The organism is Candidatus Methanoperedens sp. (assembly GCA_027460535.1).
In the GTDB taxonomy this organism is placed as follows: Archaea; Halobacteriota; Methanosarcinia; order Methanosarcinales; family Methanoperedenaceae; genus Methanoperedens.
On record JAPZAR010000004.1, the window covers coordinates 1 to 90,926 of the forward strand.

General features: G+C 41.1%; 97 protein-coding genes, 4 tRNA genes, 3 rRNA genes and 1 pseudogene. 60 read left to right on the top strand and 45 right to left on the bottom strand.

Going from position 1 to position 90,926, the window contains the following annotated elements:
• The 4 genes from O8C65_00155 to rrf all read left to right on the top strand — a co-directional run.
• Positions 1-680: ribosomal RNA gene (locus tag O8C65_00155) — 16S ribosomal RNA — on the top strand; the annotation flags it as partial.
• Positions 681-774: 94 nt separating this feature from the next.
• Positions 775-847, top strand: a tRNA-Ala gene (locus O8C65_00160).
• 157 nt (positions 848-1,004) lie between these two features.
• A 23S ribosomal RNA gene (locus tag O8C65_00165) occupies positions 1,005-3,579 on the top strand.
• Between the two features lie 151 nt (positions 3,580-3,730).
• Positions 3,731-3,852, top strand: a 5S ribosomal RNA gene (rrf, locus tag O8C65_00170).
• A gap of 46 nt (positions 3,853-3,898) precedes the next feature.
• Here the strand turns inward: rrf and O8C65_00175 are convergent.
• Positions 3,899-4,651 carry a prepilin peptidase gene (locus O8C65_00175; protein ID MCZ7355326.1) on the bottom strand — a complete coding sequence of 251 codons (753 nt, stop codon included), beginning with the start codon at positions 4,649-4,651 and terminating at the stop codon, positions 3,899-3,901.
• Between the two features lie 96 nt (positions 4,652-4,747).
• Between O8C65_00175 and O8C65_00180 the strand changes: the two genes are divergently transcribed.
• A tRNA-Thr gene (locus O8C65_00180) sits at positions 4,748-4,821 on the top strand.
• 259 nt (positions 4,822-5,080) lie between these two features.
• Here O8C65_00180 and O8C65_00185 read toward each other — a convergent pair.
• Together O8C65_00185 and O8C65_00190 are read right to left on the bottom strand one after the other, a co-directional pair.
• The gene (locus O8C65_00185; protein ID MCZ7355327.1) at positions 5,081-6,403 is read right to left on the bottom strand and encodes a cytochrome C; all 1,323 of its coding nucleotides are present in this window, start codon (positions 6,401-6,403) and stop codon (positions 5,081-5,083) included.
• Between the two features lie 163 nt (positions 6,404-6,566).
• Entirely contained in the window at positions 6,567-6,719 is a 153-nt protein-coding gene (locus tag O8C65_00190) for a hypothetical protein (protein ID MCZ7355328.1), read from the bottom strand.
• Positions 6,720-6,949: 230 nt separating this feature from the next.
• On the opposite strand from O8C65_00190, the gene O8C65_00195 reads away from it, so the two are divergent.
• The gene (locus O8C65_00195; GenBank protein ID MCZ7355329.1) at positions 6,950-7,828 is read left to right on the top strand and encodes a DUF362 domain-containing protein; all 879 of its coding nucleotides are present in this window, start codon (positions 6,950-6,952) and stop codon (positions 7,826-7,828) included.
• Positions 7,829-8,182: 354 nt separating this feature from the next.
• Positions 8,183-8,695 (top strand): metal-dependent hydrolase, encoded by a 513-nt coding sequence (locus O8C65_00200; protein ID MCZ7355330.1) that lies wholly within the window; start codon positions 8,183-8,185, stop codon positions 8,693-8,695.
• A 469-nt stretch (positions 8,696-9,164) separates the two neighbouring features.
• Here O8C65_00200 and O8C65_00205 read toward each other — a convergent pair whose 3' ends face one another.
• The 7 genes from O8C65_00205 to O8C65_00235 form a co-directional block, all read right to left on the bottom strand.
• Positions 9,165-9,854, bottom strand: coding sequence for an MIP family channel protein (locus O8C65_00205; protein MCZ7355331.1), 690 nt, complete (start codon positions 9,852-9,854; stop codon positions 9,165-9,167).
• Complete coding sequence (locus tag O8C65_00210) at positions 9,851-10,945, bottom strand: hypothetical protein (protein ID MCZ7355332.1); 1,095 nt, start codon at positions 10,943-10,945, stop codon at positions 9,851-9,853. Before O8C65_00210 ends, O8C65_00205 begins: the two co-directional genes overlap by 4 nt.
• Positions 10,946-11,012: 67 nt before the next feature.
• Positions 11,013-12,311 carry a threonine synthase gene (locus tag O8C65_00215; protein MCZ7355333.1) on the bottom strand — a complete coding sequence of 433 codons (1,299 nt, stop codon included), beginning with the start codon at positions 12,309-12,311 and terminating at the stop codon, positions 11,013-11,015.
• A gap of 2 nt (positions 12,312-12,313) precedes the next feature.
• A complete protein-coding gene (locus O8C65_00220; protein ID MCZ7355334.1) occupies positions 12,314-12,604 on the bottom strand; it encodes a MoaD/ThiS family protein in 291 nt (96 codons plus the stop codon).
• The gene (locus O8C65_00225) at positions 12,604-13,530 is read right to left on the bottom strand and encodes a hypothetical protein (GenBank protein ID MCZ7355335.1); all 927 of its coding nucleotides are present in this window, start codon (positions 13,528-13,530) and stop codon (positions 12,604-12,606) included. The genes O8C65_00220 and O8C65_00225 overlap by 1 nt, the downstream gene beginning before the upstream one ends.
• Positions 13,527-14,753: a DUF116 domain-containing protein gene (locus O8C65_00230; protein MCZ7355336.1), complete on the bottom strand. Its 1,227-nt coding sequence runs from the start codon at positions 14,751-14,753 to the stop codon at positions 13,527-13,529. The genes O8C65_00225 and O8C65_00230 overlap by 4 nt, the downstream gene beginning before the upstream one ends.
• An 11-nt stretch (positions 14,754-14,764) precedes the next feature.
• A complete protein-coding gene (locus tag O8C65_00235) occupies positions 14,765-15,988 on the bottom strand; it encodes an NAD(P)/FAD-dependent oxidoreductase (GenBank protein MCZ7355337.1) in 1,224 nt (407 codons plus the stop codon).
• A gap of 172 nt (positions 15,989-16,160) precedes the next feature.
• Between O8C65_00235 and O8C65_00240 the strand changes: the two genes are divergently transcribed.
• A complete protein-coding gene (locus O8C65_00240) occupies positions 16,161-16,988 on the top strand; it encodes a UbiA family prenyltransferase (protein ID MCZ7355338.1) in 828 nt (275 codons plus the stop codon).
• Here the strand turns inward: O8C65_00240 and O8C65_00245 are convergent.
• Complete coding sequence (locus O8C65_00245) at positions 16,960-17,754, bottom strand: winged helix-turn-helix domain-containing protein (protein MCZ7355339.1); 795 nt, start codon at positions 17,752-17,754, stop codon at positions 16,960-16,962. The genes O8C65_00240 and O8C65_00245 overlap by 29 nt on opposite strands.
• 237 nt (positions 17,755-17,991) lie before the next feature.
• Here O8C65_00245 and O8C65_00250 point away from each other — a divergent pair, with 237 nt between their 5' ends.
• Complete coding sequence (locus O8C65_00250) at positions 17,992-18,312, top strand: transposase (protein ID MCZ7355340.1); 321 nt, start codon at positions 17,992-17,994, stop codon at positions 18,310-18,312.
• 34 nt (positions 18,313-18,346) lie between these two features.
• Here O8C65_00250 and O8C65_00255 read toward each other — a convergent pair whose 3' ends face one another.
• The 5 genes from O8C65_00255 to O8C65_00275 are packed head-to-tail and all read right to left on the bottom strand — an operon-like array spanning position 18,347 to position 22,322.
• On the bottom strand, positions 18,347-19,003 hold the full coding sequence (locus tag O8C65_00255; protein ID MCZ7355341.1) for an ABC transporter ATP-binding protein: 657 nt from the start codon (positions 19,001-19,003) through the stop codon (positions 18,347-18,349).
• 7 nt (positions 19,004-19,010) lie between these two features.
• On the bottom strand, positions 19,011-20,192 hold the full coding sequence (locus O8C65_00260) for a hypothetical protein (protein ID MCZ7355342.1): 1,182 nt from the start codon (positions 20,190-20,192) through the stop codon (positions 19,011-19,013).
• A gap of 5 nt (positions 20,193-20,197) precedes the next feature.
• Positions 20,198-21,073, bottom strand: coding sequence for a hypothetical protein (locus O8C65_00265; protein MCZ7355343.1), 876 nt, complete (start codon positions 21,071-21,073; stop codon positions 20,198-20,200).
• Between the two features lie 6 nt (positions 21,074-21,079).
• Positions 21,080-21,436, bottom strand: coding sequence for a hypothetical protein (locus tag O8C65_00270; protein MCZ7355344.1), 357 nt, complete (start codon positions 21,434-21,436; stop codon positions 21,080-21,082).
• Positions 21,414-22,322: an ArsA family ATPase gene (locus tag O8C65_00275; protein ID MCZ7355345.1), complete on the bottom strand. Its 909-nt coding sequence runs from the start codon at positions 22,320-22,322 to the stop codon at positions 21,414-21,416. The genes O8C65_00270 and O8C65_00275 overlap by 23 nt, the downstream gene beginning before the upstream one ends.
• A 98-nt stretch (positions 22,323-22,420) precedes the next feature.
• Here O8C65_00275 and O8C65_00280 point away from each other — a divergent pair, with 98 nt between their 5' ends.
• From O8C65_00280 to O8C65_00290, 3 genes are all read left to right on the top strand, one after another.
• Positions 22,421-23,098 (top strand): helix-turn-helix domain-containing protein, encoded by a 678-nt coding sequence (locus tag O8C65_00280; protein ID MCZ7355346.1) that lies wholly within the window; start codon positions 22,421-22,423, stop codon positions 23,096-23,098.
• 154 nt (positions 23,099-23,252) lie between these two features.
• Positions 23,253-23,768 (top strand): nitroreductase family protein, encoded by a 516-nt coding sequence (locus tag O8C65_00285; GenBank protein ID MCZ7355347.1) that lies wholly within the window; start codon positions 23,253-23,255, stop codon positions 23,766-23,768.
• Between the two features lie 109 nt (positions 23,769-23,877).
• Complete coding sequence (locus tag O8C65_00290) at positions 23,878-24,507, top strand: class I SAM-dependent methyltransferase (GenBank protein ID MCZ7355348.1); 630 nt, start codon at positions 23,878-23,880, stop codon at positions 24,505-24,507.
• Between the two features lie 250 nt (positions 24,508-24,757).
• Here O8C65_00290 and O8C65_00295 read toward each other — a convergent pair whose 3' ends face one another.
• The 6 genes from O8C65_00295 to O8C65_00320 form a co-directional block, all read right to left on the bottom strand.
• Positions 24,758-25,501 carry a M24 family metallopeptidase gene (locus O8C65_00295; GenBank protein ID MCZ7355349.1) on the bottom strand — a complete coding sequence of 248 codons (744 nt, stop codon included), beginning with the start codon at positions 25,499-25,501 and terminating at the stop codon, positions 24,758-24,760.
• Positions 25,494-25,619, bottom strand: coding sequence for a hypothetical protein (locus O8C65_00300; GenBank protein MCZ7355350.1), 126 nt, complete (start codon positions 25,617-25,619; stop codon positions 25,494-25,496). Before O8C65_00300 ends, O8C65_00295 begins: the two co-directional genes overlap by 8 nt.
• 155 nt (positions 25,620-25,774) lie before the next feature.
• Positions 25,775-26,320 (bottom strand): molybdenum-dependent transcriptional regulator, encoded by a 546-nt coding sequence (locus tag O8C65_00305; GenBank protein ID MCZ7355351.1) that lies wholly within the window; start codon positions 26,318-26,320, stop codon positions 25,775-25,777.
• Between the two features lie 27 nt (positions 26,321-26,347).
• Complete coding sequence (locus tag O8C65_00310; GenBank protein MCZ7355352.1) at positions 26,348-27,076, bottom strand: phosphate ABC transporter ATP-binding protein; 729 nt, start codon at positions 27,074-27,076, stop codon at positions 26,348-26,350.
• Between the two features lies 1 nt (position 27,077).
• Positions 27,078-27,812 carry an ABC transporter permease gene (locus O8C65_00315; protein ID MCZ7355353.1) on the bottom strand — a complete coding sequence of 245 codons (735 nt, stop codon included), beginning with the start codon at positions 27,810-27,812 and terminating at the stop codon, positions 27,078-27,080.
• A gap of 62 nt (positions 27,813-27,874) precedes the next feature.
• Complete coding sequence (locus tag O8C65_00320) at positions 27,875-28,753, bottom strand: substrate-binding domain-containing protein (protein ID MCZ7355354.1); 879 nt, start codon at positions 28,751-28,753, stop codon at positions 27,875-27,877.
• Between the two features lie 223 nt (positions 28,754-28,976).
• Between O8C65_00320 and O8C65_00325 the strand changes: the two genes are divergently transcribed.
• Positions 28,977-29,420: a hypothetical protein gene (locus tag O8C65_00325; protein ID MCZ7355355.1), complete on the top strand. Its 444-nt coding sequence runs from the start codon at positions 28,977-28,979 to the stop codon at positions 29,418-29,420.
• A 73-nt stretch (positions 29,421-29,493) separates the two neighbouring features.
• Here the strand turns inward: O8C65_00325 and O8C65_00330 are convergent.
• Together O8C65_00330 and O8C65_00335 are read right to left on the bottom strand one after the other, a co-directional pair.
• A tRNA-Glu gene (locus O8C65_00330) sits at positions 29,494-29,568 on the bottom strand.
• Positions 29,569-29,613: 45 nt separating this feature from the next.
• A tRNA-Ser gene (locus tag O8C65_00335) sits at positions 29,614-29,698 on the bottom strand.
• A 116-nt stretch (positions 29,699-29,814) separates the two neighbouring features.
• Here O8C65_00335 and O8C65_00340 point away from each other — a divergent pair.
• The 4 genes from O8C65_00340 to O8C65_00355 are packed head-to-tail and all read left to right on the top strand — an operon-like array spanning position 29,815 to position 31,130.
• Positions 29,815-30,138 carry a DsrE family protein gene (locus O8C65_00340; GenBank protein MCZ7355356.1) on the top strand — a complete coding sequence of 108 codons (324 nt, stop codon included), beginning with the start codon at positions 29,815-29,817 and terminating at the stop codon, positions 30,136-30,138.
• Between the two features lie 8 nt (positions 30,139-30,146).
• Positions 30,147-30,515, top strand: a complete 369-nt coding sequence (locus tag O8C65_00345) for a DsrE family protein (protein ID MCZ7355357.1) — start codon at positions 30,147-30,149, stop codon at positions 30,513-30,515.
• A gap of 4 nt (positions 30,516-30,519) precedes the next feature.
• Positions 30,520-30,894, top strand: coding sequence for a DsrE family protein (locus tag O8C65_00350; GenBank protein MCZ7355358.1), 375 nt, complete (start codon positions 30,520-30,522; stop codon positions 30,892-30,894).
• The gene (locus O8C65_00355) at positions 30,894-31,130 is read left to right on the top strand and encodes a sulfurtransferase TusA family protein (GenBank protein MCZ7355359.1); all 237 of its coding nucleotides are present in this window, start codon (positions 30,894-30,896) and stop codon (positions 31,128-31,130) included. The genes O8C65_00350 and O8C65_00355 overlap by 1 nt, the downstream gene beginning before the upstream one ends.
• Here the strand turns inward: O8C65_00355 and O8C65_00360 are convergent.
• Entirely contained in the window at positions 31,127-31,696 is a 570-nt protein-coding gene (locus tag O8C65_00360) for a DUF99 family protein (protein ID MCZ7355360.1), read from the bottom strand. The genes O8C65_00355 and O8C65_00360 overlap by 4 nt on opposite strands.
• Before the next feature lie 77 nt (positions 31,697-31,773).
• Here O8C65_00360 and O8C65_00365 point away from each other — a divergent pair, with 77 nt between their 5' ends.
• Positions 31,774-32,511 (top strand): hypothetical protein, encoded by a 738-nt coding sequence (locus O8C65_00365; GenBank protein ID MCZ7355361.1) that lies wholly within the window; start codon positions 31,774-31,776, stop codon positions 32,509-32,511.
• 67 nt (positions 32,512-32,578) lie between these two features.
• A complete protein-coding gene (locus O8C65_00370) occupies positions 32,579-32,812 on the top strand; it encodes an Lrp/AsnC ligand binding domain-containing protein (GenBank protein MCZ7355362.1) in 234 nt (77 codons plus the stop codon).
• 7 nt (positions 32,813-32,819) lie between these two features.
• Here O8C65_00370 and cas4 read toward each other — a convergent pair whose 3' ends face one another.
• On the bottom strand, positions 32,820-33,578 hold the full coding sequence (gene cas4, locus O8C65_00375) for a CRISPR-associated protein Cas4 (GenBank protein MCZ7355363.1): 759 nt from the start codon (positions 33,576-33,578) through the stop codon (positions 32,820-32,822).
• 146 nt (positions 33,579-33,724) lie between these two features.
• Here cas4 and O8C65_00380 point away from each other — a divergent pair, with 146 nt between their 5' ends.
• The 6 genes from O8C65_00380 (at position 33,725) to O8C65_00405 (ending at position 39,484) form a co-directional block, all read left to right on the top strand.
• Positions 33,725-33,925, top strand: a complete 201-nt coding sequence (locus O8C65_00380; GenBank protein ID MCZ7355364.1) for a 30S ribosomal protein S17e — start codon at positions 33,725-33,727, stop codon at positions 33,923-33,925.
• 6 nt (positions 33,926-33,931) lie between these two features.
• The gene (gene dapA, locus O8C65_00385; GenBank protein ID MCZ7355365.1) at positions 33,932-34,807 is read left to right on the top strand and encodes a 4-hydroxy-tetrahydrodipicolinate synthase; all 876 of its coding nucleotides are present in this window, start codon (positions 33,932-33,934) and stop codon (positions 34,805-34,807) included.
• Between the two features lie 6 nt (positions 34,808-34,813).
• Positions 34,814-35,608, top strand: coding sequence for a 4-hydroxy-tetrahydrodipicolinate reductase (gene dapB / locus O8C65_00390; protein MCZ7355366.1), 795 nt, complete (start codon positions 34,814-34,816; stop codon positions 35,606-35,608).
• Positions 35,609-35,892: 284 nt separating this feature from the next.
• Positions 35,893-36,753, top strand: coding sequence for a coiled-coil protein (locus O8C65_00395; protein MCZ7355367.1), 861 nt, complete (start codon positions 35,893-35,895; stop codon positions 36,751-36,753).
• Positions 36,754-37,177: 424 nt separating this feature from the next.
• Positions 37,178-38,293: a glycosyltransferase gene (locus O8C65_00400; GenBank protein MCZ7355368.1), complete on the top strand. Its 1,116-nt coding sequence runs from the start codon at positions 37,178-37,180 to the stop codon at positions 38,291-38,293.
• A 114-nt stretch (positions 38,294-38,407) separates the two neighbouring features.
• Positions 38,408-39,484: a radical SAM protein gene (locus tag O8C65_00405; protein ID MCZ7355369.1), complete on the top strand. Its 1,077-nt coding sequence runs from the start codon at positions 38,408-38,410 to the stop codon at positions 39,482-39,484.
• Here O8C65_00405 and O8C65_00410 read toward each other — a convergent pair.
• From O8C65_00410 to O8C65_00425, 4 genes are all read right to left on the bottom strand, one after another.
• Positions 39,459-39,641: a hypothetical protein gene (locus tag O8C65_00410; protein ID MCZ7355370.1), complete on the bottom strand. Its 183-nt coding sequence runs from the start codon at positions 39,639-39,641 to the stop codon at positions 39,459-39,461. The genes O8C65_00405 and O8C65_00410 overlap by 26 nt on opposite strands.
• Positions 39,642-39,984: 343 nt before the next feature.
• The gene (locus O8C65_00415) at positions 39,985-41,121 is read right to left on the bottom strand and encodes a DUF362 domain-containing protein (GenBank protein MCZ7355371.1); all 1,137 of its coding nucleotides are present in this window, start codon (positions 41,119-41,121) and stop codon (positions 39,985-39,987) included.
• Positions 41,102-42,004, bottom strand: a complete 903-nt coding sequence (locus O8C65_00420; GenBank protein MCZ7355372.1) for a methyltransferase domain-containing protein — start codon at positions 42,002-42,004, stop codon at positions 41,102-41,104. Before O8C65_00420 ends, O8C65_00415 begins: the two co-directional genes overlap by 20 nt.
• Positions 41,988-43,148, bottom strand: coding sequence for a glycosyltransferase family 4 protein (locus tag O8C65_00425; protein ID MCZ7355373.1), 1,161 nt, complete (start codon positions 43,146-43,148; stop codon positions 41,988-41,990). The genes O8C65_00420 and O8C65_00425 overlap by 17 nt, the downstream gene beginning before the upstream one ends.
• 59 nt (positions 43,149-43,207) lie before the next feature.
• Here O8C65_00425 and O8C65_00430 point away from each other — a divergent pair, with 59 nt between their 5' ends.
• From O8C65_00430 to O8C65_00440, 3 genes are read left to right on the top strand one after another with little or no spacing between them, the layout of a single operon-like run.
• A complete protein-coding gene (locus tag O8C65_00430; GenBank protein MCZ7355374.1) occupies positions 43,208-44,263 on the top strand; it encodes a radical SAM protein in 1,056 nt (351 codons plus the stop codon).
• Positions 44,264-44,281: 18 nt separating this feature from the next.
• Entirely contained in the window at positions 44,282-45,289 is a 1,008-nt protein-coding gene (locus O8C65_00435; GenBank protein ID MCZ7355375.1) for a UbiA family prenyltransferase, read from the top strand.
• Positions 45,286-45,426, top strand: a complete 141-nt coding sequence (locus tag O8C65_00440) for a hypothetical protein (GenBank protein ID MCZ7355376.1) — start codon at positions 45,286-45,288, stop codon at positions 45,424-45,426. Before O8C65_00435 ends, O8C65_00440 begins: the two co-directional genes overlap by 4 nt.
• 530 nt (positions 45,427-45,956) lie before the next feature.
• On the opposite strand, the pseudogene O8C65_00445 reads toward O8C65_00440, so the two are convergent.
• A pseudogene (locus O8C65_00445) lies at positions 45,957-46,902 on the bottom strand (IS5 family transposase).
• Between the two features lie 221 nt (positions 46,903-47,123).
• Here O8C65_00445 and O8C65_00450 point away from each other — a divergent pair.
• The 7 genes from O8C65_00450 (at position 47,124) to O8C65_00480 (ending at position 55,912) form a co-directional block, all read left to right on the top strand.
• Complete coding sequence (locus O8C65_00450; protein MCZ7355377.1) at positions 47,124-48,509, top strand: hypothetical protein; 1,386 nt, start codon at positions 47,124-47,126, stop codon at positions 48,507-48,509.
• Between the two features lie 267 nt (positions 48,510-48,776).
• A complete protein-coding gene (locus O8C65_00455; protein MCZ7355378.1) occupies positions 48,777-49,178 on the top strand; it encodes a hypothetical protein in 402 nt (133 codons plus the stop codon).
• Positions 49,179-49,261: 83 nt separating this feature from the next.
• The gene (locus O8C65_00460; protein MCZ7355379.1) at positions 49,262-51,187 is read left to right on the top strand and encodes a glycosyltransferase family 39 protein; all 1,926 of its coding nucleotides are present in this window, start codon (positions 49,262-49,264) and stop codon (positions 51,185-51,187) included.
• 540 nt (positions 51,188-51,727) lie between these two features.
• Entirely contained in the window at positions 51,728-52,876 is a 1,149-nt protein-coding gene (locus O8C65_00465; protein ID MCZ7355380.1) for a terpene cyclase/mutase family protein, read from the top strand.
• Between the two features lie 371 nt (positions 52,877-53,247).
• Entirely contained in the window at positions 53,248-53,790 is a 543-nt protein-coding gene (locus O8C65_00470; protein ID MCZ7355381.1) for a hypothetical protein, read from the top strand.
• 173 nt (positions 53,791-53,963) lie between these two features.
• Positions 53,964-54,332, top strand: a complete 369-nt coding sequence (locus O8C65_00475; protein ID MCZ7355382.1) for a hypothetical protein — start codon at positions 53,964-53,966, stop codon at positions 54,330-54,332.
• Positions 54,333-54,406: 74 nt separating this feature from the next.
• Entirely contained in the window at positions 54,407-55,912 is a 1,506-nt protein-coding gene (locus tag O8C65_00480; GenBank protein MCZ7355383.1) for an alkaline phosphatase family protein, read from the top strand.
• A 31-nt stretch (positions 55,913-55,943) separates the two neighbouring features.
• Here the strand turns inward: O8C65_00480 and O8C65_00485 are convergent, their stop codons facing one another.
• From O8C65_00485 to O8C65_00495, 3 genes are all read right to left on the bottom strand, one after another.
• Positions 55,944-57,449: a flippase gene (locus O8C65_00485; GenBank protein MCZ7355384.1), complete on the bottom strand. Its 1,506-nt coding sequence runs from the start codon at positions 57,447-57,449 to the stop codon at positions 55,944-55,946.
• Between the two features lie 36 nt (positions 57,450-57,485).
• Entirely contained in the window at positions 57,486-58,184 is a 699-nt protein-coding gene (locus O8C65_00490) for a hypothetical protein (GenBank protein ID MCZ7355385.1), read from the bottom strand.
• Between the two features lie 126 nt (positions 58,185-58,310).
• Positions 58,311-59,564, bottom strand: coding sequence for a hypothetical protein (locus O8C65_00495; protein ID MCZ7355386.1), 1,254 nt, complete (start codon positions 59,562-59,564; stop codon positions 58,311-58,313).
• 432 nt (positions 59,565-59,996) lie between these two features.
• Between O8C65_00495 and O8C65_00500 the strand changes: the two genes are divergently transcribed.
• From O8C65_00500 to O8C65_00525, 6 genes are all read left to right on the top strand, one after another.
• Positions 59,997-60,467, top strand: a complete 471-nt coding sequence (locus O8C65_00500) for a hypothetical protein (protein MCZ7355387.1) — start codon at positions 59,997-59,999, stop codon at positions 60,465-60,467.
• Positions 60,468-60,594: 127 nt separating this feature from the next.
• On the top strand, positions 60,595-61,827 hold the full coding sequence (locus O8C65_00505) for a S8 family peptidase (protein ID MCZ7355388.1): 1,233 nt from the start codon (positions 60,595-60,597) through the stop codon (positions 61,825-61,827).
• Positions 61,828-61,974: 147 nt separating this feature from the next.
• Positions 61,975-62,457: a hypothetical protein gene (locus O8C65_00510; protein ID MCZ7355389.1), complete on the top strand. Its 483-nt coding sequence runs from the start codon at positions 61,975-61,977 to the stop codon at positions 62,455-62,457.
• A gap of 466 nt (positions 62,458-62,923) precedes the next feature.
• Positions 62,924-63,988: a hypothetical protein gene (locus tag O8C65_00515; protein MCZ7355390.1), complete on the top strand. Its 1,065-nt coding sequence runs from the start codon at positions 62,924-62,926 to the stop codon at positions 63,986-63,988.
• Positions 63,989-64,082: 94 nt separating this feature from the next.
• Complete coding sequence (locus tag O8C65_00520) at positions 64,083-65,789, top strand: M4 family metallopeptidase (protein ID MCZ7355391.1); 1,707 nt, start codon at positions 64,083-64,085, stop codon at positions 65,787-65,789.
• A gap of 624 nt (positions 65,790-66,413) precedes the next feature.
• Positions 66,414-67,241, top strand: a complete 828-nt coding sequence (locus tag O8C65_00525) for a hypothetical protein (protein MCZ7355392.1) — start codon at positions 66,414-66,416, stop codon at positions 67,239-67,241.
• 238 nt (positions 67,242-67,479) lie between these two features.
• On the opposite strand, the gene O8C65_00530 is transcribed toward O8C65_00525, so the two are convergent.
• From O8C65_00530 to O8C65_00560, 7 genes are all read right to left on the bottom strand, one after another.
• Positions 67,480-67,701, bottom strand: a complete 222-nt coding sequence (locus O8C65_00530; protein MCZ7355393.1) for a hypothetical protein — start codon at positions 67,699-67,701, stop codon at positions 67,480-67,482.
• Between the two features lie 17 nt (positions 67,702-67,718).
• A complete protein-coding gene (locus tag O8C65_00535) occupies positions 67,719-68,417 on the bottom strand; it encodes a hypothetical protein (GenBank protein ID MCZ7355394.1) in 699 nt (232 codons plus the stop codon).
• Complete coding sequence (locus tag O8C65_00540; protein MCZ7355395.1) at positions 68,414-69,643, bottom strand: GTP-binding protein; 1,230 nt, start codon at positions 69,641-69,643, stop codon at positions 68,414-68,416. The genes O8C65_00535 and O8C65_00540 overlap by 4 nt, the downstream gene beginning before the upstream one ends.
• A gap of 16 nt (positions 69,644-69,659) precedes the next feature.
• Positions 69,660-70,133, bottom strand: coding sequence for a sulfite exporter TauE/SafE family protein (locus tag O8C65_00545; protein MCZ7355396.1), 474 nt, complete (start codon positions 70,131-70,133; stop codon positions 69,660-69,662).
• 9 nt (positions 70,134-70,142) lie between these two features.
• Entirely contained in the window at positions 70,143-70,946 is an 804-nt protein-coding gene (locus O8C65_00550; protein MCZ7355397.1) for a sulfate adenylyltransferase subunit 2, read from the bottom strand.
• A gap of 11 nt (positions 70,947-70,957) precedes the next feature.
• On the bottom strand, positions 70,958-71,170 hold the full coding sequence (locus O8C65_00555) for a ribbon-helix-helix protein, CopG family (GenBank protein MCZ7355398.1): 213 nt from the start codon (positions 71,168-71,170) through the stop codon (positions 70,958-70,960).
• A 166-nt stretch (positions 71,171-71,336) separates the two neighbouring features.
• Entirely contained in the window at positions 71,337-71,588 is a 252-nt protein-coding gene (locus O8C65_00560; GenBank protein MCZ7355399.1) for a hypothetical protein, read from the bottom strand.
• 110 nt (positions 71,589-71,698) lie between these two features.
• On the opposite strand from O8C65_00560, the gene O8C65_00565 reads away from it, so the two are divergent.
• From O8C65_00565 to O8C65_00585, 5 genes are all read left to right on the top strand, one after another.
• Entirely contained in the window at positions 71,699-72,418 is a 720-nt protein-coding gene (locus O8C65_00565; protein MCZ7355400.1) for a polyprenol monophosphomannose synthase, read from the top strand.
• Positions 72,419-72,568: 150 nt separating this feature from the next.
• Positions 72,569-73,240 (top strand): phosphoribosyltransferase, encoded by a 672-nt coding sequence (locus tag O8C65_00570; protein ID MCZ7355401.1) that lies wholly within the window; start codon positions 72,569-72,571, stop codon positions 73,238-73,240.
• A gap of 14 nt (positions 73,241-73,254) precedes the next feature.
• Positions 73,255-73,533, top strand: a complete 279-nt coding sequence (locus O8C65_00575; protein MCZ7355402.1) for an acylphosphatase — start codon at positions 73,255-73,257, stop codon at positions 73,531-73,533.
• Between the two features lie 31 nt (positions 73,534-73,564).
• Positions 73,565-74,236 (top strand): HVO_0476 family zinc finger protein, encoded by a 672-nt coding sequence (locus tag O8C65_00580; GenBank protein ID MCZ7355403.1) that lies wholly within the window; start codon positions 73,565-73,567, stop codon positions 74,234-74,236.
• Positions 74,203-74,841, top strand: coding sequence for a protein-L-isoaspartate(D-aspartate) O-methyltransferase (locus O8C65_00585; GenBank protein ID MCZ7355404.1), 639 nt, complete (start codon positions 74,203-74,205; stop codon positions 74,839-74,841). Before O8C65_00580 ends, O8C65_00585 begins: the two co-directional genes overlap by 34 nt.
• Here the strand turns inward: O8C65_00585 and O8C65_00590 are convergent.
• On the bottom strand, positions 74,834-74,992 hold the full coding sequence (locus O8C65_00590; GenBank protein MCZ7355405.1) for a hypothetical protein: 159 nt from the start codon (positions 74,990-74,992) through the stop codon (positions 74,834-74,836). The two genes, O8C65_00585 and O8C65_00590, sit on opposite strands and share 8 nt — an antisense overlap.
• Before the next feature lie 67 nt (positions 74,993-75,059).
• Positions 75,060-76,769, bottom strand: coding sequence for a hypothetical protein (locus O8C65_00595; protein ID MCZ7355406.1), 1,710 nt, complete (start codon positions 76,767-76,769; stop codon positions 75,060-75,062).
• Between the two features lie 222 nt (positions 76,770-76,991).
• Between O8C65_00595 and O8C65_00600 the strand changes: the two genes are divergently transcribed.
• Positions 76,992-77,177: a preprotein translocase subunit Sec61beta gene (locus tag O8C65_00600; protein MCZ7355407.1), complete on the top strand. Its 186-nt coding sequence runs from the start codon at positions 76,992-76,994 to the stop codon at positions 77,175-77,177.
• A gap of 8 nt (positions 77,178-77,185) precedes the next feature.
• On the opposite strand, the gene purD is transcribed toward O8C65_00600, so the two are convergent.
• Positions 77,186-78,487, bottom strand: a complete 1,302-nt coding sequence (gene purD, locus O8C65_00605; GenBank protein MCZ7355408.1) for a phosphoribosylamine--glycine ligase — start codon at positions 78,485-78,487, stop codon at positions 77,186-77,188.
• A 447-nt stretch (positions 78,488-78,934) separates the two neighbouring features.
• On the opposite strand from purD, the gene O8C65_00610 reads away from it, so the two are divergent.
• The 4 genes from O8C65_00610 to O8C65_00625 all read left to right on the top strand — a co-directional run bounded on the left by O8C65_00610 (position 78,935) and on the right by O8C65_00625 (position 80,848).
• Complete coding sequence (locus O8C65_00610; protein MCZ7355409.1) at positions 78,935-79,102, top strand: zinc-ribbon domain containing protein; 168 nt, start codon at positions 78,935-78,937, stop codon at positions 79,100-79,102.
• A 10-nt stretch (positions 79,103-79,112) separates the two neighbouring features.
• Entirely contained in the window at positions 79,113-79,505 is a 393-nt protein-coding gene (locus O8C65_00615; protein MCZ7355410.1) for a hypothetical protein, read from the top strand.
• Between the two features lie 107 nt (positions 79,506-79,612).
• Positions 79,613-79,924, top strand: a complete 312-nt coding sequence (locus O8C65_00620) for a non-histone chromosomal MC1 family protein (GenBank protein MCZ7355411.1) — start codon at positions 79,613-79,615, stop codon at positions 79,922-79,924.
• Between the two features lie 162 nt (positions 79,925-80,086).
• Positions 80,087-80,848, top strand: a complete 762-nt coding sequence (locus O8C65_00625) for a tetratricopeptide repeat protein (GenBank protein MCZ7355412.1) — start codon at positions 80,087-80,089, stop codon at positions 80,846-80,848.
• A 270-nt stretch (positions 80,849-81,118) separates the two neighbouring features.
• Here the strand turns inward: O8C65_00625 and O8C65_00630 are convergent, their stop codons facing one another.
• Positions 81,119-82,357 (bottom strand): IS110 family transposase, encoded by a 1,239-nt coding sequence (locus O8C65_00630; protein MCZ7355413.1) that lies wholly within the window; start codon positions 82,355-82,357, stop codon positions 81,119-81,121.
• 466 nt (positions 82,358-82,823) lie between these two features.
• Here O8C65_00630 and O8C65_00635 point away from each other — a divergent pair, with 466 nt between their 5' ends.
• From O8C65_00635 to O8C65_00675, 9 genes are all read left to right on the top strand, one after another.
• A complete protein-coding gene (locus O8C65_00635) occupies positions 82,824-83,258 on the top strand; it encodes a hypothetical protein (protein MCZ7355414.1) in 435 nt (144 codons plus the stop codon).
• Between the two features lie 237 nt (positions 83,259-83,495).
• Positions 83,496-84,053, top strand: a complete 558-nt coding sequence (locus tag O8C65_00640) for a hypothetical protein (protein ID MCZ7355415.1) — start codon at positions 83,496-83,498, stop codon at positions 84,051-84,053.
• A 152-nt stretch (positions 84,054-84,205) separates the two neighbouring features.
• Positions 84,206-84,607: a hypothetical protein gene (locus tag O8C65_00645; GenBank protein ID MCZ7355416.1), complete on the top strand. Its 402-nt coding sequence runs from the start codon at positions 84,206-84,208 to the stop codon at positions 84,605-84,607.
• 177 nt (positions 84,608-84,784) lie between these two features.
• Positions 84,785-85,936 carry a Xaa-Pro peptidase family protein gene (locus O8C65_00650; GenBank protein MCZ7355417.1) on the top strand — a complete coding sequence of 384 codons (1,152 nt, stop codon included), beginning with the start codon at positions 84,785-84,787 and terminating at the stop codon, positions 85,934-85,936.
• Positions 85,933-86,808, top strand: a complete 876-nt coding sequence (map, locus tag O8C65_00655) for a type II methionyl aminopeptidase (GenBank protein MCZ7355418.1) — start codon at positions 85,933-85,935, stop codon at positions 86,806-86,808. The genes O8C65_00650 and map overlap by 4 nt, the downstream gene beginning before the upstream one ends.
• The gene (locus O8C65_00660; protein ID MCZ7355419.1) at positions 86,805-87,584 is read left to right on the top strand and encodes a hypothetical protein; all 780 of its coding nucleotides are present in this window, start codon (positions 86,805-86,807) and stop codon (positions 87,582-87,584) included. Before map ends, O8C65_00660 begins: the two co-directional genes overlap by 4 nt.
• A gap of 33 nt (positions 87,585-87,617) precedes the next feature.
• Positions 87,618-88,652 (top strand): methyltransferase domain-containing protein, encoded by a 1,035-nt coding sequence (locus O8C65_00665; protein ID MCZ7355420.1) that lies wholly within the window; start codon positions 87,618-87,620, stop codon positions 88,650-88,652.
• Between the two features lie 225 nt (positions 88,653-88,877).
• On the top strand, positions 88,878-89,654 hold the full coding sequence (locus tag O8C65_00670) for a slipin family protein (protein ID MCZ7355421.1): 777 nt from the start codon (positions 88,878-88,880) through the stop codon (positions 89,652-89,654).
• Entirely contained in the window at positions 89,654-90,925 is a 1,272-nt protein-coding gene (locus O8C65_00675; protein ID MCZ7355422.1) for a nodulation protein NfeD, read from the top strand. Before O8C65_00670 ends, O8C65_00675 begins: the two co-directional genes overlap by 1 nt.
• The last annotated feature ends 1 nt before the right edge of the window (position 90,926 follow it).

Below are 90,926 nucleotides of genomic sequence, written 5' to 3' on the forward strand. Positions count from 1 at the left end.
CTGGTGCCGCAGTGAAAACTTGAAGCGAGTCACCTGGGAAGTACGGTCGCAAGGCTGAAACTTAAAGGAATTGGCGGGGGAGCACTACAACGGGTGGAGCCTGCGGTTCAATTGGATTCAACGCCGGAAAGCTTACCGGACTCGACAGCACTATGAAGGTCAGGCTAAAGACCTTACCGAATTCGCTGAGAGGAGGTGCATGGCCGTCGTCAGTTCGTATCGTGAGACATCCTGTTAAGTCAGGCAACGAGCAAGACCCGTGCCTACAGTTGCCAGCATATCCGCAAGGATGATGGGCACACTGTGGGGACCGCCGCTGCTAAAGCGGAGGAAGGAGCGGGCTACGGTAGGTCAGTATGCCCCGAATGGTCCGGGCTACACGCGGGCTACAATGGTTGGGACAATGGGCACCAACACCGAAAGGTGACGGTAATCTCCTAAACCCAGCCTCAGTTCGGATTGAGGGCTGCAACTCGCCCTCATGAAGCCGGAATCCGTAGTAATCGCGTATCAATATCACGCGGTGAATACGTCCCTGCTCCTTGCACACACCGCCCGTCAAACCATGCGAGTGAGGTCTGAATGAGGGCTTGCTTTAACAAGTTCGAATTTAGGCTTCGCGAGTGGGGTTAAGTCGTAACAAGGTAGCCGTAGGGGAATCTGCGGCTGGATCACCTCCTAACGCAGCATACAAACGTATGCTAAATTCTGTCGATTGGAAATCGAAAAACTGTCACGCCGAAGAGGTTCGTGGGCCATACGAGACCACGATAAGGGCTCGTAGATCAGTTGGAAGATCGCCGCCTTTGCAAGGCGGAGGCCCTGGGTTCGAGTCCCAGCGAGTCCATGTATGTAGTCCCGGGTTTAAAACCGGGGACTCTTACCGATGCACTCAGCAGTGTAATGCTGCTGCGGAAGGGTAGAGTAGCGGATTCTTGACCAGAGTCTTGCTGAATGAAACCGTGTATAAGCACAATCTGGACGCTAACTGAATGTAGTGAAACGTGTTCTGGCATATAAGCCATCCGGTGAATGGCTCGGCTCAAGCGCTGATGAAGGACGTACCAAGTTGCGATAAGCCTCGGCGAACCGCATGGAGGTTTTGAACCGAGGATCTCCTAATGGGACCTCTCAGTGCGTAAGTGCTGATCCGTAAGGATCGGGAACGCCCCGGATTGAAACATCTTAGTAGGGGCAGGAAAAGAAATCAATCGAGATGCCGCTAGTAACGGCGAGCGAAAACGGCAGAGTTTAAACTGAATCCCTACCGAAAGGAAAGGGAAATGTAGTGTCATAAGCCAAGCCATATACAGTGCAAACCAGTGAAGTCGAACTTGTCTGGAACGTCAGATCATAGAGTGTGATAGTCACGTAGACGTAAACTGGCGGACTGTGGTTTGGTCTTGAGTACCGTGGGTCGGAATTCTCGCGGGAATTCGGGAGTCATCAACTTCCAAAACTAAATACGTCTTGAGACCGATAGCGTAGTAGTAGCGTGAGCGAAAACTGAAAAGTACCCCAAGAAGGGAGGTGCAAAGTGCCTGAAATCGGATGGTAATGGAGCGATACGGCGTGAAAGGATCTGTATAGCGAAGGAATATGTCGCGAGGCATTAGTACGGGCTATACTGCCAGCGTCGTATATTACGTTTTGAAGAACGGGCCAGGGAATGTACCCAAGTGGCGAGGCTAACCTCATATGGGAAGCCGAAGCGAAAGCAATATGCGCGCAACACTGTGAGGCGCAGCGTATACAAGTGCGTGGAGTCACTAGAGTACGACCCGAATCCTAGCGATCTAGGCGGAGGCAGGTTGAAGCGTCTCGAAAGGGGCGTTGAGGACCGCAATAAGCTAACAGTGCGTGAGGGAGACAACCCAGACCGTGGTTAAGGTCCCAGAGTGTCGGCTAAGTGTAAACACAAAAAGGGCGTCCCAAGCCCAAAACAACTGGAAGGTGAGCTCAGAAGCAGCTATCCTTTAAAGAGTGCGTAACAGCTCACCAGTCGAGGTTTGGGGCCCCGAAAATGGACGGGGCTCAAGCCGACCACCGATACCACGGGACACCGAAAGGTGATTCTGTAGGAAGGCGTCTCGTTTGGGTAGAAGCAGGGCTGTGAAGTCCTGTGGACCATCGTATACGACAAAAGGGAAACAGGTTAATATTCCTGTACCATTTAGTCATACCCGCAAGGGGCCGACGCATCCGGATAGATCAAGCAGGCATGCCTGCCTGTCCAAGCGTTTAAACTGGTGGAGAACCGTAATGGTGAGAAGCCGGTGAAGGCGTGATGGCTCAAGTTGATTAATTCCAGGTGCCCGTGAAAAGGCGACTAAATGCTCGTACCAAGAACCGACACTGGTGCCCCTAGTTGAGAAGACTAAGGCGTGTCGGCATAAACTGGCTAAGGGAATTCGGCAAATTAGCTCCGTAACTTCGGAATAAGGAGTGCCTGCCTTGAAGAAGGCAGGTCGCAGAGACCAGGGAGCACTGACTGTCTAATAACAACATAGCTGACTGCTAATCCGAAAGGATGAGTACAGTTGGTGAATCCTGCCCAGTGCAGGTACCTGAACACCCGGTACAACGGGACGAAGGGCCTGTAAACGGCGGGGGTAACTATAACCCTCTTAAGGTAGCGTAGTACCTTGTCGCTTAATTGGCGACTTGCATGAATGGATCAACGAGTGCTCTACTGTCCCTAGTCAGAACCCGGTGAACTTTACATTCTAGTGCAGAGTCTAGAGACCCCTTAGGGGAAGTGAAGACCCCGTTGAGCTTTACTGCAGCCTGTAGCTGGGTTGTGGTTTTGGATGCGCAGTGTAGGTAGGAGGCGTCGATGCCTTACTTTCGGGTAAGGTGGAGCCGACAATGAGACACTACCCTTCTGAGACTACGACCCTAACTTGGAAACGAGGACACCTATAGGTGGGCAGTTTGGGTGGGGCGCCACGCCCTTGAAAAGATATCAAGGGCGCCCAAAGGTTGACTCATGTGAGTCGGAAACTCACAGTAGAGTGCAAGAGCATAAGTCAGCCTGACTGGATTTCGCATAACAAGAAATCCTGAGACGAAAGTCTGGTCTAGCGAACCACTACGCCCTCTTGGTGAGGGCTATTGACTACAGAAAAGCTACCACAGGGATAACAGAGTCGTCGCCGGCAAGAGTACATATCGACCCGGCGGCTTGCTACCTCGATGTCGGTTCTTTCCATCCTGGTCGTGCAGCAGCGGCCAAGGGTGAGGTTGTTCGCCTATTAAAGGAGATCGTGAGCTGGGTTTAGACCGTCGTGAGGCAGGTCGGTTACTATCTATAAGGGGTGTCTTGAAGTCTGAGGGTAAGTTGCATTTAGTACGAGAGGAACTGTGCAACGGTGCCACTGGTGGACCTGTTGTCTGGCAAGGCAACGCAGGGCAGCTACGCACTAAAGGATTAAAGCTGAAAGCATCTAAGCTTGAAACCTCACCTAAAAAGAGACTTCTCAGGACTCTCGTAAAAGACGAGTTTGATAGAGTCGGGGTGTAAGCACCAAGGTGACGAGGTGTTGAGCCCGTCGACTACTAACGTCCTTGCTAGATTTGTTTTGCTACATTCGGGCGATATTCAGATTGTGTTTAAGGAGTCCTCGGACTTAAATCCGAGGTCTTCTATGTTGTGCTCGTAAAAATCCACATATGCCCGCGGGGCTGTGTGCGCATTGCAGCGGGCGCGACGCTTACAGTCATAAGTGAGTATAGCGGCCAAAGCGGCGGGGCAACACCTGTTCCCATTCCGAACACAGCAGTTAAGCCCGTCAACGTTTTGCATTGTACTATGATGTGCGAACTCTAGGGAACTGCAGAAAGTTGCTATGCTCACTTATTTCATCTTATATTGTTTTCATTACTTTTTTTCGGGATTTTAAATAATAAGATATTTGGTCAGCTCAAAAATCAGATCGCCATATAGCGCGGCTACAAAAAAACCAAGGGTTATAGGGATCATGAAAGGTAGACCTGGAGTAACCCATATTTCATCTTTGATCAAGCCTTTTTCTAAACCGTTTTTAAGCTCCTTTATTTTCTCATCATTTATTTCCACTCCACCGCGCTTGAAATGGAACTTGATATTACCATCGACGATTTCAAAGTCCTGGATCATCTTGATATGCTTGTTGGCAAGTTCAGAAATTCTACTTTTGTACCCGACAAAGATGTAAAAGGGCTTATCGATATGCAGCCCCATTTTCGTAAGGTTGTATATGGCCAGTGCAATGGGAACGACAATAGTCAATAGGACGGCATTTCCGAATATTCCGAAGGCAAACAGGGGGATGAGAGGTCTATTCAATGGGAATGCGTATCCGAGGGCATGAAATTCTGGATAGGCAGGAAGTATTATTGATAAAACAATGAGGGATTTGGCGTCAGCGCCGCCGAAGGTCCCAAATTGAAAAAGAATATATACGAAGGCGAATATCAATCCGGCTGAAATGATTAAGCGAGGAATATAGGCTATTCCGAATGTTAATATGTCATTCAGGACAAAAAGACCTCCTCCGGCGAGCATTATCAACCAGAGCTTATTTGTGACGCGGCGTGTTTTAATATCAGAATAACAAGAGTATATCAAAAAAGGTGTACAGAATATTATCTTTAAAATATCTATCAACATATACATTTAATTGGGTTGCAAGCTTAAAAAATATTGCTATTGATAAAATGATTGAGAAAACTATTTAGTTGAAAATGCCGATATAGTGTTTTTTACGCCGTCGTGGCTTAGCTCGGCAAAGCGGCTGATTCGTAATCAGCAGATCGAGGGTTCAAATCCCTCCGGCGGCTTTAAAATTTTTGTTGAAAGCCTTACTTAGTGTAAGTATTCTTTTAGCAGTGCACTTTCACCGGTACGTACCTCTGGACTATATAGTGGAACAAAGAAGTTGTGATTAACTATTGATATCTATGATTTTAAGAGAAAATTGAAGTACGCGGAAGAAAGTGCGCCTAAAAAGATGACTTGAAAATAAAAAAGTAAAAAAAGTGTATGCGGAAGAACCGCCCACACTCTTTCTTGATTCAATTCTTCTCGAGATATCGTCGGTTATGTATCCTCCTCACTTCCGTGTTGGGTTTTGTCCGTGAGCGTCTTCATGAAGGCAATAATGGCTGCCTCATCTTTAGAGGTTAGCCCAAGATTTCCAAGCTCGTGTTTATTGACAGTATCAGGTACTTCAGGTTCCGGCCATGGTACTCCTTTCCAGCCAGCCCCTGGTACATCTCTTGTATTATAGAAATGTACAATTTCTTCAAGAGACTTGAAGTAGCCATTGTGCGAGTAAGCTTTCACGAAATCCGGATAGGGTCTTTTGTCCACATTGCGGAGGGTGGGAACTTTCTGCCTGCCCAACTCAGGTTCAAACGCTGCCGGGTCATAAGTCTTGAGGAATCCTCCCAATCCGTAGTCTATGAAATTCTTGCCATCCGGATTATATTTATCTGGCATTTTATAGAATGGGTTCTCCGGGTTCTTTGGCACCCCCAGGTTATCGTGTGTGAAGTCTGTAAATAACGGTGGTGGATGACAGGCAACGCAGTTACCTCCTTCTCCAGGCCCTTTAATGCCATTATTATTGGTTGGAGCCATAAAAAGTTGAAGTCCATTCCATTCCTTATCTGTAAATTTATTTTTTGGGTCTAAGGTTTTTTTATCACCATTTCCATTTAAACAAGCCTCTTTTTTACTTGTTCCCAGCTTATCAACGCATGTTTTCAGGTATTCGTCGTACTTGGAAGCAAACTGGCTCACTTCGCTTGATCTCTCGTATGCTGCGATGGATCTGACAATCCTCTCGTACGTCCCGTTCACATCGTTTACGCAATTCAGAGAACCTTTCCCCCAAACCTTTTCAAATAGTCCGGCATATTCCGATTTGCTTACCTTGATGCAAACATCCCTAGCATTTGCATTGTTCTGTTCCAGAGGGTTCAGGAAAGGTCCCTGCGCCTGTTCAGTGAGAGGATCCCCCAGAATCGTACCAGTTGCCCTGCTATCCCAGAACATGCCGCCAACCCACGTTTGACCATTATTGTCAAAGTATAAGATCGGGCTTTCTCCGCCATATGCAGAAGAAGGTGGCTTACGGTTTCCGAAGAGATTATGTACAGCGCCAGGATAAACCGCTCCATGGGCATTAATCTTTTCATCTGGACCGGTCCATCCTACCTCAGAGGAATGACAGAAGGCACACGATTGACCAGGTGGCGTTGAAAGGTCTTTATCAAAAAATAATTGTTTTCCAAGCTTTTCTTTAGGCGTTATCTTTGATTCTACACTCCTTACATTTGCAGCGCCCATAACAGGAGCGATTGAAGCCACAATTAAGGACAATAACAACAGCGAAATAATCGCTTTAATCGGTTTCATGTTCTATACCTCCCATTCTTATGTTCTATACCAATTATCCCCCAATGCTTGATGCAACTACCATATAACCTATTCAGGCTGAATCCCTAATGCATCTTGAATCATTTAATATACGGTTCTTCCGTAGCTATTTACCCCATTCAAAGATAGTATTGAAGTGACATTAAGTTTTCTGTTTTACTTCATTCGGCACTTCTTTCTCTTGGACTATGGCTACTTTTTTCAGGTTTCTGTTCTTCATCTCGTTTATGTATTCTGTCCAATCCAGACTGTAAGTCACCGACCGCCGTTTTGAAAAAACGGGGTATGGGTGCATGAGTGTAGCTCCATTTTGCTTGTTGTCGGGCTATTTATGAAATAAGGGGCACCGATATAGTTCGAGATATTCTGTTCAGACATTCCCATCACCTTGTTGAAGATCAGGTATTAGGGATTGATATAAGTTTGGATAGAAGGCAGAATCAATACCGCTGTTTGAGACGCGGTACGAACACACGGGAAATATACGAAAGTACTAATAAGCAGCAAAATGCAAAAGTGGATAATATGGTAAAAGTAGGTGTTGTCAGAAACAAGGATATAATACAATCCGTGAAAACCGCTATCTCGCTTGCTGGAGGCATGAAAATTGAAAAGAATTCCGCTGTTCTTATCAGACCGAATGCGAACACAGCAGATTACCCTCCCGGCTCAACGAATCCTGAAGTGTTAAAAGGGGCTATACGCGCGGTTAAAGAATATGATCCTGCAAAGATCATTGTCGCGGAGAAATCAATGACCACGCTGGATACATTGAAGGTGATGAAGTATCTGGGTCTGTACCAGGCAGCTGAATCGGAAGGAGTGGATGAGATCCTCTCTTTTGATGATGTGGAATGGAAAAAGGTGAGACCTAAAGAGGCCAGGTCATGGTCGCATGGTTTTTCAGTCCCCGCTATTCTTGATGAAATCGATTACTCGATCGCGCTCCCCATCGTGAAAACGCACTGGACTGCATTATTCACCATTGGGTTAAAATCCCAGATAAGCATTACCTCTGACCCTGACAGGAGACAGCTTCCTCACGGACAGAACAACGATGAGCTCTTCGGCAATATGATCGCAGAGACTAATCTTGTAAATAAACCCGATTTTTACATTTCAGATGCTACGAAATGTTTTGTAACAGATGGACCCAACATCGGGACACTGCGGGAACCAGGTCTTGTCATTGCTTCAGATGATGTTGTAGCGAATGACGTGTTTGGTCTGGCACTTTTAAAGACACTTGGTACGATAGATAAAATACAGAACAGATCGGTATGGGAGCAGCCCCAGATAAAAAGGGCAGTAGAACTTGGTCTTGGAGTTAAATGCAGGTCTGATATACAGATCAAAAGCGAAGGTGTGAAAGAGATAGAGAATATTGCAGGTAATATTGCATAGGTCATAGGGTACTTGATCCGGAGGAGTATCATGGAAATCTTCGATGCTATCATAATTGGAGCAGGAGCATGTCAGTCAGCAGCGACACAAGTATGCCTGTATCAACGCCCCATGGAAACTTATCTTCGCGGCGCCCGTTTTTCGAACTCATATCGCATTCTCATTTCAGCAGGAATTGTTGACTGGCCCTTTAATGTAATACCGACAATTCTGTGTTTTGATTTTTCACGGAACCTGTAGCACGCAAAAGAGAATTCCCTGAATGGCTATAAATCATCAAGGAAGTAGCCCACATAGCTTAAATTCGCGAGGAGCAATATTGATAAGGAAAAATTGATCACTCTCTCATAAAATATGGACTGGATCTCGCATTTGCTATTTAGCCTTGCACTTGGTACAATCATATTGAAAGATATGACTCGCAAGAAAATGGCATTTGTGGCTGTTGCCGGTTTATTCCCAGATCTGGACATACTCTGGCATCATCGCAGCGAGCTGCATTCACCACTGGTATTACTTGTATTTGCACTGTTGCTTGCGATCCAAAATCGCACTCTTTTCGCTCCATTACTCTTAGGCTTCTGGTCGCATTCTGCCCTGGACATTTTTCTATTTGATAACTCGAATCATACAATTAAGAATCTGGCAAATCAGGTTGTGGGCAATGACAGCATATCCCAACATATCGAAGATAACATAATGAGATATACATCAGCCGATGGGATCATGCTCTTCTATCCATTCAGCGCTGAGAAGTTCTCCATAACCCTTGGCGAAGGGAGCTATGCGATTCTGGCAGGTCTTATCATAGTGATAGCTATAATTTCATTTATAGGGTTATATTTTAAAGAGTGCCGTGGGAAGTAAGAATTCTTTTCCAAAAAGCTATAATACCCGGTGTGAAAACCCGGTTTTTAGAATCAATTTTTGGCCTTGTCAAGCCTCGTCACTTATATTTTTAGCTCTGGCACATCAGTAACGAAAGCAAGAAGATAATATCTAATTATGAAAGGCAGTTGTTTACAAAAGAATAGCGAGAATAGAAAAGTACCTTTACACTATTAGACATCGAGAATTCGAAACAGTATCTCGATTGTGTAAGAAACACAGATATCTGATGAGCACTGAATCGGTTATAGAGATAAGTTCTTTTTTGCGAAGGTCAAAAGCGCCTTCTTGATTCTGTTATCTCCTATGCAAATTTTATGTTGATAAACTATCATAACTAATCCAACAGGATTTCAGTTATTGACAACCATTGCCAAAGACATAGTATTATTAATATCTAATTATCTATTAAACCAGTCTATGACAATTTATATATTAGAGATTTACTTTAAACGAACGACCTTTTTTTTTCACTCATCTCTTCATCAGTTTCACTAATCCTGACGAACTCATAAATTGAGACTGCAATTAAAGAGCCAATAATTGGGGCTATCAAATATATCCATTGATAGTTATATATTCCACCAATTATCGCTGGTCCTAAAGACCTGGCCGGATTCATCGATGCCCCGGAAATTGGTCCCCCGAAAAGCGCGTCCATGGCTACGACACCACCGATCGCAATACCTGTAACTTCGGGTTTAACCCTGGTATCCGATGCGACTGATATTATTACCAGCATCAGAAAGAAAGTCATTATAACTTCTAAAATAAATGACTGTTCCCATGAACCATTGGGCAAGGTAGCGCCAAGATTCCTGGCATTACCAAACATTAAATAAAGCACTGCACTGGCAAAGATCGCACCACCTATTTGGGCAGTAATGTAAGGGAGCACCTCATTTTTCTTAAACCTCCCGACTGAAGCAAATCCAATCGTCACAGCAGGATTAAAATGGGCTTTAGATACATGTCCTAAAGAATATACCATAACTGCAACTACCAATCCAAATGTAATGGCAATACCAATCACCCCCAATTTTCCTGTTAATCTATCATCAATTATAGCACCCGTTCCAGCAAAAACCAAAGCAAATGTTCCGATAAATTCTGCTAGGATTTTCTTGAATAAGCTCATACCAAAATCCGATGATAAGGCTTGGGCTGCGGGGGACTGAAACTTTCTATTTTCAGTGCATTAAGTTTCGTATTATACTTTGAGGATACTATTTCCAGCGAATCCATAATAGATTGTTTCAGCTCTTTGGGACCGATTGCAACACGGGCATTTATTGCCATCTCTCCGGTTGCCGCTTTATCTGGAATTAAACCTGTGAAGCACACATCCTGATCAAATGAGACAAAGCTGGCTTTTGAAAAATTGTTCTTGTTGGTGAAATAGAGCTTGACATGGGCTATATCGCCATTGTTTTGTTTTATCATTGTTGCTGCGGTCATCAGAATATCCTTTATGAATTCCTTGACTTTGAAATCATGTTTACTATCTACTTTCCACACGCCGTTTAACCATCCCATATTCGCCTCAGCGATGCCATAAACGTTATAGTCAACATGCGGATAATAATAGTTTTTGTATTCATCATTCAATATTTTCTCAGCCAGTATATCCATCCCGGTTCCGTTCGCAGCTGAGATCAACATTACTTCAGCCCTGCTGTTGAGTTTCTTTAATATTCCTTTTATTTGTTCTATTTGAGCAGGGGACACAAGGTCTATTTTGTTCACTGCGAGAACCTCAGCTTCCTGTATCTGATGCGAGAACAGATATCCTGTGGATGTAACCGGGAAAGCTAAATCCATCTCAGAAGACATATTAAGTATGCGCTTAGCATCCACAAGTACGATGTGCGGCGCTATTTTGAAAGTATTTTTATAAAATTTTCTTATTGGCATATGCAGGGTCGCTGGGATATCTGTACAGCTTCCAACAGGCTCAGCAAGAATTATATCCGGGTTGGTCTTTTTGAGGATTTCCTCAGATGATGTCATAAAATCAGGAAACTTACAGCAGAAACATCCACCCAGAACTTCGCCAACTTCAAAGCCGTAATCTTTGACGATTTTGGTATCCACCAGTTCCTCTCCCTGATCATTCGTGATTATTGCCACACGCTTGCCGTAATCGGTTACTAATTTTTTTCCTATTTCTATTATAGTGCTTGTTTTACCTGCGCCAAGGAAACCGCCTATTATTCCAAATTTTACCATTTTTTTCAAATTTATCCTCTCCTTTCTAACCTGATGTCATTTTTGTTCTTCAATGCAGTAGCGGGTATCATAGCAACTTCTCCGGCACCACCATTTTTACCGTGTTTGTCAAATTTACCTTCTCCTTTTCTAAATATGATTGTAACTCAGCAATATCTGATGAGATCCTTGGCACATTCAAATTCCAATCTGGCCGACAGTAATCTCTGTTTTTAATACCGGAAGCAGGTATCACAACAACGGTTTTTTCAGTCGGGCTTATTCTGTTATCCTGGCATAGTCTTACCAGTCCGGCAACCGCCAGCCCTCCACTAAAATCTGGAAATATTCCTTCTTTCTTTGCGATCAATTCCGCATATTCTACTCCTTCTTTATCCTCAATTGCGATACCATACCCACCATCCTTAATTACTCTAAGGGCATAAAGACCATCGGCTGGATCACCGACTCGTAGATTTTCGCAGAGAGTCATGGGATTCCTTAATGGGGTTGGCATTTCTTTTCTGTGAACCAGAGCATCAACAATTGGAGCACAACCACTGGATTGAACTATAAAAAATTTAGGTAAGTCTTCTATTAGTGCTGATTCGTACAGTTCCTTAAACCCTAAATACATATTATAAGTGAGAGAGCCTGAGCCTTCTGGAATCACAATGTTATCAGGTGATTTCCATCCGAGTTGCTCTGCTATCTCGTAGCTCAAAGTCTTATAACCAGAATTAAAATAAGTACGCAAATCCAGGTCAACAATCGGCAAACCCAGTTCGGGTTTTTCAGCGATTCTTGTAACCAATGTACATGTAGCCGGATCATTCCCATGGCATTGACAGTCTATATCTCCTTCTTGTCTATAAACTTTCAATACTTGCGCTCCATACAATAATAGAGGGGATATTATTTCGGTGGGTGTCGTGTCCGGAACAAAGATATAAGATTTTAATCCAGTTTTCGCCGCATGCGCTGCTACAGAGTCGGCAATATAATGGGTAGAAGCGCATCCTATTGCAGTGCTGTTAAATTCAATCGCTTTATTTATGGAGATACTTACGGAACGGTCTTCGTAAGATTGCGTTGGATTAGTACCTTCAAATTTTAAATGAAGATTTTTAATGCCGATAATCTCTCCAAGTCTATTACTTCTGAGTAAAGAAGTCCATCCATCATTTAAATCCGCCATTCTTGTATCATTTAAAGGTAGGAACTCCAAATACCTCCACATGCTTGGATAACGACTCTCTATCTTGCTTTTTATGCTCCTGTCAATGTCTTCTATGCATGTATCCACAGGACCGTAACACTCACTACAGGATGTTATCAAAGCCTCAGGAAAAAGAGTTCCACAATCCCTACATTTTAATACGCCCATTTTTATCCTCCTGCGAATGAAACTAAAAATAATATTTTGTCTCCGTCCATTAATCTGGTCTCGTACTCTCTGATAAGTCGGATGTCCATCCCATTTACATAGCATCTGACATGTCTATTGAGGATTGAAGCCTCAGAAGGCAATAGCCTCTTTTTTAAGTTATCGTACTTATTACAGACTTCAACAATCAATTCGCCGATATTTTTTGCATCTGTACAAATTTTAATTTCCCTATGACCTGTCTCAGAGGAAATTATTCCAAAGAATCTAACAGATACTTCCCTAATCATCATCACCTCTCCCTTGAAAGAAGAATCATTGTATAGATAGCATAATATGTATATTCAATATCTGGGGAGCCCATATTGCCAAATCCACCCCAGGGAGTCTTGAAATTAAGAATGCCGTCGGTGACTTTTTTTGCAGAAATTGAATTTAAAGACCCCAAAAGTGTGAGAGAATTAATTGCACAAAAAATTGAATTTAGGTCAGTTACTTTAGATCTCAAGTGATTTTTGAAACCAGCGTTTGACTGGCAATTCAATACAAAATCAACAACTTGTTTTTCATCAACCAGACTTAAACGATCTAATAAATATAATGTAAACAATGCCGATGTCGTCTCAACAAGATTCGGTTGCAAAGATTTATACGATGCCTTAAATCCTGCTTCCGGTGTTTTTAGATTGATCAAAAATTCAGTGGTTTTATTAAGAAATTCTTTATCTAATAAATCAGCCTTATCTAGCAGGTACAAAGAGAAAACCCCATAAAATGTTGAGTATGCAGCGGGTTGTCTTGATTTTCCATCTTTCAGAAAACCTCCCTCTGTTGATTGTAATGAAATAATAAATTCACTGATTTTTTCGCAATCAAGATCATCGAAGTTATCAGTTGCTATGGATGTTCCAATTCCACAAAAAGTATGAATTATATCAGGATATGCGCCCTTTCTGTATCCAAAACCACCATTTTTATCATAGCATGAAAATAAAAAATCTTTAAGGCCAATATGATCTAATATTTTTTCTTTTTCTAACATCTTGAAAGTTTCAATCGCAAAGAATGAATAATATAAATCCGAAGTAGTTTCGCCCAACCTTCCAACGAATCCACCATCTTTTTGTTGGAGTTTGTTAAATAAATTTTCTGTATTTATCAATTCCTCTTGAAGCTCCGATGATAGTTCTTTAGCCGTAGCTACGCATAAGCTCTTCATGAAACCACCTTATTCAATCTGATTCGCTTGATTACTGTATCGATCTCAATATCCGTATTTTTGCATCCTCCTTTTAGCAAAGGTAAACCCCCGCTTGGTATTTTCAACGAATCTACAATTGGAATGGCTTTCATCAACGAATCCAGGCAGGCAATAGCGAAAAATGCATCAGCTTTTTTTTCTTTGAGCATTTTTAGCACTACCGTTGCTCCCTCTGAGATATAGATAGTATAACCTAATTCCTTAGCAACCTTAACAATGGGATTAATCTTGCATTGCTCACTTCCGCATTCCTCGCAGATTAGTTGTAAACCAGTTTCCAGTGGCTCATAGTGGTTTCGGCATTTTTCAGCGTCACGAAGGCAATGAGGTACTATTAAAACTCTTTTATTATAGGGAATCTTACTGAAGTCTTCACTCAAAATCTGTGTCTTTAATTCTGCAATGGTGAAATCGAGGAACTTTGACGATAAACTCAGTTGATTTAGGATTTTAGCTGCGGTTGCATCAACGCAATTAATGTTCTCTTTATTTGTGAAAATGAGTTCACGTATTTTCTGTCTATCTCCCAGATCAGGTATGTTTGATATCTTCTCTGTTCTGCCAGGATATTCAAAATCCTTTATTGTGAATACTGCTGCTTCTGAAGATCCCTCTCCCTCTCCACCAGCAACCCATTTTTCCGTAGATTTTGCAAAAATAATGGCTTCTTCAGGACAATCTCTTGCACATGCAGGACAGTTGTCTTTACAACTATATGGATTTGCTACTTTTACTCCAACTTCATCCTCCTTGATATCAAATACATCAAAAATACAGAAGTCATAGCAGCTGCCACATCCAGTACATCTGTCATAATCAATTACAGGAAACCATTCATGAATTTCTTCAATATTTTCCCCATTTCTTGCAGGTAATATATTTTTCAGCTCAGTAATCACTTCTTTCAGACTTAAGTCCCTCATGTTAACATGAATCAACTCTCCCTTACATGAGTTGAAAAGCCATTTTTGCGATCTCTGGTAACAAGCGAGTGTTACAATTTTGTCATTTTTCATCAAAGAATTCAAAAAAGGTAAGCCAAGTTTTGGGCTGCATAGATAAGGATGTTCACTTATGTATTTGACATCGTGGTTCTCTCTTATATATGTACTGAGCTTACTAATGTCTGCCTGGTTGAAAAACCCTCTTCCTCGACACTGACATATTACAATTCCAACCATAGTTACCCCAGCTATCTGGATATAATTTTCATTACGCCAAGTAAACCCAATTTGCGTATTAAGAGTCCTTTTTTCGACATAAAGGGATTGTAAATTTGGCTGTACTCAACACTGGAAAACATATTCTCCATTATTTTTTTTATCTCACTATTTTCCTCGGTCAATTCCAATATGGCATCCATCATGCGATCGTAAAATTGTGGGTTATGCCCATACATCATTTTTGCCATTTTGGCAGAATATTTCAAATCATTATCAATCAATTCAGAGTGACAAAGTTCAGTATAACGCCCCAAGCTTTTCTCGGAGTAATCCCCTTCATTTATCACAGATGCTGCCAACTCCGCTGATTTTAATGCATAGTAAATACCTTCCCCAGTCATGAAATTAACCAGGCCTCCTGCCTCTCCGACAAGCAAAAAACGATTTCCATGAAGCCTATCCACGTAATTCTCTGCCATCGGGTGTCCATACAATGATCTCCCATCCATCATCATTTCTTTGGATCCTTTCAATTTTTGGGATATAATTGGATGGTTATGTATTATTTCAAAGAGTTTTTCTTTCATTCCTTTTGCATTTTTAGTTTTTTCAGTGAAACCAATACTAACCCCTTCTTTTTTTGGAAAAATCCAGAAATAACCATTAGTGGTTATATCCCCGTCCCAGTAAATTTCGGGTCCGTCAATTTTCTCTTCTATCGTACTGGAAGGAAGTTCCAACTCATGAGAGATAGTTGTAAAGTACCTTGGCGGGGTAACACCAATGAATTTGTAAAGATAAGAAGACGCTCCCCAGGCACCAACCAGAATCTCAGCTTCATATTCCTGACCTCCCTCTAACTTTACTGTCACTCCACCATTCAGTTTAATAGAATCTACTTTGCTTTTATCTAAAACTTCAACGCCTTTTTTCTCTGCCCTATCAATTAACCATGCATCAAATTTATTCCTGTATACCACTATTCCTTTTTTTCCATCGGATTCAGAGCACGAGACTGAAAACTTCTTGGTTTTTGTATAAAGCGTTTCTTTTGTTACTTCCCTCTCCACAACCTCGGCCGGTGGCTCTCCGACCAATTTCAGGCAGCGAGTACACATTCCTCCCCCACATGGTTTATACCTGTTCTTACTCTTTCTTTCAACAAGCAGAACATTAAGACCCTTTTCAGCTAATTTCAATGAAGTGAAACTTCCAGCTGGTCCGCCTCCCACTACAATCGCATCATACTTCATTTTTATCCTCCCGAATACTACCTGTGCTCCATATTCTCCAGGCAAACATCATCTTGATTGGGTTATATATTACTAACCACGTATAATATTCCATTAATTCTGCAATATTAATTGAATCATATAATCTTGTATAACCTATCTAATATTAGTGTGCTTATCATACTCACTGGCCGTGGGATTTAAGGAAACAATCAACCTTTTGAATGCATCATCCATAGTGTCGATTTCGGGAGGTCTAAGGTTTTATGTAGCTTTCCTGCTCGCTGGAAAAAAACCTGAGATTTCATTATGTATAGCTGCGATCTTAATGGTTTACGCAACATACACATTTGATAGAGCAGTTAAAAGGAAAGAAGATGAGATCAACCGAATAGACGAGGAGAATGCCAATAAAAATCTTGCTCTTTTCATAGTTTTTGTCTCTTCTTCAGCTGCCATTTTGATTCTTGCTGAGAATGGGATATCACCGATCCTAGTTTTTTTCCCCTTTACAATGGGTTTAATGTACAGCAAAGGAATCAATATCGGAAGTTTTTCACTTAATCTGAAGCGAAGGCTAGGAATTAAAAATTGTTTTGTAGCATTTACGTGGTCATTCACAATCATCGCCCTGGTGCGTCCTCATGGAAGTCCACAGCTTATTTTAATATTTGTTTTCTTTTTTTCAAAAAGTTTTATAAATACTATTATATTTGATTTCAAAGATGTAACTGGGGACTCATATGCCGGTCTTACAACTTTCCCACTGCATTTTGGAGAAGCGAGTACAAGGTTAATGCTTCAAATAATACATTCCTCTCTTCATTTAGCCCTTATTGCGCTTTCTTTATTAAACCTTGCCGAATTTGAATTATTCATTCTATTTTATGGCTGGATAGTGGGAATAATCTATATATTCCTGTACGCCACTTCTAAAAAAACTATTTCCAGGAGCCTGGTCATACATGGAGAGTGGGCTCACATGCTCTTGTTCAGGAGCTTTGTGGATCAACTTTTTTAGAACGTTTTTCAAAGTATTTGAACAAATCATTCCCCCATTCTAAAGCACTTTTTTCATAACTTATTATATTATTATAGAAATCATAGGTGCCATTATTAAAGAAAAGCCTCATGGATAAAAAAAGATCGGTCACAGTAAAGGTAAATTCGATTTTCTCGTTGAATACCATTACCTGTACATTATTATATTCCAGACCTTTTTCAAGTTCGGCAGAGTAATCTTCCTTCATTTTCTTAAATACATCTTCAGTCAATATGATTGAAATTGGCATGCCTCTGTCTGCCAGCATGTTAATGTATTTCGGGTAATCGGGATGCAATACTGATGAAACCCCTTCTATGCAATTCGATTGTAAAAGATTTTTAATGTACTCATTATGAGGTTTAAAAATCTCGGTCGGAGTACCTCCAAAAATACGATAATTTCCTAATTCATTAAGACGCATTTTGAATTCGTAAGGTATTCCATTAATTTTATGTCTTTTCCAGAATTCAATATCTTTTTCAAATATGTCCAGAGTCTTGATAAGGTGATTATAAGAATGAGTTACTATATACCCCATTTCAGTCAAAAAGTAGTTCTTACCTTCCAGGTGAATTAAATTATTCTTTTCCAGCTTTTTTATTTGAGGAATTATCTCGGGAGATGTTACTCCCAAACGATCTCTTATTTCCTGCAGCGTTTTTGGCTCTCTCTGCAACATAAATAGAATATCGCGCCTTTTTCCAGAAAAAGTCAGTAGACTTAATAATCCTTTACCTTCCATTTTTTTCCCTCCGGTTTTTTTTAAACAGCCCCCTATCTGGTTGAAAAAACTCTTTTTCCACCCTATTTGATTATACTGATTAATCTTAAGCTGCAATATTTATACAATCATTGTAATTAGCATTATATAATTGTTTTTTGACTCTACAAATCATATCATAGTTAAAATTAGTTACATATGCACTGCGCCTCCAAAGTGGACAACAAGTTAAGTTATGGTTCACTATGAGGGAAATATATGGGAAAAATAGCAGGAAGAAGACATACACGGGAATTCAAAATCTCTATAATTCGGGAACTTGAAAGTGGAAAGAATCCGGTGCAGCTCAGTCGTGAGAACAATATCCATCCGACCATGATATTCAGATGGAGATTGGAATATCGAAAAAATCCAGAATCCGCTTTTAGTGGCAATTGTAATACCTATAAAGAAACTGTAAACAATCATGAACTGGAAAGGCTTGTCGACAAGCTATATTCTGAGAATGAATTTTCAAAAAAAGTCTTGATTATCTTGGAAAAGAGAATACAGAAGAAACAGATTCCAAAGGCGGAGTGAAGTTTTGATATTTTTCAGATTGTTTGGCACCGATTCACGAGTAGTCTATTTTCCCATCTCTGAATTTGATTATTCTATCAACCTTCTCACCTATCTCATGGTCATGTGTCACAATAATTATGGTTACCCCATGTTCTATATTCAGTTGTTTGAATAGTGCCATTATTTCATAGGAGGATTTTCTATCAAGATGACCCGTAGGCTCATCTGCTAACAATATCTTTGGGTTATTTGCCAGTGCCCTTGCAATAGCTACGCGCTGCTGCTGCCCACCTGATAACTCATATGGCTTATGACGGATGAAATTGCCCAATCCGACATCTTCAAGAAGCTTATTAGCTCTTCTTGACGGGTTTGGTTGGGCAGCTAGCATCATTGGAAAAATCACATTTTCAAGCGCATTTAATTGATTAAATAGGCTAAAAAATTGAAAGACAAAACCAAAATTGTCTAACCGAAATTTTATCTTTTTATCATCATTTAGTTCAGTTACATTTGTGCCATTTACCAATATCTCACCTGACGTATGCGTATCCAACAATCCTACCATGTTTAAGAATGTTGATTTACCGCTACCGGATGGACCCATTATTGCCACAAATTCTCCCTGGTCAATAGAAATATTTATTCCATCCAGAGCCATGACTCTTACCTTTCCCATTAAATAGATTTTTGCGAGATCTTTTGTCATGATCATTCTATTCACCACCAAGGGCCTTTATTAAATTCGTTTTCCCTGCTATCATAGCAGGATAAACACCAGCAAGTAAGGAGATACTGAGGGAAACCACAGTGGAGCGCAATAAAAGGTATAGTCCAAACCTTGCACCTAAATAATCTTTGGCAAGAGGATCATAAAAAGGATGAGCTTCGAGGTATCTTATGCCTATATAACCAAGTACATCTCCTCCGACAACTCCTGTTATCCCGAAAAACATAGCTTCAATTAAAAAAATAGTAACCAGCAGAGAATTCTTGACCCCAATAGCTTTCAAGATTCCTATCTGTCTCCTTTTATTAATGATACTTACATAGATTATCACTGCCACTGAGACATTTGCAGCAATAAGGCTGATTAACACGATAGTGTTTCCTAGTTGCTGAATCGTTGCGGAAGAACTAAGCGTGCTTTCAACTTCATCTTCCCATGTTTTCACATTCGAAACTTCAAGTTCATTTTTAATAGTTTGTTTATATTCTTGTGCAATATTTTTATCGGTTAACTTGATAAGAATTACAGAAGCTTTATCTTGTATGCCCAGTTCTCGTTTAGCTTCTTCTTCTGGAATATATATGGTATTTGTATCTATGTCAGGAATGCCTGTATGAATGATGCCTTTGACGTTGTAACTTTTACTTTTTCCATTCTCAAAAGTTAAGGTGATATCATCCCCTGTATTGATACCCAGATCCTCTTGTATTCTGAATGAAATTAAGACTTCATTGCTGTCCCGTGAACTTATAGGCTTACCAATCTCAACCTTTTCTAAAATTGTAGAGACCTTCTCTTCGTTGTCTGGATTTAAAGCAATTATATTCACAGATTTAGATATCCCCTTTTTTTCAATTACTCCCCCGAATTGCAGACGTGATGAATAAGCTACTACATTACTCATACTTTCGAGCTTCATTTCTTTAATGCCAAGTCCTTCAATGTATTGCTTGTCTACATCGGGGTAAATCGTCATATGACCTGTATTTGCGTTGACGCTATTATCTACTAAATCAAGTACAATGCCATCGGATATCCCATTTATAATTATAACATTCGCAGTTCCAAATGATATAGCAATGAATAGGAACAAAAAAATTTTCTTATCTTGAATTATATCTCTTTTTGCAAAAAAAAAGGCAGTTCGAAGTTCTGAACCAGTGCCCATGATATTCACCTTAAACGGCGTAATATATTAATTATCAAAATTGAAATAATCAATTGTATACCTGAGAAACCTGGGGTTGTTTTTACAACTTCAGTTGGTGCAGATGCCCCTGATACATTAGTTGTAGTTTCTTTGATTTCAAAAACCTTATCGTAGCGATCTATAATTTTTCCCTTTTTAGTCATAAGTTTTGTTTCAACCATATATCTGCCGCTTCCAAGATTCTTGTCCCATAGAACTTCTATTGTTTTGTCCACATCGGCGGACGTGATCATCGGAGCATCAATTTCTTTTTCCTCCAAAATCGTATCATTTTGCTTTAATAAGAAAATTACGTTGCCATCTAAGGGAACCATAGATTTACTTTTAATCGTTACGCTCGAGCCTATTCCATCACTTTGCACATCTGTAATTTCTGCATCGATTTCAGCCATAAAGGTTGAGAACGAGGTAGAAATGTACGTTGGCTGTTTTTCATTATCATATAAGAAAACCTGTGCAAAAGCCGTATAATTAATACCCTCCTTTAGTATTATCTTCCAGTTACGGCTCAATTCAACTGGTTCGAAAAATGAAGCTTGTTCTATTGTATCAGTAGAAATGATCTCATTATCATGCACTATTCCAAATTTAACATCAACAAGGCTTGGATAATAAAGTCCATCCCCTTCGCCTGTTTTGCGCTGATTAGATCTCAAGAGGATCTTGAATCCATCCGAATTTGCGCTCATGCCATCGATATAGATTTTTGAAAAATATATTTCAGATATCTGGGAAGAATAATTTATAGGAATCAATATATGTTCCTCCTCAGATTTTGCGTTAATTAAAAATAGATTTAGTAATAAGATAAATATTAACGAAAATTTGATTTTATCCACCCTCAATCATCCCTTTACTGTGATGGATATTATTTTTTCTATCTCTTTTTCATTTATCTCTCCCATTGATATGATTCTTCCATCCATAACAACGACCGGAAATGACTCAATTATCGCAGGTAATCCAAGCTTCTCCACTTTGTCCCAAACATCGGGCCTTTGTTCCCGAACCATCTTAATTAAGATATCTTGTGTCACCAGCGGGTCAACTTCCATAAAATCAGCGCCCGCATCCTTGCATAAATTTTTTAGCTTCTTGGAATAATTTCTGTTTGCAAGCCATCTCGTTGCTGCACAGCAACTGGGAATCTGAAATAGTACTATTTTGTGTTCCATGATATTACCCATAAAGGATTTTTCCAATTTTTCTCATGTTCTCGATCCCTGTAATATCAGTTTCAAAGAGAGGCACCTCTTTCTTAGGCAAACCCTTAAATCTCTTATCAATAATGCTCAGGTATTTGTCCTGCGTTGATCTTCGTTTTTCTAAAAACCAATTACCTTTGAGTACTTCGTTTGGTATTATTTCATTTATTATTAAAGCCTGGACTTTGATATTTAGCTGACTTAAGTTCTCTATAGCCCTCGCAGTTTCTTCAATAGGCAAGTTCTCCGGAAGCATTACAAGTGTGAATAAAGTGTTCCTTGTATCGGCTAACGTTTTCATTGCAGTCTCATATTTTTTTTGTTCGATTTTCAGGCTTTCTATTGCATTCCCCTCTTCCTTAATACCCAAAACTTTACTCAGCTCACTTCTATTTTTAAGCTGATTTGAAATATAATTAGCCCAATCAAAAGGCATTGCCAATTCTCTAAGTGTATGACCAGTTGGAGCTGTATCAAACACAACAACATGATCCTCGTCAGTATTAAGATATTTTACAAACTGATCGAAAGCAGCCATCTCTTCAGCACAGGGCGTATTCATGACATCCTTTCCAAACAGGCCTGTGATTTGCTCCACAACCTCATTCAGCCTTGCCTGGAAAATGCCGGATGCCTTCTTAGGATTTATGTTAAGGCCGCAGAGATTTTTGATTTGTTTTATTTTCGATACCTCTGTTTCTCCAATTTCCTGTTCAAAAATTGCGGATAAGCTCACTGTAGGATCTGTTGCCACTATTAATGTCTCATATCCATGGTCAGCAAGCCATATTGCCGTAGAAGACGCCATTGTGGTCTTTCCAACACCGCCTTTTCCGCCAAAGAAAAGAAACTTCTTATTGTTTATAAAATCTCGCATTATCATGATATGACTATCATGTATCTAAGAAAGAAAGGTTTTTACACCTACATGTAGGATTGTATTTATAGGACTTGCGAACAAAGTGCGATTCTATGAGGAAAATGACCGTGAGTGTTTCTGGCAGTATTTTTCAATGCTGCGTTCCTTTAGCAAACATGGTTGATCGTCTTGAGATCATTTCAATTTTTAACTTTACACCCACCACTCACACCGAAGTTTGCAAAATTACGCTCAAAGATGGGATGAGCATACAAAGTCTAAAGAGCGATTTTATCACTGATTTAATCATTATAGGGAATGAAAATAGAGACTATACGTGTTTGACTAAAGGCAATATCTCTGATGAGATTTCTAAGTTTATAGGAGAATTTGATCTTAAACTTGTCTATCCGATTATTTTTGATGGCACTGCATGCCAATTTGGAGTTATAGGTTCACCAGAAGAATTAAATAATATCCTTAAAACCGCCAAAGAAATTGGGTGGGGATTTGAAATATTGTCAATACAAAAATATGACCCGCTTGACATAAACGCCTTTAGCAAACTTACTAAAAAACAAAAAGAAATATTGTGGCATGCATATGATAATGGTTATTTTGATTATCCCAGGAAAATTAATGCAGAACAACTCGCAAAAAAGATTGGAATTCATAAGACAACTCTTCTGGACCATCTTCATAAAGCGGAAAATCAGCTCATGCGGAATATACTTGGAGAAAAAAGAGAAAAAATAAAAGGCAATGTTAGCGATGCCAGTATACTTCCGAAAAATTACTGAGTAATATATGGCTGCTTGCCAGTCTTTTATTTATAAAAACAGAATATTTTTCTTAGTCGAAGTCTTAAGAGATACCTATAATTGGAGAGATGCCAATGGAATAATTAAGATATTTGGTCAATAGTATTTAAAAAAATAAAGGAATGGAGATATTATGGAAGTGCTGAATGTAATACGATCAAGACGAAGCATAAGGGCGTATGATTCCCGTGAGGTGGAAGAAGATAAATTGGAGAGGATTCTCGAATCGGGCAGGCTTTCTCCCTCGGCAGGGAACCGCCAGGAACGCAGATTTGTCATAGTTAGAGATCCCAGGACTCGACAAATGCTTTCTGAAGCGGCAAGAGACCAGAAATTCGTGGCTGCGGCGCCCGTAGTAATTGCAGCCTGCTCAGTTGAATCAGATTATATAATGTTATGCGGCCAGCCCGCTTATACCATTGACACTGCAATCGCTGTGGATCATATGGCCCTCCAGGCAGTTGAAGAAGGACTTGGCACTTGCTGGATCGGTGCGTTCGATGAAAAAAAGGTCAAGGAAATATTGAATATCCCTGAAGATGTGCGAGTGGTTGCACTTCTACCCCTTGGCTATCCCTCAGCTATCCCGGGCCCTGCAAAACGAAAAAGCCTCGATGAGATTGTTAAGTGGGAGAAATGGAGCATTTGAAGATTACAAAAATTCTGAATAGGTAGGTTGCTTATGGTGATTGCCATTTGGCAAAGAAAATAATTAACATACGATGGAGATATTCAAATAACGCAGCGGAAAGGCAAATATGAATAGCTCATCGAAAGAACATTGGAATGAAATTTATACATGGTTAGAAACAGAGGAGTTGGGATGGTATGAAAAAACACCTGCACCTTCCATAAAGTTGCTATCTAAATGCCGTATTAGTAAAGACGAATCCATATTGGATGTAGGAGCCGGTGCTTCAACATTTATCGATCATCTTATTAATCAAGGATTCAAAAATATCATTGCGGCTGACATAAGTGAAATTGCTTTGAACAAATTAAAAGAAAGATTAGGCAAAGAAAAAGCCTCCATGGTAAGATGGATAGTGGATGACATTACTCAGCCAATTCATATCCAAGATTTAAGAGATATTGCTGTGTGGCATGATAGAGCAGTACTACATTTTTTATTAGAAGAGAACCAGCAACACATGTATTTATCTACGCTAAAGAAAGTGATTAAGAAAGGTGGTTATGTTATCATCGCTGCCTTTTCATTAAAAGGGGCAAAAAAATGTAGCGGCTTGGATGTTAAAAATTATGATCAAAATATGTTGGCAAAATTCTTAGGAGAGGATTTTAGCCTGATTGAATATTTTGATTATACATGTTATATGCCTTCCGGTGAACCAAGACCTTACATATATGCCTTATTTCAAAAAAATTAAGTATCTTTATCATATCGTTGAAGAGCATGTGAGTATCGATTTTTTCCTTCATTAGACTGTATTTTTTTAAATTACACCTAATATTTTTCCATTTAGTTTGAATGAATTTAAGCCAGTTTTGACTTTGAATCTATCAAGATGAGGTCTCCCGATAAGCCTTATATCAATAAGGAACAATTTGTTAATTGTGAAATCATGGCGGGTGAACTTTTAGATTTATTGAATAAAGCGATTGCAAAGGAACTTGCTGTCAGCTTTCAAGAATTATTGTCTCTTTTCCAATGAAAACAAGCTGCTCGAATTTAGCCGCACGATCTTTATGCATTATGTAAGGTTCAATGACCCAGAGTCCATTCATAGGGGTGTTATTGTTTGATGTAATGAAAGGCCCACTGATTTTGAAGAGCAAATAATTAAGCCCAGCTTCTGGGAATTTCTGCCACAGTGGAGGAATCCTGCACAAACGGTGGCCCATGGAAATAAAGGGAGGATATGCTAAAGCATAGTCAGGGTTTTTACCTATGAGTTCCTGTGCCCAGCGGAAAAGTTCTGCAACGACCATTCCCTCTTTCACATGCCTGGCAATCTTCATCGAGACCTCACGCGCATAAGCAGCTAAAGCCGCAAGGTCAGGATTGCTGCCAATAACATGGTTTATCGAATAATCTGCCGGATAGTCGTTGTACACAGGAGCTATGTCTATGAGGACAATATCATTCTCCTGCACAATACGCGTATGTGTGGTAAAGTAGCTCGATGCCAGCGCATACGCACTTTTTAATTTCGTGCTTCCTTCACCCACACCTATGATAGGCATGTGCCAGTGCTGCTTGACACCATTTTTTTTTAAAACTCCAGCGGCGACCTCCTCTGCCTCCTTTTCCGTCATGCCAGCTTTGATATTGCCCACTATTTCTTCGCCTATCTTCCTGGCAAAGTTCCTTGCTCCCAAATATCCTTTAAGGTCTTCGTCCGAAAGTTTGATCTCATTCATGGTTTTGCCCTCCGTTTGGCGGCAAAAATGTCTTCAAAGCTTCCCTGAAAGGCACGAGCTTAAGGTCAAAAACTTCCTGCATTTCCCTTATATCGCAGATGTTATCTTCCTGCAGCATTGTCAACTGCTGGGTAGTTATGGGTGGATTCTCCCGTCACCAGAATCATATTTCCACTCCGTAACGCAGGCTTTTGAATAAATCATTTGATACAAAATTATGCCTGCCATTTCAATTCTGGTTCAGGATGATAAAGTTTATTCCTTATCGATAGATTACTCCTTTCCTATCATTACTTCCGTGGCTTTCACGATAGCCATCACTTTATCATTCTTTTTGATATCGAGGGATTCAACAGCTTCAGTTGTGATAACCGCAGTTATCGTTGCAGGTTCTATCTGGATCTTCACCTTTGCCACGAGGTCCCCCTTTTCGATATCCAGTACTTTTCCCTTCATCTGATTTCTTGCAGATATTTTCAACCCAATCACCTCCCAGAAAGTATTATCATAGACAGTTTGACTAAGAATATTTTGATATGTAATATATTGTTCTATTAAGTTTATTGCTTTTTCGGTCAAAAATGTGCCCTGATCTTTTCCACCCCGTCTTTTGATTATTACAGGTTCCCCCACGCTTTCTTCGATCTCTTTGAGCAGGAGCCATGCATGTTTATAGGAGATATTTACTTTCTTGCAGGCCTTGTTCAGGGAACCCTCCTCTTTAATAGCTTCAAGTAAGGATACCCGTCCCTCACCCATTATGGGTTCATCTTTGTTATTTACAAGCCACAATTTTGCTTTAACCTGTGTTCGTTCCATTGCGACCTTGATTTTGAACAAGTTTTATCAATATATAAATTCTCCATTTATAAATGCATAGGACCTCGCGTCATTTGGATGTGTGAATATCTGCTCTTTACTGTTTACTTCTATCAATTCTCCATTCAGAAGAATGCCCACCCTGTCAGCTATGCGCCGCACCTGATAAATATTATGCGATGCCATGATAATCGTAGAGCCAAGATCGCTTCTTATCTTTCTGATGATATCTTCTATCTTCGCAACATTAGCTGGATCAAGATTAGCTGTCGGCTCATCAAGAAGAAGAACATCTGGCTTAAACACGATCGCCCTCGCAAAAGCCATACGCTGGGCCTCTCCACCTGAAAGGGTCAAAGCTTTCTGTTTCTCATACCCTGAAAGCCCCACAAGAGCCAGTGCATCGATCACCTTCTTTTCTATTGTTTTCTTATCCCCTCTGCGGATTACCAGGCCATAAGCCACATTGTTGAAAACCGAAGTGTTAAATATCGCAGGTCTTTGAAAGAGCATCGACATTCTGCGCATGACGTTATTTTTTTGCAGCATAGCGATATCATTCCCGTTAAAAATAAGTTTGCCGGTTGTGGGCATCTCCAACAAATTCAATAGCCGCAGCATTGTGGTTTTCCCAACTCCGCTAGGTCCCATGAACGCAAATATTTCTCCTCTGAAAATCTTAAGGTTGATATTTTGTAATACTTCCTTATTTCCAAAAGATTTGCTCAGGTTTTCTATTCTGAATAATTCTTCCACTTCAATCCCTCCTCTGGAAATAGTTGGCCAGAATATTTACTGAGAGTACGATGAAGATAAGAATAATCCCGAGAGCAATTGCGGTTGAGATATCCCATTTACTGGTTTCCGATGTAATCGCGGTCGTGAGTGTTCGTGTCTCAGAAAGTCCTTCGCCTATTCCCCCAACACTTCCCGTGCGGGCGATGTTGCCTCCTACGATGAGGATGGCTCCCACTTCTGCAAGCGCCCTTCCAAGTCCTGCAAGTACTGCTGTGATGATGCCGAACCTTGCCTCTTTTAAGGTCGCAACAACTGCATCTTTTTCACTCCCGCCGAGAGTATAAACGGTTTCTATTATCGATTGAGGGACGGCCTTTATTGCAGCAAGAGAAATGCCCGTAATTATTGGTGTAATAAGAATATACTGAGCAAGGATCATCCCTTTTTGGGTGTAAACCAGATCTAGGAATCCTAAAGGCCCGACAGGCACAACCATCAGAAAAACAACGAGACCCACAAAAACCGGGGGCAGCCCCATACCCGTATTGATCAGCGTAATGAGTGCCTGCTTCCCCCGAAAATGCATGAAGGATATTGCAAAAGCCAGAGGTATCGCGGTCAGGGTCGCAAGGATAGTGGCAGTGCCTGATACTGTTATTGAGACTCCTGTTATGCTCAGGATATAGGGATTCAAACTAAATATCAGCTCGAAGGCTTTTATAATTCCCTGGGGCAGAAAGTCAATGCTGCTCATATCCAACGTCTTCTTTTTTTATTCAAATTATTCTCAATTGAAATACCTTAGAAGGAATATTTTCATGGACTTGTCACGTTGCCGGCATCTTCCTCTGGCACGAAAAGCGCTTCTCCGTATTTGTCCTTACCGTAATTCCTTATGATATCCTGTCCCTGTGGAGATGTCGTAAAGTTGACATACTTCATTGCAAGTTCATACTTCACGTTCGGGAACTTCGCTGGGTTCACAGCCATGACGTGATAAGGATTGAAGAGAAACTTCTGGTCAGATTCGAAAAGAAGCTTCAGTTGTATTTTATCCTTCATGGCAAGGAATGTTCCCCGGTCGGAGAGAGTATAACCTTTTTTGATGTCGGTTGTCGTGATGGTCTCACCCATTCCTTTGCCCACCGATTGATACCATGTTCCGGCTGGAGTGATATTGGCTGATTTCCAGATTGACTTTTCCATTGTATCTGTGCCTGAGTTGTCGCCTCGCGATATGAAGGGGGACTGTTTTGCAGCAATCCTGCGGAAAGCATCCGTGGCATTTGTTGCATTCCTTATTCCCGCAGGGTCGTTCTCAGGTCCGATAATGACGAAATAATTGTACATCATGTATTTGCGGTTGATGAAACTCCCATTGGCAACAGCCTGTAATTCCAATTGGACTGCGTGCACCATCACAACATCCGCAGCTCCAAGCTCACCCGTAGCTATAGATTTGCCCGTTCCCTCACATACAGTCAGAATTTTCACATTATTTTCGTTCTCGAATTTCTTGTTAAGCACGTCGAGCAATCCTGTATCGCAGGTAGAAGTTGTCGTTGCCAGGCGCAAATCCTGCGAGGCAGATGATGTCGGGGTTGTTGTATTCCCAATAGGTGCCTGCTGTACGCAGCCAGCAAATAGCGATATTATAACTGATATCAGTAATATTTTTGCTAATAGATTTTTCATATACTCACCGCCTTATATCCATTCGAACATAACGCTATTGTAAATAAATTCTTCGAAAAAATTTCTCTCAGATTAACGGTAACTCATGATACCCTTCAAGCGTGTCGAATGACGGACGAATCGAGATGTCAAGCTATATGTTGAAGATGTCCATTGAGATTCGTCGTAAAGTATAATATACAATGAAAACCAACTCTTAACAGGGGGAAAATATGGAGGTTTTATGCAATTAAGAAATCTTAAACAAGTTGTGCTTTCAGCTATAATTTATACGATAATGGCACAGGTAATAAACATCGTAGGCACAATTTTCACGATGAGCTATTATACTGATCCTGCAAATTTTAGACTCTGGAGCAGGTTGATGATGCCAGGGAACGGGCCTCCAGGAACTGAGTTTTTCGTTGCGTCGATTGCTATCGGCTTCCTTGTCGGAATGATTTTCGCCGGGGCTTATTCCTTCCTGAAGGGATCAATTCCGGGCAAAGGTTTCACAAAGGGAATCAACTTTGGTTTATTGCTATATTTGGTTTCGGGTGTGCCCTTCACGCTTACAACATACCTGCTTCTTGCAGTGCCTGCCTTGCTTCTTCTGGACTGGGCGGTAAGTTCACTGGTTATTTATCTAATAATTGGGGCTGCCTTTGCTAAGATAATCGTGGATTGAGAAAAAATGTAAAATCCGCATTAATGGATTCAAGTTGAAATTCATTTCACCGTATGGCTCATATTAATGAAAGTGCTCCGATGGGGATTTGAACCCCAGTCGTCAGAGTGAGAGTCTGACATGATTGGCCGTGCTACACTATCGGAGCGCGGATACTGAAACTCCTTTTCTGGATATTAAAGTATCGTTTTAACGCCGAGGAGGAGATTTGAACTCCTGCTGTGCGTAGCACAACTGGTTTTCAAGACCAGCGCCTTAGGCCGCTTGGCTACCTCGGCATGAGATTTTTCTGCGGAATGGTCGGCATTGCTTATTAATATTGCCTACATCAAAACATTTAAAATAGATGATACTATAATCATGCTTAACTCAATAAAAATTATCAGAGGTAAAAATGACCAGTTTGTTACTAGTCCTATCAAAAGACCCATACACAACAGAAACCCCGGATCTCGTAGTTGATATCGGGATCAATGCAAAAGAAAAAGGAAACGACGTTTCATTATATCTTATTGAAGATGGCGTTACTGCAGCAAGAAAATCGGAGTTCGGGAAGAAACTCGAGGCGGCGCATAAAAAAGGGATCAAGATTTATGCGGATGACAAAGCAGTCCTTTCAAGGTCGCTCACAAATAAGTTGATCAGCTGGGTAGAAGTGAAAGAGATAGGCACGCTTCTGGATTTCATAATGAATACTGACAGAGTTGCTTGGTTTTAGGTGATAACATGACAGGAAAACAGCTAACCATCGTATCAATAAACGGCCCGTATCGTGACGAAGGCGTGTTCACAATGATGAGATTGGCCCATGCGGCAAAGGAAAAAGGCATCACTGTTAATTTCTTTAATTATCTGGATGCAACTGTGATTGCCCACAGGGACCAGGCTCCCAAAGAGTTCCCCACAGTTGAGACCATCTTCGGTACCATCGTGAAGAAAGGCATAAAGAAACCAAAGGCGGATGCTATCGCATGCATAAAATGCACAGATGCGCGCGGTGTGACGAAACAGCAGACCGAAGGCGTCATAATCGGCGGACTTTATGACCTTGGCGAATGGACTGGAGAATCGGATAAAACAATTCTGATAGGGTGAGAACATGAGCAAGAAAGTAAACATCATCGTGACCCAGCCCCCGTATGGGAAAGAAGATGCTTTCGGGGCAGTGCCAATGGGAGCTTCCCAGGTCGCAGCTGGAAATGAGGCGTCTTTGATCTTCGTGAGCGGAGGTGTGCATTCCATTGTAAAAGGGCAGAAAACCGGATATGGGGACCTCGCTGTATGGATAAAGGATGTCCCATCTGTGGAAGCGGAGATAACCAAGAATATCGAAATCGTCAACTTTTTCGCTCTTGACAGGGATATTGCGAAACGTGGAATAGCCGATAGTGAGATCATTGATGGAATAAAGAAGATCTCACTTGATGAGCTCACGGACAGGATACTCGAAGCGGACGTGAACCTGGTATTTTGATGACAGAAATAATTCCGGATGAGACGATTGATGTGAGAGGAGAGTGCTGCCCATATCCTCTCATCCTGACCAAAAAAAAGGTGGAGCAGTTAAAAAGCGGAGAGATATTAAAGGTAATAGCCGACGATCCTGTAGCTCCTCAGAACATCGACAGCTGGGCTAAAAAATCGGGAAATAAACTCCTTGCCGTCCAGCAGGAAGGTAACATTTTCAATATATATGTCCAGAGAACCTAGGCTTTCCCTGTAGATTCCCCCAGCACTACCCCTGTAGCTATAAGATGAGCAACGCGAAGGGGCTCAGGGATGTTGCTGTGAGTTGAGGTTTTTTTCACGATCTCGATAGCGCTTTTTTTATCGATCCCGCAAACCTGAATAAAAACGGGATTCTCCTGTTCGATCTCGTGGATCTTTCCAGCGCTTCTTATTATCTCCCATCGTTTTTCTTTCTCAGGCAGATTTTCGAGGGCAAGCCTGATTTTTTCAAAATCGGGGCATGACCGCATAAAAACGATGACAGGAATATTTGTTTCACTGAAAAGCCTGTTTATGTCCACAGGATTGAATCCTGCGTATGTGACGCCGTCAAGCATAGTTGCCCTTATCTGGGAATAATATTTAGAGTTCTTTATCATCCCTGCAATGATCTCTGTTGCATCCATACCGTCTTTCGTTATCTCAGAACAAAGAACGCCATCGAGCTGCTCACCTCCCCGGAAAAAAGCCCCTATTATCGTAACCCGTTCATAGATAATAGCCGAATCATCGATGGCAAGAATCCTTATCTGGGATTTTATGTGCATTGTTTTCTTTTAGATATGAAATTTTATATAACTTTCTGTCGATGATTTTAATATCGTCTGTTACAATACCAGAATGCATGAAATTTGCCAAGAAATGTCCCAAATGCGGCGGTGAAATTCAGACAAAGAGCATTAAAAAGTCCATAGGGCTTGGGTTCGTTGATATCCCGGTAGCTCAGTTCTGCCTGAATCCCCAGTGCGACTGGTATCAGGATTTTTCGGAGGCAAAAAAACCTGAAGAAATAAGAGACGGAGTGCTTCAGATAAAAGTTCCAAGAATCAAATATAAGATGCCTGAAATAAAGGGTGCATCTTTCCCAGAGGTGACTCAAAAAAACGTAATCACCCTGGGAGGTATTATTGTTATCATATCTACTTTACTGCTCGTTTCATTTCTCTACCATCCGCAGTTACCATCAAATCCTCATTCATACAACACTTCAGAAAAAGGTACTCCGGTCGAAACTGCAATTGTTTCTCCCAAGACAACGATCCAGGCATCGGCCATTGTTTCTGAAAAGCACCAGCAATATGTTGTGAAGATGGACGCATCTCACGGCTTCATTCCCGCGATTTCGAACATAAACAGGTCTGATACCGTTGTATGGATTAACCAGGAAGACCAGCGTCCAAGGATTGTCTTGATAAGCAAAGAAAATTTATTTGAAAATCAGATCATACAATATGCCGGGGATCGATTTTCCTACCAGTTCAACCAGTCAGGGAATTACATTTTCATGCTTGCGGATTATGACCCGGCTAATCATACTACTATTGAATATCCGGATGTCAAAGGCTATGTGGCCGTGAAATAAAACCATCACGTTTATTCATTTGGAAAGCATTATATTCCCATAATCCAATATTAGAATTGGTGAAATAATGGCAATAGGTTTTGTATTGATAAATGTTGCTCCAGGTTCAGAAAAGAAAGTCTTTGATACGATGATAAAGTGGGATGAGATACAGGAACTTCATCCGCTTTTCGGGGATTACGACCTTATTGCTAAGATCCAGGCGTCCGATTACGAAGCGTTGAGCGATATCGTGGTCAATAAGATTAGGGCCATAAAAGGCGTCACCGAGACAAAGACGCTGACCGGCGCGAAGTTCTAATGATATTTTAGAAAAACCTGGATGCCAGTGTAGATTTTACATCACATATTCCCGTGAAGCTGCAATGTTCACACGGCGCATTTGCGGGTCTTTCTGGCATGAAACCCTCCTCGATCTTTCTTATCTTATCTCTTATCTGGAGGATATTTCTGCGCTCATGCCTTTTGATCACCGCCTCCCTCACCTTCCCCCACTTTGCATATTCAACAAATCCCCGCTCAACGGGAATGCCATATTTTTCGCCTGCAAGCATGGCATATGCGGCCAGCTGGAGCCTGTCGCTCTGCCATATTCCGTTCTCAGGAATATTTCCTGTTTTTGTTATCGACGGGATGAACTCATCATTTATTTTCACTAGCTTATCCGGGCTGCCGGTCATGCCGAACTTTTCGGAACGCAACAAGGGTTCGACCTGGACTGATGCACGGTTATAAAAATCAGCTTCCAGAGAGAGGTTTGAACATATATTGGCGAGGTATGACCGGACATTTGAGAAAGAAAGAGAAAGTGTATCATCTTCGACTCCAGCTAATTCGGCAGGATAGACGATACAAATTTCGCGAGATATCCGGTCTAGCTCACCATTGAGAAAAGAAAGCATATCCGGGTTATTAAATGCCTGCTCATAGGTAAGGGCCAGTTCCTTCAATATCATGCGCTCCAGGTATTCAGCAGAGGTATCTCTTATCAGTTCATGTCCTTTGATCATGAAATAGCACCTCCTGGGGCATTTATGATAGACCATTACATCCGAAACCCTGATCATAACGCACACGACTCGCCCAGCGTTTAAAAATATTGCTTTTCTGTCCGCAATTTTAGAGAGTGCTTGGAGAAAGAAGTTTTTTAGAAAACATTCCCAAAACCTATATCAATAATGGAGTTGTATGCGAAGGAAAATGGAGAAATACCATGGGAAATATAAGACCTAATTATATCAAATCATTGGCACACCAGTTACTCGAAGAGCACAGCGACATTTTCACCACGGATTTCGGGACGAACAAGGAGAATGTCACCAGATACACCAACATAGAGAGCAAAGGAATCAGGAACCGGGTAGCCGGATACATAGTACGTCAGTTAAGAGTGAAAGCTATCAGAAAGAAGTAGAGGCTTATGATAGAAGGTGTTCTACCAGCCCTCATTACTCCTTTCACGAAGGATAATAAAATAGACACGGATGGTCTCCAGCAGAATATCGAATTTTTGATAGAAGGCGGGGTTTCAGGTATAGTCCCATGCGGGACTACAGGCGAGTCTGCCACCCTCACCATGGAGGAACACAAAAAGGTCATTGAGATCGCAGTTGACTGTTCCTCGGTTCCAGTGGTAGCAGGCACGGGTTCCAATAACACCATTGAAGCTATAGAATTGACATGCGCAGCCCGGGACGAGGGTGCTGACGCTGCTCTTTTGATAACGCCGTATTACAACAAGCCGAACGACCGCGGGATGCTTGCCCATTTCAAGAAAGTCGCGGATGCAGTTGACATACCGATTATTCTATACAATGTTCCCTCCCGCACTGGTATCAACCTCAAGCCCGAGCTGGTTGCCCAGCTTGCAAAAGAACCCAATATCGCAGGAATAAAAGAGGCAAGCGGCAGTCTTGATCAGGTTACCAGGATCCTTGAGCTTACAAAGGATGAGGATTTTGTAATACTTTCAGGGGATGACGGCCTGACGCTGCCCATAATGGCGATTGGTGGTTCGGGTGTGATATCCGTTGTGGCCAACGTAGCTCCGAAACTCATGGTTTCCATGCTCAGAGCATTCCGGAAAGGGGACATGAAAGAGGCAAGAAGACTGCATCTTGAGCTTGCCCCGCTGATACGCGCGGTCTTCTTAGAGACAAATCCCATCCCAATAAAAAAGGCGGTCGAGCTCATCGGGCTTCGTGCAGGAGATCTCAGGCTTCCCCTTGCGCCCATCAGCGAAGACAACGAAAGAAAGCTTAAAGCCGCATTAAATGACCTTCATCTGATAGCATGAGTTAATATGATAAAAATAGCAGTTTCCGGCGCCTGCGGAAGGATGGGTGGCCTTATTATTGAAAATGTGCTGAAATCGAAAGATTTGAAGCTCGTATCAGCTATCGATGTGACAAATATTGGCAAGGATATAGGGGATGTTTTGAGGGCTGGTAAATTAAATATCCAAGTTGAGGATGCAAGGAATATCGATAATGCGCTGGACAGATCAAAACCTGATGTGCTCATTGATTTTACGATAGCCGATGCGGCTGTAAAGACCGTGTTGGCGTGCGCTGCAAAAGAAGTCAATGTGGTAGTAGGAACAACGGGATTCACCCCCCAGCAGCGAACGCTCATGGAGAATACCATTAAAGAAAATAACGTTTCTGCCGTGATATCACCCAATTTCTCGATCGGGGTGAATGTCTTCTGGGGATTGCTTGCCGAGGCCGCACAGCGGCTTTCGGACTATGATATTGAAATAATAGAAGCGCACCATAACCAGAAAAAAGACGCGCCAAGCGGTACTGCAATGAAGGCTGCAGAGGTCATTTCAAAAACGCTTGGAGGAAAAGATCTCATTTATGGAAGACATGGCATTTCGCCCCGCCAGAAAGAGATTGGCATCCATGCAGTGCGTGGGGGCGACATTGTCGGCGATCATACTGTGCTATTCGCGGGTGACGGGGAACGCATTGAAATCAAACACCAGGCCCACAGCAGACAGGCATTCGCAAAAGGCGCAGTCAAGGCGGCACACTGGGTTGCAGAGGCATCATCTGGCGTGTATGAAATGAAGGATGTTCTTGGCATAAAATGACCTCTTAAGTGCTCAAACTTTTTTACAGATTATCCATTGCATCCGAAAAGGTTAAAAGCAATGTGATAGAATGAGGGAGAAATCATTCACTCTTTATGCAGTGATTGGAGTACCACTAAATATCGATTTCAAAGTTGTTTTGAGAAACTAAACTCTTCCGATGATGAAATTTCTTAATCAATGCATAATTAGAATGGAGTGACAGTTCCGGTTAATCCGGGATATGTACCGTGCATTATGAAATGCATAACCCCAACTTATGTTGGAAAAGGAGGACATATAGAGTGCTGAATGAATTACAGAACAGGAAAGCCGACTTAAAAGATAAGTCTGAAGAGTATAAGAATAAAAGAAATGAGCTCAATCTGGAAGCAAGCAAGTGGGCCACAAACAGGAACGAATTAAATAAGCGCACCAAAGAGCTGATCGATGAGGCGCAGCAACTCAAAAAGTTGCGTGATGAGAATAACCAGAAAGTGGGAGAAGCCAAACTCAAGCGCGACGAATTGAACGAGCAGGCCAATAAGATATATGCGGAAATCGATAAGATCCGCAAGGATTTAAATCTTGGTGAAGGCCCGTCCCTGAAGGATTTAAAAAAGGAAATTGACAGGCTGGAGTTCAGGCAGCAGACAGAGGTATTGACCCCTCCAAAGGAACGGGAGCTTGTTGACAGCATAGCGAAGATGACTGAAGAACTCAAGCGCAAGAAACAGCAGCTTGAGGGCAGTACTGAATTAAGATCATTGCTTGAGAACGCCACGACCCTGCGCGACGAAGCCGCATTGTATCACAGTAAGGTTAAGGAATATGCAGAAGCTGCGCAGCAAAATCATGATAAGATGATCGTGATATTCAAAGAAGCGGATGCCATAAGGGCAGAATCGGATGCAGCGCATAAAGAATTTGTGAAAGCGCAGGAAGCGGCCGATGAACAGCATAGATTATTCATCCAATCTCAAAAAGAGATCCGTGAACTCAATAAAGTAATTATCGGATTGAAGCGAAAGTCAAAGGAAACAAAGGAAGAATCCATCAGAGAGCAGACCAAGAAGGAAGCCGAAGAGGTTTATAATCAATTCAAGCTCGGCGAAAAATTGAATACAGAAGACTTGATGCTTCTCCAGAGATCGGGTCTTCTGTAAACTTCTTTTGTTAAAGACCGACCAAGCTTTTTTTTTGCGATATATATTCAAGTTCATATATAAGCGGAAATAGTTCACATAAAAAAGAAACCGCAGATAAGCGTACTATTAACACTTTTGGTCTGCTTCAACCCTATGAGGCCGGTCCACTCAAAATCTGTCAGAGATGCCCGATTTTGCCTTTACTTTTGTAGCCTAGGCTACAACAATTATTTGGAAAATTTTTCGCTATCAGCGCTGTATGCGTTTTTAAATCAATTAGCTTTTGTAGTCATTGTAACCCTGGAACTCAGGACAGATATGATATAATCGCGCATAATGATAGCATTATGTATATAAGTATAATTATTACAATTCAAAAAGTAATATATATATAGTAGGAGGTTGTACAGGAAACTGGAGAAATCACTAGTGGTGGTGGCTTTTGATATCTAACATAAGTGTAGGTGTGTGCGTCTACAACGAGGAAAAAAACATTAGAAGCCTGCTAAATTCATTATTGAAACAAAAAACTACAAAACATATCAAAGAAATTATAGTTGTGTCATCTGCATGCAGCGATAAAACAAATGATATTATCGAAAATGATTTTTTGAAATTTTACCCACAGATAGTATTAATCAAACAGGAGAAAAGGGAAGGAAAAGCATCTGCAATAAATCTTTTTTTAAAATATGCCAGTGGCGATATATTCGTATTGGAAAGTGGTGACACTACTCCAGCCCTGGACACAATCGAAAATCTAACCGAACCTTTCATGAATCCAAAAATAGGTATGACTGGAGGACGCCCAATCCCGGTAAATGATCAATATACATTTATGGGTTTTACGGTTCACTTAATATGGAAGTTTCATCATAAACTTGCTTTAAAACATCCTAAACTTGGTGAATTAGTAGCTTTTAGAAGATTTTTAATTAAAAAAATTCCGATAGATACTGCTGTAGATGAAGCTTTCATAGAGGCATTGATCAGAGAACAAGGATACGAATTGATGTACGTTCCAAGCGCCATTGTATACAACAAAGGACCTAAAAACATTTCAGATTTTCTAAAGCAAAGGAGAAGAATATTTGCCGGACATATCCACCTTAAGAGGACAAAAGGATATGCACCATCCAGCATGAAAAAATTAAATATACTGAAATTAATTTTTGAAGATATTGAGTTTAGTCCCATAGAGATTTTGTGGACAGTCGGAGCTATGTTTTTGGAGTTCTATGGACGGGCGCTTGGTTCGTATGATTTTTATATAAAGAAAGAAAATCCCTTTATATGGAACATCGCAGCGACCACAAAAAGTTATATCCCGGAAATCACCCAAGGTTATGAACGGAATGAATATTCTGTCCCTGCTGCGCAACGAATAAAACTATGGTCTACGATAAACCGACAAGTGGCGGCTCCAGAATTAAAAATATCATCAGAAGCATCTTTACTGATGGATTCACCTATCTTAAGCCCGAGCCAGATAGAAATGCCAAAAACTCAGGTTCATATGGCTTCTCGTTCAGCCGGAGAAGAAAAAATCCAAAGATAATCTTAACGAACTGACAAAAATGATGTTACCTTTTTTAATCATTGAAAGCATTGGATTTATTAATCCATGATTCATCTGATTTGTTCTGCAATTATTATTATATGGTTTTGAAAAATGAAAAAAATATATGAGATCGTCCCAAAAATCCTGCAGTATAAGTTTTTCCGAAAATATAACTATCCAAAAATACTTCCTCTCAATCTGACTGTGAGCGCAACATATCGCTGCAATTCAAGATGTAAGACCTGCAATGTCTGGAAGAAAAACACTAGCGAGTTCACATCAGATGAGTTCGACAGGACATTCAGATCAATAGGCGATTCGCCGTACTGGCTCACCATCAGTGGTGGAGAGCCATTTTTGAGAGATGATATCGTGGATATTTCCTGCAGCGCCTATCATCATTTTAAACCCGGGATTATCAATATACCCACAAACGGTATTCTGCACAATAAGATCCCGCTTCGGGTCGAAGAGATAATCGGGAACTGCCCGGAAACGCAGATCATTGTCAATCTTTCGATTGATGGGATCGGAGAGAGACACGATACTATCCGGAACGTTAAGAATAATTTTGAAAAAGCCATGAAAACCTACGAAGCGCTGCGCGGTCTTGACTTCCCCAATTTCAATCTGGGAATCCATACCGTAATATCAAAATTTAATGTGCATGAGATACCGCAGATATACGATCATCTAATAGAAAAAAACCCGGATTCATATATAACGGAGATCGCAGAGGAGAGGGTGGAACTGGATACAATAGGGTCTGGAATAACGCCTTCGCTGGAAGAATATTCAAAGGCCATAGACTTTCTTATCAATAGAATTGAACATGAGAAATATTCAGGCGTATCAAAGATGACGCAGGCTTTCCGGCTGGAATACTACAACCATGTTAAAAAAGTCCTGAAGGAAAAAAAGCAAATTCTTCCCTGCTATGCAGGATTTGCCTCCGCTCACATTGCACCTGACGGCGATGTCTGGCCATGCTGCATAAGAGCAGAAAGTGTTGGTAATTTGAGGGACGCGGATTACGATTTCAAAAAAGTATGGTTCAGCGATAAAGCTTACGGACTGAGGGAGAGCATAAAAAAGAATGAATGCTATTGCCCTCTGGCTAACGCGCATTATACGAATATGCTGTGCGATATAAAGACTATGGCTAGGGTCGGGATGAGGGCGGTTTAACAGAATACTGTTTTAGAACCATGCCTGTTAAGAGAACAAGTGTGACTGCAACTCCAATGCTTGAGAATATGGGCGCGTCCATGTCTGTGGTCAGGCGGAATACAACTGGCTCAAAATAGATATTGAGCTTCAAATTCAGATCCGCAACATTGTTCATGTTGGTTGTCAATTCTGTGACGACGTGGATCGATTTGTTGAATAGGGGCCAGAAAACAGGCGTGAAATAGGTAAAAGCGGATGATCAATATCACCAGTGTCGCGACTACTGAATCACCAAATCGTTCTTTATAGAATTTTTTTGCAACAATGATTGCCGGAACAAAGAATATGAGTATAAAAAACATGGAGTGGAGCGATGAACGTGGAAGAGGACATCGAGATCGGGCAGCACGGCAAGCAGGGAGAGCCGCTTTCTTCGTGCCAAGACCATACATCACGAGCAGGAAGAATGGGATTATAAAATGAATCAATGGTTCGGGCATAACTCTAATTTTTCTCTATTAAAGCGCCTCAAAGATGTTTCTGGAATCCGGAGGGCAGCCTTCTATATGCACAAGATGGTTCTTATCCGCTATCTCTTTAGTGCAATCCCCCAGACATATCACTTTTCCCTTTACATCAGGTATTTCAGCGTGTTTGCCCTGAATAATATATAAATGCCTAAGCAATGCATAGTATGTGAATTTCGGAAGGAAAGAAAACCAACATTTCGGGCTCCAAATTGAGGATTTCACGGCAAGAGAAAACGAGTCAATGCACATAGAGCATGCATAGGGATTTCTCCATGAGTAAACATTCAGGAATTTTCCATATTTTTCATTCGCCTGTTTGAAGTTTGTTCTTACTTCCTGTATATCAATACCTATTAAATCAGGGGCTTCCTGACCTATGTTCTGTCTTATCCCTTGCGCTATATGCTTCACGTTTTTATAGTCTATGCCCATGATTCCACAGCATACCATATCGGTCTCCGCCTGGTTTGTCCCTATCACGAGGACGCCTGCCTTTTTCTTTCTACCATTGAGAGGACCTTCGCCTTCCATGCCTTCGATGGCATCGACTATAATAAGATGCGGTTGTACCACTTTAGCCAATTCCACAAGAGGCTCGTGCAGACCGAGCTTGTGGAACTTCTGCTTATCGGTGCGGGATAAAAGCCCTTTCTGGTTCTTCATCGAAAGCGTTACGGCTGTCTGGCCGTGGGTTTTCATCTTGGGCATGTTGATGTACAGATCTGACTCAAGCACGAGCTTCGGGAGCTTGACGGTACCGTATTTCCATTTAATCTCGATGCGCTCGGCTTTATTGAGATTTATGAGCTTCACGTTCTTTTTTTCAGCGAGTTTGCGGTAGCCTGACAGCTCGAAGGCTTTGAGTTCGTCGGCGCCCACGCCTGGGCCTTCTCCTATGATAATATCTTTAAAACCGATTTCTTTCAGCACGTTGATGAGAGCTTCCACGACTGCGGGGTGGGTTATTATTGCCGAGCCTGGTTTTGCGGGGATGACGATGTTGGGTTTCAGGAGGGCAGTGTTTTTGCTGTTTAAGTTCAAGCCCAGATCTTTAATCGCATCTCTGATCAGATGCTCAAGGGATTTCACATCATAGTTTTTAGCCTTAACCACTTTTACTGTCATTTTTCTCTGCTATTACATAGGGATGGTGGGCATAGAATTTCTTAAGCGTTGCCGGTGTTGTGCTTTCGATCATAAGATGCCAGACTTTGAAGAGACGGAATACTATCTCATTCTTCTTGGATGATTTTTGAAATGAATTGATTTCATTGATAACATCACTCACATCCTTTAACCCTGCTGCGGGTCTTAACCTGTTCGCAAGATCCTTATATATCCTCTTGTCATTGTTCTGTCTAGACGCCATTTCTTTTAGCCTGATGTTAATATCAGGCCACGGAGGCATATCTGTTGCTCCTGTTTCAACCATCAGGGCATTATTTTTATTAATGATTCCCCTTATATTTGAAAGTTTCATCTGATTTAAGGTTCCGTGATCCCAGGGAGCCCCTGTTAAAAAGTGATAGAGTCGATGAACAGGAAAGCCTATATTTAAAGGGTTCTGGATCTCAAGAAAAATGTACTTTTGGGACACTCGCAGCATCTCCTCCACGACATCACCCGGGTTGTCGAAATGCTCATACACACAGAAGTTCCAGACCAGATCGAATGAATTATCTTTGAATTTAGAGCCGGTCCAGCATGTTTTGACAAAATTCGCATCAAGACCAAGAGCACCCCATACCTTTCTGGCCGTATCCAAAAATTCTTGTGATGGATGGGAAATAGTAACATCACATCCTACTTTTGCGAACACAAGGCTTTTCACACCAGGTATCCCCATCACGCCGTTAGCCGGCATTTCAAGAACGGTTGATATGTTGTATTTTTTTACCATCTTTGCGGCGAATTTATTCAAGGCGAAACGTTCGTATTCTGTGCCGTAGCCTTCGTTGAAGAGGGGATAGTATTGCTGGAGGGATCTGATGCTATCTGGGGTTATCATGCACTTTTTTCACCATCTCATATATCTCAGCGGTTCTTTCCGCTATTTTATCCCAGTCGTAATCTTTGACAAATTCAAGCCCATTTTTTTTAAGGTTTTCATACAGATCTTCATCCGTCAAAAGTTTTTGTATTGCGACTTCAATCTCTGACTGCGGAACTAACAGACCATTGTAATTATTTTTTATTACGTCTCCCACAGCGCTACCTTCTGCTTTAACTGCTATTGGGGGGGTACCTGCTGCCATCGCTTCGAGTAACACGATGCCCTGCCCTTCCCTGATAGACGGAAGAACCAGTATCCAGGAGGATTTCATAACGGCTATTAATCGATCGTAGGGAATGGGATCGAGGAATGTTATATCTTTGAGATCCAGTTTTTTGGATAAATTTATGAGATATTCTTTTTGTGGGCCTTTACCAACGATTATCAGATCAATATCCTTGTATCCTTTTTTAAGTTGGTGATAAGCGAAAAGTAATTTATCAACACATTTATGGCTCTCCAGCCTACCAACATATAATATTCTTCCATATCTTTTCTCGGCTGAAACTCCATTGAATTTTTTCAGGTCAACACCGTTTGAGATTACAGATATTTTATTTGGATTTACTTTAAGCAGGTCGACCATTCGCCGCTTTGTGGTCTCGGAGACTGCGATATTGAAGTCTGATACCTTCGGCATATATAACTCCAAATAAAATCCTGGTATAGCCATCATCGAGCTATACTGTCCAAAATTTTCCTTGTACCATACTTCGTGCCAAGTTTCGACCATGGGCACATGAATAGATTTTGAAATAAAATAAGAAGCATAGGGAAGCGTCTTTGAAACTATATTACAATCTATTATATCAAACTTATTATTCTTTTGAATTAATTCAAGATTCTTCTTCAACAGGTGCAGACTAAATTTTATATTAAGAACGTAAGATTCTTTTTCAACACTATTTGATATATTGTGTATGCCATATCTGTGTATATGCATCCCTTCCATATACTCTTCATCTACGCAACCATCTATTCCAGTCGTATATACATGTAGCTCATGGTTTCTAGAGAGTCTTCTACCTACCTCATAGAACCTATTACCGCTTCCGACAATGAAAGGAGGGAACCAAGTGGAAAGGAATGCGATTTTCATAAGCCAAATTTAAAGTTATCAATACTTATATATATGTAGATAAGTTGACAGATAGCGTTATGAATAGTGTAACTTCAAAAATGAGGATTTTTAAAAAAGTTGGCATTAATTATCTTAGTTATAAGATGGGATATCCCAAACCGTTTTTTTGCTTATATGTTTCAACTTTACAGTGTAATCTTAGGTGTAAACATTGTTTTGTGGAATCCCCTCATCAATATGATAAAGAGAAGAAAGAGTATTGGGATAATCTTAGTAAGGATCTCACTACCGAACAGGCTAAATATGCGATTGATCAGCTAGATAAGATTGGTATCTCTGTACTGCATATCACTGGTGGTGAGCCGTTGCTCAGAAAAGATCTTGAGCAGATTGCTTTACATGCAAAAATGAAAGGCATGTACGTTTCCATGGATACCAATGGTACATTGATGACTATAGATAGGGCAAAATCATTAAGTTGTTTTGAGAGAATAGGCATCTCGGTAGACGGGATTGGAGAAACACACGAGATTATAAGGGGCATAAACACATTTGAAAAAACAAAAAATGCAATAAAACTTCTTAAAAAGTATACGAGTTCTATGATAGGGATCGTGTTTACGATTAATAAAATGAATTATAATAATATAGACAGTGTGTTTGAATTTGCTAAAGAACATGGTGATTTCGTCACTTTCCTGCCTATAGATAACATCAAGGAGCTTTCTTTGAATGAAGAAAAAGCAAAAGAAATTGGAGAGAAGATTATTAAATTAAAAAAAGAGAATTATTCTTTCATTGAGAATCCTATGGAATATATCGAACTACTCCCATACTTTCTGCAGGGGATGACAGCGATTGAATGTAATGTTGAGTGTCATCCATCTGCACTTTACTTCGTACTGGGTCCAAGCGGGGATTTAAGCGGGTGTACTTCACTGCATTCATATGTGGGTAATGTTTTAAAAGATGACATTATGGATATGCACAAGCAGGGAATATCAAAAATATCAGATACTCGCAGCAAATGTGGGGGATGCAGTATAACATGTGCCATACAAAACTCTATGTTGTTTAATCAATCCGTTTATAAAGCAATTGTTACTGCTACATCAAAATTTTTAAGAAGTTAATCTTAAAGCAATATAGAGGTGTCAGACATTAAGCTTAAGAAATTCATGGGCTATAGAGGCTGGAAGGTCTGGACTAGCTATGATATGCATATCTGCCTCCTTGCACTTTTTTATGTTTTAATTGTAGATAACCTATTAAGACCATTAGATTCTTTATTTTTGATTTCTTCACTTGGGTTTTATTTCATGTACGGTTTTTTAATAAACGATTTCTGTGATATATCATATGACATTGCAGCAGGCAAAAAAAGGATTATTCAAGGATTACCAAAAGTTGCGTTTATTGGAATAATCCTCAGCGTCGTGCTTATAAGTGCATTGCATTTATTGTATCTAAATAATATTCTATACACAGTAATCTACATAGTTTCGTATTTACTTGCCACTCTTTACTCTGCCTTGCCAATAAGATTTAAAGCAAGAGGTTTTTCCGGGATTATCGTTAACGGTCTCATAGAAAAGGGATTGCCTGTTCTTGCTATATTCTCATATTTCAATCATTTTAAGTTAGATACGCTCATATTCGTGCAGGCTTCGTTTTTAATCGAGGTTGTAGAGATAATAACACACCAAATATTAGATTATGAAGCTGATTTAAATACTGGAGTTCGTACTTATGTCGTTGATGTAGGGAGAGAAAAAGCATTGAAAATATATAACAATTTTATATGCCCCATCTCTGGATCGATTGTAGTATTTATGTCTCTTTTCATATCGATAAATATCCCATATGCAGTTTTTTTTGTCGCGGCCGGCTTCATAGGCTATCCAGTGTTGACCCTATTGATATTAAAAGGTAAGTTAAAAAGAGAAAAAAAGATTATTCCATTATATTTCTCTTGTATGTATTTCTTAATCAACAACATACTCCCTTTGTTTTTTGCGTTCATTCTCAGCCTAAAAAATTCCTTAAACGTAGTTCTTCTCTTGGTGGCGCTTGTTTCCCAATATTATATATTAAAATATAATTTAAACTCTCTTAAGAAAAAAGCTTTAATTCACTTTGAACTTTTTACGGATACATGATGGATGAAATGAAAAAAGATATAATAGTTGTGATTTGTTTATTTTTTTCTGCATTTTTAATACTATCTGCTTGTGTATCTATTGTAACAATGTATGAGGATGAGTACTTATTTTGGGAAGATGCAAATCTGGTATGACCCTTTAATTTACTGATGTTTTAAAATAGGGAAAAGTGAGCATCTCCTCCGAAGACCAAATATGATCAGTTTTTGCCTGCCATCATTGGTGTTCTGAGCATATCTCAGATATATTCTCGGTATCTTATAGGATTCTGAGGTCTTCCCTTCTTTCGAGTTCTATCAGGTGTAATCATTTCACTGTAAAGTTAAAAAGAGCCACTGTATATTGATTATTCCCATCACTTACAAACAAAGGTAACTCCTTCTTTTTATCCAGATACGAATCAATTCCTTCGATCAATTTGTCTGCTGACTCCTAAATTCTGGGGCCAACTACTATACAAAGGAGTTAATCGTGACTCTTTTGCAAAACCTACCCAAATCCATGTTATCTAGAATTACTGTGGAATTCCTTAAGAGGATTTCGATTAACTTGCAATTTTCCCTGAATTTTGAGCATGTTATGAATTTTCATGCTTATCTGCCTACTTATTTCTGTTTTTTTTCTGTATCTTCATATATTTTTTGAATTTGTTAGATAGCTATCGCTATTCAATCACTTGTTTTTTGAAGGTCAAGAGCTGAAATAGGTTGAATCCAAATGATGCAAAAACCATTTTAACAACTACCCTTGCAACGGTCGTAACCATAGTATGCCCTGATTTGAATACATTTTTGATCACTGAGTAAGGTCTTTCTCCAGGTGCCCTTTTCTTGCTGATTCGTCTATTCCGCAGAAATATCTCTGATACCGATAGGATGACCTCTAACGGACCGTCTCATTGTGGCATTATATCACTTTGAAAATGCCGCAAAGTATCCCTTATCTTTGTATGCAACATCTCCAGGTTTTGTTAGATCAATTTGATTGTCATGAACCGATGCAGTCGTAGTTTCAATATCTCTTATGAGACCATAATCGATATCGGACTTTGAGTGAAGTTTAAAACCGAAATACGACTTACTGTTCTTTTTTGTCCATGTTCCATCTCTACTTCTTCGTGTTTTGGCTTCATCTCCCCTTGGTTTATCTGCCTTAGTATGTCCAGGGTCGGATGTAATGAAAGTTGCATCTTGTATTACCCCCTTCTTTACCTTCAGTCCTTTTGAGTCAAGTTGCCTCTGCAATTCGTGCCAGATCTTTTTATCTCTGCCTGTCTTGCTCAATCTTTCCCTAAAAGTCCATACTGTTGAGAAATCAGGAATTGTATCTGGGAAGCCCAAAAACTTACGAAAAGATATCCTATCAGTAATTTGTCTCTCAAGTTCAGGGTCAGAAAGACCATGCCATTCCTGTAAGATCAAGACTTTTATAATCACGATTTCATCGATGTTGGGACGTCCACCTTTCTCGGTTTTATTATCGTAAATATCCGAAACAATAGGTCAGAATGCTTCCCAATCGATCAATTTTTCTATATCTGACAATCTATCTCCCAAACGTTTTACTCGTTCGTACTCTTCTCGAAATGCAAAATCGATAAACGAAGCCATACTAACTAAATATAGTTATTGTATTAAATATTTTGGTAGGTTTCTTAAAATCCATTTAAGTTTGTTTCTAGATTTTCTAATATCGTCTCTAATTAGTTTAACAAATTCTCTAATATATATCCCCTTTAATTATAATTATAATAAGAATCGGTATATATAAATAGTATGCAAGAATTAACCCAACAAAGTCAAGTTAGAGAATAACTAGAATGAAATATATCATGAAAATAAAGCTCTTAATTATAATTGGAATATTGATAATCGGAATAGTTGTTGTTAGTGGATGCATGAAAAAGACTTCTATAACCAATAACTCTGTATCAAAAGTTCCTGGACCAGTTCCTGCAGTTCCTAGTGCACCCGTCAAAAAAGACAAAATCTTGCAGGTTAAAGTAGCTTCTATTTATGAAAGCATAATAGACGGAAACCCAATTGGTCCTAATAGAAGTATTGAAGAAGTCAGTAAGTTGCTCAATGATACTCATACGGACATGGTACACCGGGGATTCTTTAGATGGAACCCTGTGCCTGAATCCCCCCAAAATATATCTCCTGAACTTATCACATATTTTGCCGAGCGCGGAAATATTGCTCCAGAACAGATTCCCCCTCTCATTGAAAAAAGTGGTTATAATTATGAACAACTTAGTAAATCGATAAATGTTATAAAAGAAAAGAATCCGAACATCATATTCGTTGGCGCTATTGCTGCCCAGCGTATCAACAGAATCGAACGGAACGATAAATCTGGCAAAATTTATACTACTAATGAAACATGGGCGATGGCACTTGACCCGCAAAAATGGAACATTAGTTTCAACGGAAAGCCTTTAACAAAGGAACAATTCCAGGAAATGTTTGCCAGAAGTCAGCAATGGATAAAACCTAACGAACAATACGATTGGAGAAAAGAGGATGCCTATTTCCCGGATATAACAAATGCTGAATTTCAAGAGATACTTTTAAGCTGGGCGGAAAAGCAAGTTGATTCCGGCGCAGACGCAATATGGATAGATGGACTACCACAAACTTCACTTTTTTATAAAGTTACAAAGGAAAAAAATAATCCAATGATTAACGATTTATATTCAGCCTCGGAAAAAATTATTGATGGAATTCACAATTACAGGCCTGAAAAAAAAGTGTACGTTGGAGCTTGGGCACTTCCTCTTGGACTTGTTGAAGGTCTCCCTTATCTGCCACCAAGTGTTGATTTTGTCACAATGACCGTTCCAAGCAATGAGATATTGAATCAAGAACTTAATAAAATAGAATGGGCTAATGAAATTACCTATGCTAAAAATATATATAATAATGTACCAATTTTTGTAGTTATGGATTGGGGTGGTGATAATTTGCCATTGTTTGTTTTTAGCCAGAAACTAACAAATGAAGAGAGGAAAAATTTGTTAAAAAATCTTGATGAGGAGTTTGAGAAAATGGGGGTAAATTTTGTATATCCTATTCACGGAGGCTGGATGGGTGAAGGCGCAACAATACTATCATTTGGTAAATGGAAGACGTATGATAGTCTTGCTCCAGAATTTGATACATATGAAATAATCAAGCAACTATCTCTGAATAAATCGATAAATGAAATCGGATAAATTTATCTAACCAAATTCTTTTTGTGTAGTCCCGAAACCTTTGGCTTTATATACCCATCTTCCCGGCATAGGAAAACGAAATAAGGTGGTAAAATTAACCAAGAAGAAGATAAGTTACATTATTCCTGCCAAAACAAAAATGACAGTAACAAAAACATAGCAGCGGACATGAAAATAAGCAGGTCCACTGTCAAGAGGGTATGGACCCACTGGTTAAAACGACAACATGAGCCGATACCTATAAAGAAATTTGGCAGGAAAAAGAAAGTGATAGATGAGGAATCTGAGAAACTAATAATTGAAGTTCAAAAAGAGCAGAAAATGGTTGCAAGAAGAATTGAGAGAATTCTAAAGATCAAGCATGGAAAGAATATTCCTCATAACATGATCCATCAGGTCCTTCTGAAAAACGGATTGGCCAAAGAGAATATGAATAAGAAGAAAAGGCGGAAAGCATGGACCCGCTATGAAAGGAAACACAGTTTAACCGCAGTTCGCCTGGATTGGCACACTGGACAAGTTGTCAAAAAAGAGGTATGCGTAGTCGAGGATGATAGTTCAAGATATATCCTGGCTGGAGGAGAGTTTGGTGCCGCTACAGCCGAGATCAGTATCAACCTTGTGCAGGAAGTTCGAAGAAGAGACTTTCACGAACAAAAGTGTTATTAAGACATTGAAGAAAAACTTTATATTAGTTTCAATAGATGTCATAGAAAAAGTTATGCCGCATACGGAAATATTTGTAGATACATATGAAGATAGAAAAAATTGATTATTTAATAATTATTTGTTTACTTTTAATCTCATTTTTAATTCGAGCCTCAGGTGGGACAAAAGTTCCCATGTATGGAGATGAGTGGATATATTGGACTAATGTAAATAGGATATTAGCAAGTAATTTTGTCCCTCGAGCGGATGTATTTAGTTCTGCTCCACCATTCCTTTCTTATATCGGGGCGTTAGTTACTTTGTTTTTTGGAGGAGATTTGAATGTTGTCAGGGGGATTTCTACGGTTTTTGGAAGTTTAACCGTACCCGCATTATACCTTTTTGGAAATGCAATGTATGATAGAAAGACTGGATTGTTATCAGCCTTATTTCTATGCTTTTCAGCGTATCATATTCTCTATAGTCGCATATTAATGCAAGAAGCACTCTCTCTTTTTTTTATTACTGCATTCTTATATTTTTTTTGGATGAGCCAAAATTCTAGTGGTAGAAAAAGCACAACTTATGCCATTGTTGCAGGAGCAATGCTAGGTTTAGCTATCGATGCTAAATGGATGTCTCTTTTTTTGGTTCCTGCAGCTCTTACATATGTTTTGTGGACGGGTAAGTTTAAATTAAGAGCATTATCGGACAAAAGGTTAGTCCTAATATTTATCTTTGCGTTACTGCTCTTTTTACCGTTACTTATAAGTTTATTTTACACTGGTGTGGACTTTAGTGGGATGACCTACAGTATTTATGAAAAATTTTCAAAGAAATCACCTATAAGCCAACGGGTTTCAAGTAATTCTATATATGAATTATTTGAAAAAGCGATGGATAATATATCTGGCATACTGATGTATGGTTCTGATTTCTTAATTTCACCATGGATAACTAAAGTCTCATTTGTACTTTTCATAATAATTTTTCTTTCTTTCTTTCGTAATTTCTTAAATTTAGAAAAAAAAGGTAGTTTTCTTATAATTAATTTTTTCTATCTAGCCGTAATTGTGCTTTCATCTTCGGCAAATAAACATTATCTATTATATATGTTTCCTTTTTATTTTGTTATGCTTTCTCATGTCTTTTTAAACTCTTTTAAAGATATGAATATTTTGAAAATTGTTATAATTTTACTTACTTCAATAATGTTATTTTCTTCCGTTATTACCAGTGTCACCTCATATAACTGGGATAAAGGGGACTACCAGCCATGGGCAAACGATTTTGCAGATTACATAAAACGAGATATATTTAAGAGTGGTTATGAAGGAAGCGTTCAAATCGCGACGCTAACGTATTTAAAAGAACCTGTAGATCGGGCCTTATACCTTAGCAGTATTAATGCAACTACGATTGAAGCCTTTAAAGCTGCCGATAAATATTCAAGTGAAGCTATGGAAGTAGACTATGAGAAAATCTCTAGTCTAAAGCCAGTTTATTTAGTAGTACCTGAGCCTCAGTATGAATATTATGTCAAAGGAAATTTTAAACTTTTAAAAGATTATGGTGTGGTTTCAAACATCCAGACCTATCCCTTTGGATGTTTCGTTTTAAAAAGGAAAAATATACAACCACAGGGATCGTCAACCGATGGTATAGGGGCGAATATTTCACAAGATATATTAAAATTAAGTGTGCCATCTGTAATGAAGATTGGTAAAACATATACAGCGTCGATTCAGGTGAAGAACACCGGGGACTTCCGCACAAATTTCACTGTTAATTTGTATTCTGATGTATATACAATATTTTTAAATGAATGGCAACGTAAGGTAACTCTTGATAAAGGTTCAATAATTACGCTTAAAATTAAAATAGTCCCTTTTAAAGGGTACGCAGGAAAGCTCACGATAACTGCTGACCTTTACGCTAATGATGAAGAAAATGGAACCTATAAAAAGGTAGACTCATCAACAGATTATATCTATCTTATTGAGAGGCCAATCTTCGACATCATGAACTGAGCGATAGAATTGATGGAATTGAGAAAAGATGCTCTGTCAGTATATGATACGAGTGCACAACTCGGTCTCCCTTTACAAACAATGCAATTTGAGAAATCATTTGCAGATAAGGCGAGGTTTCCGATTCTATGCACATATTACATCCGGTGCATTTTTGATTATCCATCTTTAACGCAGACTTCTCCGTAAGTCTGACCTTTGCTGATGGACTAAATACATTAGCATACAAAAGATTTGGCATTGGTTTCAAACCTGAGTTAGATAAGACCTTCGTATCGCTGACATGCGAGATAAAATGAGACAATAATCCTTTGAATCATTGTGAATTTCATTATGGGAACGATATTGTTCCGGGGGACATGGTTGGGTATTCCCAAAGAGAAATACAGTTAATGTAGATGTAGGTGTATCTATAGTAAGCTTAGTTCAGACTTGATATATTCGATGAATTATATGCTCAATAATTATCCCTTAACAGGTGAAAAGTTTAAAGAAATGGTATTTGTTTAGCTCAGACATAATTCAATAATCAAAAATGGAATGGATATGATTGATCTCTTATGGATTTATAAAAATTATACACTGAAAGATTTTTACAAAATTGCCGCTTCTTGTACAGTATATCGTATTGAGATACTCCGAAGGATGTTTATTCCCAAAAGAGAGACAAAAAAAGAGTTGAATTATGAAGGTATCGAAATCACCATTGAAAGAGGAAGGAAATGGTTAGAAGACCACCAGAGAGCAGACGGCTCGATTGGGGAGATAGAGCCAAGGCAATGGGAGATATGGAATACTGCAAACGCTGCTTTAGCGCTCATACAAATTGGTGGAGATGATGACTGCATTGAGAATGCAATAAATTTCGTTATGGGTGGACAGCTTAATAATGGATCTTTTTCTTTCAATTACGTGCCCAAAAATCTGACAGAAAGCCTGTATTTTAATTGCATTGAGACTGCCAGTGTGGCGTTACTTGCTGCTTATATTAAGAGAAAAAAAGTATCAGAAAATATAAAAAGAGGCGCAGATTTCCTGATAAAAATTCAGAATGGAGATGGCTCATGGGAACTCCCATATATACCAACCAATGCGAAATATCCATCCGTAACCGGATTTGCACTAAAAACACTCCTTTATCTAAAGGTTTGTCCAGAAAAAACTTTTAAAAAGGCACTTTTATTCATTGAATCCGCTCAACTGAGGAATGGTAGCTGGGGAAGAGCCCCAGAATATTACAACACTGAGAGCTATGCTATAAAAAATATCTCTGATGCGTTAATCCTGGCAAAAAATGAAGAACGGCTGATGGGTGAAGAAAAAGAGAGAATCGATTTGATGCTGCAAAGGTGTATCCCCTATGTAGTAAAACGACAAAATTCAGATGGAAGCTGGTCAGCCAGAGGTCCATCCTCAAAATGTATTTCAACAGCGTTATATTTACAAACATTGTTAAATCTTAGTGATAAAAACGATGAAAAGAATATACTGCTAATAAAAGATGCAGTAAGCTTTCTTATGGAAAAACAAGAAAAAGAAGGTTTCTGGAAAGGCGGCAATCTTGGAAGATACAGCGCCGATTTTTTTGCTACTTCTGAGGTTTTAATTGCATTAGATAAAGTATTAAATAAATCAAGAAATGTAAATTTTACAGAGAAGCGCAGCATTGATTCCTGCCGCTCCGGTTAAGGGGATATTCGTGCACTGAAGGTATTTTTTCTACAGTCAAACGAATATTTGGAGAAAACGTGAGAAGTCATAGAATTCGAAATTCGTATAAGGAAGCTAAAATAAAATTCTGGGCATATCAGCAGATAAAAAACATCCAATAGCGGAGCCAGACTATTGGTATAGCGAAAGTTACTCTATTTTTTGTTAATAATGCAACATTGCAAAGGAATAGGAAAAGTATTAAGACCGTGAAATCAAGCGACCGAGCGCACCAACCCCGGTAAGTACAATGGTAGCTCCGGCAAATACAACTGTAGCTTATGGGAATGAAACCATTGGAAAAGGTCTCTCTAACGTTAAAGTAGCTGTTCTCTATGAACGGATGACTGATGGAGCATTATACGGAAGAAAGCAGTGAGGATGTAATTAAATTGCTTAAGCAAACAAAAACTGACCTTATATTTAGAGGATTTTGGAGATGGGATCCTGGCCCTGAATCAAAAACGTCTGCGCAAGCCGAAGTTTCAAAATTAGGTGGAAGCCAGACGGGATTACAGGCAGTTCTAAATTCTGATTATACTTATGAGGACATGAAAGTTGCTATATCAGGAATTAAACAGCAAATGCCGAATACCGTCTTTGTTAGTGCAATACCCGCTCAAAGAATTAGAGGAGTAGAAAAAGATGACCTTACTGGTGAAATCCTGGGCAAAGATAAAACTTATGAAATGGCATTAGATCCTACAAAATGGGGTATTAGTTTAACAAAACAAGATGCTCAAAAACTTGGTAATACTTTGGGATGGAATTCAGGCGATGCATATTATCCTGATATAACAAATCCGAACTATCAACAATTCCTTTTAGATATGGCAAAAAAACAAATAGACTGTGGAGCAGATGCGATTTGGATTGATATGTTGTTCTCATAATCAGGTGCATTAGAATTATTCACCAAGAACCCAAATCACCCATTAGTAAAAGAATCCTTTGAAGCTTCTTCAAAGATAGTCGATGAGACACATGATTATGGGAAATCAAAAGGAAAATATATTTATGTCGGGACGTGGACTGATAGTATAGATTTCTCGTATCCTAAACGAAATTGGATTTTGTAACACTTAGTCCAAAAACAAGTGAAGTAGCAAGTAAAACTTTAAATAAAGCATATTGGAATGACAAAAAGAATAAAATCATCGAAAAATTAGGGAATATTAAAATCTATGTATTTATTGATTGGGCAAACGATGACTCGCCTATAGTTACATTCAGTCAAAAGTTAACTAAATCTGAACAAGGAGTATTCATACAGGATGCAAGTAAGTTTTTCAAAAATGAAGGAATGACATTTGTTCTTCCGCTTCATGGAGGTTTTATGGGTAATAAAGCAAGCATACTCTCGTTTGGTAATTCTAAAGTTTATGACAGCATGGTACCACAATTCGAAACTTTTAACACTATTGAAACTATTTAAGGTAGTAATTAAATATGAACCCGACTATTGATATGAAATCAATTATTTATTAGGAGTTCTTAAAATTGAAAGTATTGGTTATAGGCCTGGATGGTGCAACACTGGATTTGATAAGACCTTGGGCGCGCGAAGGTAAACTGCCAATGTTTCAGAAGTTGATTTCTGAAAGCTGCTGCGGGAATCTGGAAAGCTCAAGGCCACCTATTACAATTCCTGCATGGAATTGTCTTGCAACCGGTAAGAACCCGGGCAGGATAGGCTGCTTTAGCTTTATACAGAAATCTTCCGGAAGTTATGACTTCAGGGTATATTCCAAAACGGTTGATAAAGAGGAAGATATATGGGATATCTTAAGCGACAACGGAAGCAAAGTTTTTATCTTAAACGCACCAAACATTCTTAGCGCATACAGGATCAATGGACATATGGTCGCCGGGAGCCTGTGCACAAATGAAGACAGGTTGACATATCCGAAAGAATTGGGAGAAGAGTTACGTAATTTAAATTATGAAATGGATATGACAGATCCAGATATTTTTGGAAGCCTTAATGATAAAGAATTTTCAAGAAGGCACAAAGAGATAACAGAGAAACATTGCAAAGTCCTTTTTAAATTCCTGGACAAGCCCTGGGACTTTGGTTTTTTTGTATTTACCGAATTGGATAGGGTACAACATCAGTTCTGGGATAAAAAAGACATTCTTTTGAGTCATTATCAAAATATAGATAATAAATTAAGGCAGATAATCAATAAAATTGAAGAGGGAGGTGAAAAGCCCAACATATTCATAGTATCAGATCATGGTTTTGGGCCAAATAAGAAAGCCTTCCTTGTAAATGAATTTCTTATAAATAGAGGTCTCTTAGAGTTAAAAAGAACACCAATCCTCGATATTATCAGGAATCTGGTTTCAATCCTTAGAAAGCCTATCATCTTGAAAATGATTACTCCATTATTGACCATTTCTTTCATAAGACCTCTGTATCGAAATATAACCCGGCAAACCGGAAGAACTCCTATACGCTGGGAAAGAACACAGGCTTTCAGTTATGCTACGTGGGGCACGATTTACATAAATTTGGCCGGCAGGGAGCCGCAGGGGATCGTCAAAGAGGAAGATTATGAAAAATTGAGAGATGAGATTATAGATGGATTGGAAAAGATATCTGTAAAGGCGTACAGAAGAGAAGAAGTGTATAGTGGGAAATATTTGAATCTGGCGCCTGATATCATCCTCGATACAGATGATAATATTAACTCTATAACTTCGAAAGTTGGTTATGGTAGCGAATTTGTTGAATGGCATGGTGGATCGCATAGATTGAATGGAACTTTCATCGTCCGAGGACCGGATATAAAGGAGAACTTTGAAATAAATGCGAAAATAACTGATGTAGCGCCAACGATTTTGCACATGCTCAGTATGCCTGTTCCAAAAGATATGGATGGTAGGATTTTAAAGGAGATTTTTAAAGTCGATTCGCCAATAATGGAAAGGGAGATAAAATATATAGACTCAGATAATAGAGAGATGATTAGAAAAAGAATAGCAGCACTGAAGCGTCTTGACAAGATATAGAAATCAAGTTCTAGCAAAAGTATGAATGTTTTCAAAGAGGGGCTTTTGCATTCTTATTTAAAATTCTTTTCACATCCTGCAGCAAAATCATATCATCTTTATCAAAACTCTTTGTAATGATTAAGCCTGCGACTTGGGCTGTTAAAAACAAAAAGAAGAACATCATTAACATCCAGATAGTTATCGTTGTACTGGTTAGATGTGCCAAGAGGATATAAATAACAGATATGAATATAGTTGATGTTATTAAAACCTTTATAAAATTTAAGGTGAATGGATGTATCTTATTCATCCAGAAAATTTGGGCAGATTTCAACACATTTATTGAGATAAGGGATGTTGAAGATGCTATGGCAGCGCCAGCAATACCCAATGTCGGTATAAGTAAAAAATTCAGAGAGAGATTCACTATCAGACCAATCAAATCATCCAACATATTCAGTTTAGTTTTTGCGGTCACCACCAGCGTTAAGGCATTTGGCCCGGTTATCACCTGAACCAATGCGCCAAGCAAAAGTATTCGAAGCGCATTGCCAGCTTGTTCATAAGAAGAACCAAAAATAATATTTAGCACGGCTTCTGGAAAAAGAAACATAATAAAGAAAAAAGGCAGCGTAACTATCACAACCCATTTTGTCAATACTGCGTAGTTCCGCCTAATATCTTCGACCAGATTTTTTGAATATAACTGCGAAGAGATAGGAACATATATAAAACCTATGGAGGTCAGGAAAATCGGAAGAAGCTGTGCAAAAGGGACAGCGGCATTATATAAGCCAACGATATCTGAAGTCTTAAAATATCCAAGCATCAATGTATCCGCTCTTGTGATTATCACCGTGGAGATAAATGTGACTAGCAACGGTATCGAAAAGCGTAACAATTTTTTCCTTACCACTGCATTATCTTTCAGTTTTATAGATAATTTCTTAATCGCATACCCGGCAAACACCACTGCCACGATCACCGTCGGCAGCAGGTACGCATACATCATTCCCAGGAAACCGAATCCAATAATGAAGGCAAATGCAATACCGGAAACCCTTAGCAGATACATCAGGATGTCTCTGAAAAAAACCTTTTCTTTAATTCTATCGAATCCAATGAAGATATACGACAAAATTTCGATAACCGTGAGAAAAGGAATTGCTATTGCGAACAGCTTTAAGACCATTGACTGCTCAAGATGAAATATTTCTTTTAGAAAGTCCGATGAAAAGAAAACAACCAGAAAGAAAAACAATCCCGCAGCGATAGAAAGCTGCAGAGATGAATACACTATCCCTGCTACCGTTCCATTCTCCCCCTTCCCTCTGAAATATGCAATGCACCGTGTGGCACCTCCCTGCAGTCCCAGACAGGAGACCATAACAAAGATGTTCAGCAGCGCAAATCCTATACTGAATGCGCCGTATTCACCAGGGGTTGCATGCCTGGCAATGATCACCCTGGTGACGAACTCAAAAAAAGTGAAGGCAAGCATCCCCGCAAAAGCGATCGCCGCGCCCTTTGCGATTTTTCCCAGCGATTCGCTCATGATCCCGCCTAATCCCACTCTCTTATAAAATCTGACCTACATTCCGAATTTATGCTTGATCCTTGCCAGTATTTCATTGTTTTTCACATATAATCCATGTATCGTTTTCCTGCCTTCTTCTGACCCCTCGTACCTGTGCAACCATGATGTCAGCGGCAGTGCAAGAATGAACAAAAGCCCGAACATTAGACCGGTTTTCTCAACCTCCAGCTTGTTCAGGAATGAAACCATAATCGCAAGGAAAGTCTGGAACGAGTACAACGTCGCAACAGCCGGAATATTCCACAGCCTGACCATCCCGTGGAATAAGAATGTCAGAACCAGCACCACAAGAAGCCCGCCAGCTAGAAAATCTACTTTAGAAATCCCCACGATTTCAGAGAGAGAAAAAACGTCGCTCGAAATGTACGTATTTAACTGCTCCATATCATTATTTATCATCTCTATTACATTTCCGAACCCGGCTTTGGTAGCATCGCCTATGATTAGCTTTTCAAAAGGTTGATCTATGAGATTGTAGGATGTGACATGTATATCAGATGTTATATTGTCTATTCTGACAAAACTCCCTATTTTCTGCGGTTCTTTTGATAAGATTAACTTTTTTTCCTTTGCACTCTTGCCTTGCAATTTACTGACATCTGTAGTCGGATCTTCTATTAAAATAACATTGAATGATTCTTCTTTATATATCAGAAGATCCTGGATATCATTGGGCAAGGAGCTCATATTCATACTTTGATTTTCTATAACGATGCCCGATTCTCCAGCATTTGAAGCGATTATATAAGGAATTAATAATATTAAATAAGCAAGGATTATTAAAATTGATAATATTTTTTTATTTAGCGGCATTTTTCACTATTTTTTTTCTATTTGGAAACCAACGATAAGGAAAATTCCATAGCTCATCGCTGCAAATATAAATGCATAAAGAATATCATGTAGTGTCTCATCAGATGTTGACAATATCGAATCTTTTTCACTTATTTTAACTATATACAGGTTTGATTTGGAATAATGTTCACCATTTACATCATCATAATTTATTTGTATATTTAATCCGTAATCTCCTGTATCCATATTTGGATCGACATGCACTCCGAAAGATGTGGTTGAAGATTCCTTTGGGCCTGGGTGTATAATCCCTATAAAATTCTGGCTCTGTGTTAATATCTTATCTCCCCCAAATACAGTAACTCTTACATCCTTAATATCATTGGTTCCGGCATTGGCAACATTAACCATCAGAAGTCCATCGCTGCCCTGGTTCAGTGTGGTCGGATCAAGCGTAATATCCTGAATATATACCTCAGATACTTCCTCCACGTTAATCCCTAAGCTACTCTGCTGGGACTGCAATCGATTGGTATAATCTTTATATTCAAGCGTAAAATTGAAATTATACAGGCGGCTGGGCGCCGACTTATCTATCTGTAGATTAAATAAAGCCTCAGCACTATGATCCGGTTCCAATACAGAAATATACTGCTCAGTACTAGCCCCAATGCTTGAGAATGGCATCTGCGTATCAAGAACAGCCCTTATCTGGTTGAGTTTACTATTCCCTATATTTTTTAATGCAACCTTGAGTTTAAACGTATCCCCAGGCTTGATATGCTCCGGAATCGTAGTAATGTTCACAGTATCGATCTTAATAACTTCCGGGTTTTCAGCTACTTTGATACCGACATAAAGATCTTCCTGGCGTTTTACTGTTCCATCTGCAACCGTTGACCAGATAACGGTGAGAGGGATATAATATGTGCCTTTTGCAACAGTGTCTTTGATATATATCTCGTATTGAATCGTAAAGTTCTGGTTCCCGCGAATTTCATTGCCAACAAATTTCTGCAATTCATGCGTAATTTTTATTGGATCTGCCTTATCTTTATCAATTGCGGTCGAGACGCCGAATGCAGAATAATTGTAAATATTCTGCATAGTTATATTGATTGTTTTGATATCTGATGGGTAAAACTCAACAGGCGAGACGCTTGTAATCACAAACTGATGGTATTGAGCAAGTTCAACTTCGCCTGGATCAGATAGACCACTGGCTAGCTGGATACCAAGAAATATTAAGATACCCACACAAATATTTCTACATCTCATGAGTCCGTGGCAAATAGGCATCCTATTGTAAAAAGCTTTCTGCTCAGTTCTTAGAATTTTAAGAAATTTGTATTATTAAATTAGAGTTGCAAATGGCATGTGACAATAATATTTTTCTATCATTTTAATTATTTATTATGATGATGGTAAACACCACAGCCTTTATAATATGGTAGATGCTATGAGAACAATTGGTGGCGATAATGGTAGTTAAAATGGTTGCTCGATAAACTTTATTTCATATTCCATTAACCAATTGGGAGAACTTGCGGTGGATGCAGATGAATCAGAGTCACGTAGTTGACATGCTGACAAATAGGGAGGTGAAATCTGAGATAAAAGCCTAAGCTTTGAGCGCAGGAAACTGCGCCGTAAAATAAAATAATGAATGACATTTGAACATAAATTAATGCAGAAAAAAGGTGACAATATATGAAAAAGATTGTAATAGTAGGTATAATAGCAATAATGATAGGTTCGGTATATGCAGTATATGCCGGATCATCAGTGACGGGAGACTCAAACGCGCAAGCTTTCATAGGATCAATTTGTTTCAAACCTGGCCCCTATAGTGATTTGCATGTTTTGAGAATTGACCAAGTAGGTAATGCCTTGCAGGTAACAGGCTATAACCCAGTTTATCCCAGCGCGATGGATGGCGGAGGAGCAGTTGTTAATGGTCATCTCCTCCTTCATATAGACGAGGCAATTCCTGCCTATGCATATTGGGGCGTTCACAGTATTGATATAACCTTGGCCACAATGACAGGGACAGATGACCTTAGATGGACTGATGTAAATAATAATTTAGTTATTGGTTACACAGATTTAAATTACACAAGAGTCCCATGTCCGGCACCTGGTTCTCAATCAGAATCGGGCTCAACATCGGTAGGTAAATAACCGAATTAGAAAGAGAGGTCTCTTTTTAGAGTATGAATTGTGAATGTGAAATCTGTTCGGCATCCTGCAAAGGCTGCCGAACTCATTTTTTGATAGATGATAAATGAAAGAATGGAGGCGTAATAAAATGAAAATATCGACTGTTTATAATAAAATTGCAATATTCATAATTATCTCATTGGTTTTGGGAACAGGTTTAGCGGGTGCAAAGCTTGGAACTGATTCAACAAGAATAGTGATCACGCTTGATTCCCAGACAGTTAAGGATAATGTAATCAAAGCAGTACAGGACAATGGCGGAACGTTTGTTAGAGAAACGCTCGACAATAAATTGATCTTCTATATTCCGACTGCGTCTCTCAATAATCAGATATCCATTTTAACAATTCCGGGTGCAGCTTATATAGAGGAGGATGCACAGATCCAAATTCCGACCCCCATAATAGAGGTCGCAGGTCCTGGAGAAAATATTCAGCTAACACCCAATGATCCTTTGTATCCCAACCAATGGGGCATGCGTATGATAGAGGCGAATAAGATGTGGGACACTCCTAAAGGGAAAGGGGATAGCCGGTTAATCGTAGCTGTTATAGACACTGGAGTGGACTACACTCACGAGGACCTCGCTGCTGTGAATAAGACTTTAGGATATGATTTTGTGAATAATGACAACGATCCTATGGATGATATGGGACACGGCACGCATGTAGCAGGCATAATTGCTGCCACTATGAATAACAAAAAAGGAGTGGTAGGGGTTGCGCCAAATGTCACAGTGATGCCCGTTAAGGTGTGTAATGCTTATGGTTCATGCTATACGTCTGATATAGCAGATGGCATAAGATGGGCCGTGGACCATGGGGCAAAAATATTGAGCATCAGCCTTGGAGGACCTTCACCGGACCAGCAGACCTCTGACGCTACCAAGTATGCAGTTTTGACTAAGGGCGCACTGGTTATTGCAGCAGCCGGCAACAGTGGATTAGAACAGCCCAGCTATCCTGGTGCTTATCCATGGGTTCTTGCTGTGGGAGCTCTTGATTCAACTGGAAAAAGAGCTTCTTACAGCCAATATGGAAACTTCCTGGATCTAATGGCCCCTGGTTCCAACATAATCTCAACTGTTCCAAAAGGTGCATGCGAACTCTGTGATCCATCAGGTTATGAATACTTGAGCGGTACTTCAATGGCCACACCCCATGCGAGCGGAGTTGCCGCGCTTTATTGGTCATATAATCTGAGTTTCACCAATAAGCAGGTCGGTATCATGCTACTCAAATTTGCGGATGATCTGGGAACGCCAGGCTGGGACAAATATTATGGTTATGGTAGAGTGGACGCTTATCCGCAGGACGGATGAACAATAACGATTCCCGGGAGTTATTTTTGTATGGAGATGAAAAGTATGGGATATAAAATTGAGCTTTGAGCGCAGAATTCTGTGTGGTCTTATGAATCAAGGAAAATGGAACGAAGATGATCAAAATATTCAGTAGGAGTGTGGAAAATGAAAAAAATAATAATGTTAGGAATAGCAGTAATGGCCATATTCTCCGCAATTGCAGTATATGCACAGATAAGTTCATCATCGGCATTGAACACAGATGCGGATGTGCAAGGTTATGTTGGAACGCTTTGTTTCCAGCCGCAAGGTTTTGGAGACATATATGTGTTGAACTTTGACAAAGTTGGCAACGCGTATCAGGTAACAGGTGGCGATGCCGCCGTTGGGTCAGCTGTGAACGGCGGGGGAATGCAGTATGGTACAGAGATTTTTCTGACCATGGATGAGGCATATCCACCTTACCAAATTTTTGGTGAACATGCCATAAATATTTCTCTTAAGACATTAAACGCGACAGACTCGGTCAGATTCAGCGACATCAATGATACCGTCTATCTGACCTATTCGTACTATCCATTTATTAGGGTTGCGTGTTCGCCGGCAGGCGCTCCTTTAGAGAAAGGCAAATCGTTTGCAGGTAGATAGACTATACGTTACTAAGGAGTGAAAATATAGGATTCAATGGCACCCCATGGGTGCCCTTCTATTTTTAAAAATGGATTTTAGAGAGAGCCTTAATCAAGATACCCGAGCAATCTCAACCTCTCCTTCACCTTTGCCTCATCTTCCTCAGAGAAGACTTCTTCAGGTTCCTTCTCCGGTTTCTTTTACAACTTCCTCCAATACAAAACTAACGTCAAATCTTATCTGGATATGATATTTTCACTGCAAACCGGAAGAATTGTTACGGTTTGATTAAATAATAAGAACAGTTTTTTGTTTTCAGAAAGGTTCTTATACTACTTATGAAATTATGATTATTGTGAGGCTTTATTCAATGCGTGTGGTGGAAACCTCAAGATAGCCATAATTACGGCGAAACGCCAAATCATTTGGCTAATAAAGGCCGGTGTTTTTACTGTAGTTTGACCATCAAAGTTCAGGTTGTGGAGTGTCCATTGAGCAGTGGGTGGGTCTTCAAATAAAAATAGAGGTAAATATGAAAAACTTAGGGATTAGAACAGGTATAGCATTGCTAATACTCTTTTCAATGATGGGTATTGCGTATGCGAACCCAGTCGACTTGACAAATGGGAATAAGGCAAGCGATGTTAAAGATAGCGGACAAATAGCACCAGAAAAGATTACTGTGGCTGCTACCATCTTGGATGATTTTAATCGTTCTGACGGGCCTATAGGTCCTGCTTGGACAAATCAGGCAGGGACATTTATGGTTTCAGGCATGGCTGCGGTAGGCGGTCCTATGGCGTTAGCCACTTATAATGGTGTCACCTCTAATGTGGTAGAGGCAGATGTTCAATCCGTCGGCACCGGTCTTGAGTATGTAGGGATTGATATGGGATACGCTGATATCAATAACAATCTCTTTCTGAAAGTTCAGAATCAAGATGGAGACGATCGATTCGAATGGGGAGCTTGCTATGTCGGAAATGGTGGACGTGGCTTCGGACTAGGATTTTTCCCACTCAGCTCTCCTTTTACCAAAGCACATATGCGGGCTGAACTGAATGGCAATACAGTAACTATAACTTTCGAAAACATTGACGGTGGATCGGGAACACAGACATATGTCTGCAGCGGTGCTCCAGCCACCGGGGGAAATGGCGTCGGGATTGTAGGTTACGCTAGTGCTTCAAAGATAGACAATTTTGCAGCCGCAATTGCATCACCTTTACCATCAGTTTCAATCTCCACAAACAAAGCGGTGTACGCTCCAGGCGAGACGATACAGCTTAAGCTGAACATCTCAAATCCTACTACCAATACATATCCATCGAACATTGCATTAGACATATTGTGGCCCGGTGGAACTGGGATGACCTTCCTCAACACAGCATTCACCATGACGCCTGGAATGAAAGCAGTAAAGGTATTCCCCATTCCAATCCCGAATAGCATATATGTCGCAAACGGAGATTACAAATTTAATGCAAAACTGACTTTTAGTGGCAGTTCAGCAACCAGTTCGGCCTCCTTCACTATAAGGAGACCCTAAAAATCCCATTTGTGATTAGGAATTTCAACTCGAAATTCTTATCACTTTTTATTTTTTTTATGATGTAAAAACAATCTATTGGAGGTAAAAAACTATGAATCAAAATAGAACCAAATTGAAAAAATCGAGTAAAGGGTTACGACCAGGTTTTCAGATAATCATCATAGGAATTGTGTGGTTGATGATTGCAGCAATATTTCCAGTTGCACAGGCGGGCGCTGAAACTGCGTCGAGCAGGGTTTCAAGTTCTGATGACGAGACAGCTTTTCAGGCGAGTCTTTCACATCTCCAGACGCAAGCTGCAGAATGGGGAATCAAAGATGCTAAGGAAGAGTTTCGCCTTAGAAGGGTCGCCCGGGATGATCTCGGCATTATCCATGTCCGTCTTGATCAGATGTACAACGGGATACCAGTATTTGGACAGCAGATGATAGTCCATATCAATAGTAATGGGTCTCTTCAGTCAGTGACGGGTAGCTACAAAGCAGGCATTACGGTGCAGACCCAGCCCAAAATCTCAGGTCAGATAGCAAGAGAAAAAGCACTTCAATTCTTCAATGGACCGGTTACGAATAACCCAGAGACTGAATTGTTGGTCTATCCCATGGATGGAATAACAACGCTCGTTTACCGTGTTGTGATGGAAGATGAGAGTGCACCGAAAAGAATCGTGGCATTTGTGGATGCTATGACAGGTAAAATAATTGATAGCTATGATGATCTGCAGACCTTTTTGCCTTCAACCGAAGTGCAGACCCAGCTCGTGAAAGAACAGGATTCTTCAGATAAGAAAACGCTTTCTGTTACGACTGTAGCCCCTGCAAAAGGGATTGGTCGTAGTTTGTACAGTGGAACAATCAATATCATTACTCTTAATCAATCGAAGAAGTACTACACGCTTGATCCCTTAAAAGGTTCAGGGTCTCAGGTAAGTGGCTATATGCGCACAAGCGACTTGAATAATGGTTATTCTGGAGACGGAATCATATTTTCTGACCTGGATAATGTTTGGGGCAATGGTCAAAACACTGATCGTGCCACAGCAGGCGTTGATGCGCACTATGGCGCTGAGATGACTTGGGATTATTATTTGCAGTCTTTCAACCGAAAGGGGATATACAATGACAATAAAGGGACGTTATCTAGAGTCCATTATGGAGTTAAATATAACAATGCCTTTTGGGACAGTTCATGCAGGTGCATGACATATGGAGACGGGGACGGGATTACCTTTTCACCTCTTGTTTCTCTGGATATCGCTGGGCATGAGATGACGCATGGGGTTACAGAATCCGTAGCGGGTCTCATTTATACCAGACAATCAGGTGGACTTAACGAAGCGATGTCGGATATCTTCGGGACGATAGTGGAATTCTATGCTGCTTCCAGAGGCGCCAATAAAACACCAAATTATTTAATCGGTGAGGATGCCTACACACCTGCCATACCTGGAGATGCTCTCCGTTATATGAACAATCCAACAAAAGACGGACATAGTATTGATAATTTCCTTGATTACAGGGATGGGATCGATGTGCACTATTCCAGTGGAATAGCCAACAATGCATTCTATCTGCTCGCCGAAGGAGGAACGCACAGGTTAGGCGGTAAGGTTACCGGCATAGGTAAAGCTAAAGCCATGCGAATCTTCTTTCGAGCGCTCGATGTCTATATGATCCCGACTGAGACCTTTTCCCAGGCGCGGGCTCATACAATCCAGGCTGCAACGGATTTGTACGGAGCAAGTAGTCAGGAAGTCACATCTGTAAAGCAGACATGGGATGCTGTAAAAGTTGTTTGAGCGGTTGAGTACAGCAATAAGGCTTGGGAATAGTAATTCTGCGCATTCGCAGGTTATTTCCCAAACCAATTTATTTTATTCTATCAATCTTTCGGATAGGCGTCCACACCGTCATAATCGCAGTACTTTTCCTTACAAAGATTACCTAAATCGTCTGCATTTTTTATAATCATCTGAACAATTCTCTTATCAGTAAAAGTCGGTCTAGTCTTTTCATGAGGGAATGGTTTGTTTCACGAACAACGAATCCCATTGAAAATTATTATCGAACTGCTGTGCCTGACTATTTAAAACGGATCTTCAAAACATCACATGGAGCTTTAAAATGCCTGGACATTAGGAAGAATTATTGGTTAAATAACATTTCAAAAAATATTTAACACCAAAAGATTTGACACACACTTTTTTAGAAAGGTTCTTATACTATTAATCAAATTACCAATTTTGTGAGGCTTTATTCAATGCGTGTGGTGGAAACCTCAAGAAAGCCATTATTACGGCGAAAATGCCAAATCATTTGGCTAATAAAAGCTGGTGTTTTTGCTGTAGTTTGACCATCAAAGTTCAGATTGCGGAGTATCCATTGAGCAGTGGGTGGGTCTCTAAATAAAAATAGGAGTAAATATGAAAAACTTAGGAATTAGAACAGGAATGGCAATGCTGGTGCTTGTCTTCATGATAAGTGCTGCTTATGCCGCAGATAGCAGTGTCGCACCGGAAGGCTTTAAGTCAATCTCCGGGGTAACGCATTTCAATCCGGGTATTGCGGGAGTAAAGAAGATCTTATTAATAGAAGATCAACTGCCTTGGGGACTCAATTCCAATAGTGAGGCACTGATGAACCTGAGCCTGACCGCTGATAAGGTAACCGCAGCCGGTCTTCCGAATGTTGTCTGGAACGATTACTCTTTGATAATCGTGGCATCTGACCAGCCGCAGGCTCTCTACACTGCCCTCGCTCCATACATAAGCCCTGGAGGAGCATTGTACAATTGGGTCAAAGCAGGTGGTGTGCTTAACTTTCATGCAGCAGCATGGGGATTTCATAGCAGCGACTGGACTCTGGCTTTCAAACTGCCAGGAGGAATTAGCGCGGTCAATAATTACACGAATGATGTCACAGTAATAGGACCGTCGACCCCACTCCCGCCAGCAAAGGGACCGTATAAAGCAATAACTGACGCAGACCTTGATAACTGGAACTTTGCTTCCCATGGGTATCTAAAATATGTGGGAGGCGACACACCACCATCAGGAGGGGTAGTCACACTCAAAGAGGCTGGTGCAGGAACGAAGCCGGTATATACGATATACAAGTTCGGCAGTGGTGTAGTCCTCATGACATTACAGCCAATAGAATGGGGATATCACAACGGAAAAACACCCAACTCCAAGTACGCCCTGATGAACGACATACTTGGCGGAAGAAAGATAGACAATGTAATATCGTAATAGGGATTTCAAATCCCTATCATTTTTTTATTAGAGATATAACTCTGCAAATAAATGATACGGTCTAATTGACTTATTCTTATTATCCATTTATTGGAGTTAGTTTCCGCCTCCAGGCTCCATTAGAGAAAAGCAAATCATTTGCAGGTAGACAGATTATAGGCATTAAAGAGCAGCCTTATAAGATTCGAAGGCACCCAAACGGGTGACCACGCAAAAAATGGAATTTAGAGATATCTTAATCCAGATACCCCAGCGCTCTCAGTCTCTCCTTCACCTTTGCTTCGTCTTCCTCTGAGAACACTTCTTCAGGTTCCTCTTCGCCGGTTTCCTTGACGACTTCCTCTAATACAAAATTAACATATTCATCAACTGTTTTAAACTCCGTTCCCTTAATACGCTCCTCGATCTTTCTTATGATCTCTTTCGGAACATTTATTTCTCCGTATTCCTTGCTCATTTTTTAACCTCTGAAATTCATTTGATAATACCCGCAAAATCCGTTATCCTCGGATTCCCAAGGTCCTCAAAATCATTGCTCCAGAACCCGTAGTTCGAATGGTCCCCGAATATACCAATCTTTTCCATCCCATGGTCAGAAAGCACAATAAAACAATCCTCGATAGATCCCGCTATCTCATCCAGGTCATTATATATCATCTTCATCATTGTTCTGTTGCCGAAGTTCAGATGTCCTATGACATCTGCCACACTGAAATATCCCAGTACAAAATCGTGCTTTGCATTCAGAGCATCGCTGAATTCTTTTTTCACTCTCCTGTGGTGCTCGAAAGCAAGGTTATTATACGCAATCCTGATTTTGTTTTTTTCTTCATCGCTCTTTGCATCAAAATAATTCTTAAGGAGCACTCGTTCCTGCTCATGCTGCTCTTTGACGTAGTTGAATCCCGGCAGGTCAATTATTTTTGGATTCCTGAACCGGTTGAAGAACGTATCTCGCAGTTCTATCCTGGTGTTCCACATCTCCTTATCTCCCATAGCCAGTATCTCTTTCTCCATGTTTTTCCCTGTCATGAAAGAGCTCCAGAGCACCATCGTTCTTGGTAGAGAGAATTCCTTGATATTGGTCTTCCCATAGAATTTCTGCTTTAGATTACTGCAGTTGAACTCCTCTACAAGCGCATATTCCAGCGCATCGATGGCAAAGACGATCATACTAGCTCCGTGATGATCCCGCCAGCGCAGGTATCCTCTCTTCCTAGCACGAACCTTCCAAGCACTTCCATCTTATTAAAGTTCTCCACCACAACAGGCTTATCAGTCCGGATTACGATATTTGCCACTTCCCTGTTCTTTATTTCATTCGCATCCTCTGCTATCAGCTCAAGCGTTGAAGAGTTGATGACACTGTTGATCTTTTCTATCTCGCAGTTCACCTCCTGGGTTGCACATCTGAACCGCAGGCATTCCCCTTTCTTAAAAGGGATCCTGTCCATCCAGAAGACATTTGCTTTTATCCTGCTGGTTACCCCCGGCAGGTCAGCGTTGCTGACGATAATATTGCCCCTATCGATGAAGAGTTTATCCTCGGTGGTAATTCCGATGCTCTTTCCAGCTTCTGCCTCTGTGACATTTTTCAGATATTCTTCCACGCTCTTTACCCGCGTCTCCTCCCCTGAAGGCAGGACTTTGATCCTGTCCCCCTTTCTTATTATGCCGCTTTCAACCCTTCCTGCGATAATGCGCTTGTCGAAACTGTACACGTCCTGGACAACGTAGCGCAAAGGTTTCTCATTCGCGCTTTCTTTTGTTTTGAAGGTATCCAGCGCTTCAAGGAGAGTAGGACCTTTATACCAGTCCATAGTTCCCGATCTGTTGGCTATGAAATCTCCATTTTTTGCCGAAATAGGTATCACATAGGATGGCTGAATCTTAACGTTGGATAAGAATTCCATAAGGTCATTCTTCACCTTCTCAAACCTTTTTTGCTCGAAATCCGCGAGGTCCATCTTGTTGATAACCGCGATGACCTGCGACAGCCCGAGCATCCCCAGGATGTAAGCATGTCTCTTTGTCTGCTCCTTTACGCCTTCTTCCGCGTCCACAATGAGCACTGCTGCTTCCGCCTGCGATGCGCCACTCATCATGTTCTTCACGAACTCCACATGACCGGGAGCGTCGATGATCACATAATCTCTTTTCTTCGTGCTGAAAAATGTCTGCGCAGTATCGATGGTGATGCCCTGATCGCGCTCCTCCTCCAGGTGATCCATCACATAACCGAACTCTATGTCCTTACCTAGACTCTCACAGAGTTGTTTTATCTCCTCAATTCTTCCTTCAGGGAGGGAATTGGTATCGTACAACAACCTTCCTATGAGCGTGCTTTTGCCGTGGTCAACATGTCCCACGATTACGAATTTCAGTTTTTGTTCGTTCATTTTTAGTTCCTCTTTTTTAATTGAATAATCTAAACAGTGAAAATAGACCAAGCAATGTCGTTGCGGCCCCTATTGCTGAAATAAATTGCTTTACAGGCATTCTCTGGACGGTGTATACAGAAAGCGGGACTGAAATCAGGGAGCCGGTGATAAGATACGGAGCGAGCATCCAATCAACGTTCGTACCCAAAATGAAGTAGGTAATAACACCGATACAACAGGCACCTTCAGCCTGCGTGGTCATACCTGTTGAATTTTTTGTTTCCACCCCTGAGAGTATCTGCCCCGAGACTATGAGCGGACCGTATCCTCCGCCGGAAATCCCCTTGTTAAAGGTGGCAAGGACTCCAAGTCCCATGATCTTTTTCCACGAGAACTCATTCCTGGTCTTAAGTCTGGGAACTGTAGCGATGCCCATTGCAGCGACAAGGATGCTGATGTACAATTTAAGATAAAATACCGGCAACATCAATGCAATCAAAACAGCCATTTTAGCCTTTTACATGTAGCCCAGCGCTCTTAATTTCTGCATCATGTACGCCCTTTCCTTGTCCTGCGCGCGCCCGCTTCTTTCAGCGACCTTTGTGGTCTTAAGCTCCTCAACGATCTTATCCACAGTGTCAGCTTCAGATTCCACAGGATTGCAACACGGTTCGCATCCGATGCTCCGAAACCTCTTTCCGTTCTTTGCGAAGTACAGAGACACTATGGGGATTTGCTCCCTCTGTATATACATCCAGATATCAAGTTCTGTCCAGTGCAACAAAGGATGCACTCTGATATGCTGTTCTCCATGTTGCTTGTTCTTGAACTGGTCCCACAGCTCAGGGGGCTGGTCCTTATAATCCCACTCGAACTGCTTGTTCCTGGGTGAAAAGTATCTTTCTTTTGCTCGTATCCCATGCTCATCCCTGCGAATGCCCAGCAGCAGCGCCTTGTATCTGAGTTTATCTATGGTCTGCTTCAGGGCCTCGGTCTTGAGCTGCCCGCAGCATGACAGTTTATCCCTTTTATCAGGTCTCATACCGGCTTTTATCGAATCATCGTTGCTTCCAACCACAAGCTTCAAGCCCCATTTTTTTGTCCACTCGTCCCTGAATTGATATATCTCCTTGAACTTGTAGCCCGTGTCTATGTGCAGCGCAGGAAAAGGGACTCTCCCATAGAATGCTTTTCTCACAAGCCACATCAGCGTAGTTGAGTCCTTCCCTATGCTCCAGAGTACTGCAATGTCCTTGAACTGTTTATAAGCCTCCCGTATTATATAGATACTCTGACTTTCTAATTTATCCAGATGGTCCATTTTTCATCCTCCTACAAATAGCCGAGCTTTTTGAGCCGATCTCTTATGACCTGAACTTCCTGTTCCGTGAGTTTGTCTTCTTCTTTCAGCCTGCCTGTTGAAGCCATTGTCCGCATGACAAAGACAATGAATTCTGTTGTGCTGGAGAAACCCGTGCCTTCAATCATCTTTTGAAGGTTTTCGTAGAGCTCCTTTGGTATTTTGATCGTTACCTTGTCTGGCATAACACTCCATTAGCACTACAATTGGAGTGTTTATAAATTTTTCTAAAAAAGGTTATCCACACTCCTTGAGGCTTTCATAGGCATTCAGAGGCCTTTCAATCAGGGTTTATTTGCTATTGAAAAGGATACATAAAGCAGGTACTGAAATTAGCCTTACAATGGTTTCTTACGACATTGCAAGGGTCATTAATATTTTGGGACGGGTTAGCCTTACAGTGAACTCCGGTGTATGGCCATAGGACGCAGAGGTGTTAAGAGTCACATTCTTGGTGCGGCGCACAACGGAGTAGTATAGATCAAACATCCATCGGGGATTTCTATTCTCGCAGCAGTCGGTAGCCTTCGGGCACAGGAACACATGTGGGAAGTGAAAGCCAATGGTTATATAGAGGATCTGGTAAATATGGCAAATTGGCATCCTAAAAAACGAATCTTAGAAAAGTTATTAAATTTTAGACTTAGGGTCGCTCGCGTCGCACTATTTAGTGGTATGGGAATAAAAAAGGTGGGTTTAAAACGATAACAATTATAATCCCTACGTATAATGAAAAGGAAAATTTGCCACTTTTAGTTAATACAATTTTTGATGTATTCGACAAGACCTTGTTATGCTGTGAGATTGTAATTGTAGATGACAACTCTCCCGACGGGACCGGAAGAACCGCAGACGATCTTTCAAAAAAGTATAATAATAGAATTAATGTGATCCATAGAAAAGGTAAAGAAGGTTTAGGCAGTGCTGTGGCAGAAGGACTTAAACATGCCAGAGGTGAGATAATCGGTGTGATGGATGCTGATTTAAGCCATCCTCCTGAGATGATTCCAAAAATTGTCCAACCAATTCTGGACAGCGAATCAGAATTTGCGATAGCAAGTCGGTATTTGGAAAAAGAAAAAATCGAAAAATGGCCGCTCAACAGAAAAATGATTAGTTGGGCAGCAACCATTCTCGCAAGGCCATTAACAAACGTAAGCGACCCGATGAGCGGTTTCTTCTTTTTTAAAAAAAATATTATTGATGGGATAGAACTCTCTCCCATCGGTTATAAAATAATGCTGGAAATCATTGTCAAAGGAAAGTATAACACTATTAGAGAAGTCCCTTTCACTTTCAGGGATAGATATAAAGGGGAAAGCAAGTTAGATTGGAATGAACATTTTAACTATGTGCGGCATTTGCTTAAACTGTACTTGTACAGGATTAAGATACTATGGAAAAAATTCCATCCGGCTGAAACAAATTTTTAGCTCCGATGTTCTTGCAGTGAACCCATTGTGTTATACATGACGACATCAGTAATTACTCATAATTGAAATTATTTTTAGTATATATTAACCGCAGATGAAAGAACTATGGTATAGATAAGAATATCTATTATCATGAACCAATTTAATTCAATGGAAAAACCAGGAGATACCTTCAAATGTTATATGGTAAGCTGGGATGAGGCTTACAGACTGGCAAAAACTCTGGCTGGTAAAATAAAAGGCTCAGGATTTAAACCGGACCTTGTCATTGGTATTGCAAGGGGTGGACTTGTACCGGCTCGGGTGGTATGCGATTTTCTTCTTCAAAAAGACCTGGCATCGATAAAGGTCGAGCACTGGGGGATTGCGGCCACGCTGGGGAAAGCAAAAATAAAATTCCCTCTTCCAATAGATATCTCTGGCAAGAAAATATTGATCGTGGATGATGTGGCGGACACAGGGGACACCTATTCCGTAGTCATGGATTACATAAAGGATAAGAATCCCGGGGAGGTAAGGACAGCCGTATTGCAGTACAAGACCTGCTCGACATTCGTTCCTGATTACTGGGCAGAGAAGCACGAGGATTGGAAGTGGATAATATATCCATGGGCCGTATTTGAGGATCTGACAGGATTTGTTGCAAAAGTGTTGAAAAAACCAGGGACTTTAGAGGACATAAGAAAAAACCTGAAGCAAAATTATGATATTGGGGTATCGCGGAAAGACCTGCTCGAAACGCTTCTGGACATGCAAGTATCCGGAAAGCTTGAGAAGAGAAAACTTGGCAAAAAGCTCATCTGGAATTTGAGGAATCTGTAGCGGAAGGTCTGGGATTGAATATCAGGGTACATGTGTTCGTTTCGGGAAAGGTTCAGGGCGTGTTCTTTCGGTCCAGCACACAGGAGAAGGCACAGGGACTGCGGCTCACAGGCTGGGTGAGGAACCTGAATGATGGAAGGGTCGAAGCCGTTTTTGAAGGGGAAAAAGAGGCAGTTGAAAAAATGGTAAAATGGGTCAGAAAGGGGCCCGCATATGCCGTTGTTGAAGATATAGAAATAGTCGCTGAAGAGTACACAGGGGATCTCAAGGGATTTTCGGTACTCAGGTATTAGTTATATGTAGTTCTGTTCCCAATTTGAGATTATGGAAAAAATCGAATCACCGTGTCCCTCATGTTCACCAGACGCTTCTGTTTCTCATATTATGTTGAAAGATACAGATGAACCCCTATTACAATGCGAGGAATGCGGCTCGGTCCACAAGGAAAAAAAGCCCAGGAAAGTGCCGGTGAGGGTTATAGTAAGTAAAGGAGAGAAATCCTTACATTTGCAGACTTTGCTTTCAGGTATCATAAGAGTCGACGACGAGCTGATCGTCGATGATGAGGTCTCAGGCGAGGCGTACCTGGTAAAAATAAGCTCTATCGAAGTGGGGGATAAAAGAAAAGAAGGTGCTTCTGCCGGGACAATAAAAACGTTGTGGGCGCGTGCAGTTGATGAAGTTGTCGTAAAGATTGCCATAAGTCACAGACAGACCACGGAATCGATAGAGATGAGAGTTCCAGGCGAGAAAGAATTCACTATCGGAGACAAAGTCAGGGTGAACGATCGTGAATTGAAGATCATACGGATAAAGATAAGGGATGGCGGCTTCAAAAGCAGAAAAGGCATTGCGGTAGCTGCAAAGGATATCAAGCGCATCTATGCCGATTCGGGGGTCAAAGAACCAAGAAGGATCTCAAAAGGAGGGGAACGTATCAAGATCAAAAAGCGGGAGTCGGTATGGAGTTTGAGACAAAAAAAGCCAGGCTTATAGAGGAACTGAGACAGCATGCCATAAGCGATCGTGTGCTGGATGCAATGAGGCGCGTCCCGCGGCACCTCTTTGTACCTGAAAATGAGCGGGGTAATGCATATGCAGATTACCCTTTGCCTATAGGCTGCGGGCAGACGATATCTGCCCCGCATATGGTTGCCATAATGTGCGACCTTCTGGATATCCAGGATGGGATGAAGGTGCTTGAGATAGGAGCAGGTTCTGGATATCATGCGGCCGTAATGGGGATACTTGCAGGCAGCGGTCATGTTTATGCGGTCGAAGTCATAGAGTCCCTCGCTTTATTTGCCCGTGATAACCTGGAAAAAGCGGGTATAACGAACGTGACCGTACTCGTAGAAGATGGTTCCCTGGGTCTTCCGCGTTTTGCACCTTATGACAGGATCAGCGTTGCTGCCGCATCTCCCGATATACTTGAGCCTTTGACGGATCAGCTGAAGATAGGTGGGAAGCTAATAATCCCTGTGGGTAGATTTTTCCAGGAACTTTATCTGGTGACAAAAATTGACGGACTGAAAAAAGAGGCCAAAGGAGGCGTCGTTTTCGTGCCCCTTGTGGGAAAAAAAGGTTTCAAATTCAGATAGGATGAAGTTCACCCGTTTGGATTTTCTGCACCAGACTGTTCCATTCGTTCTTTTTCAGACGTACAATATTTGAGCCTTCGCCGATCAAAACATCCTCTCCGGCGACTTCGACTGCCGGACAGCAACTCTTCTCACAGATATATACTTTCATCGGATCACCGCTCCTTTAAAAGCTCATTTGTAGATATTAAGGTTTCGTTCATGGAAAAGTCTCCCTTTTATTGGTTGGAGGAATCATTTTTCGAATTGTAAAATGTGCAGGCATTATTGATTATGGTAGAACCATTATTTCCGCTCTGGCAGCCCAGCATGAAGTTCAATAGTTCCTCGATCTCAGGTGAGGACACGTTTGGTAATTGTATGACAACGGGTTTTTTTGGCGGTCCAATCTCAGGCTTTTTGGGAGCAGGAGTTGAAGGAGGTGGTGTCGGGGTTGTGACCTCAGGGGGAGGCGTAACTATAATCTCGGGAGGTTCTGTTTTTTGGGGGGTTGCCTGTACTTCAGGAGCCCTGATCCCGATTTCCTGTTCCGGGCTCACAGACCTCACCTTTCCGCCTTTGGTGCCAAGTTCATAGTATTCAGCCACGGCTCCCGGGAGCCTGACAGGCCCATTTGAGTTTATTTTGATCGCATAGGTGAAAGCTGCTTGCTCGCCTGCCTGAAGGTACGCATCGAACTCTGTGCTGCCGTTTACCAGCGTTGTAGACTCGGGGAGCGTATCATTTATTGTGACTTTCGTGGGAGTGCTTCCCGTATTCTCAACCTCTACCGTGACGGTGACCGTATCTCCCGGGCTGATTTCTGAAACATCTGTCTTCTTTGTGACGGCGATCATTGGTCCATAGATTATGACCACGGGATGGTTTGATTGTATGGAATAATATTCATTCTGTTGCCTGAACTCAGCCATTGCAGATGTCATTACAATTCCATCTTTGTTGGGCGTCAGAGGTTTTAACAGATAATGGAAGTCCCAATATCCGCCTGCAGGAATATCAATGACCCAATGGAGCGAATTATTATTCAAAAGTTTAAATTCGGGGGGAACGGAATCAGTAATACTCACGTTTTTAAGGTCATACTTACCTCCATTTGTCAGGGAAAGTGAGACCATTATATTGTCTTTCAGATAGGCCTTATCATTTGCGCTTTTTCTAATGGAAAGGCTCACCGGAGATTCTCCCGATATTGTAACAGTCCTTTCGAACTCAGAATTATAGAAATTATCCATGACATCATATCCACTGATATTTGCTAATATGCTGACGGTTCTCTGTTCTGTTACCGCAGGTGAGAAGAAAGTGACAGTCTTGGTGACTGTCTCTCCTATCCCAATCTTGTCAAAATGATAATTCAAACTTCCCCTTTTTACCTGGAGTTCGGTCTCAAGGTTCGCATCAACGTTGATGGCGTCAGCCGTGCCTGAATTTTCCAGCGTTACTACTGCTACGATTTCAGTGGAAGGCGAGGATGTGTATTCATCCTGTTCGGTATCAGCGGTTATGCCAAGGACAGGCTCCCCTCTTGGGTCCATTTCGAGCACCACCCATGGATTGTAACTTTCAAAAAGCCATTCAGTACCGTATTTTGAGGGCAGCTTTTTTACCGTGATCTTCACGTTGCCGTCCGGGGACACATACGAATCCGCCAGTCCTAATACAGTTGTGTTGATAAAAACGCCGTCTTTTGATATATTCAACCCCACATAGGGTTCAACAGGTTCATCGGGAACTGCTTTATATCTGTCGGATTCCACAGGTGGAGGAAACATCACGACCTTTGCCGTATATCCATTGTAGGTAATCACCTGATCCCTGTAGAGCGTGCTGGAAATCCCCTGTTCCCACTGGATCTTCGTGAGATCGGCAGCCATTGCTTCTCCAGCGAACGCAGTTAAAAGCAGGGCTACCATTAGCCATTTAATCATCCCGTATCTTTTTTCCCCATACTCATTTGCCAAAACATTGAAATCCATAATAGTCTAACATTTTTTCGTATTTTTACGAACAAAATCTATTTTCTACCTGCTCTAAGATTTATCCTATTCTATTAGTTATATGTAAGAAATACTGGTACTTATAATTTCCGATGCCATTAAAGGGTAATTTTGCGATAAATTCAAATGGTATAAAGACATCAAAGAGGATTCATGGCAAAAAAGAAAGAAGGCAGCGGCCTGATGTCCTCTGCAGGCCTTATGAGATATTATGATGCAGAGGAGACGGCTTTTCAGATAGACCCAAAAACCGTGGTCACAGTCGCAGTTATCGCAGGGATAGCAGTCCTGATATTGAATGCTTATTACGGCATCTGGCCGATACGAGGAGGGCCCTGATTAGATATTCAGGACCCTCTCAGTTCTTCCATGTGAAGTATCCTTTTTTTAATGAGTTCATCAGTTCCAATATCATGCCTGCTGTACAGGTGGCCTTTTAAGCCGGATAGGCCAGATTCTGCCCTCTTCTCGGCTTCTCTGATGGTGCCTGCGATACCCAGGATGGCAAGTGCCCTCGAACCTGTGGTGAACACTTTGTTGTCCTTCTCGTAGACGCTCGAATAAAAAAGAAGCGCGTCCCCGCTGTTCCCTGTTTCCACCACCGAATCCCGAATTGGATTATCCGGGTAGCCCGCAGGTACGGCGTACTTGCATACCGTGGCCTGCTTTCTGAACGTGACCTTTATTCTGTCCAGCTGACCGTTCACGATAGCATTACATACCTCCAGGAAATCATTATTGAGAAGGGGGAGCACATTCATGGCTTCAGGGTCGCCGAAACGGGCATTGAACTCTATGACAGAAATACCTTTTTTGGTGGCCATGAACTGGCCGTAAAGGATACCCTGGTAAGGGATCCCGGTCTCAGTCCTTATGGCGCACACCACATCGTTCATTATCTTTTTAGCATCAGTATAATCCGAAACTTTCATGAATGGCAAGATCTCTTTTGAATCTGTGTAGGATCCCATTCCTCCGGTATTTGGGCCTTTATCCCCTTCGTACGCTCGCTTGTGGTCCTGGACTGCGGGAGCGAACGCAAGATTGCTGCCGTCGACAAATGCCTGGACCGTGAATTCCTCGCCTATGAGCCTCTCCTCAATTACAAGGTCATCATTTTTCAATACATCTCTGGCATATTCTTTTGCGCCGTCAATTGCGAAGTGATCACCCATCACCTTCACGCCCTTGCCGCCTGTCAGGCCAGCTGGTTTTATGACGACGTCCTTAAGCTCATCTATGTATTCATCCGTGCCTGCATCGCCTTTTCTGAAAACCTTGAATTGGGGTAAGCCCTGGATGTTGTACTTCTTCATGAAATTGCGAGTCCAGGCTTTGTCAAATTCGATCTGCGCTGCGAGGCGCCGTGGCCCCACAACAGGGATACCCGCATCCCAGAGCAGATCCGATATTCCAGCTGCAAGCGGCGTCTCGGGGCCGATGATTGCAAGTTCTATGCCTCTTGAAAGCGCATAATCAACAATGGCTCTATCAGTCTCTTTTATCAGCAGGAAATCTTTACACAGCCGTGCTATGCCAGGGTTCTTCTTGCTCATTGCAGCGTAAAGCTCCGGGTTCTTCTTGCTCCGGGCTATGGCCTCCGCGATGGCATGCTCCCGCCCTCCGCTTCCGATTAAAAGCACCTTCATATTCTCTCTCAGAATGTTTTTTCAGATAAAAATGTTCTGGTTAAATAATTGGAGACTTTTTATTATTTTCTGGTTTGAAAACCACGGAGTCTGCCATGAACTGTAGTTCATAAATGAACATGAAAAAAACAAAAATATTCAGAAAGACAGCGAACTAATACAAACTGAAACGAATTATGCTAAACCCCATATTACTTATTTCTAATTTCTTTATAATTAAATACCGATAAAATATAGAAAAATAATGACGTTTCAATAAACGCCTTAATTTGCAATAAAGGAAAGATATTTTCGGGTTGTGTTGCGTTGACGGGAGTTTTAACTGTCTGAACTTAACTGTTGCATGAGAGTTGCACAGCATTTGAGTGGAGTAGGTTGCGTTTATACCGCAGGACAGGCATTAAAACATTTATTTATCTGAGAGTTCTGTGACCTGGAGGATTAAGTATGGGAGATAAAAAAATATATTGCATTGATTGTAACAAAGATTTCATTTTCACAGAAGGCGAGCAACAATTCTTTGAAGAGAAGGGATACAGTGAGCCAATTAGGTGCAAGGACTGTCGGAATAAAAGAAAGACTGAAAAAAGAACCACTAGCTTTAGACCATATTAATATGTGAGTCATGCCTACCTTCGATATAACTGAAAAGCGTCCCCGCATAAACATCTTCAAAATCAGCGGCGCCTACTATTTCAAACACTTTTTCGATGACCCTGAACTATTCAGGGAACTTGAACCATATTATGAAACGGCAAGTTACAGGTTCAAAATGGCAACTGCAGGGGAGAGAAATAAAGTCATGAAGCTCCTTGATAGAAAAGGCTTTGACCCAAATATAATCGAAGACCCTGCTCCCTATACAGTAGAAATTAACAAGTATCAGAAATATGGCGAGCTTCTGAAGAATTCGAAAGAAAGTTATCCACTACGGGATAAGGTGGTTCTGGTCATGAGAGATATTGTGTGGGTTGAGCAGGCTTTGGTTATGGGTGCTAAAATGCAGGAGCATCAGTAGCAGCAGATTACAAATCAGTGTGCATGGCGACAGTATCTTAGCAAAACTTATATATTATAATAATAAATTAATGATAAGACAACGGAATGTTGTCAGGGTATGAAAATATGGCGAAAACAAGAAGTAAGAAAATAATGGGAAGAAGTTTTGTTTTAAGAGCAAAGAACGGTAAAGAGACTGGAGTATTTTCAGGAAGTCAGCCACGACAAGCAGCATTGAAAGCAGCTAACCGCAGCAAAGGAACAAAATCAAATCCTGCCGAAATAAGACTAAGGGAAAGAGGAACAAAGAAAGTCCATATATTTAAAGGATGGAAAGTGCTCGTTTCTGCACCGAAAAATAAACCTTCCTGGATGCCTGCCAAGATTAATAAGCCCAATGTAAAGAAGGCAGGCGTTGAAAAACTAAAGAAAATTTAGAATGACATAGACATCAATGCAGATTGAGGATTGGGAGCAAAGAAGGTTTAAATGGATGCAAGGGATTAAACCTTCTCAATCCTCAACCTGCCTAACCTTATGATAGCACAATAGCGGTTTCTGACCATTATCCTGGTTGTCAGTAAAAGGTGATGGTACTCTATGGAAGAAGTAAGAAAAGTCCAAATAAGAAATTTTATCAAAAAAGAATTTAACATTGAGATTGATGAAAAGTATATTGAAGATTATGATGAAGCTTTGACGCATTATAACGACAATAGAACTAAAGGGACTCGTAAGCCAGAAAGACTTGCGTTTTTAGGCGATTCATATCTTGAATATATCGTGCGAAAATATTTGTTTCATAAAGATAATTTTAATCTCGGACAAATGGATTCATTAAAACAGGGGTTAGTTGGTAACGAAAATGGTTGGCGAAAGATAGCAGAAAAAATTGGATTAGGTGAACAGATGGTTTATATCCAACAAAATCAACGGATTCCACGTTCTATCTACTCGACCAAAGAATTAGCTCGCTCATTTGAAGCATTGGCAGCAGTTTTATCTTACGATTGTCCAAATAACGCCGAAGAAAAATTGATAGCTTTGTTCATCAAATTGGGCTATTTACAAAATTTGAGCAAACCTGATGACCTTGGACGGCTTGAAGAAGCTTTAGCCACCTATGATAAGGCTATTGAAATTAACCCAAAAGATGAGAAGGCATGGGTTGATAAGGGCAGTGCTCTTGATGACCTTGGACGGGAGGAAGAAGCTTTAGTCTGCTATGATAAGGCTATTGAAATTAACCCAAAAGATGCGAGGGTATGGAGTTTGAAGAGCTGGGCTCTTGATGACCTTGGACGGGATGAAGAAGCTGAAGCCTGCCGTGATAAGGTTCAGAACCTATTCCGATGCTTGTGACTGCATTATAACCTTCAAACGAAGACAGTGGGGCACAAAATGAAAAAATGGCAAAGCTCTGTGCTCTCTGTGTGCTGGTATGAAAAACGGGACAACTTCAACCGGCTAAAATGAGCAAACGAAGCAACAATTTTAAAATAGATTTTATAACTTAAAGAATTTTCCAACTAAAGCAATAAAATAATACTTAAAGTAATCTTTATTTTTCATCTCAAATATAAAGCTACAGCTAATAGCTACGGTCAATCAGGATGATATCATCTTTATTTTCTATGCGTTTGCCGCACTTTTATTGATAGAATACCCCGCTTCACAGAGTATTCCAATCATATCATCAATACTAAAGTCTTTCACTGGAATAAATTTTGGAAGTTTGAATTTCTTTTGTTTGCCCTCTTCTTCCGAATACGTTTCCTTAAACTTTAGCAGGTGATGTATGATACTTACAAGCTTTCTTGCAAGAGCAACAATTGCTTTTTTATGACCTTTTTTTGCCTTGATTCTTTGATAAAAAATCCTAAGCTTATTAGGTCTTCCAATAGCGATGGAATTAGCTGCCAGAACAAGGACTGTCCTTAAAAATTTATTTCCTTTTTTAGTAATATGTCCATTTGAAGATTTTCCTGCAGATTCATTAATTGAAGGAGCTAGTCCACTCCAACCTACAAGTTTCTTAGGTTTAGAGAAAACATCTATATTCTCGATTTCAGCCATTACAGCAGCCGCTGTTGTAAAACCTACACCTGGAATGCTCATCAGTATTTCCATTTCTTTTTGCATTCCTTTCAAATTATGATTGATCTTTGAGTCAAATTCTTTGATTTTCTGATCGAGAAATTTAACTGAATCAAGACATTGTTTTATTACAAAAATGTCGTTCTGACTTAATTCTCCTTTCAGTGAGGTCCTTATTTCTGTTTTCTTAATTTTTATCCTCTTGCTTTTGATTTCAACAAATATTTGATCAATGGTTCTTCCATTCAATATCCCGTTCAGGATAATTTTTCCAGATTTTCCAAATATGTCTGTAAGGACTCCTGAAATATGAATTCCTGCACGAGATAATACTTTATGAACTCTGTTTTTGAAAACTGTTCTTGACTGAGTTAATTTTACATGAGATCTTGTCAATTCCCTGATCTCTCGTATTTCTTTTGGAGGGATATATGATGGTTTTATTTGACCGTTGAGGCAAATCTCAGCTATCCATTCAGAATCAAGAGTATCGTTCTTTCGTCCCGGAATATTCTTTATCTGTAATGGATTCGCAATTATTGTTTCAACTTTACCTTCCAATAATGTATGTGTTGGAATCCAATAGACTCCAGTTGATTCGATCGCTACTCTCTGACATTTATTATCTACTATCCATTCTCTCAGATTCAGTAAATCTTCTACACATGTACTGAATCTCCTGGTATCTTTTGTACCAGCCAGATCAAGCATCGTTGCCATTAAAAACGCTTGATGCATATCTATTCCACAAGCTTTTTCTACACGTATATTCATAGATTATTCACCCTGACTAAAGGGTTCTGATATGAGCAGAGAAATGAATTATATGGAACATTCTGGTATCCGTACTCTAAGGTACATTCATTTATTCGCAGAATGTTAACCAGACTCTGTGACGAGTTCAAGACCCAGACACAGATTGGTCTACTCTGCTCATACCAGATATTAGTAAAACAGGGCAACTAATATGTATTTTTTCATGTTCATTTATGAACCGCAGTTCATAGCCGACTCTGTGGTTGATTACCTATGGTAATATTCCTTTTTCCAGAAGAGATTAAAAAGTCTCAATAATTGAGAGGGTTCATCTGGAATGGGAATGTGAAGAGCCGCAATAAATGCCCATGTACTATTGATGAACAGACGCTCTTGATGGAGTTAGAATTCAAGTGTATGACACAGAAACCTGCAATAACATTTAATACGTGGGGATGTTATAAATTTAGAATGCTGGGATGCAATGATACCTGAAGAGATTCTTGGATATTCTTTCAAAAATGAATATTATTTAAACCGGGCTTTGACGCGCAAAGCTTACGCAAACGAACTAAAGCAGCAAAATAAAGAGTGTGAAGACCAGGAAATATATCGAACTCTTGGTGACGCGGTGTTGAAATTGGCACTGGTAGATCTGTTGATAAAATCGGGTTGCAATACAAGGGATGAGATAACCAGTAAGAAAAAAGATCTAGAGCGAGAGGAGGGACTTGCAGAAATAGGTCGGCAGCTTGGGATCGGACCAGCCATTAAATTGGGTGTTGGAGAGAAAAAGCAGAGAGCGGATGAAGAGCCAAAAGTCCTCGCTGAAACGCTGGAAGCATTGATAGCTGCAATTTATTATGACGGGGGATTTGATGCAGCCAAGGCGGTCATTGGTAAATGGTTCAGGATTTAATAAGGCCATCCTGAGGGTTCGACGAAAAAAACCGCAGATAAAGGCGCCCAGAGTCACGCCTCTGGAGGGCGTGTACACGTATTGCTTCGCAATACGTGGGCGCGGAGTCGAGAACCCGCAGGGTTTCGGCATGATGAACGCAGATATTTTATTGTTTTGGAAATAATGTTTATTCAAAGTGATCCGCAATATTAAACAGGAAACGGGTTTTAATAGCCGCCAGGTCAAAATAGGCGCATGCGGTTTCGAAAGATAATCCATATCCTGGGCGTCCTGATCCCGGTAGCTGCCGGGACAATAGGAAAAATCCAGACACTGGCACTCGTTTTGGTCGGATTTTGCATTTATCTTGCGCTCGAAGCTTTGAAACCAAAGATCAGCCGGGATTTTCTTTTACGGGTGTACAGGGAAAATGAGCTGAAAGGTTTATCAATAGAACCGTTTTCGTATTTTATTTCGATTTTGTCTCTTCTATCCCTATCGTTTTTCATAGATGAGAGAATATGTTTTGCTGCAATTGCGATCCTGGCGGTGGGTGATGGTTTTGCTGGTGCCATAGGAAAAAGTTATGGCAGGCACGGTCTTCCATTTAACGAAAATAAGTCATGGGAAGGTACATTATCTGGCTTCATAGTTGCCTCAGTAGCCGGGTTCTATTTTGCAGGTCCCATAGCGATAATCGGGAGTTTTTTCGGGATGCTGGCAGATGCTGTCAGCAAACATGACAACCTTTCCGTTCCGTATGCGGCATTGGCGTCTATGCTCCTGGTCCAATATAGCGGCTTAATAAACTAAAGATTTTCCGAAGAGTTCGATATTTAAAATAAGCTGAGTACGAGTGCGAAGGAAAGGTATGCATTACCATTACTTTTCATCATTCGCTGGAAAATAAGGTTCCTTCGTTACTTTAATATACCTTCATCGCATGTTAAAATTGAGGTGGGATATTGAAACAGGTATTATTATTTAGTTTCATAATAATTGCGGTTGTAACATCTGGGTGTACTTCAGTGTCGCCTATCCATCAAAATATCGTTAATGGTGATATTTCAGTGGGAGCAGGAAAATATGTTTATTATCAATTTTCTGTTCCATCGCAGGCAAGTATATCTGGAGAATTTTCAGCTTCTGGAGGCAGTGGTAATGATATAGAAATTCTCATTCTCGATGAAACTTCATACATCAATTGGATTAACGGTCATAGTGTATCGGCATATTATGATTCAGGACAGATGACTACAGGTAGCATTACTGCAAGCGTACCAGCAGGTAAGTATTATCTTATCTATTCCAATAAATTTAGTACATTGTCTGATAAGACTGTTAAAACTAAAGTTGATGTTAGTTAGACCGTTTGAGTTAGAAATTGTGGAAATTAAATGAACAGATAAAAAAACGTGAGAAAGAGATTGAAAAAAGAGGACGGTTGGTACAAACATTTCTCATTATGATTGGATATTTCGTAGCTATAAAGATCGCTAAAAAAAGCTAAGTAATATGTATTACCATTTCCTTTAAGTGATTCAATGAAACTCAATCTTCCCGGCTCTGAAGCCTTCCTGATGGTCGCTGAAAGCGCGCACAATGCGGATATGTATTATGCCACCGGGTTCCTGGCTGTTGATTCTTTCATATACCTGAATTCTGAAAGTGAAAAGCTGCTTGTCTCGGATATGGAAAAGGGGAGGGCAAAGAATGAATCAAGGGTCAAGGATGTGATTTCATCCTCTAAATACGGGATAATGGAAAAAATAAGGAAATCCAGGGATGCGGAAGCTGCTTACTGTGAGATGATCTGTGAATTCCTGCGATCTGAGAACTTAAAACGGATCGCGGTGCCATATAATTTTCCAGTGCATCTTGCGGATTGCATGAGAAAGGAAGGTTTTGATGTAATACCTATAAAAAGTCCTTTTCGCGATATGCGGGAGGTGAAAAAAGAGTATGAGATCAGAGCCATCGAAAAAGCCCAGAGGGCGGGGGAAAAGGCACTGGCAGAGGGCATAGGGGCCATAAAAAAAGCAAGGATAAAGAACGGGACGCTGTGGGGGGAGAATGTCCCCCTGAGAACGGAGGATGTCGGGGCAATGATAGAAATGTCTCTCCTCTCGCAGGGCTGCGAAGCGGGGGATATCATAATCGCCTGCGGGAAAGGAAGCAGCGACCCGCACTGGCAGGGGGAAGGTGAACTGCTCGCAGATGAACCCATAGTCATAGACATGGTACCGCGCACAAAAAAAGAGCGATATTATTCGGATATGACAAGGACCGTGATGCGCGGTGCGCCGGCTGAGGAATTCAGGGACATGTATTCGGCCGTGAAACAGGCTCAGGTTGCCGCCCTGGCCAAGATAAAAGCAGGTGTGAACGGAAGCGATATACACAATATCGTATGCGATGTGCTGGAAGAGAGAGGGTATGAGACTGGAAGGGGAAAAAGTGGTGAATTCACAGAAGGTTTTATCCACTCGACAGGGCATGGCGTGGGACTTGATATCCATGAAGGCCCGAACCTGGGCGAGAGCGGGAAGGAATTAAAAGCAGGCGCCGTGGTCACAGTTGAACCCGGCTTATATTACAAAAAAATAGGTGGGGTGAGGCTTGAGGACGTGGTTGTTGTGACCCGGAGCGGATGCAAGAATTTAACTATGTTCGAGAAGAATCTGGTGCTGGAATGAAAGAGACAGAAGAAAATGTAGAGAAATACCGGCGAGCAGGGAAAATCCTGTCCGAGGTCCGCGCGCAGGCCATGAAAAAGGTGGAAGAGGGCGCAAGTTTGCTTTCGGTCGCAGAGTTCACTGAGAACCTGATAAGGGAGAAAGGAGGAGAACCAGCGTTCCCTGTTAATATTTCCCGAAATGATGAAGCCGCACATTCAACCCCGTCTTTTAACGATAAGGCAGTTTTTGGGAAGGATATGGTGAAGCTGGATATCGGGGTGCATATCGATGGCTACATTGCGGATACCGCAGTAACGGTCGATCTCTCCGGCAATCCGGAACTCGTGAAGGCAGCCGAGACAGCGCTCTCGGATGCGCTGAAATTCATCCACGCGGGGGTCAATACATCTGATATAGGAGGCGTTATAGAGAATGCTATAACATCATTTGGATACAAACCAATAATCAATCTAACAGGTCATGGTCTTGCGCAGTACATCCAGCATGCACCACCATCTATTCCCAACAAGAAGCTGCCGCATGGCGTGGAGCTTGAAGAAGGTGACATAGTTGCCATTGAGCCCTTCGCTACTGACGGCGGAGGAAAAATTTACGATGCCGGGAATGCCGAGATATATCATCTCGTCTCGAATAGGCCTGTCCGGCTTCCGGCGGCCAGGGCATTGCTGCAGAAGATAGAGACTTATAAGACCCTGCCCTTTGCAAAAAGATGGCTCGGGGACCGGATCGATTTTGCAATGCTTGCTCTTGTCAAGGCGAATATCATTCAGCCCTATCCCATATTGAAAGAGATCGAAGGCGGGCTTATTTCCCAGGCCGAGCATACGATCATAGTTACAGCGGACGGATGCGAGGTAATCACGGGATGAAGATCTTTTTTGCGATCGCGCTTATAGTTCTGACAGCCGGGACAGCAAGCGCAGGGCATCTATGGGTAAACAATATCACCATAAATGAGCACAACATGACATGGAGTTACACGGAGACTCTTTCGGGCATGGATTCTATGTCTTACAGGATAGGTATAGATACTGAGCTTGGAAATAATGACAGCTTTGTCAATGCCTGGGAGTTGCTTTTGGCTGACAAAGAGATACGTAAGGATATTCGAAAGTCAATCGACAGCGAACTTGATGTCAGGATAAATAATCATACCTCTGGTATCGAGGTGTTCGATGTGGATTCGAAATTATCACCGAATATCATCGGGAAAACCCATGTTACCGATATTATTGTAAATAAATACGATGTAACCTACAGGTTCAAGGACAGCATATTCAATGCAAACAGTATCTGGTTCCTCGGGCAGGCAAAATCCCCGATTACCATCAGCATGCCTGCCGGGGTTGATGCAGCAAACACCAGGGGGATGGATAATGTCACTAAGAATGTCACAGATCATACGGAGTTAGCGGGATTTTTTAAACAGGTATCCAGGGACAGGGGAGAGGTTTTGGTGAATATTACAAGGAATATGTCTGCTAAAGTCGTAAATGTTTCTTCTCAGGCATCTGATAACATAACAGCAACCAATGCCACAAAGCCAGTGACAGTAATGGTATCAAAGATGAGGGATACAACCTTGGTTATTGCAGGGGTGGTAATAATTTTATTGATATATATTTTTAAAGTAAAAAGACGGTAGTTCGTGGAAAAAGAGTTTTGGGATTAGTTATTAATGACCCGGGATAAACGTACTATAAAATTCACGAAACCTGTTATTTCAAATAAAGAGGGAATGCAGCTTGCCACCCCTGAAATTGTTGCAGGATACATTGCGAAGCGGTTAAAGACCGATATAATCGCAGACCTGGGATGCGGGATCGGGGGACAGGTTATTTTTCTGGCGAGGGAATGCAGAAAGGTCTATGCCGTAGAGAGGAATCCCGATAAGCTTGAGTACGCAAGAAGGAACTGTGAACTCTACAATGTGAAGAATGTGGAATTCATACTGGGTGATGCCCTTTCAAGGAGCACGAAAGAGAAAGTGTGGGATGCAAACATCGTCTTTTCTGATCCGGCCCGCCCATTATCAGAAAAAGAGAGGACGCTTGAGAACCTTGAGCCGCCGATCACTGAAATACTGAGGCTTTACTCTGATATCACAAAAGAGCTTGCATTCCATGCCCCGCCGCAGATGCCGCCCTCACGAATAACCCTGGATTGCGAGCGGGAGTATCTTTCGTTAAACGGCCAGCTCAACAGGCTGACGCTGTATTTTGGGGCTCTTAAACGATGCGAACGAAGTGCGATTGTTCTTCCATGTGAAGCGAAACTCTGTTCTTCTGATGCCCCGACGGTTAAAACAGGTTCCCTGCGAGAATATGTTTATGAACCTGAACCTTCTGTTGTGAAGGCTGAGCTCCAAAATGAACTGGCTCAAACTCTGGCATCTGAGGGATATGAAATATTTTACTATGACGGGAATGAAAAGCGCACTCTTTTGACATCATCGCGGCTGATCGACTCACCTTTTTTTAAGGATAGATACATGGTTTTAGGGAAGACGGGAAGGGATATACCTGAGATTAAGAAGATCCTGAAAAAAGAACAAGCCGGAAAAGTCGTCCTGCGCTTTGATATCGATCCGATAGAATACTGGGAGGTCAGGAAGGAGCTGGAGGATGGGTTGACCGGAAGCAGGAATTTGCACGTGTTCGGGTTCCGCGATGAGGTTCTGGTAGTGGAGAAGATCAGGTCCCATCCCGTATGAGGCATTTTTCATCAATAAAGTCTTTATATCATTAACCTAAAATAATGATTGGGCCTTTGCAGCAAAAAAGATACCACCATCCACCCAAACAACTATTTTCTTTCTGCAAAGGCTTCTTTTTTGGGTTCAGATTCCCCGAACATTGCCAAACGTCAAATGCCATTTGAATGATACTACCAAACTATTTATCTAACTTAATCCAATTAAAAATGGGTGCCGGATTTTATGGTAGATATAATATCAACAATGATTGCAGTAGTAGTGATAGTAATTATTCTTGCACAATCGATTAAAGTTGTTCGGGAATATGAGCGAGTTGTGATTTTCAGGATGGGGAGACTGTTCGGGGCGAAAGGGCCTGGTATATTCCTCATTATACCTATAGTAGATAGCCCCGTGAAGGTAGACCTGCGGATAATTACGATAGACGTGCCAAAGCAGACCATAATCACCAGGGATAACGTCAGCGTGGACGTGGACGCGGTGATTTATTATCGGGTCGTGGACCCCACATTTGCAGTTACAAAAGTTGAGAATTACAGGATAGCCACAAGCATGCTTGGTCAGACAACGCTGAGGGACATCCTCGGGCAGATCGAACTGGACGACCTGCTGGCGAAGCGCGAAGAATTGAATAAGAAACTCCAGGCAGTCCTTGATGTGGCAACGGAACCCTGGGGTATCAAGATCACGGCTGTCACGATACGCGACGTTGCCCTGCCGGAGTCGATGATGCGGGCAATTGCGAAACAGGCAGAGGCCGAAAGAGAGCGGCGCTCCAGGATCATCCTTGCGGAGGGAGAATTCCAGGCAAGCCAGAAGATGATGGAAGCGGCCGAATTATACCAGAAAGTTCCCATTGCCATGAAATTGCGAGAACTGCAGACACTTGCCGAGATCGCACGTGAGAAGAACATGATAGTGGTCACAACAGGCGGGCCGGGAGCTGATGCAGGCACCATTGCAGGACTGACAAGAGCTTTCACGAAGGCTGAAAAGTAATGGGATCATTACCTGCCTTTGTCTTTTTGTTTGCCGTCCTTCTCATTCCGGCAGCAAATGCACAGGTAATGGTAGTAGAACTGAAGGATACCATTACTTCGGCAAGCGAAGGTATTGTAATCGAGGCGCTTGAAAGTGCAAGGCTTGCGAATGCGCAGGCACTGATAATCACCCTTAACACCCCCGGCGGGGGACTCGATGAGACAAAAAGGATCCTTGAAGACATCGACGCATCACCAATACCGGTAATCGGCTACGTGTATCCGAAAGGGGCTACTGCATGGTCGGCCGGCACCCTCATTCTCCTTGGCACGGATATAGCGGCAATGGCCCCCAACACGATAATCGGGTCTGCCCAGCCTGTAGAGGTGACGTCAGAAGGTCTTAAACCGATCACTGAGGACAAGATCGTAAATGCGGTTGTGGCGCTTGCGGAAGAGAAAGCCAGGCAGCACGGAAGGAATGTGACTGCGGCAGGATATTTTGTTACTAAGAACCTGAACCTGGATGCAGAGCAGGCAAAGAACATGAGCGTGATAGAGGTTGTCTCGCCGGGGATCGATGACCTGCTGACAAAGGTTGACGGGATGAGGGTGAAAGGCCGGGTGCTCAAGACCTCGGGAGCCGCTTTCAGCTATTACTCGCCATCGCTTCGGCTTGTGCTCCTGGATTTGTTCTCAAATCCTATCCTTGCTTCTCTCCTCCTTCTGGTAGGCATCTACTCACTTGTGTTCGGTCTTACCAGTCCGGGCTTCGGCGCCGAGATTTTCGGTGTGATCTCCATAAGCCTTGGGCTTATCGGTCTTGGCTTTTCGGTGAATATCGCGGCATTTTTCCTGATCGGGCTTGGAATGGCGCTTTTGCTGTTCGAATTGCACATTTCGACCTTCGGTCTCATAGGCGTGGCCGGGATTGTATGCGTTGCCCTGGGAAGCGTATTGCTTGTACCCGTTGGATATCCGGGAATGTACTCTATTGAGTTCCAGACCACGATGCTGATAAGCCTTCTTACACCAGCCGTCGTGTTAGGGGGATTCCTTGCTTTCGCTATCTATAAGATGATGCAGGTGAGAATGAAAAAACCTGTGATAGGGGAGGGTGTTGTCGGTGATATTGCCGAGACCATAGATGAAATGACGCCCGGGGCTACCGGATACGTACGGTACCAAGGAGAGTACTGGATGGCAAAGTCAGAGGAGAGTATCGAGGCCAAGACAAAGGTGATTATTACCGGGAAGGATGGGCCTGTGCTGATAGTGAGGGCGAAGTAGG

Bases quoted from the DNA above. Each gene is read 5' to 3' on its own strand.
- O8C65_00620 (MCZ7355411.1), top strand. From the start codon at position 79,613: ATGGCGAAAACAAGAAGTAAGAAAATAATGGGAAGAAGTTTTGTTTTA.
- O8C65_00600 (MCZ7355407.1), top strand. From the start codon at position 76,992: ATGGCAAAAAAGAAAGAAGGCAGCGGCCTGATGTCCTCTGCAGGCCTT.
- O8C65_00305 (MCZ7355351.1), bottom strand. From the start codon at position 26,320: ATGGAACGAACACAGGTTAAAGCAAAATTGTGGCTTGTAAATAACAAA.
- O8C65_00580 (MCZ7355403.1), top strand. From the start codon at position 73,565: ATGGAAAAAATCGAATCACCGTGTCCCTCATGTTCACCAGACGCTTCT.
- O8C65_00485 (MCZ7355384.1), bottom strand. From the start codon at position 57,449: ATGAGCGAATCGCTGGGAAAAATCGCAAAGGGCGCGGCGATCGCTTTT.
- O8C65_00585 (MCZ7355404.1), top strand. From the start codon at position 74,203: ATGGAGTTTGAGACAAAAAAAGCCAGGCTTATAGAGGAACTGAGACAG.
- O8C65_00520 (MCZ7355391.1), top strand. From the start codon at position 64,083: ATGAATCAAAATAGAACCAAATTGAAAAAATCGAGTAAAGGGTTACGA.
- O8C65_00315 (MCZ7355353.1), bottom strand. From the start codon at position 27,812: ATGAGCAGCATTGACTTTCTGCCCCAGGGAATTATAAAAGCCTTCGAG.
- purD (MCZ7355408.1), bottom strand. From the start codon at position 78,487: ATGAAGGTGCTTTTAATCGGAAGCGGAGGGCGGGAGCATGCCATCGCG.
- O8C65_00320 (MCZ7355354.1), bottom strand. From the start codon at position 28,753: ATGAAAAATCTATTAGCAAAAATATTACTGATATCAGTTATAATATCG.
- O8C65_00650 (MCZ7355417.1), top strand. From the start codon at position 84,785: ATGAAACTCAATCTTCCCGGCTCTGAAGCCTTCCTGATGGTCGCTGAA.
- O8C65_00630 (MCZ7355413.1), bottom strand. From the start codon at position 82,357: ATGAATATACGTGTAGAAAAAGCTTGTGGAATAGATATGCATCAAGCG.
- O8C65_00420 (MCZ7355372.1), bottom strand. From the start codon at position 42,004: ATGATAACCCCAGATAGCATCAGATCCCTCCAGCAATACTATCCCCTC.
- O8C65_00200 (MCZ7355330.1), top strand. From the start codon at position 8,183: ATGGACTGGATCTCGCATTTGCTATTTAGCCTTGCACTTGGTACAATC.
- O8C65_00195 (MCZ7355329.1), top strand. From the start codon at position 6,950: ATGGTAAAAGTAGGTGTTGTCAGAAACAAGGATATAATACAATCCGTG.
- O8C65_00345 (MCZ7355357.1), top strand. From the start codon at position 30,147: ATGACAGGAAAACAGCTAACCATCGTATCAATAAACGGCCCGTATCGT.
- O8C65_00660 (MCZ7355419.1), top strand. From the start codon at position 86,805: ATGAAGATCTTTTTTGCGATCGCGCTTATAGTTCTGACAGCCGGGACA.
- O8C65_00450 (MCZ7355377.1), top strand. From the start codon at position 47,124: ATGAAAATAAAGCTCTTAATTATAATTGGAATATTGATAATCGGAATA.
- O8C65_00185 (MCZ7355327.1), bottom strand. From the start codon at position 6,403: ATGAAACCGATTAAAGCGATTATTTCGCTGTTGTTATTGTCCTTAATT.
- O8C65_00590 (MCZ7355405.1), bottom strand. From the start codon at position 74,992: ATGAAAGTATATATCTGTGAGAAGAGTTGCTGTCCGGCAGTCGAAGTC.
- O8C65_00230 (MCZ7355336.1), bottom strand. From the start codon at position 14,753: ATGGTTGGAATTGTAATATGTCAGTGTCGAGGAAGAGGGTTTTTCAAC.
- O8C65_00625 (MCZ7355412.1), top strand. From the start codon at position 80,087: ATGGAAGAAGTAAGAAAAGTCCAAATAAGAAATTTTATCAAAAAAGAA.
- O8C65_00635 (MCZ7355414.1), top strand. From the start codon at position 82,824: ATGATACCTGAAGAGATTCTTGGATATTCTTTCAAAAATGAATATTAT.
- O8C65_00530 (MCZ7355393.1), bottom strand. From the start codon at position 67,701: ATGAGCAAGGAATACGGAGAAATAAATGTTCCGAAAGAGATCATAAGA.
- O8C65_00250 (MCZ7355340.1), top strand. From the start codon at position 17,992: ATGGGAAAAATAGCAGGAAGAAGACATACACGGGAATTCAAAATCTCT.
- O8C65_00365 (MCZ7355361.1), top strand. From the start codon at position 31,774: ATGAAATTTGCCAAGAAATGTCCCAAATGCGGCGGTGAAATTCAGACA.
- O8C65_00355 (MCZ7355359.1), top strand. From the start codon at position 30,894: ATGACAGAAATAATTCCGGATGAGACGATTGATGTGAGAGGAGAGTGC.
- O8C65_00665 (MCZ7355420.1), top strand. From the start codon at position 87,618: ATGACCCGGGATAAACGTACTATAAAATTCACGAAACCTGTTATTTCA.
- O8C65_00405 (MCZ7355369.1), top strand. From the start codon at position 38,408: ATGAAAAAAATATATGAGATCGTCCCAAAAATCCTGCAGTATAAGTTT.
- O8C65_00425 (MCZ7355373.1), bottom strand. From the start codon at position 43,148: ATGAAAATCGCATTCCTTTCCACTTGGTTCCCTCCTTTCATTGTCGGA.
- O8C65_00370 (MCZ7355362.1), top strand. From the start codon at position 32,579: ATGGCAATAGGTTTTGTATTGATAAATGTTGCTCCAGGTTCAGAAAAG.
- O8C65_00570 (MCZ7355401.1), top strand. From the start codon at position 72,569: ATGGAAAAACCAGGAGATACCTTCAAATGTTATATGGTAAGCTGGGAT.
- O8C65_00555 (MCZ7355398.1), bottom strand. From the start codon at position 71,170: ATGCCAGACAAGGTAACGATCAAAATACCAAAGGAGCTCTACGAAAAC.
- O8C65_00595 (MCZ7355406.1), bottom strand. From the start codon at position 76,769: ATGATTAAATGGCTAATGGTAGCCCTGCTTTTAACTGCGTTCGCTGGA.
- O8C65_00430 (MCZ7355374.1), top strand. From the start codon at position 43,208: ATGAATAGTGTAACTTCAAAAATGAGGATTTTTAAAAAAGTTGGCATT.
- O8C65_00535 (MCZ7355394.1), bottom strand. From the start codon at position 68,417: ATGATCGTCTTTGCCATCGATGCGCTGGAATATGCGCTTGTAGAGGAG.
- O8C65_00460 (MCZ7355379.1), top strand. From the start codon at position 49,262: ATGAAGATAGAAAAAATTGATTATTTAATAATTATTTGTTTACTTTTA.
- O8C65_00260 (MCZ7355342.1), bottom strand. From the start codon at position 20,192: ATGGGCACTGGTTCAGAACTTCGAACTGCCTTTTTTTTTGCAAAAAGA.
- O8C65_00560 (MCZ7355399.1), bottom strand. From the start codon at position 71,588: ATGCCAATTTGCCATATTTACCAGATCCTCTATATAACCATTGGCTTT.
- O8C65_00275 (MCZ7355345.1), bottom strand. From the start codon at position 22,322: ATGATAATGCGAGATTTTATAAACAATAAGAAGTTTCTTTTCTTTGGC.
- O8C65_00300 (MCZ7355350.1), bottom strand. From the start codon at position 25,619: ATGCTGCAGGAAGATAACATCTGCGATATAAGGGAAATGCAGGAAGTT.
- O8C65_00325 (MCZ7355355.1), top strand. From the start codon at position 28,977: ATGCAATTAAGAAATCTTAAACAAGTTGTGCTTTCAGCTATAATTTAT.
- O8C65_00505 (MCZ7355388.1), top strand. From the start codon at position 60,595: ATGAAAATATCGACTGTTTATAATAAAATTGCAATATTCATAATTATC.
- O8C65_00280 (MCZ7355346.1), top strand. From the start codon at position 22,421: ATGACCGTGAGTGTTTCTGGCAGTATTTTTCAATGCTGCGTTCCTTTA.
- O8C65_00415 (MCZ7355371.1), bottom strand. From the start codon at position 41,121: ATGACAGTAAAAGTGGTTAAGGCTAAAAACTATGATGTGAAATCCCTT.
- O8C65_00615 (MCZ7355410.1), top strand. From the start codon at position 79,113: ATGCCTACCTTCGATATAACTGAAAAGCGTCCCCGCATAAACATCTTC.
- O8C65_00190 (MCZ7355328.1), bottom strand. From the start codon at position 6,719: ATGCACCCATACCCCGTTTTTTCAAAACGGCGGTCGGTGACTTACAGT.
- O8C65_00380 (MCZ7355364.1), top strand. From the start codon at position 33,725: ATGGGAAATATAAGACCTAATTATATCAAATCATTGGCACACCAGTTA.
- cas4 (MCZ7355363.1), bottom strand. From the start codon at position 33,578: ATGATCAGGGTTTCGGATGTAATGGTCTATCATAAATGCCCCAGGAGG.
- O8C65_00545 (MCZ7355396.1), bottom strand. From the start codon at position 70,133: ATGGCTGTTTTGATTGCATTGATGTTGCCGGTATTTTATCTTAAATTG.
- O8C65_00465 (MCZ7355380.1), top strand. From the start codon at position 51,728: ATGGATATGATTGATCTCTTATGGATTTATAAAAATTATACACTGAAA.
- O8C65_00550 (MCZ7355397.1), bottom strand. From the start codon at position 70,946: ATGGACCATCTGGATAAATTAGAAAGTCAGAGTATCTATATAATACGG.
- map (MCZ7355418.1), top strand. From the start codon at position 85,933: ATGAAAGAGACAGAAGAAAATGTAGAGAAATACCGGCGAGCAGGGAAA.
- O8C65_00350 (MCZ7355358.1), top strand. From the start codon at position 30,520: ATGAGCAAGAAAGTAAACATCATCGTGACCCAGCCCCCGTATGGGAAA.
- O8C65_00500 (MCZ7355387.1), top strand. From the start codon at position 59,997: ATGAAAAAGATTGTAATAGTAGGTATAATAGCAATAATGATAGGTTCG.
- O8C65_00410 (MCZ7355370.1), bottom strand. From the start codon at position 39,641: ATGAACAATGTTGCGGATCTGAATTTGAAGCTCAATATCTATTTTGAG.
- O8C65_00255 (MCZ7355341.1), bottom strand. From the start codon at position 19,003: ATGACAAAAGATCTCGCAAAAATCTATTTAATGGGAAAGGTAAGAGTC.
- O8C65_00610 (MCZ7355409.1), top strand. From the start codon at position 78,935: ATGGGAGATAAAAAAATATATTGCATTGATTGTAACAAAGATTTCATT.
- O8C65_00225 (MCZ7355335.1), bottom strand. From the start codon at position 13,530: ATGAAGAGCTTATGCGTAGCTACGGCTAAAGAACTATCATCGGAGCTT.
- O8C65_00220 (MCZ7355334.1), bottom strand. From the start codon at position 12,604: ATGATGATTAGGGAAGTATCTGTTAGATTCTTTGGAATAATTTCCTCT.
- dapA (MCZ7355365.1), top strand. From the start codon at position 33,932: ATGATAGAAGGTGTTCTACCAGCCCTCATTACTCCTTTCACGAAGGAT.
- O8C65_00640 (MCZ7355415.1), top strand. From the start codon at position 83,496: ATGCGGTTTCGAAAGATAATCCATATCCTGGGCGTCCTGATCCCGGTA.
- O8C65_00215 (MCZ7355333.1), bottom strand. From the start codon at position 12,311: ATGGGCGTATTAAAATGTAGGGATTGTGGAACTCTTTTTCCTGAGGCT.
- O8C65_00360 (MCZ7355360.1), bottom strand. From the start codon at position 31,696: ATGCACATAAAATCCCAGATAAGGATTCTTGCCATCGATGATTCGGCT.
- O8C65_00285 (MCZ7355347.1), top strand. From the start codon at position 23,253: ATGGAAGTGCTGAATGTAATACGATCAAGACGAAGCATAAGGGCGTAT.
- O8C65_00340 (MCZ7355356.1), top strand. From the start codon at position 29,815: ATGACCAGTTTGTTACTAGTCCTATCAAAAGACCCATACACAACAGAA.
- O8C65_00670 (MCZ7355421.1), top strand. From the start codon at position 88,878: ATGGTAGATATAATATCAACAATGATTGCAGTAGTAGTGATAGTAATT.
- O8C65_00675 (MCZ7355422.1), top strand. From the start codon at position 89,654: ATGGGATCATTACCTGCCTTTGTCTTTTTGTTTGCCGTCCTTCTCATT.
- O8C65_00245 (MCZ7355339.1), bottom strand. From the start codon at position 17,754: ATGGAAGGTAAAGGATTATTAAGTCTACTGACTTTTTCTGGAAAAAGG.
- O8C65_00295 (MCZ7355349.1), bottom strand. From the start codon at position 25,501: ATGAATGAGATCAAACTTTCGGACGAAGACCTTAAAGGATATTTGGGA.
- O8C65_00205 (MCZ7355331.1), bottom strand. From the start codon at position 9,854: ATGAGCTTATTCAAGAAAATCCTAGCAGAATTTATCGGAACATTTGCT.
- O8C65_00525 (MCZ7355392.1), top strand. From the start codon at position 66,414: ATGAAAAACTTAGGAATTAGAACAGGAATGGCAATGCTGGTGCTTGTC.
- O8C65_00210 (MCZ7355332.1), bottom strand. From the start codon at position 10,945: ATGGTAAAATTTGGAATAATAGGCGGTTTCCTTGGCGCAGGTAAAACA.
- dapB (MCZ7355366.1), top strand. From the start codon at position 34,814: ATGATAAAAATAGCAGTTTCCGGCGCCTGCGGAAGGATGGGTGGCCTT.
- O8C65_00470 (MCZ7355381.1), top strand. From the start codon at position 53,248: ATGGAGCATTATACGGAAGAAAGCAGTGAGGATGTAATTAAATTGCTT.
- O8C65_00495 (MCZ7355386.1), bottom strand. From the start codon at position 59,564: ATGAGATGTAGAAATATTTGTGTGGGTATCTTAATATTTCTTGGTATC.
- O8C65_00235 (MCZ7355337.1), bottom strand. From the start codon at position 15,988: ATGAAGTATGATGCGATTGTAGTGGGAGGCGGACCAGCTGGAAGTTTC.
- O8C65_00510 (MCZ7355389.1), top strand. From the start codon at position 61,975: ATGAAAAAAATAATAATGTTAGGAATAGCAGTAATGGCCATATTCTCC.
- O8C65_00175 (MCZ7355326.1), bottom strand. From the start codon at position 4,651: ATGTTGATAGATATTTTAAAGATAATATTCTGTACACCTTTTTTGATA.
- O8C65_00440 (MCZ7355376.1), top strand. From the start codon at position 45,286: ATGATGGATGAAATGAAAAAAGATATAATAGTTGTGATTTGTTTATTT.
- O8C65_00490 (MCZ7355385.1), bottom strand. From the start codon at position 58,184: ATGAATATGAGCTCCTTGCCCAATGATATCCAGGATCTTCTGATATAT.
- O8C65_00290 (MCZ7355348.1), top strand. From the start codon at position 23,878: ATGAATAGCTCATCGAAAGAACATTGGAATGAAATTTATACATGGTTA.
- O8C65_00540 (MCZ7355395.1), bottom strand. From the start codon at position 69,643: ATGAACGAACAAAAACTGAAATTCGTAATCGTGGGACATGTTGACCAC.